The sequence below is a fragment of the Chitinophaga sp. SYP-B3965 genome, assembly GCF_009647655.1.
GTDB lineage: Bacteria > Bacteroidota > Bacteroidia > Chitinophagales > Chitinophagaceae > Chitinophaga.
On record NZ_WJFD01000003.1, the window covers coordinates 634386 to 749728 of the forward strand.

Consider the following 115343-nt stretch of genomic DNA (forward strand, 5'->3'; position numbering starts at 1 on the left):
CCCATAATGACAGACTAATAGCATAAAGAAATTTATGGTATTATACTCTTGTTGATGAAGATGAGTAAATTCATTTGAAAAAGAATTGGGCGTATTTGCCCAAGCATCTGCCTGAAAATTCATTTCATCCAAAATTTTTCTCGGATTATTACCCCAATGGCTTTGAGCAACTTTTAAATAGCTATTAAACAAATCAATATTTAATTCCTTCCATCGTTGAGCCCATTGATTTAAGCCATTCGAGGAACTGTAGTTGACTAATATCCCATCTAAGAAAAATAAATACAGTTCAAAGTCGCTTACGTAAATCATTCCATCAGAAACTGGGGCAGGTATCTGCAAAACCTGAGACAAATAGTCTATATCTAAGGCCCGAGCCAAAATCCCTTCATCAAGAATAGTGCTAATATTTGAACTGTCGTATATTTCTGATACTTGCTCTTGGCTCCAAAATGAATCAAGCATTTTAGTTGTAATGGCATTGCACCTATTTCCTGCCATTATGAATACGATTTCTTTGGTAAATATTTTGACTATTATATTTATTATCTTCCTAGATTCATAGTCTCCGAATAAGACATGCACTTGAGTACGATGGTAACCTAAGTGTTCAATAATTCCATTAATTGATTCGTTCTCAATATCTCCTTTAAACTCCTGAAAACCACTTTCTGTTGGAACAAATATACCAGATCTCTTTTCTCCCTTTAAATACTTAGTAAACCATTTCATATTTATGAGTTAATTACAATTCAATATGGCACAATGACCTCTATTACTTTTAGAATTTCATCTAATAAATAATTATCAACTCTATATTTTGAACTAAACAGTTCAATTTCCGTTTCCGAATTCCCATGCAACTGAGTCCTAGATAATATTTCTATTTTTTCTGGGTTTGAAATTATACTGAAATGCATTATGAGAAGTGGAAATATGGATTTATCATTAGCAGGTGAATTCCACAGCGAAAAAATCTTCTTATCTTTAAGAAAAGAATATGCTAAATAACGCTTACCCAAGAGGTATCTATAATAGAAAATTCTTATGTTTCTAGGGGTTGCGCGGTTGCAGACTTCGACTGTTCGAATTAATAAATCGAGCTCAAACCATTCTAGTTCATACTGATTAGTTTCTTCTTGAAGTTCAGTTGTAATAGTCTCTTGTATGTAATTGAGTAAGTCTTCATTTAGTTCATTATTTCCTTTCAAATGATCATCTGCTAATGCGTTCTCGTTTGCCTTCTGTTCCGTCTTTTTAGCTTTATCAATTTTATCCTGTTTTTTTATTTTCCCCTTTACCATTGAAAGCAAGAGGTCCCGTCTTTCCTCTTTATTTAATATGCGTAGTTTAATCCCACCAATAAACAATTTATCCATATATTCTCTTACAATAGACTCCAGATAACTACTCTTTTCTGCTTCATCTGTAAAATTATTGCTAACCAATTCCAGGTATTTTTGGGAAATAGCGAGTTTAAGTATCCTTTCATCTATTGCTGCTATCACAACTGTCCTTTTTGCTATTTCTAAATCATCTAACATTATTCTTAGTGAATCAATAATCTGAAGAATCTTTGATTCATTACATCTATCTATATCATCAATAAATAATAAGAGTCGTTTTTTACCAATTCTTTTCTCTGGTATCCATGCTTTTAATAATGTTTGAATTTCGCTTTGTATTTCAGCTTGCAAGCCTAGATGTTGAGACAAGTTATGTCTTTCTCCATATTTTAAAAACAAATCTTTTGCATGCGTACTGAATGTCTTTTTAAATATTTGAATCAAACTAAATGTTGTGATTAATATTGTAGAAGGCACTCCTAGCCATAGTAATGCTTCTTTTAGATCGGTAGTAGATACTTTGATGAAAGAGTAATTAACGTAAAGAACAAAGATCCCTATCAATAGAATCATCAAAAATTTCAAAAACGGAACAATCCCTTTTCTTTTAAAATTTAAATATATCAATTTATAAAAAAATGAAAACCAACTAAATGTGATAGTTTTTTGAGGCTTTTTGTAATATGCAGAAGTTAAACATTCGTAAAGGTATGCCCATGTCGCCGGCGTATCCTGGTATTTCCAAGCATGAAATTCCACTTTATAAAATGGTTTACTCTTATACTTTGACACATTGTTCCATATATTTTGCCAAAAAAAAGTCTTTCCCCTACCCCATTGACCGAAAAGACCAAACATCATTCCTTTTTCATAATGTAAATTGATTAATAGTTTGGCGATTTCAGCAGATTCTTCAGATACTCCTAAAACACCTTCTGTATTTTCTCGCATGCTCACCTGAATGAGCTTTTCAATATCAAATGAATAGATAGGTCCATCCTGATTCTTATCTACATTTTCAATATCATTCTCATCACTAAATTCAAACAAATTCTCTGAATAATCTTCTAAAACAATAGCATAACTTAATTGATAATCGAATAATATTTTCAACAATTTCTCATCAGCATTCTTAAGTATTGAAAGAAGCATGTGGATACTAGATATTCTTTTTACTTTAAGTTGCCTTGCTTCTAAAGCAGCTCCTCTAACAGCTTGCTCAGCTTTTATTGTAAGTGGTAATGATTGTAGCTCCAGTTGTTGGTTTTCCTGTCTATGTATTTTTGATATTTCCTCAACTAGAGATTGAATTTCGATGTTTTTTCTTTCAAGGATTTTTCTTGCTTGAGACGTTGTCTCACACATTCCAATTAAAAAGTGCGTGTTATCAATAAATGAATTCCCAAGACGAATTGAACTACTTCGTGCTTGAGTTATAACTTCCTTAAAATCATCAGTAAATTGACTCGGTTGTATTTTTTCTTCCATAAACAAACTTCTTTGTTAATATGACAGTAAATAGATTTAGACAGGGCAAACTATACTCACTAGGTTCATTAGGAAACTTATAAAGTAAAATAACTTATTATGTTTTAAAGGAATCATTGGGGTGAAGAATCTTTTCCAAGCCAAAATAACAACTATTAGAATTCAATTTAAGCTTCTGCAACAAATTGACTGAAAGAATAAATATCCTTATAGTCAACAACGGAGTAAATGAGAGGATTTAGAATTTCCCTTCAGATCGGATAACTACCTTTCCGGGCTCTCTTCTCTCAGCGCCGGGCATTTTCCGCAGCTCATCTCCCAAAGCATTACGATACATATCTGCCAATGCTTCCAGCTCTTTTACCACTTCCGGAAAATGTTCTTTTACATCGAGTGTTTCACCGGGATCTATGCTGAGATCATATAACGCCAATGGAACATCTACGTTGGGTTGCGCACCGGGAAAACCGTCATATCCGGGCAGGTTATTTTTATAAGTACGACCCTTATGCGGGAACACCAGTTTGTATTTTCCTTTACGGATACCTTCCAGGCTATTCACGCCATAATAGTAAACAAAATGATCTCTTGGATGTGCGCCTTTTTCATTGCGTAACAATGAGAGGATATTCACACCGTCTATTTTTTTAGCCGGTAATTTTGCGCCGCAGATAGTAGCTACTGTGGGCAGCAGGTCTATGGTCGAAGCCACTTCGCCGCTTACTACGCCAGCGGGGATCTCTCCGGGCCAGCGCATAATGCAGGGCACTCTCTGGCCACCTTCCCAGCTGGATCCTTTTCCTTCTCTTAATCCTCCTGTGTTACCGGCATGATTGCCATAATTGAGCCAGGGGCCGTTATCACTGGTGAATACAACCAGCGTATTTTTTGTAAGACCTTGTTCTTCCAGTGTGCGCATCACTTCTCCAATAGAAGCATCCAGTTCTTCCATCAGGTCTCCAAAGAGGCCTGCGCCGCTTTTATTGCGAAATGGTTTAGATACAGCAATTGGTACATGTGGCATGCTGTGTGCGAAGTAAAGGAAGAAAGGACCTTTCTTATTTTCGCGGATGAACTTGCAGGCACGTTGTGTATAGAGGGAAGTTAATTCAGATTGATCTTCCAGTGTTTTGATGATGCGGATCGTGTTGTTTCCTTCTATTAAAGGTAAGGGAGGATATTTACTACGGCTGTTAGTTGTATCTGTATATGGTTTCCCATCATAATGTACCGGCCACATATCATTAGAATAGGGCAAGCCCAGGTATTCATCAAAACCATTTTGCAAAGGCAGGAAAGGCTGCTTGCTGCCCAGGTGCCATTTACCGACCATGCCTGTTTTATATCCCCTGCCCTTCAATAATTCAGCTATGGTTTCTTCCTCACTGTTTAACGCTATGGGCGAAGTGGGTGATAAAGCTCCGTGAATGCCAATGCGATTAGGATAACATCCTGTCAGTAATCCTGCGCGGGATGCAGAACATACAGCCTGCGCTGCATAGAAATGTGTAAAGCGCATTCCCTGCGCCGCCATCCTGTCCAGGTTAGGTGTTTTATAAGGCCCGCCGCCATAACTGGCAGGATCGCCATATCCCATGTCATCCATAAAAATGATGATCACATTGGGTTTATTCTCTTTTTGCTCCGGCTTCGGCGGAATAAAACTGGATGTGGTAGCTAAGCAGAGTACGGCGGTGAGGATCTTATTTATCATACAAAAGGGCTGCGGTATGTTATGATACCGCAGCCCTTTCAAGATACAAAAATATTAGTCTGCCAATATCAATTCAATAACGGGGATCTCAACGCCTGGTTTTATAACAGGCAGGCTGAGGTTCAGGTCATTTTCTCCGGGGCCGCCTGTTCTGTAACCATATCCTGATGGTGCGGAAAAACGAATTTCAGAACCATCATGCAGGAACTGTGCATATTTGATCTTGCCCTTATAACCGGGCAGCGTGAAGTTCTGCAAAGGATAATCCAGCAAATGCACATATAACCTTTTGGTGGTGGGATTGTAAGTAAGCAGGCAATTATCAGGACGGGCATATTTATCCGGGGCTTGTGTGCAGCCATAAATAGCACGGCTGTTCAGTTCCATCCACTCTCCCATTCCTTTCAGTGCAGTTTGTGCGCGGTTATCAATTTTACCACGGGCGGTAGGACCAACATTTAATAATACGTTACCACCTTTACTTACAGATTCTATCAGTAATACCAGTAATTGTTTTACATCTTTCCAGGTGTTTTCATCCCTGTAATATCCCCATGAACCAGAGAAGGTCTGACAGGTTTCCCAGGGAACGCGTTTACCGTTTTCAGTAGGCCATGCTGCTACCTTATATTGTTCAGGTGTTACAAAATCTCCTCCGTCACTATATTCTTTCAAATCCAGGCGGTCATTTACAATAATGCCGGGTTGTAGTTTGCGCACCATTTTAATAAGGTTCTCAGAATCCCAGTCGTTATGGTCTTTACCACGTTTGCCGGGATAAGAGAAATCCAGCCAGAGGATATCGATCTTACCATAATTGGTGAGTAGCTCCCTTACCTGGTTATGGAGGTAGGTGCGATATTTAGCCATGTCCCGGTTCTTGTTCAATTGTTCATAATCCGCATCGTTATTGGGACGCGCGGAATGGGTACCATCTATCGTAAAATCAGGATGGTGCCAGTCGATCAGAGAATAGTAAAATCCGATCTTGATCCCTTCTGCGCGGAAAGCTTCTACGTACTCCTTGATCAGATCTTTTTTGATGGGAGTATTTGTGGCTTTATAATCCGTGAATTTAGAATCGAAGAGGCAGAAGCCTTCATGGTGTTTGGTGGTGATCACGGCATATTTCATGCCGGCTGCTTTGGCCATTTTGGCCCATTCGCGGGGGTTATACAGGTCCGGATTGAAGTTGTCAAAGTACTTCTGGTAAGCGGAGTCTGAGATCCGCTCCCTGTTCTTTACCCATTCGTGGCGGGCGGGCAGTGCATACAATCCCCAGTGAATGAACATACCGAAGCGGTCGTTGGTCCACCAGGCGAGTCGTTTTTCTTTTTGTTCAGGTGTTTCCGAAAAGAGTTTTTTCTCCTGGGCAAAGCTGTTCAATGTGAGTAACGTGGCAAGAAAGAGTAGGATGGTGTTACGTTTCATCTCGTATAAGTTTTAAATATTAACAAGGTAATGTAAGGATATGGCCCAGGCTCATAGCATTTTGCCAGAGTGTGTTGCTGAATTACCACCTGTTATTTCCTTCAACCACTTCTTATTAACAACTCGTTAACAACTGATTAACATTTAGGCAAGTATAATCCACGTAAAATTGTCCTTCGAAATTAACGCTTATAAAAGCTTATTTTTTTGCGTTTTTATTCGCGCTAAGTAATTAGTGCTCCGATTTAACTTCAGGTGAACGGCTGTCATTTGCTTCTGCATTTGACAGCTGTTTTCTGTTAGCTTGTAATATAATACAGTATTGAATTACAAAGATTTTTAAGAATCCGGTCCCTGTACATTTTTGAACGCATTGACTCCTCAGGTCAATGAGCAGAAAACAGGTATTCCAGGTAGTTGTATGCTTAGTTGAAAAAGGGCTATAAAAGATCTGAAAAAGATAGTTTTGCTGGGTTATGCCCCAATTTCTCTGGGTGTTAACACTTAAAAAATATGACAATTCTTTAACATGGCATTAACATTTACAAATCTTATATACTTGTAACATTGTATCTGAATATATCAATGACATTATATCATACATCCATAAGTTTTTTACGTTCCAAGTTAACTATTCATTATGACGACTGCCGTCTATTTTCCCCATAGATAGCAGTCGTTTTTTTTGTGCCTGAACCCAACTAGCCGGCTTTCTGAGCTGGTGAATAAATATACTAACTGAGATATTATTGCAGTGCGGTTTGCTACCTTAGATTCAACATTGAGCCATAATAAGACACAGTTAACAAGACTCAGGAATAGTCCGTAATAAACCTAGACATGGAGATACACTTATCTGCACTTGGGGTGCAGCAACTACAGTGAATGCTTTTAACTTCCTGAGTGCATACAGTATATTTCGTTGAAACCCGAATTCCAATTTAGCTTTTAAACCCCCTGTTGATCCAATGCCCAAGCGCTATTTTGAAAGACTACAGACAATAGACTATCTTATTCGCATTAAAGGTACAGGTAAGCCTGCGCAGTTAGCAAAGCGTTTACGTATCTCCGAGCGAACATTATATGAGTTCCTTAAACTCATGAAAGATCTCGGTGCGCCTATAGAATATGATAGGTATAAGGAAAGTTATTATTACGGTGAAAAAGGTGGCTTCAGCATCAAGTTCACCAAAAGTATTGCAGGCGCTTCGCCTGCGGCAATCCTGTGCCTGATGATCATGGCGCATACATGTATGTGAAATGCTTAAACTACATGATTGCCTAACTGCTTAACAACTTTTTAACTCCATCATTTTTTGCAGTGACCTACTTTGTTGCTCGGAATTTTTATGCGTACAACGAAGTCGTCAACCACTACTATATGCTGCTGCAAAAGATATTAAATGAACTACCAACCATCCATCAGTGATGCCCCCAAAGAGTATCGCAATACTCAATTGCTGCATCCCATGCTGTTACCGGTATGGGACATGCGGGTTTCTGTTAAGTTACCTGCCTTGTTTCCATTCATAGATTGCTTTTTTAAAGACCCGTTTCCGACAAGCCGTCTGAAGCAATAAAGAGGCTTTTTCATAACGCGGTTTAGATTAGATGATCAATCTATGATGCGAATATGCCTGCAGGTCTCTCTTTAGTCACCTGCACATTTTTTTGAAAAAGCGTAAGGAAAGTTTTAATGCGAGGGCGATTCCCGCCAGTGTGCATGCTCCCAATTGATAGGCGCCTCGCTCCATTGCGGGCCGGGAACATAAGCGTAGTTGGTATTGTTGATATACAGCTTGATCAGTTTGGTTTCCTGCCCATTGATCTTCCACACGTAGTTGTCGGACAGCTTATACGAAGGGGTACTGACGGTAGTATCGTTCCGGTGACTGGCTTTGAGGTGAATATGCAGCATACTGTCCACCACCTCCATATGCTCGAAATGAAAGAACCAGTCCTTTTCCTCATTATGCACTGCCATGGTTATCAGGAAATCCTTTCCAAAACGCATGGGTAATGTATCTTTTCCCGTTATAGTCTCCACACAATTGCTTATATCCAGACTGTCTGTGAGCACATATACCAGGTAGTACCCTCCCTTTTCCAGATCCCCGCAAATGCGTGCCTGGCCACAGGGAGCATAAAAGTGATAGTCGGGCAGCATCTCGTAATCCACTGATACAGGATCTTTGGAAATGATCGTACAGGCTCCGCATAAAGCCATTGTACAGAGGTAACAAATTGCCTGCCGGCATTGGTTGGTCAATCGCATATTCACCGTGGGATTTATAAAAGCCATACAATTTAACGATTCCCCCCGAGGAAAGTTCAATAATGGAATATTCTCAATTTATCGGTCTACTTTACCTAAGGCTTTATAATTAGGCATTTAGCAGTTACATTTATTATTATGAACCACGTGCTACTACTAACTGGCCTCCTGGCCCTATCCATTTCCGCGTCTGCCCAGAAACAGGATGTTTCCCTTCGTTTTAAAGCGCCTGCTGCTCATTACCAGGAAGCCCTGCCATTGGGCAATGGTAAGATCGGTGCATTGATAACAGGCCATCCCGGAAATGACAGGATCACCCTGAATGAAATTTCTCTCTGGTCCGGCGGCGTGCAGGATGCGGATAATGATACGGCCTACCGTATACTCCCCAGGATACAGGAATACCTGTTGCATGGCCGCAACCGGGAAGCACAGGAACTGCTGCAACAATATTTTGTTTGTAAAGGAGAAGGATCAGGACGCGGCAGTGGTGCCAAAAAACCTTTTGGGGCATACCAGGTACTGGGAGATCTTCAACTGCTCTGGAAAGACAGCCTCGCCTCCTGGACCAATTACCAGCGAACCCTCGATCTGGAAAAAGCAGTAGCCACTACCACCTGGCAAAAGGACGGCGTTACCTATAAACAGGAAGCCTGGATCAGCATCCCCGCAAATATCCTGGCCATTAAGATCAGCGCTTCCCGGAAAGGAATGATCTCTTTGTCGGCCTCACTCAGCCGGAAGGAATTTGCATCCGTAACTGTTCAGAAGGATCACATCATCATGCAGGGACAACTGCCGAATGGTGATAAGCCCGGTATGCATTATGCTTCTGCGTTACAGGTAAAAACCAGTGGCGGTACAAAAACTACTACAGATAAAAATATACAGATCGAAAATGCAGATGAATGTCTTTTACTGTTCAGCGCCGCTACAGATTATAATGTAGCGGATTACACGAAGCCCAAAGCAGATCCTTTACCCGGTGTGCTCAACACTCTGCAATCTGCTGCTGCCAAACAATATGGCCCATTGATGAGTGACCATGTAAAACGTTACGCACAATACTTTAACCGTAACCGCTTTTATCTTGACGGAAATATTTCAGATACACTCAGCACACCGGAAAGACTGGCCCGTTATTTTGAACAACAACCGGATCCGCAATTACCCGTGCTGTATTTTAATTATGGCCGATATCTGCTGATCAGTTCTTCCCGCCCTGGTGGCCTACCTGCCAACTTGCAAGGGCTTTGGGCACCGGAATATCAAACACCCTGGAATGGAGATTATCACATCAATATCAACCTCCAGATGAATTACTGGCTGGCACCGATGACCGGTCTGGCGGATCTCGCGGAGCCTGTGCACCACTATACAAAAGGACTGGTAAAAACAGGTACTAAAACAGCTAAAGCTTATTACAATGCACCAGGATGGGTAGCACATGTGATCACTAACCCATGGGGCTTTACATCTCCCGGAGAAGGTGCAGACTGGGGTTCTACACTTACCGGCGGCGCGTGGTTATGTGAGCACCTGTGGGAACATTTCCGTTATACAAAAGATACCGCATTCCTTCGTCAATATTACCCGGTGATGAAAGGTGCAGCCAGTTTCTTACGGGCCATCCTTATCAAAGAACCTAAACATGGCTGGCTGGTAACAGCTCCTTCCAATTCACCGGAGCATAGTTATATCATGCCGGATGGCACACGTGCCAATACTGTAATGGGCCCTGCAATAGATATGCAGATCTGCCGTGAATTATTCGGCGCCTGCATTGAAGCTGCCGGTATATTAAAAACAGATGCAGCCTGGGCAACTGAACTTAAGGAGGTACGCAAACAGCTGGCCCCTAACCAGATCGGTGCTGCGGGTGATCTTAACGAATGGCTGGATGACTGGAAAGACGGAGAACCGCATCACCGTCATATCAGCCACCTGTATGCACTTCATCCTTATGATGAGATCACGCCATGGGCTACACCTGAATTAACTACCGCAGTACGGGAAACACTTCGTCAGCGGGGTGATGATGGTACCGGCTGGTCTTTAGCCTGGAAGATCAATTTCTGGGCAAGACTGGGTGATGGCGATCATGCACTGGTGCTTATACATAAACTGCTTCGCCCGGTGGATCCCGTAAAGCCTGTTGGCGGCGGATCTTACCCTAATCTTTTCAGCGCACATCCTCCATTTCAGATAGATGGTAATTTCGGTGGTACATCCGGCATAGGAGAAATGCTGCTGCAAAGTCATGGAGATGATCAGACCATCCGTATGCTGCCAGCCCTGCCAACAGATGCAGACTGGCAAAGCGGCAGGGTGAAAGGAATGCATGCCCGCGGTGCATTTATCATCGATATGGACTGGAAAAAAGGAGCACTCACCACGGCAAGGATCATTTCCCCAAAAGGCGGTACCTGCCGGTTATTATTACCAGCCGGGAAAACAGTACGCAATGCAAAAGGCGGCGTATTGGCACAGGCAGGGAATAAAGCGGAAGTGGTTACATTCACTACGATCCGGTCTGGCGTTTATCAGGTACAATAAAAGAGGGATGTGCTATCTTTGCCCCTGATAAATAAACAACCATGTTTCATTTCGGTCAGCGGCAAACATTAGTTATTTCCATCTTTATCATGCTGGTAACAGCATGTTTGCTGGTATGGCGGCCTGATTATAACTTTTTCGACGGTGGTCTTATCACGGCCATCCTCCTCACGATATTTATAAAGAAAGATACACCCACCAGGATCATGGGCATTGCCTGTACGATCCTGGTGGTGGTGATTGCCTGCCTGCCTCACAGGAATCCTAAGCTGGCAGAGGTTTTCATTGAACACTTTTTCTCCCTGATCCTCGTGATCAGCTCTACTTTGCTGGTATTGTTCCTGAAAAGTCTTTACCGTACCATGCAGGAACTGAACCAGGCATTGGAAAAAGAAGTAGAAAAGAGAACAGCCAACCTGGAACTCGCCCTCTCCCATCTGGCCTCTTCTCAGGCGGAATTGAAGGATGCCCTGGAAAAGGAAAAAGAACTGAGCGAGATCAAATCCCGCTTCGTATCCATGGCCTCTCATGAATTCAGAACACCTTTAAGTGCTATCCTCTCCTCAGCAGCCCTGATCGGGAAATATCCCACATCTGATGATCAGCCACGCAGGGAAAAACACGTACAGAAAATAAGGGATTCCGTGATCCACCTGAATGAACTGCTGGAGGATTTCCTTTCTCTTGGCCGCATAGAAGAAGGTAAGATCCATGCACATCCTGAAAATATTTCCCTCTATAATTTTGCACTGGAAACGGTGGAAGAAGTGCAGGGTCTACTGAAACCAGGGCAGCACCTGCATCCTGATGTGCAGCCGGACCTGCAGGTGAGATCAGACAAACGATTACTGAAACATATTTTCGTGAACCTGCTCACCAACGCATCCAAGTTCTCTCCTGCTGAAACCAGCATTGGCTGGAAACTCTGGGAAGAGAACGGTTACATCCATGCTATTGTAGCTGATCAGGGGATGGGTATTCCTGAAGAAGATAAAACTTATCTCTTTTCCAGTTTCTTCCGCGCACGCAATGTGACCAATATACAAGGTACCGGCCTCGGCCTCCATATTGTAAAAAGGTATGTGGACATGCTGCATGGCAACATCAGCGTAGAAAGCGAACTGGGCAAAGGCACTACGATATTAATTAACTTTCCAAATCTGCAAGTACAATGACAGCCACCATCCTGGTAGTAGACGATCATCCCGGCATACGCGAAAATGTAGCGGAAATACTTACGCTTGCGGGATACAAAGCCATTGAAGCAGAGAATGGCAAACAGGCCATAGAACTGGCTAAAGAACATCTTCCCAACCTGATCGTCTGCGATATTATGATGCCGGAGCTGGATGGTTATGGTGTGTTGCATATGCTGCGTAAATACCCGGAAACGGAACACATTCCTTTCATCTTCCTCACGGCGAAAACAGACAGGAGTGATTTCAGAAGAGGTATGGAAATGGGTGCGGATGATTATATCACCAAACCTTTTGAAGATGTGGAATTACTGAACGCGGTGGAAACAAGGCTGAAGAAACAGCAATTCCTGCAGGAGAAATTCGCGGCAGCGCATACACAATCTATTGGTACCCTGTTGCAGGACTGGCAGGCTTCCGGTTTATTACACCTGGAAATGGATGCCTACGATGTTGCGCAGTACACGAAGAAACAACCTGTTTACAGAGAAGGCAAACATCCGCAGTTCCTCTATTATGTGAAAAGCGGAAAAGTAAAAGCCTACCGTTTGAACGACGACGGGAAAGAGTACATCACCAATCTCTTCAGCCAGGGAGATTACTTTGGCTATGTTCCTTTGCTGGAAGACAAACCATACGAAGAAAATGCGGAAGCCCTGGACCATACGGAACTCGTGCAAATACCGAAAGAAGTATTCCTGGAGCAACTGCTGAATGATATCAGTGTGGCACGTACGTTCATTAAACGTATTGCCATGGAAGTAAAAGAAAAAGAAGACCGCTTACTGCAACTGGCTTACGATTCTCTCCGGAAACGTGTAGCCAACGGGCTTTTAGCCATCCACGACAAACTGCATTTAGAGCAGCAGCCGGATGCGCTGATAGAATTATCCCGTGATGATATTGCGCGGTTTGTGGGTACTGCCACTGAATCGCTGATCCGTACGCTGAGTGATTTTAAATCAGAGAAACTGATTGAGATGCAGGGAACGCGGATCCGTATTGTGCAGCCGGATCTGTTGAGGAAATTACTTTACTAAGAGAGGATCTGTTGCGGATATTATTTTATTAAAGAAAAAAAATGCGCCCTCGTCTGTTGAGGGAATTACTTATTTAAAAAAAACACCCCCAAAAGACTACTTTATTAAAGAAAAACACCCCCAAAAGTTCAGGCTTTTGGGGGTGTTCCATTATTAGGAGGGTTCCTTTTATTTCGAATCATCCTTATACTGCTTTCTCAGTGCATCCAACTTCTGATGCAACTCCTTCGCAATCCCCGCATACGCCGGATCCCCATACACATTCTTCATTTCAGAGGGATCCTTTTGCAGATCATACAACTCCCACTTATCGATATCGTTGTAAAAATGCATGAGCTTATAGCGATCAGTGCGTACACCGTAATGCCTGCGTACTTTATGTTCTCCGGGGAATTCATAATAGTGATAATAGATCGCATCTCTCCAGGCTATTTTCTTCCCTTCCATTAAAGGCTTCATCGACTTGCCCTGCAGATCGGCGGGAATTTTCACACCGGCGTATTCCAGGAAAGTAGGTGCATAATCAATGTTCTGCACCATTTCATTTACTTCTCCTTTCTTTTTAATACCGGCGGGATAACGCATTACCATGGGCATCACTAATGATTCCTCATACATAAAACGTTTATCAAACCAGCCATGTTCGCCCATATAAAATCCCTGATCTGAAGTATAAATGACGATCGTATTTTCTGCCAGGCCATGCTGCTCCAGGTAATCCAGCACACGGCCAACATTACGGTCTACAGAAGCGATGCAACGCATGTAATCTTCCATGTAACGCTGGTATTTCCATTCTGCCAGTGCTTTACCGCTGAGTTTATCTTTTTTGAATGCTGCGGTGATGGGATCATATTCTCTATCCCATGCTGCTTTCTGCTTTGCATTCATCCTTTCTGTGCCGGATACTTTTTGTTGCCATGGCCGGTTAGGATCACTGCTGGTATCTACTTTCAGGTCAGAGGCCAGGTGCATATGATTGGCAATAGTCATTTCCTGTAAGCCGGCAGCAGTGCGGCCTTCGTAGTTATCATAAAAATTAGGAGGCAAAGGATATTTGCGGCCGCGGAACTTATCAAAGTCTGCGGTATCCGGCATCCAGTTGCGGTGTGGCGCTTTATTATATAATAACAGGCAGAAAGGTTGTGAAGTATCACGGCCGTCCAGCCAGTTCAAGGCTTTATCGGTAATGATGTTGGTAGCATATCCTTCCACCCGTTCTCTCTTCCCATCCATCTTGATGAAATCAGGATTGTAATACTGACCCTGGCCGGGTACTACCGTCCAATAATTGAAACCGGTGGGATTGCTGATCAGGTGCCACTTTCCTACGAGCGCAGTCTGGTAGCCGGCCTGTTGCAATAACTTCGGAAAGGTTTGCTGCGAACTGTCGAACCGCACCGTGTTATCAATGTGCCCGTTCAGATGAGAAAATTTACCGGTGATGATCACTGCACGGCTGGGCGCACAAATAGAGTTGGTGCAATAGCTTCGCTTAAAGACCAGTCCTTCTTTTCCAATCCTGTCTATGTTCGGCGTTTCCGTCAGCCCTTTGTGGAAAGTACTGATGGCATTCTGCGCGTGATCATCAGACATGATCATAATGATGTTAGGTCTTTTCTTTGTTTGTGCAAAACCGTTGAGTGCTATCAGCAACGAACAGCTTGCCAGGATCATATACTTCATATCAATTACTTTTCTTCCCAATTATCAGTACGGAATGGATTCACCGGTAAACCTGCTTTGTTGAAGATGTTACCGATAGCTGTGTTGGTAAAAGCAAAACGCACTGCTTCCGGTTCCTTCACCGTTTTAGCGGATACGGTTACCGTATTGCCTTTTATCGTTACATCCGCAGGTACGAACTGATGGTCTGCACCGGCAATAAAGAACTGTTCTGCTTTTTTACCTTTCAGCACCAGGCCGTCTTCTGCATTGTCAAAGTGAAGGATGATCTTGTTATCCTTCTTTTCCATCTGGTTGAACTGCGGACTTTTATAGGCAATGCCTGTTTTGCCGTAGGTATCACTCAGTGCCCAGTTAGCGAGACGAAGTCCTACATCATGTTTGTTACTGGGATGGATATTTCCGGTATCTGCTACGAGGTCTGTAATAACAGCCATGCCTGTACGCGGGAATTTCAGGGTTTCCGTTTGTGCTTCTCTCAGCAATGCACCTATAATGTTACCCTTACCATAATTATACGGCGCTATCTGTACGAAATAAAAAGGTAATTCTTTCTTCCATGCTTTGCGCCACGCGCTGATCATGGTACCCATTAATTTAGTGTAAGTACCGGAGGTGGTGGTATTACTTTCTCCCTGGTACCAGATGGCTCCTGCGATGCTGAAGCTGGTAATAGGGGTTATCATAGCATTGTAAGTATAACCGGGTGTGATTGGCCAGCTATTACTTGGCTTAAGTTTGGTGGCCGCTTCTTTTAACGCAGGATCATTTTCCACTTCCGGTGCAGGCGTCCAAACCTCTGCAGGTGTGCCACCCCAGCTGGTGTTGATGAGCCCGATAGGAATATTCAGGTCCTGCCGTAATTTCTTTCCGAAGAAATACCCGACAGCACTAAACCCTTTCAGCGTATTGGAATCACAGGCCACCCAGCTGGCGCTGCAATCATCCTGTGGATATTCGGCTGTTGTATTAGGGATCTGGAAGAAGCGGATCTTACTGTCTGCACAGGTAGGAAATTCTGCTATAACATCTTTCAAGCCCTGGTAAGAACTCCAGGCCATATTACTCTGGCCGCTGCATACCCATACTTCACCGATGAGCACGTTTTCCAGTTTCACCAGGTTATTACCTTGTAACGAGATCGTGTAAGGGCCACCAGCTTCTGGTGTTTTAATACTGATGCGCCATTTGGCATCACTTGTGGTAACCGTTGAATCCAGGCTGTTGTTCCAGGAAGTGTGTACCCTGATCTTTTCACCGGCATGTGCCCAGCCCCAAAGCTGTACGGTAGAATTTCTCTGCAAAACCATATTGCTGGCAATCACTGCAGGCAGGCGGATCTGACCGGAAGCCCAGGTGCAGCAGCATACTAAAAGGAACGTTGATAGAAAACGTGGCATGATGATGAATAAATTTTAATTGTATAGAGTAGACGGTTTCGTCCGGTCAAATTAATAAACCTAACGCAGAAATCACAATAAGCTTAACGGAACTGAAGGAAAGAAGGGGCCCTCATGGCAAATATATCGAAACGGAGATCCACTACGGTAGTGACCTCAAAATACACATTACGCTGACCGGGAGGGGCATCCGGGAAATAGTAAGCCCCCAGTTTGAAGGTATTCAATGGCAGGTTTTCGTTCCTGATCCTTACTCCCAGCCCGTATCCTGTGTACACCGGGTTTTCCAGTAAATAGTTTTCCTTGTAGGACACCTGGGAAGCCTGTACTGATGCAAAGAAATTAAACTTGAAGCCATACACTTTCCAGGGACTGTAATACACTCCCTCGGAACGCAGGTTGATACGATGAAAACCACTGATTTTGGTATCCCGGTATCCCCAGATACCGCGCTCCATATTTATATCCAGTGGTTTATAGAAATAATTGTTAGGATTGCCGAGGTAATCAATATTCACGAACAGCCGGAAAGCCCCCTTCCAAAAACGCATCAGGCGACTGTAATAAGCTGCCTTGGCACTGATCACCATATCTTCAGAAATATTCCGCTGCCAGAAACTACTGATACCGGCGCCAATACTCAACAAACCATTCAATCTTGTATGCCAGTACTTTTCTCCTTCCAGCCCTGTGTAGAAACGTTTCCTGTCCATCCAGTTCTCCCAGCCTGCGGACAAGCCCATCCTGTAACCGTAGGGAATATCCTCGGTTCGGCCAAAGCCAAAGAACTGATGGGTTTTGAAGTAATCCTGTTTAAAAAGCAGCAACTGGCCCAGGTAGTAGTGCCGGTCGTTATAAATGGGATCTTTTATGAAGGTAGGTTGCGAGGGATTTTTATCAAACTTCAGGTTGAAATACCTCCCCAGTATAGCCAGGTTGGGTCTGTTATAAGAACGCCCATCATTCCGGAAACGGTTTAAGAAACTATAACCCGTCCAGATATCCAGTACTTTATAGGCATAATCCCTGAAGATGCTATCCGGCTGGCCATAAATATTGATGGAATAATTCCGGGAGAGCGTGAATCCTCCTGCAAACTTTGCTGAGTTCCGATACAAAGGCCGCTCTACCTGCAGGTAATAAGATCCTTCGTACACGTTACTGTCCAGCGGCAATTGCGTATTCAGGCTGCTGTAGCCAACTGCCGCATCCAGGAAGGTTCCTAATATATTGTATTTTGTATATCTCGCTTCCGTGCCCCAGGGCCGGCTGTACGCATTATTCCATCGGAATCCGAACTGTAATCCCTGCCCTGCCCCAAACAGGTTATTATTAAAAATTTTGGCTGCGACGGCATTGGCACTGGCTTCCCGGAGGTCCAGCCCATATTCGAATACATCCTTGGTCACCACCATTACATCCACAGAATCCATATAAGCCGTTTCCACCATGAGGATCCGGGCATCCTGGATAAAGGGCCTGTTACGGAGATACCTTTCATTATCTGCGAACTCGTATGCATTCACCGTATCCTTTTCCCGGAAAAAGAGGTTTTGTTTGATCAGCCATTCTTCCGAATCAAAATGGAGGCGGTTGGCCAGGTGGATCAACTTCATGGAAGTGGTGAAAGTGGTATCGTTGATATTCCGGGGACCGAATACTTTCACCCGGCGGTAATAGATATGACGAATCGTTCTGCCGCCATGGGGCAGAAATCCCTGTTCACTCCTGATCATACTGCTATCATCTGTAGAAGGCGGTGGGTCATTGTGCCGGGAGAGCTTAAAAAGTACAGAATCCCGGTAACGCCTGCTCTTCAGAGAGTCGACATAAGTATTGAATTTCTTGAACCACCTTTTGCCCTGCGCCGGTATGGTGTCCGCCTGCGCAGCAGCCTTTTGTGGCATGCAAAACAAAATCAGGTAACAGCTAAGGGTTGCAATAATGCTTATTTTCCAGTACAGTTTCAATTATTCCCTTGTTCGTAAACAACAATACAATTTTTTGACCAATTATGCGGATTACTGAAAAAAAACAAGGGAAGGGCAAACAATACCTGTTTGCTCCCTCCCTTCCTATAACTTGTAATATTCTGACCTAGTTTTGTATGGTAACCGTTCTGCCGCTTCTACCCACACTATCATACACTTTTAGTTTTATGATCCCTTTCTGCGCTATCGGCGCTGTATAAACGGGACTTTTAGCCGTTGGCTCTTTCCCGTCTGTACTATAACGGATGACAAGGCCCGGAAGTTGCACATTCGCTAAAACTTTTCCATCTTCCACCACGGCCCCTGCTGTGGGTATGCGATATGCATATCCCCCGTTCCATACAGCCAGCCGGGGTAGTTCCCTTTTACCTACCACATTCGCAAAAACGTTCCAGGCTTCATTATACAAGGTCTCGCTTTTTGTCCAGGAAGGATCTTTTGCCCAGGCTCGTTCAGCCATGCCCAGGAGTTTTGGTAATAAAAGATATTCCAGCTGCGCCGGGGTTTTAACGGTTTCAGACCATAATGCCGCCTGGATACCGGTGATATTCTCCTGCCCGTATTCCGTTAAACGATCCTTTCCGGTAAAGGTAGAAGCTGGTAAAGGATTACCGGCACCATCTTCTTTGGAATTTTTATAGAGATCGAAAGGAATAAAGTAGAACGGTTTGTCCACATCCACAAAACCACCCCAATAAAAACCGGGTTCATTATAATCCCGTGTGTAAGCCATGTCGAAATAATAATTGCTCACACCGGATAACACTACTTTATATCCTGCATTGGCCAAACGATAGGCCAGATCTTCCACGCCCCAGCCCATCACGTTATTCCATACATCCAGCTGAAAATTGCGGTTGCCGAAATCGGGATTCGCGATCATTACTGTTTGTCCGTCCTTTTTTGTTTTGCGCATACCGGCTTCTTCCCAACCATATAATTGTAAGCCACGTTTATTCACGATCTGTGCTACTTTATCGTAGAAATAATACCACAGATCGTCCGTATGTTTCAGAGATGGATTATCTTTTATCAATTGCTGGCTAACAGGAGACTTTTCCCATACGCCTGCGGGTGTTTCATCTCCTCCCATGTGAATGATATCTAAGGGAGCTCCTGCTTCTTTATGCATCGCTGCCAGTTCATCCACTACTTTTTCCAGGAATTTGTAGGTGGAAGGAAGCGCCACATTCATAACATTATCTTTCCATTCCTGCACAGAGCGGTACTGACTTTTATCATCCGGATCACTCAGCCTGTATTCATTTGCAGCGGTTGCGTTTCCTGCCTTCATGAACTTAGCATAACGCGCATCCATAGATTTAATAGCTGCGCGGGCATGGCCGGGCATTTCAACTTCTGGGATCACTTTAATGTGCCGGGCATTTGCGTATTTTAATATTTCGATGTAATCTGCTTTTGTGTAGAAACCGGAACCGGTAGTATTATTTATATCCGGACCAGAACCATAAGAAGGTTGTATGGCAGTCAACTCTTGCAGATCATGTCCTCTGCGGCCGCCTACTTCTGTCAGTTCAGGCAAACCGGGTATTTCTATCCGCCATCCTTCATCATCACTCATGTGTAAATGAAAAACGTTGAGTTTGTATAACGCCATTACATCCAGTACCCTTAAAACTTCTGCTTTAGCGTGGAAATTGCGGGAAACATCCAGCATAAAAGAGCGGAAGGGGAAACGGGGTGCATCTGTTACTTGTGCATATTGCAAAGTAACCGTTTTTGCTTTGACAGGTAATAAAGAGCGAAGGGATTGTATGCCGTAAAAAGCCCCTTCTGAGTTGGGCGCAGTGATCAGGATGCCGTTGTTGTCAATGCTCAGTGTATAGCTGTCTTTTATTGCTGCTTTGACGATGCGAATGTTAGGATTACCCGTTTTAACTGGCTTGCCAAACACCTTACTCAATTCTGCTGCCAGGAAGTCCGCTTCCTGTGCAAAGGCAGGGTCGGCACTGATCGAAATATCCCCACCCAATTCATACTTCCCTTCTTTCTTTTCATAACTAACCGGCGTAGGAAAAATAACCGGTAATTCTTCTGCCGGAATATCTTTCGTAGTGCTGTTCTTCTGATAAATATCTGCGGCGGTAGTTTGTGCTTTCTTATCACTCGCATTCCGGAGTAATTGTTTATCCTGTGTGGAAGGGATCACTTTAAACTCCGCAAAAGAATATCCCTTTGCCGGTTCTTTATCCCATACAATGTAAGGCCCGTCTGGCGCATCCGTATAGTTGGTGACCCAGGCTACAGAAATGATATTGATCTTTAAAGAATCCCCCGGTGCAATACCTCCAAAACCGGCCTTTGGTTTCAAAGTGTACAGATGGCCGTTAATGTGCCCAGCTTCAATACCCGGTGCTACTTCTCCCGGTGTTACAAAACGGATGAAATTGTAATAGATCGTCCAACCGGAAGCCGGGAAAACCTGTTTGGTGTTGTTGATGATGGTGAACGTGGATAAAGACTGCGCCTTCCCCTGGTAACCATTCTCCACTAACTCCCAGGTAATGGTGGGTGTTTTTTGAGCCTGGGCCAGGGAGGAAAACAGTAAGAAAACAAACATTAGTCTGAGCTGCATATAGTTAGGATTTAATTACAAAATATCAAAAACGAAGAACGGCTTGAGCGGGCCGCTATTCATGATCGATCATCTGTAATTACTTTTAAAATGACTGATTAATGGCATGCAGGAGATATCCTTTAGGATCACTGGAATACTCCCAGAACATCACACCTCCCAGTTTATATTTCTTCACATACTTGCATTTCGCTTTCACGGAACGCTCATCATCATAAGTGATAAAAACATTGTTCACCGGATGAAAGAGATAAGGTGCTTTGGCGCGTTTATCCCAATGGCGGTCATATCCCTGTACCATGAGGCTATCTTTCAAACGGGTGTAACCTCCGCTGCGGGCTCCTTTCAGGGCCTGGCGGTTGAGGCCTTTATTATCGCCGTTGGGCATCGTCCAGCCACGGCCGTAAAATGCTACGCCCATTACTATTTTCTCTGCGGGTACACCTGCACGGAGATACAATCTTACAGAACGGTCTGCTGAAGCTTCCAGGCTGTCTTTCGTTGAACCATATAAGTTAGTATGGTGACCGGCAATACCTTTCTCATTTGTTTTGTAATCGTAGCTCATGATGTTCACGTAATCCAGGTATTGCTGGGCTTTGCGCATCTCTGTATGATCAATAAAATACTGGCCGCCACCTACTGCTGTGGTGAGCTGGTATTTTTTGCCGGTTTCCTTTTCCAGTGAGTCCAGTGAAAAACGGATGGCTTTGAACATATTGGTATAGTTCTCTTTATCTTCCGGGCGGTAGATATTACCTTGTTCGCCGGGCACTCCGGGATATTCCCAATCGATATCCACGCCGTCCAGTTTGTACTTGCGAACGATGTCCACGGCTGTGGCGGCAAAAAGCTGCTGGCCTTTTTCCGTGAGTACGGCGTCTGAGAAGTTCTCTGACCAGGACCATCCGCCAATGGAAATCAATATCTTAAGATCAGGATTTCTTAGTTTGAGGGCATTAAGTGTACGGAAGTTGATGGAGTCTGTGCCCAGATTGCTTAACCAGGCCTGGCCGTTCTTCACATCCACAAAAGCGTAATTGATGTGGGTGAGTTTTTCCACTTCAATGGAAGCGGGGTCTTTGATCAATCCGCGATAGCCGCCTACGTAGGCGATCACTACTGGTTTGCGGCGTTCTTTGTCTGCCTTTTTGAAGGCCATGCAAAAGAAGAGGATAGCTGATATAAGGAGTATTGGATAGCGCATCCTTAAAAATAGTAAAAAAGGCGAGATAAAGAGAAGGGCCAACCTGAAAAGGTTAGCCCTAATATCATATCCACATTTAGCGTCATCTACTGCTAATAATAGATGCCGGGGTTATGATGCTGGAATTTATCAGATTCCATAAATATTATTGTTGATCTGCAAGGGTAAATCTTATGGGGAGGTTAAAGTATACGGATACATTCTCTCCATTCTGCCGGCCAGGTTTCCATTTTGGCATCTTTTTCACTACGCGCATGGCTTCTTCTTCCAATCCGCCTCCTTTCTTTGCGCCTTCTACCACTACGTTACCGATCTCTCCGTTCTTGAACACTACAAATTTTACAAACACTGTTCCTGAGATACCTGTTTCAGAAGCGATGGTTGGATAATTGGTGTTATTTCTCAGGAACTTCATCAATGCAGCTTCTCCACCCGGGAACTCTGGCATGATCTCTATGAAGCCGGTAAAAATTTCTTCTTTTTCTTTTGCCTTAGGGGCTTCTACAAAACTACCCGTCTTACCCATTCCTTCCGGCACTTCAAAATCTGCACCATCCGGATTTCCCTTATCAATATTAGCAACGCCTATCACTTTATCTATCATGTCTGCATTCTTCGGCACTTCATCCCTAGGATCTATCTCGTCTGCAGCTACGATCTGGAAAGTAGTGGCTTTGATCATTGGTTTGGAAGCCGGTGGCTCTATTTGTTTTACCGGCGGAGGGGTATAAACAGGTGGTTTTTCGATGTCAACATTTCTTATAGTTATTGGATCAGGTGCCACATATGCTTCACGCACATTGTCAGCAGCAATTAAATTTGTACTGATCAAATACCCTCCTATAATCACCACTACAATAGCAGACATCCCCATCACGGCATTGCGCACACGTTTATCATATTTGCGGCGCAGGTCATAAGCTCCATAATCTTTGTTACGATCATCAAAAAGGATGTCGAGGAATTCTGAGTTTAAGAGTTTGGTTGTTTCCATGGCAGTTTGTTTAGTACTGAGATGCGCCCTCTGATTTTTTCCATAAGTGGTCTGAAACATTGAACTTTTTTGAGTAGTTTGGTGTTCTTTAAGCACATCCTTCGGTCTCTAAATGAATACATTAGTCAAGATGAAATGCTGGAACCCGTCAACTGCCCTCCGAGCAATAATGCTGGTTACCACTGCTATGGCCATTTTACAGCCAGTGCAGGCCCAGCAGGATACTGCCCGTTCGTATCAATTTTCGCTGGAGGAGTGCATCCAATATGCCCTGGCCAACCAGCCCACGGTACAAAATGCCCGTTTAAGCCGGGAAGCTTCCAGGGAAAAGATCCGGGAAAGCACCGGGAAATTGTTACCGCATGCTAATATCACCGGTAGCTTTACGGACAACCTGAAACTCCAGACCTCCGTGATCCCGGATTTCAACAACCCTTCGGGCCCTAAAATACCTGTTCAGTTCGGTACCAAATATGCCTCCGCGGTAGCCGGCCAGGTGAATCAGACCATTATTAACAGTGATTATTTCCTCGGCCTCAAAGCCGCTAAAGTATATGACGAACTTTCCGTTCGTGACCTGCAACGTACTGCCATTGATGCCCGCGTGCAGGTAAGCAATGCTTATTTCAATGTACTGGTAAGCCGGGAAAGCATCCGGCTGGTAGATGCCAATATTGTACGCCTGCAGAAAACCCTGAAAGATACCCGTGCCCGTTATGACGAAGGCGTTTCTGAACGGATAGACGTTGACCGCATGCAGGTATCTTTTAATAATGCAGAAACCCAGCGCGCCAACCTGGAACGCCTCCAGCAATATTCACTGGATGTATTGAAGTTCAATATGGGTATGCCCCTGCAAAACACCCTGGAACTGGAAGAAAATGTGAAATCCTTTGCCGGCATTCAGGAAATGCCGGACAGCCAACAATATAATATCCAGGACAGACCAGAGTATCACATGCAGAGAGTGCAGGTGGAATTAAACAAACTGGACCTGAAAAGTAAACGCCTGGGTATTGTTCCATCTTTAAGCGCTTACATCAATTATGGGGTGAACTGGTTTGCCCCACAGTTTGCTGATCTGTACAAAACCGGCTACGGAAACTCTGCTTTGGGGCTCACTTTAAACTTCCCCATTTTTACGGGAACTGAAAGAATCCACCAGGTAGCACAATCCCGCATTGCTTTAAAGCAATCAGAAAACGACCTGACCAACCTCTCACAACAGATCCAGCTGGAAGTGCGGAATGCTTACACAGATTATCAGAACAATACCACGTCCCTCCGAACCCAGGAAAAGAATATGGTCCTTACACAGGGGGTGTACGACAGGGTGGTGCTGAAATTCGACCAGGGCGTTTCCAGTAGCCTGGATGTGGTTTCTGCAGACAATGAATTAAAACAGGCACAAAGCGATTATATCAATGCCCTCCTGGATACGCTGATCAGTAAAGTGAAATTGGATCAGGCTATGGGCAAGATCAAAGTACAATAACGAATCATCAAAATAATTACCATGTACCTCCCCAGGAGCATTTACACTTTACCGATGTGTTTGCTGCTATGCGCCTGCGGCGGAAAGCAAAAACCCGCACAGGGTCCTATGCCCCGCCCTACCGTTAGCACTTTCGAAGTAAAACCGGCCACTTATGTTGTAACGGAAAATTTTCCGGCTACTTTAACGGCTCACAGTATTGTGGAGATCCGTTCTGATGTTACCGGTTTCCTGGAAACCATCCGCGCACAGGATGGCAGCGTAGTGAGTAAAGGACAGGTATTGTATGAAGTGGACAGAAGCCGCAGCATGGCCAGTTATGATCAGGCCAAAGCATCTGTTGCACAGGCGGAAGCAGACCTTGCGCAGAAACAACGTGACCTTGAAAGATATAGCAACCTGCTGAAGCAGGATGCCATTGCAAAACAAACGGTGGAACAGGCATCTACCCTCGTTGAAACGGCAAAAGCCAATCTGGCCGCTGCTAAAGCAGCACAAACAAGATCAGGCACGGATATTAACCATGCCGTGATCCGTGCCCCGGTGAGTGGGAAGATAGGTATCGCTTTAGTACGTGTAGGCGACCTGGTGAGTGCAGGTCAGACAACGATCAATACGCTCGTAAATGAAAATCCTATTTATGCGGACATTGATCTGCCGCAGAACAGGTATGCAGAATTCAGAAAGGGAAACCTCCAACGATATTACATCATGCAGGATAACGGGGAAGTATACCCTGAGGAAGGAAAAGTATTACTGATCAACAACATCATTGATCCGCAAACCGGTACCATCCGTGTACGCCTCACTTTCCCCAACAAACAGGAAGCACTGAAGTCAGGCATGTCTGCCGTAGTACAGGTGAAATATAATACAGCAGATACTGCGCTCGCCATTCCTTCAAAAGCCATCGTGGAATTACTGGGAGAAGTGAAAGCTTATGTAGTGGACGAGCATAATGTTGTACAGCAAAGACCGATAACAAGAGGCCCCATTATAGACAGTATGCTGGTGATCCGTTCCGGTATACGTGCAGGAGATAGAATAGTGGTGGAAGGCATTCAGAAGGTTAAACAGGGAGACACAGTGAATATTAAATAGAACTCAACGCAGCATGATCTCAAAAACATTCATAGAAAGGAAGAACACCACTATTGTGATCTCGATCATCCTGGTGATTGTGGGCCTCATCTGCATGGTAAATCTGCCGATTGCACAGTTGCCGGATATTGCTCCACCGGTAGTAGCCGTAAGCGCCAACTACATCGGAGCCAACTCTACTACTGTAGAAGAAACCGTGACCACTCCCATTGAAAACCAGGTGAATGGTACGCCGGGTGCCATGTACATTCAATCCGTGAGTGCCAACGACGGTTCTATGAGCATCACCGTTACCTTTAACATTGGAACCAATCCGGACATCAGTGCGCTGGATGTACAGAACCGGGTAAGCCTTGCGCTGCCTTCTGTACCGGATGATGTAAGAAGAGTGGGTGTGACCACCAAGAAACGTTCCAACGATATGTTGATGGTAGTGGCATTGAACTCTCCCAATGGCACCTACGACCGTAACTTCCTTGATAACTACCAGAATATTTATATCAAACCGGAGATTGCCCGTATTGCAGGAGTGGGTGATGTGAATGCATTTTCGCAGGATTACAGTATGCGTATCTGGCTGAACCCTGATAAGATGGCTTCCCTGGGTATTACTACTGCAGATGTATCACGTGCCATCCAGGAACAAAATACACAAGCCCCCGCAGGAGTACTGGGAGCGCCTCCGGCCAATAGTAAACAAGCATTTGAATACACCGTAAAAGTGAAAGGGCGTTTGCTGGATACGGAAGAGTTTGGCAATATCATTATCTCTGCCAACCAGCAAACAGGTTCGCTCATTCGTTTGAAAGATATTTCCCGGCAACAGCTGGGGTCCTTTTCCTATGCAGTGGAAGTAAAGGCAGATGGCAAACCCGGAACGGGTATGGCCATTTACCTTTCTCCCGGGGCTAATGCGCTGGATGTGGCAGACCGTGTGGAAAAAAGATTTGCAGAACTGGCTAAAACATTCCCGCCGGATGTTAACTGGCTCGTTCCTTTTGAAACCGTTTCCTTTGTAAGGATATCTATTGAAGAAGTGGTGCAAACGTTCATTGAAGCACTGCTGCTGGTAATATTAGTGGTATATCTTTTCCTTCAAAGCTGGCGCGCCACATTGGTACCTGTGCTGGTAATTCCTGTTTCCATCATTGGTACTTTCATCTTTTTCACGTTACTGGGCTTCTCCATCAACACACTCACCCTGTTCGGTTTCGTACTGGCCATCGGGATAGTGGTGGATGATGCCATTGTGGTAGTGGAAGCTGTGCAGCATCATATTGATATAAATGGAATGACACCGCTGAATGCTACTTACAAAGCCATGTCTGAAGTACAGGCGCCTGTAATTGCTATCGGGCTGATCCTGGCTGCTGTGTTTGTACCCGTAGCTTTTATTCCCGGCGTGAGCGGAAGATTGTATCAGCAGTTTGCATTGACCATTGCGTTCTCTGTAATATTGTCTGCATTCCTGGCACTCACTTTAACACCAGCCCTTTGCGCTATGATGTTGCGCCCTTCCAATCTGAATGAAAAATCCAGGGGCATCAACAAACTACATTTCAAATTCAATAAATGGTTCACCCGTTTTACAGACCGTTATACACATGGGGTACGCCGTGCTATCAAACAAACCTTATTGGTATTGGTACTGCTGGGTATCTTGTTCGGAGCAGCATTCATCCTCTTTAAGAAAGTACCCACTACGTTTGTGCCACAGGAAGATATGGGCGCGCTTTTCATTTCGCTTGAATTACCGGATGCCGCCTCTTCTCAAAGAACAAGAGAGATAGCCACCCGCGTAAATGAGATCATGGCAGCAGACTCTGCAGTGAATCACTATATGGGTGTAACAGGTACCAACTTTATTGCAAATGCCGTAAAGCCCAATTCGGCCACCTGGTTTGTGAACCTCAAACCCTGGGGCGTACGTTACCCCGTTGGCGATAATATTACCAAAGTAGCAGGCCGCTTACAGGCAAAACTTTCACAGATAACGGAAGCTTCCGTACTGGTGATACCTTCTCCCACCCTGCGTGGGCTGGGTACTTCAGGTGGGTTCTCCTATGTACTGGAACAAAAGAGCGGTAACGACCTTGCCGAATTCAATAAAGTATTGGGGCAGGTTTTAATGGCCGCCAATCAACGTCCGGAGATTGCGGTGGCATATGCGTTCTTCAGTTCCAAAACACCAGAGTATAATGTGGAGGTTGACCGTGACAGGTGTAAACAAATGGGCGTTGCTGTGTCTGATGTGTTTGGTGCTTTACAGACTTTCCTTGGTGGTGCTTACGTGAATGACTTCACCAAATTCGGGCGAAGCCTGCGTGTGGTATTACAGGCCGATACTGCATACCGTAAAGATATCAGTGCACTCAAATCTTATTTCGTTCGTAATGTAAAAGGGGAAATGGTACCGCTCAGTTCGCTGATCCGTTCCAAACTGGGAGCAGGTGCGCCGGTGATCAATCACTTTAATCTGTACCGTTCTGTGGAGATCAGTGGTACGCCCAAACCGGGATACAGTAGTGGTGACGCTATTAAAGCCATGGAGGAAATATCTGCACAGATACTGCCCAGTAATTTTGGTTATGAGTGGACGAATGTTTCCCGGCAGGAAATTGAAGCAGGCAACAGTAGCATGATGATCTTTGGCCTGTCTATCCTCTTTGTATTTTTACTATTAACCGCGCTATATGAAAGTTGGTCTGTCCCATTCTCCGTACTATTGGCAGTTCCGGTGGCCCTGTTTGGATCTATCCTTGCTTTGTGGCTAACCGGACAAGCCAATAGCGTGTACTCACAGATCGGGCTGATCACACTGATCGGGTTATCTGCAAAGAACGCCATCCTGATCGTGGAGTTCTGTAAAGAGCGGGTAGACAAAGGAATGCCTTTGATACAAGCTACACTGGAAGCAGTCAGCTTGCGCTTTAGGCCCATTCTGATGACTTCCTTTGCCTTCATTCTTGGCTGTACACCACTTGTATTCTCCGAAGGTGCGGGTGCCGCATCACGCTTGAATATTGGATTTACAGTGATCGGAGGAATGCTGGCAGCTACATTACTGGCCATTTTTACAGTACCTGTACTGTATGTGCTGATCACAAGAGTTGCGTATGGTAAGAAGAAACTCGCGCAGATGGAAGAAGATGGTAAAAAATGGGAAGCTGAAAATGGTTCGCATAGCGGAGGACATTAAGTCCGTTCCTCCGCATTCTCTTTATCCCATCCGGCATCACGGACCAGTAAATTCGTATAGCTATCTGACTGGATGAGTTTTTGCAGTTCATCAATCCGTTCTTTCACCACATTCACATATTGCTTATCATCCCGGTAAGCTGCCATTCCTTTTAAGGATTGTTCATCAAATCTGCGGAACATCCGCGCTGCGCGTTGCGACTGATAAGCCCTATGGCCCAGCATCTCCAGCGCATCAGATGCCATACGGAGAGAAGTGTCCACCGTTTCCCGGTAGATATGTAAGACGCCTGAATTCATCAGGTCAAAAGCATCTGCATTTTCTGTAGCCCTCACCAGCATCTGCAAATGCGGGAAATGTTTTTTCACAGCGTCTACCACTTCCAGGTTTTTTTCTGGTGTTTCCATTGCAATAACGATCAGTTTTGCCTGCATGGCACCAGCTGATTGCAACATATCCATACGGGCTGCATCTCCGTAATGTACTTTCAATCCCATCCTTCTTAAGAGATCTACTCTGTCTGAATCCAGGTCCAGCACCGTAGAACGTACGCCACTGGCCCTTAAGAAACGGCCTACGATAGTACCGAAGTGATCAAAACCTGCAATGATCACAGGATTCTTTTCATCGATCTTATCCGGTTCCCTTTCTGGATTTTTAGCACCGCAGCCAAAGTTGGGCTGTATCCATTTTTCGTGCGCCAATAATAACAAAGGGGTCAAAGCCATGCTGAGGGCCACCACTGCCATCATGAGGCCCACTATTCGTTGTGGTAATAATGCGGATTGCAGGGCGAAGGAAAATAACACAAATGCAAATTCCCCTACCTGCGGCAACGCAAATGCAAATAATAAATTCTGATCTCCGCTGAGCCGGAACAACCGGCCCAATCCCAGTAACACAACAAACTTCACGAGCATCACACCCAGCACCAAACCCAATACCAGTAAAGGTTCTGCCAATACCAACCTGAAATCAATTGAAGCACCTACCCCTATGAAAAACAAACCCAGCAACAGTCCTTTGAATGGTTCAATATCACTTTCCAGTTCATGCCGGTATTCACTGTTCGCTAATACCACCCCTCCAAGGAAAGCCCCCAGTGCAGGGCTTAACCCTACTAAAGTCATCAGTACCGCAATCCCTACCACCAGCAATAAAGCAGAGGCAGTGAATAATTCACGCAGCCGCGTGCGTGCTACAATATGTAAAATGGGTTTCACCACAAAACGGCCACCAATACCCAAAGCAGATACAGCACCCAATACGATCAATGTTTTAGCCCAGGCCGGTTGGTTCTGGATAAGAGAAGTACTTTCTGAATGTGCCACGCCTGCTCCTTCCGGTGCCAGCAAAGGAAAGATAGCCAGCATGGGGATCACGGCAATGTCCTGAAAGAGTAATACTGAGAAAGTACTCTGGCCGGCAGCAGAACCCATCTGTCCTTTTTCGCCTAAGATCTGTAATACAATAGCGGTAGAAGAAAGTGAAAGGATCATGCCCAGGATCAATGCTTCATTGATGGACATGCCTAATAAAAAAGATAAACCTGCTATTAAAACCGCTGTGAGGATCACCTGCAATCCTCCTAATCCAAGGATGGGTGCACGGAGTTTCCAGAGCAACGAAGGTTCTAATTCCAGTCCTATCAGGAACAACATCATCACTACACCAAATTCTGCAAAGTGCATCAGGTCTTCTCCCCCATGACCGATCAATCCCAGCAATGCCGGCCCAATGATGATCCCTCCTATCAGGTATCCCAGTACGGAACCCAGGTTGAGTTTTTTGGCAAGTGGTACAAATACCACCATGGTGGCGAGATAGACTAAAGCCTGGTAGAAAAAGGATTCGTTAGACATATAGACTCATTAAAATAGTTAGGACTAGTGTGTAGGCGCTCCCACCAATGCATTCATATAATGCTGCCGCTGTGCTTCCGGCAATGCAATGTTGCCGGACTGAAAACCTTTTAACAGCTTAGCATATGCTTCCGCATATTTATCCAGTTGTGCAGCATTCAGTTCATTGGCATCATGCACTACAAAAGGTGGCAGATAATGCATATGGCAGAGTGTGGCTGTTTGCAGAAAAGGCAGCATGAACTGCTTGAGCGGATACCCGTGATGGCCTTCCGGGGAATAGGACATTTCTTTCCCGCCGGTGGAAATAACATTCATGAGGTATTTGCCTTTCAAGGCAACACCTTCATGACCATAAGCCCAGCCATGCAGCAATACAAGGTCCAGCCACTGTTTCAGTAAGGCTGGTCCGCTATACCAGTAAAAAGGATGCTGGAAGATAATGACGTCATGTTCCGTCAGTAATTTCTGTTCGATCTTTGGCACTACGTCAAAGTCGGGGTATGCTTCGTAGAGATCGTGCACGGTAACATCCTGCAAACCTGCTGTGGCTTTTAGCAGCGCAGCGTGTATGCGGGAGCGTTCAAACGCAGGGTGTGCAAAGAGTATGAGGATTTTGGCCATGTTAGAGGTTACGAATTATCAATTGCACCAGACGAATGATAATTGCCGTTTTCATGCGCAATTGATAATTCGTACCGGCTTTATACTTGCAGCGCTTCAGCCGCCGCTTCATCTACAAACCAATGCAGCTCACCATTTTCGGGGCGGATCAGTTGAGAAGGATAACGGTCAGGATCTGGCGCGCCGTTAATAACACCTTGCAGGGTGAGTGCTTTTCCTGCACCAGTAGCCATGAACACCACACTGGAAGCGAGGTTGGTAACCGGCGCCGTGAGCGTGATGCGATACATGTCCTGTGCTTTCAGGAAAAAGGCTTTCACCCAGGCTTTCTTTTCATGCACGATAGGTAATCCGGGGAAGAGGGATAAAGTATGCCCGTCATCTCCCATGCCTAACAGCACCATGTCAAATGTATTTTCTTTTCCATCAAAATAACGATGGAGGATCTTTTCATATTCTGCCGCTGCAACTTCCGGCTCAATATCCGTACGCATCACATGAATGTTTTCCGGCGGTGTGCCTGTTTTGTCCAGCAGCACATCAAATGCCATGCGGGCATTGTTGCGGGCATCGTCAAAAGGTACTGCTCTTTCATCACCCCAGAAAAAATGCACCCTGGCCCAGGGGATCATATTGATATATGGTTCCTTGGCCAGCAAAGCATACAGACTTTTAGGCGTGCTGCCACCGGAAAGTACAAATGTAAAGATCTCCTGTTGCTGCAATACATCCTGGATCTTCTGGCTGATAAAAGCAGCCAGGTTTTCACTCAGTTGTTGCGTATCCTTTGCGATGTGTAATTCCATGTTTCTTATTTTTTTTCAGGAGGAAGATTGATCCATGAATGTCCGTCGCGGGCAATCATGGCGTCTGCATCTTCAGGGCCCCAGGAATCCGGTCCGTAGTTCGGGAAGTCTTGCGGAATGCGTGTTTCCCATGTATCCAGGATAGGCATGATCACTTTCCAGGCAGCCTCTACCTGATCTGCACGCATGAATAACGTTGCATCTCCTTCCATCACATCCAGCAGCAAAGTTTCATATGCTTCCGGTGTGTGGTCATCAGAGCCTTCATAATTGAAGGTCATGTTCACAGGGTCCAGCGTCATCGTCTGACCAGGGCGTTTAGCCTGGAAGCGGATACGGATATCCATTTCAGGTTGAATGCTGATGGTGAGCCTGTTGGAACGCCAGGATTCTGCTGCTTCTGCAGGGAATGCAAAGGTGGGTGCTTCTTTAAACTGAATGGTAACGTGCGTAGATTTCTGGTGCAGGTATTTACCTGTGCGCACATAGAAAGGTACTCCTTCCCAACGCCAGTTATCGATATAGAATTTTACGGCAGCATACGTTTCTGTATTGGAATCAGGCTTCACATTCTTTTCTTCACGATAACCGATCGCTTGTTTCCCTTTCATCCATCCGGGGCCATACTGGCCACGCACCGCATTTTCATGCACATCTTCTTTCTTAATAGGGCGAATGGCATTGAGCACATCTACCTTTTTATTACGGATCTCGTTCGCATCAAAGGAAACCGGTGCTTCCATGGCCACCATACACATCAGTTGCAGAATGTGATTCTGCACCATGTCCCGCAAGGCGCCGGAGTTTTCATAATAACCCGCACGATCTTCCAACCCTACACTTTCTGCTGCAGTGATCTGAATGTGATCTATATAGTGACGGTTCCATACCGGCTCAAATAATGCATTCGCAAAACGTAAAGCCAGGATGTTCTGTACCGTTTCTTTTCCGAGGTAATGATCTATACGGAAGATCTGCTCTTCTGCAAACAGGCCGGTGAGCAAAGCATTCAGTTCATGCGCAGATTCCAGATCATGCCCGAATGGTTTTTCTATAACGATACGTGTAGTGCTTTTATCCTTGCAGAGATTGAGTGTACCCAGTTCCTGTGCAATGGAAGGCACCAGTTGCGGCGCCACTGCCAGGTAGAAGATCACGTTAGGATGAATGCCCCATTCCTGTTCTTTCTTTTGCACGTAATCCGCAATAAGCTGGTAGGATTTAATATCCCCTGCATCTAATTGCAGGTAATTCACATGCTCAAAGAACTGCTGGTAATGACCGTTCTGTTCTTCCTTACGACGGGAGAACTTCGCGATCCCTTCCTTTAAATGACTGCGGTAATCATCAGAACTGTATTCTGTACGGCCGATCCCTACGATGGCGAATTGATCAGGCATCCATTCGTCCAGGAACAGGTTGTACAACGCAGGTGTTAGTTTCCGGTAATTCAGGTCGCCGCTGCCGCCGAAAATGAAAAGGATGGAAGCGGGCGGACGTTTATGTTGTTGCATAAAAAAAGTAAAAATGATTAATGATGCAGCCAGGTGGTATGAAAACTACCGGGCATATCTATTCGCTGATAAGTGTGGGCGCCAAAATAATCACGTTGCGCCTGCACCAGATTAGTAGGTAATTTTTCGCTGCGGTAAGCATCGAAATAAGAAAGTGCAGCCATAAAACCAGCAGCCGGAGAACCGGTTTGCGTAGCTTGTACCAGTACGGCACGCATGTTATGCTCTTTGCTCTTTACCTCTTCCGCCACACCGGCATTGAGTAAAAGGTTCGGTAATTCCGGCGCCAGTTTCAACGCATCGTAGAAAACGCTTAACAGGGCGGAACGGATAATGCAACCACCTCTCCATACTTTCAGTGCCTCCGGTAAAGGAATGTCCATTTCTAATGCGGAAGATGCACTATGCAGCATGGCCATCCCCTGTGCGTAACACATGATGGTAGCAAATTGCAGGGCATCTTTCACCTGAGAAATGAAAAGCGCTGTTTCCGTTGAAATGGGAATATTTGGTTCTTTGTAGATCTTTGAAGCGGCTACCCTTTCCTCTTTATAAGCGGAAATCGTACGCATGGAAACTGCTGTATCAATAATAGTAGCTGGAACGGCCAGGTCCATCGCATCCTGGGAAGTCCATTTGCCGGTACCTTTAGATCCTGCTTTATCCAGGATCACATCTATCATCCGTTGGCCGGATTTATCATCATCTTGTAAGAAGATGTCCGCCGTGATCTCCAGCAGGTAAGATTGCATGGGGCCACTGTTCCATTCTTTATATACCTGGTGAAGCTGGTCGTTATTCAGACCTGCTTTTTTCAGAAGTTCATAACTTTCGCTGATCAGCTGCATGATGGCATATTCAATACCATTGTGCACCATTTTCACATAGTGACCGGCAGCACCTTTTCCGAGGTAAGCTACACAGGGTTCACCATTCACTTTGGCAGCAATCGCTTCCAGTAAAGGTTTCACATGTGCGTAGGCTTCCTGATCCCCTCCCGGCATAATACTTGGGCCGGTTCTGGCTCCCTGCTCTCCTCCGGAAACGCCAACTCCCATGAAATGGAATCCGGCAGCTTTGGTGGAAATCACCCTGCGGAGGGTGTCTGTATAGTGAGAATTACCCCCATCTATAATAATGTCTCCCGGAGACAGCAAAGGTTTCAGGGCTTCCAGCACATCGTCTACCGGTTTACCGGCCGGAACGAGCATCATGATCTTCCGGGGGCTTTGCAGCTGGTTGATCATGTCTTCCAGCGTTACCACCCCTTTTACGCGGGTGCCCGCTGTGGCGGAAGATTCCAGGGCCCTGCCCTTTTCGGCATCTTTATCGAAGCCGATCACGGCGAACCCGTGATCCGCCATATTGAGCAGGAGATTACGCCCCATCACGCCCAAACCGATCATTCCAAATTCATACAAGCTATTTGCCATATAGAAATTTACTGTTGTATAGTGCGGCGAAATTAGCCAAAAATAGGCACAAAAATGTTATAGGAAAACAGGAAGAATGGGGCTATCTTACTGCTACTAATCCCCATACAATCCCAATACGAAATGAAAAAATCGACACTTTTCAGACATTACCTCCCCTGTATCTATTTCATTATCCTTGCCATTGCCATCCAAATTGGTGGTGCTGCGATCAACTTTCTCGGTCTCACTTTACTATTAATTTTCGGCACACTCCTGTTCTTTAAATCAGATGTGGCCAGAATGACCGTAGGCGGACTCATGCTTTTTGCCTCCATTTACTTTTCCCTTGCCCTGGCGGATGAAGCCAACGATGTGATCTCAGCCGGACAGGATTCCACAAAACTAGTACTGGTAGGCGGTTTGTTCATTGCAGGCACTTTCCTGATGTCCATTTTGCTAATTGTTCCATTAAATCTTCCTAAAAGGGTTCCTTTATATAACAGGAGATAAGTATCTTGTCTCCCGTTATGAAAAAAATCCTGCTTCTTGGCCTTTTCTCCTGTGCCGCACTCACTGTTGCCGCACAGACTAAAACACGTCCGGTACTGAACCATATTGCCCTGTATGTACAGGACCTGCAGAAAGCCACGGTATTTTACCGGGACCTGCTGGGATTGGATACCATTCCGGAACCTTTCCATGATAACAAACATACCTGGTTTTCGGTTGGCCCGGCCAGTCATTTACACCTGATTGCGGGTGCAAAAGCAAAACAGCAGGGCGACAGGAATACGCATATCTGTTTCAGCGTCCCCTCCGTGGAAGCGTTCATTGAAAGATTGGATAAAGCAGGCATGGAGTATATGAACTGGGCCGGGGAAATGAAAAAACTCACCGTGAGGGTGGATGGTGTGAAGCAGATCTATCTGCAGGATCCGGATGGATATTGGGTGGAAGTGAATGATGCGACTAAGTAAGGCACTGCTTATATTTTGAAAAAAATTCATGTGGATGCGCCCCATATTTTGAAAAAAGGGGCATTCATCTTTTGAAAAAAACTTCATGCAGATGGGGTTTTCATATTTTGAAAAAAAATCCCCTCCCTTTTTGCATTTAATAATTACGGCCAGATCTCTCATAGATATCTGGCCGTAATTAATATTATTGTTTCTTCAGCATAAACTTATGTACCACCGTTTTATTCAACAACGGTAAGGAATCCAGCGAAGCCTTCAGCTCAGCCATAATTTCCACTTCCTTCGGTTTATCTCTCATATACTGAACGAAATTCTTCCTCATACCATCTGTCTCGGGTTTCTTCGCCAGCGCCGTATCAAAGTAGTTCCGCACGTTATCCAATTTCTCTTTACCAGGTACCACATTCAAATGACGGTATTCCATCAGGCGAATTGTTCTCATCAAACCTTCCAGCCTCCAGTGTTTCTGGTATAATGCCTGTACTTTCAAGGCCTGCTGATATTGTGGAGAATGAGGTACCAGCGCAAGGTTCACTCCTCTTTGCAATTCTCCGGAAAAGTATTTTCCAATTTCCACATCATCTATCGTCAGGATGTAATTTCCCGGATCGAGGTAATTGAACTGTACCATATCCCTGTTCAGGTTCTCTGTAAAAGGTATCAGCTCCAGCGCTTTCTGCTGATCTTCCCTTACCGGGAAAGGCAATGCCTTTTCCAATGCAGTAAAAGTGATCGTAGATTTATCCCGTTTCAGATCAGAGATCACACAATTCGCACTTTTCCCCTGGCTCATTTTCGTATCCTGATCAACCACAATGTTAGCCACTACAACCGGCGCCTTGATGGTTTTCAGGAATTCCCAACCCATCAGCAGATGACCTATCCCACCAGGATGTACCCTGTCCTGACCGATCAAAGTAGCCATGGAATCTGTTTGCTGCACTTGTGCATTCAGCGTGGAAAGCATCGTCCAGTAATCCACCACCTGTAATTTATATTTCGCGGCGAACTCTTTGATATAACCTGCACAGGTCTTCAAGGCATCGTTTGCACCAAACATGTTAGCGGAGGCCATCTTTGAAGTCTGGTCATAAATAGAAGGCGTTTGCATGATCACCTTGATACCTTTAGCCAGGAAGATATTGATGATGCTGTCCAGGTTCCTTTTATAGACCACCAGTGCATCCTGTTGTTTTTCCTTGATACCCGGTTCGTCTTTCCGTTTTGGATCGTACAGTGGCCTGTTCACATCATTCATCCCGATCATGATCACAGCCCAGGTGGGGTTATGAATAAAGATGTCGTCATTCATCCGGCGAAGGATGCCTGCCGTCACATCCCCGGAAATGCCACAATTGAAAAACTCCACGCCCAGCTGAGGATAGCGGGTGTTGTAATAGAGCTGTACATTATGCCAGAAATCTCCGTTATGCGTAATGCTGTTTCCAACGAAACAAACCCTGTCTCCTTTCTTGAATTGCTGTGCTGAAACGGACAGTTGAAAGGTGATGATAATGGTGCTGAGGAATAAAAATGAGCGCATGGTATTATTAGCTATAAGACCGAAAAGTACTCATTTTTATGAGAAAGTAAAAGAGGATGTCTTTTTAAAGGTTTTTCCGCAGGAACTGATCTATCAACACACTGATCGCTTCATGATGGTCTTCCAGCGCAAAATGTCCCGTATCCAGCAAATGAAGATCAGCATTTTGCAGATCACGTTTATAAGGATGCGCGCCGGATGGAGGAAAGATAGGATCATTGGCCCCCCAGGTGATTAATGTTGGCGGCTGATATTTGCGGAAATAGGCCTGCCATTTTGGATACAGCGGAGGATTAGTACTATAGGATAAGAACAGCGCCAGCTGAATGTCCCTATTGCCCGGCCTGTCTAACAAAGACTGATCATGCTGCCAGTTATCCGGACTGATCTTCGTTTCATCCTGTACACCAAATACATATTGCCAGCGAACCAATTCAGGTTGCACCATCACTGCTACCCCTTCAATGTTCGCCGGGTTCTTAGGATCTTTCCAGTATTTAAAAATGGGTTCCCAGAAATCCGTCAATCCTTCTTCATAAGCATTTCCATTTTGTACCAGCAAGGCCTGTATCTTTTCCGGATTCCTTTCTGCAATGCGGTATCCAACAGGGGCGCCATAATCCATTACGTACATGCTGAATTTTTCCAGGCCGATAGTGTTGATGAATTCTTCTATTACCACAGACAGGTTGTCAAAGCTATACTCAAATTCCTGTACAGTGGGCATACTGCTGTAACCAAAACCCGGAAGATCAGGCGCCACCAGATAATATTTATCCGCGAGGTCTGCTATCAGGTTGCGGAACATATGCGAAGAAGTGGGAAACCCATGCAGCAGCAGGATAGCAGGTTTCTTTGGATCACCGGCCACGCGGTAAAAAATGTTCAATCCTTTGATCTGGATGTTCTTGTACTGTATCATATGGTGAAGTTTTAATTCTATACCGATTGGTCAAATATTAGTGTAAAAAAAAGGAGATCACGCTCCTTTGAAAATTTCGAGATTTAATTCTACCATCTTTTCCAGGTCCTTACGGCCATAGATCCTACGGGAGATATTGAGACCGTTCCACATGTTCACCAGGTATTTGGCCAAAGTTTCCGGAGGAATATTTCCTTTGAGATAACCTTCTTTCACTGCCTTCTTCATATAAGTAAGATAAATGGCTTCCACGTCCAGGAGTTTCTGGCGGGCCACTGCTGCCAGCTCTTCATCCATGCCGCTCATTTCACTTAATATCTTTATCAGGAAACATCCTTTCTTATGTGCCATGGGATCTGTGGGCCGTGCTACGTCCCGGAACATTTCCTTTACTGCATCGAGGGGATTTTTATGTTTGTCGAAATTAGCTTTGATATCCGCACCGCTTCTCTTCGCGAAATCATCAAACACCTGCAGGAACAATTCCCTTTTGTTGCCGAAAGCATTGTACATGCTTCCTTTATTGATGCCCATTGCCTGCAGGAGATCTTCTGTGGAAGCAGATTCATACCCCTTCACCCAGAACACTTCTGCTGCATCTGCAAGGGCCGTTCCTTCATTGAATTCTTTATTTCTACCCGACATAATACACCAAAGATAGTATTTTATACCAAACGGTCAAATATTCTTCTAAAAATAAATGCGCATTCGGGTAAATGCGCATTTGAAATAAAGGGGGATTGGGAACAACAAACAAACAGTTATTTTTTGACTAGCAGTGTAAAGATAATATCAAGCTTTGGTAAAATACCACGTACTACTGCTGATATTGCATTAAGCGTACTTTTACGCATGAAAAACTTAGGATTAAAGCAAACGTTTGCATAACTTAGGATCTTCTTAATTCACGATATGAAAACAGCAACTTTCTCTCTCTGGCTGGCAGCGTCCAGCTTATTGATCAGCAGCGCCAGTGTTGCGCAATCCGGCAAAAAGGATGGAGACCTAACCAACTTTCCAAAAGGATCTACTCCACAGGAGATCGGAAAAAAGGTGGCGGACCATTTTATTGCCTCACCACATCCTAACTTTGGCAGACCAGTACCTCCCAAAGTGATCACTTACCCGGAAACTTGTGCATGGTATGGTTCTCTTACCTTCGCAAAGGCAACAGGCAACAAAGCTATGACCAAACAACTGGCGGATCGTTTTGAACCCTTATTCGGTTCCCGGGACACCCTGATCCCAAAACCGGATCATGTGGACTACACTGTTTTCGGTTCTGTTCCACTGGAACTTTATCTGCAAACTAAAGACGCCCGTTATCTTACACTGGGTAAAAGATTTGCTGATAGTCAATGGGGAGAACCGGTAGGCCCAAGGGTAAATGCTGCTTCCCGCGAATTTTATAGCAAAGGGTACACCTGGCAAACCCGTCTGTGGATTGATGATATGTTTATGATCACCGCAGTGCAGTCTCAGGCAACCCGCGCTACGGGAGATCTTTCTTATATTAATAACGCAGCGAAGGAAATGATCCTTTATTTAGATTCCCTGCAAAAGCCCAATGGCCTTTTCTACCATGCGCCAAACGCTCCTTTCTTCTGGGGTCGTGGTAATGGTTGGATGGCTGCTGGTATGAGTGAATTATTACGTTCTGTTCCTAAAGATAATCCTAATCGCCCGCGTATCATGGCCGCTTATAAAACCATGATGGCTTCTCTGTTGAAATATCAGGCTGAAGATGGCATGTGGCGCCAACTCATAGATGATCCCACCTCCTGGCCGGAAACTTCCTGCACGGGAATGTTCACCTTTGCTATGATCACTGGTGTGAAAGAAGGTTGGCTGGATAAAGCTACTTATGGTCCTGCTGCGCGTAAAGCATGGCTGAAGCTGATCACTTATTTAGATGCCAATGCAGATATCAGTGAAGTATGCGAAGGTACCAACATGAAAAATGATCATCAATACTACCTGGATAGGAAACGCCTGGTAGGTGATATGCATGGCCAGGCGCCGATACTTTGGTGTGCTACGGCTCTGCTAAGGAAATAATCTGGCGGCATAAAATATTCAAGCTATTTTAAAAGTCCCTCCGGCTATGCGGGGGGATTTTTTTATTTGAGAGAGGGATTTTTTTATTCAAAAATCATGCTTTTAAAAAAAGGCCATCCTTCCAAAAGAAAAAAAATCTCCGCCCTTTGCTGCGCGGCAAACTGCCGGCATAAAATATTTAAGGGATTAAAAGCCCTCCCGGCAACGAGAGGTTTTTTTATTTTTCCTTAAAAGAAAACCCTCCGCCCTTTGCAGCGCGGCAAACTCCTAACAAAGAAAAATCCCCCGCCAAAATAAATCAGCGAGGGATAATGGGGTTTATTGCTTTAGTTGGTTATTTCACTTCAATACAATAAGTAGCACAACGCCAAACTGCTTCATAAGGTTTACCATTATGCTCACCAGGTTTTTTATCTGTATTCGCTACTTCCACAAAATAACGACCAGGCCAAATTGGCGTAAACTTAGCAGAGCCGGTACTGTCTGTCCAGAGTTTCTTACCCCAGCCATTCGGAGCATACACTTCCACTTCCTGATCACCCACCGGTAATTTATCCAGCAGCGCCTGCAGCGTAATACTTTCATTCACTTTATAAGCACCTTTAGCAATAGAATAAATGCTGATAGGATTCTTGTTCACAGAAGCCGCATCACCAACATTACTTTTACCCACCACTACAGCAGCACTGGCATGATAATCCAACCGGCTGCCATTGTAGAGGTCTTTTACAGAATGTTGCAGCAACACAGTGTACACACCATCTGCATCCGGCGTAAAAAATGCTTTATAATGATCAGAACCCGGAGCAGAGGTCAGCTTGATCTCTTTTTTATCAGGTGTGATCAGGGTAAGCGTATAAGATTTGGTATCAGAGAACCATTTATCCAAAGGAGAAATGTCTTTATCAGCATACTCACCCCAGAAAACACGCACTTCCTGTGGCTGTCCCTTTTTGCCGTTAGGACTGGTTTCAATCCAGAGGGCATGTCCAAATACCTGGGAACAAACCAGGGTAAACAAGGCAATCATTGAGAAAAATCGTACATTCATATAACCAGTGTTTTAGTTCAATTCCCGCAAAAGTAACTCTACAAGAGGGCTGGTTCTACTCGATTCGGAAAATCCATTTACGCAATACGGAAAAAAACAGGCTCTTCTGGTAGTATATTAACTGCCCGGCAAAAACCCATTTGTTGTGGACGCCTTCGCTACGTGTTTGATACTTGTTCGATCAGCCATTACCGGTAATTTTGTATCAGGATTGAAAAGGCATGAGAATTGCATATAGTAAGGCAAAGGGGTCCAAATTGCCCCCGAAAAAGGTAAATATTGCATAATTTAGTGATCCTGAACGTTAATATCCATTGGTGACTCTCTAACATTTAGAAATAATTATACATGAAACGGTTTTTATTATTCCTTGCTACGATCTTACCGCTGGTTTCAAGCGCCCAAAAACTCTCAGAAACAGCCGTAGAAGATGTTTCCACCAAAATGGCCACTCAATTCCTGAAGCTGAACGACCCAGCCCTGGTATTCGTGACCGAACAAATGAACCGCAGCGGTTCCGGCGGACTGGAAATCGACAAAACCATGCAGGAATTAAAGAAAGATCCGGCCGCGATGGACGCAGCCCTCAAATTCTTATTCCAGTACAGCGACTGTAACCGCCAAACCCTCATCTCGAATTTAAAGGCCATGAACATCCAATCCGGAAATGTGTTCCCGGTAGCGACATACGTGGTGAATAAATATAAAGGTGAAACCAAAGCCCTGCAGGAAGAAAAAACAGAGCTGTACAAGATCGGCGCCATTCCGAAAGTAATTTCCGTGATGGTGGCCCCTCCAACCAGTCAGGCACAAGCGGTAACCACTACTACCCTGCCCCCCGGCAGTACAGTACCCACTCCAACAAACACTGTAACAGACCAGCCCCAGGCTGCCCTCAGCGGCAATCCTGCAGCAGGACCAGCAGATACCCGCAACTGGGATGTACGCGTGATCTTCCAGATCAACACACCAACCCAGCTACAGCAGATCTATGGTAAAGAAAATATGGAACTCAGGGATGTGAATGACCTCGATGGAAATTCTGCCGGAAAAGCCTGGGTGATCTACCCGGACACAGATGATGAAATGGAAGTGATCTTCCACGAAGATTCCAGCAAATCCATCATGTTCGGAAAAGAGCGTTCCAAATGGAAACCACCCTTCGGCATAAAACCCGGAGACCCCATTGAAAAAGTAACCAAGGTGAACACCCGCGCCTTTAAAGTAAACGGTTTTGAATGGACCAACGGCGGAATCGTAGATAGCTGGCAGGGCGGCGCCATGGATAAAAAAGGCGTAGAGATCCTTTTCAGGGCAGTGAACACCGGCGATCCTAAACTGTACGATCAGTTCACCGGCGAAAAGAAATTCAGCTCAGATAATTCAGGTTTGAAGAGATTAGGCGTGATTGTGGAGAAAGTAGTGTTCACTACCTATCAATAATCTACCATTACTTTAATACTGTCTGAAGGGAAATTTTCCATGAAGGTTTTCAGTTCAGAAAAATGAACCCGGTGTGTGATAAAACGTACCGGGTTTATTGTTTTGTTTTTTATCGCCTGGGTGACCTGTTCAAAATCCTGGCGGGTCGCATTCCTGCTACTCATAACAGTGCCCTCCCGTTTATGCAGCTCCGGATGGGAGAAAGACAACGCTTCCTTCTGCAATCCAACTAACACGTAACGCCCGCCATGAGCGAGGTATTGCAATCCACCATTAATGGCTGCGAGATTACCTGTAGCATCCATCACCACATCTGCTACTATTTCAGCGGGATCATTCGTAATCGCAACATCTAATTCTTTTGCACAAAATGCCAGCCGTTCTTTGTTGAGATCAAATACGGTTACATGCCCTCCTGCTATTTTGGCGAAAGCAGCCAAACCCAAACCGATAGGCCCGGCACCAATGACCAATACTGTATCTCCGGGTTGAACATCTGCACGCCTTACACCATGTGCCCCAATGGCCAGGGGTTCTACCAGGGCCAGTTCATCTGCACTTAAGCCTTCATTTTTGACGAGAGCAGCAACAGGAACGGAAAGATATTCCACCATGCCGCCATCCACATGTACGCCGCAAACTTTCATCTGCACACAGCAATTCGTTTTGCCACGAAGGCAGGCGTTGCAAAAACCACAATGAAAGTAAGGGATGAACGTCACCACCTCTCCGGGTGTAAACCCTTCCACATTATCCATCAGCTCGCCAGCCAGTTCATGCCCCAGGATCCGGGGATAACTGAAGTAAGGCTGATTCCCTTTGAAAGCATGAAAATCCGTACCACAAATACCCGTCCGCCGGATGCGGATAATGGCATGGTCTTTCTTCTTTTCCGGTGCTTCGATGTCCTGGTATTCCAGCAATCCCGGTGCGCTGCAGATCAATGCTCTCATGTTAGTATATTACAATTATGGAGAAAATAAAATTTCCCACCTGCAAGTATAAAATTTCTGAAAATTAGCGTAGTATTGGTTTCTGATACAAACATAGAAAAACCTAGCCAATATTCGACACGTTTTCAGTTCAATTAATTGCGTTATATTAACATAGTTATGAAACCAGTATTGCGTCAGATGACAGCCACGCCGGACAATTCCTTTGTTGTTCGTAAAGACATGGGTGAGAGTATGTTAAACAATTGGCACTATCATGCCGAAATAGAATTCCTTTATATCAGGAAGAGCACCGGCACCTGGCTGGTGGGAGATCATATCGGACATTTCCAGGATGGGGATGTAGTGATGCTCGGCCCCAACCTGCCACATTGTTTCCGGCATGAAGCAGATGCCATGCAAGCCGGAGAAACCATCTGCGTGAAATTCCTGCCGGACATGATGGGCAATCACTTTTTGGAATTACCCGAAGCTAAATCCATCCAGCATATAATAGCAAAATCCAACACCGGTTTAAAACTGCAGGGCAGAACAAAAGAGCTGGCCGCTGGTATGATAGAAGAAATGCTGCAGGACTCCCCCGGCAAAAAGCTCGTGCATCTTTTATTACTGTTGCAGGAAGTGGCAGACAGCAAAGAAATAGTGCCGTTATCTTCGAAAGGTTTTATTCAATCCCCCGGAAACCCTGATGAAGAAAGGATCAAACTCATCTTCGAATATACCCTCAAACATTATCACCAGAAGATCTCTTTAGATAAAGTAGCTTCCCTTTTGCATATGACACGCCCTTCTTTCTGCCGTTTCTTCAAGAACAAAACGAAGAAAACATATGTGCAGTTCCTCATGGAAGTACGTATTGGTTATGCCTGTAAGCTGTTGGTAGAAGATGAAAAGAATGTGGCTGAAATAGGCTATGAGTGCGGGTATAACAACATCTCACATTTCAATCATCAGTTCAAGTCCATCACGCATAAAAAGCCGCTGGAGTATAAGAAGGATTATTTGCAGAAGAATAATTAACAGCAAAGGCAAGTATTAAACAGGAAATATCATTAATCAAGAATGACTCCATCAGGCATCCGTTAAATTCAGATTCCTTACATTAGCGCCATGGATAAGCTCAACAGACTGTTGATACACCTGGGCCGCTTCAGGGCACGATACACTTCACACCGGAACTTCCTCATCTTCCTCAGTTTTGTAGTGGGCGTAGTTGCCGCCATGGCAGCCGTTCTGCTAAAGATCACCGTACAATTCTTCGAACACCGCGTAGAGGCCATGAACAACTGGATGAACAGCAACTGGCTCTCCGCCATACTGCCATTAGTTGGTACCGGCATTTCCTTATTATTACTCACAAGGTTCTTCGGGCATAAACTCAACAGAGGTGTAGGTTTTATCATTCACAATATCATTACCAACAAAGGACGGATAGAAAAAAGACACACTTACGGCCACATCCTCACCAGTGCCATCACTGTAGCATTTGGCGGAAGCGTTGGACTGGAAGCGCCCATCGTAGCAACCGGAGCAGCCATCGGTTCCAACACAGCACATGATCTTCGCCTCTCTGCCAAAGACACTATCCTGCTGTTAGCATGCGGCACTGCAAGTGGCATTGCAGCTGTATTCAACAGCCCTGTGGCCGGGATCATTTTTGTACTGGAAATATTCCTGCTGGATTTCAGCATTCCTTTCTTCATTCCTTTACTCATCTCTACTGCCACAGCTACTGTTGTTTCACAACTCATTTATCCAGGCAAGTTCATATTCATTGCCAGTGAAAGCTGGAGCATGAAAGCCATTCCCTTTTATATTCTGCTGGGTATCCTTTGCGGCCTGGTATCTGTATACATTTCCCGCTCCGTAGATTTCATCGAAGGCTATTTTGAAAAAAGGACGATGAACTGGAAAAGCTGGCTCATTGCAGGTATCCCTTTGTGCATACTTATATTTTTTATACCGGGGCTATATGGAGAAGGATATTCCACTATCACTAACCTGCTGAAAGGAGAATACACCTCCCTCACCTCCCATTCATTATTACAATCTTACAGCCAGCATGCATGGGCCATCATACTGATGACGGTATTACTGCTGATCTTCAAAGTGATCTGCTCCTGTTTAACCATTAGTGCCGGCGGTAACGGAGGAATCTTTGCCCCTTCCATGATCACCGGCGGATTAACCGGTTTCCTGTTTGCTTACCTCGTAAATCTCTCCGGCATCTATCATCTTAATACACCTAACTTCATTATCACGGCCATGGCAGGCGTACTGGCCGGTGTGATGCATGCACCGTTAACAGCTATCTTCCTGCTCGCCGAGATCTCCGGCGGGTATAAATTATTCATCCCGCTGATGATCGTTACGGCTATTTCTTATTTCATCACACGGAAGTATGTGAAACATTCGGTGTATCACAAAGCCCTGGTAGAAAGGAAGATCATCACAGATCAAAGTGTCGACACAGATCATTTCTAGCATAAAAAAAGGGCCCGGTAAACACCAGGCCCTGATTGTAAGCATGAGATATTATTTACAGCGAATTCGGTTTGTACACTTTAATGAATCCATCATCTTCACTGCTCACTACCAGTAAGCTCTTCTTAATTGGACTATCTTTTGCAGAAATGAACAACACACCTTCCGGTGCATCGCCAGTTTTTACTATGCTCAGGTAAACAGGAGCAGCAGGGTTGGTGATATCATACATCGCCACCGCATCCACTCTTTCCATACCCACAAAGGCAACAGTTTTCTTACCCACTACACCGATAGTGATCCCTTCCGGTTCAATACTTTTATCATCACTGCGGCCATCTTCATATACAACAACACCGGATGTATTTACTTTTGCATCTAGTTCATTTTTGCTATCGTAGATCTGTGCACCGGTGTTACCGTTCCAAACGCTAAAGGAACGGGCGCCCATTGAATATATTACATCCAGGAACCCATCTCCGTTAATATCTCCATCTCTGTAAAGGATGTTCAATCTGCCCAATTGCGCTGGCAGTTTCAGGTTCGCAGCATCTGGAAATACAGTAGGATCAAGCTTTACATCATTAGAAGACAATCTCTTAACATCTGTATAAGCAGCGTACTCACGTGCATCACCTTCATTAACTGTAAAGAGGTGAGGAATGTTACCACTCATTACAACAGCGATAGCATCCGGCATATAAACACCTTTCACTTTATTTTTCTTAGGAGCAAAACCACCATCCTGATCACTCAGGTCCATCATGTTGGCATCCGTATTATAATCTTTAAAACCAAGCGGGAAAAGGTCCGTAATAGTTTTAGTAGTAAGATTGATCTTAGCGATTGCATTGTTCTCCTGCAAAGTAACCCAGGCCGTTTTTGAATCCGGCGCAACAGTTACATATTCAGGTTCCATATCTTTTGCAAACGTGGTATTCAAACCACCGATCCGCAACCCTTTCGCAGCAAGCGTAGTTGATTGAGCAGCAAAAGAAGAGAAATCCAGGTTCACTACACTGTAATTATCATTTACAGAAATGATGGATACAGTACCCGTGGGATCATTTGTGTAATCAGCGTTAGGTTCTCCTTCATTAGCGGTGAGGATGAATGCTCCATCCGGGCTAAAAGTCACCATATCAGGCAATGCGCCTACAGGTATAACTTTCACTACGCTGTAATCACTGGTATTAAATACCACTACTTTCCCGTCGTTCTGTTTAACAGGGGCTTCAATAGCAGCCGCTAATTTTCCATTGTAAATGGCTATGCTGTTAACCGCACCATAAGCTACCACGCTGATCTCCGTGATCTTTTTCAAATTAGCAGGATCAGCAAAATCGATCACAACGATCTTGTTTACGTCACCTTCAAGATTAGATACAGTAAAGAGACGTTTGGTGATGGGGTCATAAGCAGAAATTTCAGCAGCACCAGGTTTAGCTGGTACTACACCAATATTCAGTCCGGTACCTAATTCAGTAAAAGTGGAGGGGTCTTCATCCACAAAAAAGGGCGCGTCCTTTTTATCTTTGTTACAGGCAAATAAAGTGGCAATCACTAAAAGAGAAAGTAAATTTTTAACGTGCATGTCATCAGGTTTATTTCGCCACGATGATACAGCACTGGGTTAAACGCAATGTGAACAAATGATTATTAAATCGTTAACAAAAAAGCCGGTAAGAAGGTCTTACCGGCTTTTTGCAATACTAATTTTTCCCTTCTGTTGTCTGTTTCCAGTTATCTGTTTTGAAGGGTGATGCCGGAAGCCCCGATTTATTAAAGAGATTAGGATGCGGGAAGTTCCTCCAGGCAAAACGCACCGCTACCGGCTGCGATACTGCATCACTCCATACTACCACCGTTTTCCCTTCAATCTGTGCCTGTGCAGGTACAAACTGTTGATCATTGCCGGCAATCGCAAACTCCTGCAGGGGACCACCCTGTACCGCCAGATCACCTGTATGATCAAAAGAGATGCGGATCTTATTCCCTTCTACTTTGTAAGAACTATACAGCGGACCGGAAACGGAAATGTTCTTACCATATTCATTTTTCAAGGCCCAGCGGGAAAGCCTTTCCCCCACCACTTTTTTATTGCGTGGATGAATATCCAGCGAGTCCCCGTTATCCGTTGTTACCACCATTCCAGTGTGCTTTACGGTTCTGTAAGTATAAAACTGAGCATCCCTGATCTCAGGGCTCTGACCACGATGCGGAGATATCTGCACGAAATAGAAAGGCAGATCTTCGTTCTTAAAGTCCTTCCGCCAACTGTCTATCATAGCCGGGAAAAGCCGGCGGTATTGATAAGCACGATCTGAATTGGATTCTCCCTGGTACCAGATCACACCTTTCAAAGTATAATTCACAATTGGCGCAATCATGCCATTGTATAATTTATAGGGCCCTTTACTGTTATTCGGCCCCATAGGCTCTCTTGGCGCCGCACCCTTTTTGCTGCTGGTATCTGCCTTCCATTTTTCCATCACTTGCTTATGTTTCTCTATAGCCACCGGGTATTCTGCCAATTGCTGGCGAAAGCGGTCCATGATCACTTTAAAGTCCTTGTCGTTTTCCAGCACTTCCTGTTTTGTCCAGGACTCTGCAGGCGTACCGCCCCAGGTGGAATTGATGATCCCTACCGGGTAACCTGTTTCCTTTAAAACTTCCTTCGCAAAATAGTACGCCACTGCAGAAAAGTTTTCTACCGTTTGCGGGGAACAGACTTTCCATTCGCCGGAGAAATCCTCCTGTGGTTCGTCGGCTACCTTATTCTTTACATCTATCATGCGGATGTTAGGATAATTGGCAGATGCGATCTCTTCCTGGTAATTGAGTACACCGGTATAATTATTACTCTGCCGCACCACTACAAATTCCATGTTGGATTGTCCGGATGCAAGCCATACCTCACCAAGCAATACATTCCTCACTTCTACATCATTGAAACGCAAAGTGTAAGGTCCACCAGCCTTACCGGTTTTCACGCGCACAGACCATTTGCCTGCCACATCTGCCTTCACCGTCTGATCCACTTTTGCCCAGCTGCCTTCCACCTTTACCACCTCACCCGGTTGTGCCCATCCCCATAAGGTAACGGTGCTCTGCTGCTGCAGCACCATATTATCACTGATAATAGCGGGTAGCTTTACCTGTGCCATTGCGGGAATACCCAGCAATAAAAAAAACATCAACTTATACATGCTATTGATTTAATTTATTAAACTCATCTTTTGTTACTATGAATATTGTTCCATGCCGCAAACCCTTTGGCAGTGATATTTTATTGGATACATCTTTCCAATCCTTACCATCAACTGACTCAATGGCCCCATATTTATGATCCCTGTATTTATCAAAATACACCAGCCATTTTCCCTTCATCTTTAGCACAGTAGGTCCCTCTGCCCAATAATTACCTGTAATAGGAGCAGTCGGCTTGCTATAAGGCCCCGTTAATTGTTTACTGGTAGAAATACGGATATTCTTCTGCGGTGGGTTCCTTGTTTCATCTTTCAGGAACATTATATACTCATTACCGTTAGGAATGATAGTAGCATCAATTACATTGAAGCCATGATCGTATAAAAGTTTCGCCGGACTGAACTGCGAAAAATCTTTCGTGGTCACATAATACATCCGGTGATTGTAGTTATTATCCCCTGTACGCTCTCCCGCAGGGAACCTCCCCGGAATAGTTGTGGCCCAATAGATCATGTATTCCTTCTTCTTTGCATCATAGGTGATCTCCGGCGCCCAGCAATTCCGTGTTGCCGGTTCGTACGCCATCACCGGAATATCTTTTTGTGCAGACCAATGGATCAGGTCACGGGAGGAAGCATACCCAATGCTTTGTTCATTCCAGCTAACGGTCCATACCATGTGGAACAGCCCATCCGCACCACGGATAATACAGGGATCCCGCATCAGTTGATCTTTCCCGGCAGTGGGTTTCAGGAAAGAACTGTCATGCTTTAAGGTCTTCCAGCTGTAACCATCCATGCTATAGGCCAGGTGTAAACCGTCCTGCCCATTGTCTTTAAAATAAGAAAAGAGGTATACTGAATCCTGGGCTACAGTAACCTTCATCATCAGTATTAAAAAAATAGTGCTGCAGATCTTTTTCATCTTGCCTAAAACATTTTTTCCAATCCTTCCCATTTTATCTTCCATTTTCCATTTGAAGGAAAACCAATATTACCCGTTGCATCCGCATCCGTTCCTGTACACATCATGGCCACTGCACTTAACAGGCCGCCGTTTCCTGGCAGATAAATGGTTAATCTTTCATCCTGGTAATTGTGTCCGTTTAAGAGATAGGTATTTGTGCGGATGGGCATGAACAATGCATCCAGCGCCTTTTCCGGCAGATGTAATCTTGCTGCCGTCATGGCCACCAAAGGGAAATCCCATCCCCAGGTATTGTTCCATTTCCATTTATCCCACACCAGTTCCAGTGTGTTCTTCATGATGGTTGTATCTAATCCGTTGGCAGCAGGAATGGTGGCATATGCCGCCAATACCGCAGGATGATCTTTGAGGTAGCCTTCATTCGTATAACAATCCGGTGTGCTTTCTGTAGCTAAGTAAACGTTGTTTTGCTGTGGCAAAGGAGCTAACCTGTCTATCACCTCCTGCCACTTTTTATTCTTTGGCAAACCTGATCGAACCCGCCATTGCTGCGCAATGTTTAACGCCCAATGCCAGTAAGCCAGTTCATAAGTAGGGTTAAAAGTGGTCCGTGGATCGAAACATTCCTGTGCCGGGATGAGGCCTTTGCCCAGGTTATACTTTTTAGTAACAGGATCCAGCACAGGATAAGACGCCATGAAATCCGCCGTAGCAAACAGCAATTCTTTATATTTCCGCAAAGCTTTTTTATCATGGCGATACAGCATTTCTGCCATGTAGATAAAATGCGGTTGCTGCCAGATAAGGAAAGATCCTATGGAAGAAGGGGCCTCATTACCTTCATGGTCTGTCATCTTTTGCCAACGCAGCCCTTCATACCCTTGCCGTTTAGCCAGGAGTTTTGCTTTCCCTGCTACTTTAAAATACCAGTCCAAACTTCTTTCCATCAACTCCGGCCTGCCCCATAATGCAAAGTGCACTACGTGCCACCAATGCATTTCAAGATGTGGTTTGCCATACCAACTGTTGTAAGTAAGGCCCGTTTCCTGCGGTGGAAAACCACCTGAGCACTGGATCTTAGTAAGGTACTGAGATAGCACAACCCTTCTCTCCAATTCAAACGCCCTCGGATCTGTACTCCCTGCAAAATCAACAGCCCCACCACTACTCCAGAATTGTTCCCAATGTTTTTTATTATTCTCTCTGATAGATGAAAATGCAGAAACCCCCACCGGCCGTGATGAAAATCCAACCGCAATATCAAAGTGTTTACCACGCGGAGGAATCACCCATACCACTTGTTTCGCATTCTGTACACGCGCAGGAAGAGAACTTTTCATTTGTATAAAATGCTGCGCATTGCCTATTTTTAAAGCTCTACCATCCAATGCAGACTCTACCACTTTAGCCCCCCCGATCTTCTCCCAGTTAACCCCCACATCTTTCCACTCTCCTGTCGGCTCCGGTACCCGCAGCCTGATCTTCAAACGCCCTTGCACCAACAGATCAGAAGTAATACTAAAAGCCACCGCATCCCGTATTTGATCCCCCACCGTGATCACTTTCACCGTATCTCCCTCCACAGTAAATCGACTGGAAATCTCCCCTGTCCACAGATCCAACTGCTGGTCTATGTTACGGATATCTTCCAAAGCAGCCAGCGATCCATCTTTCTTCGTGATCTCCATGGCCACATTACCTAATTGCAAACGATGCGGATTAGCCCGGAAATAGTCTACAGCAGGTGATTTTGTTTGCACCGCATAAGAAACTTTCCTTCCATTGAAATCGTAATCCTTCAACGTTTCCTCAAAGCGGTAATGCCCTGTATCCGGAACACTCCTCCATCCCCAAACAGATTGTGTACCCAATGGTACGCCCGCTGCATAAAATTCAGGGAAGCTTTGCATACCGGTAACATCTACCGTAAAAGCAAAATTTCCATTCCCCACAGAGAGGGACGACAAAGCTTCCGCTTTATTGATATGTACTGTATGCCGCTGCACAACCGCCTTGCGATTGATCTGCGCTACTGCTGGTTGAAACAGCAACAAAAAAAATAACACTTTTCTCATTTCCTAATATAATTAACCGGTCTCAAAGTTACAGGGCCTAACAAACCAGATGCTTTCGGCTCCCAGCCTTTAGCAGTAAACAATCCATCCGCCCCACGATTAGCAGGTAATCTTGCCGGCATATTAGTATTATAGAATTTCTTCCATTCCACCCCACGTTTATCCAGATCAATGATCCGGTTAGCCATACCATTCGTAACAACTATCCGTAATTCATTATCTGCCAACAAAGGAATGGTCAGTTTATACACCGGCCCGATCAATGTAGCCAGTCGTTTCCCATTGAGGAACACTTCCGCACTTTCACCCACCGCACCTAAATTCAATTCCCATGCATCTGCTTTACCTGCAGGTTTTTTAAAACGTATGCTGTATTGTGCAGTGCCAGAAAAAGTCTCAGAAATAGTGGTCCAGGAACCTAAATGAGTAGCTGTGGATGCAGGTAAAGTCGGCCCACCGGACAGGAATTCCAAATTCCATTTACCTGTGATGAGCGTAGCGTCACCAACCGGCTTCGTATAAACAAACCCCTCACCACCAAACACCCCCGTTTGAATAATACAACTCTCGCCGGGTTCCAAAGTTACATACACCTGTAACTTCCCATCACTGCCCGTTTTAGTCATAGCCACCCCTTTACGATCCAGCATAGGATCAAACAATGCAGCGCCCTTCGCTTTGGAGCTAAGCGGGATATAATCCGTAATAGGGCTCTTACCCGTATTGCTGATAAAATAATAATGTCCATTGTTATAAGCGCGGCGTACAAATTGCAGGTGTTTAAATGTTTCCTGCCGCACAGCCGCCGCTTTCATCAATTCAGATAAATGATTATTCAGGAATGCATTCTTCGAAGAAGACAATTCCTGCAATTTCTTTTTAAATGCTGCTTTCCTGGAAGCTAATTGAAAATACCCCGGTACATCCTGTGGTAAGTTTTCATACATCACTACTTTAGCCCCCGCTTTCACCAGCTCAATCAGTTTATCCAAAGTCTCCAGCGGAAGGTATTTCACATCCGCCAAAAGAATAGTCTGATACTGCCCTCCGCCTGCTGTCTGGATCTTTCCATTTACCGCTTTGGCTTTTAATAATTGCAGATCAGAGATCAGGTCGAAGGTGTACCCTTCTTCCAGCAGTTCCTCACCAGCCTCTTCAAACTTACTGCCATGAAACCCTTCCATCCCATCAAAGTGATGCAGCATCTCACGCCCAGGCTGACTGTTACGATCATGGAAAGGGAAATACAGCAATACATCATTATCACTTTTCCCCAACTGTAAAAACGACTGGCAACGCGCCACATAACTATTCAGCGCACCAAAATCTTTCCAGAAAGGATTCGCCGGTGTAAAGTGTACCGCAGCATAAAACAACCATCCCGGCCATATTTCATTTTGCGGAGAGTAATTAGTACCGTGATAGAAGATATGATTCACTCCACCTACGAAGTATTTATCAATAGCCAGTTTCACATCCCCCAGTGAAGATTGAAAATGTTCATTCAACCAGGTAGCCGCTTCCGCAGATGCCAGTGGTTTCCCACTCACGTTTGCGGTAGAAGTAGCAAATTTGAAACGAAGGATATCTGTACCTTCCGTTTCAGGAATATCTATCGCATCATACAGATCAAGGATGTTAGAAGGAGAACCATGACTCTGATTGCGGATCAGCTTACCTTTTGCACTGGCCCATTGATGCCATGGACGGGTAAACTTCTCAAGCAGCAATTCAGAAATCGTCATGCGGTAATCGTACAATACCCTTAAATGTTTCTCTGAACTGTCTACCGTCAATAAAGCAGGTAATTCATTCCGAAGATCATACCCGCGTTTTTTCCGGAAAGCATCAAAAAGATCTGGCGTCCAGTTTGCCTGACCACGTGCATCATCTACTTCATAAGAGTCATTGAAAAAACTTCGCAGGCCGGTAAGATCGCTACCAGCAAATGCTTTATCAAAATGCCCGAGATAATGATCTATAGCCGGAGACGAAAAGTGATCAATCGCCAATCCTTCTCCACCTGGCGCAGCGCGCTCTACCATTTTCCCATGCCAGCCCTGAAAAAGCGCATACAACGAAACACGATAAGGAGCAGTCCAATTTAATTTTCCCTGCGCATCCACCTTATATGTGATATCGGTAAACTGCCCTTTTTCGTCATAAGCAATTAAGGATACAAGTGGTAATGGTTTTGCAAACCGTACCTGATCTAATGCTAACCCTTGCAGATCTTTATTCGCTGCAATAGGTTCCACTAATACGAGGTCCTTCGGTAATGGTTTGGAATTAGCACTCCGCACAATAGGTTCCTGAAGAAAAACAATCTTCATCTCCAACTGCTCACCGGATACCAACGTGTATTTTTTAAACGCAAGGTATTTACTCGCATCCGTATCCGTTACCCACGGCCCACCAAAAGGCCAACCGGTTCCGGTAGCCATATCAATCCCCAGGTTCAAACGTTTTGCTTCCTGTAAAGTAAACTGCAGCATCTCCATCCACTTCGGTGTGAGGAATGGAATGAACTGTTGTTCTTTTCCTTTTATACCATAAATAGGTGTGATCTCCAATCCGCCCAAACCGGCCTTTTCATATTGGGCCATGGCAGCGGTTAAGCCAGACTTATCTACAGCACTGCCTTCCCACCACCACCTGGTCCATGGTTTAGCGGACTGGGTGATCACCGGCCACTTTACCTGGGCCGTAGTGGTTTCGAAAACAAATAGGAGCAATAAGATAAGATGGGCTCGTTTCAATATAAGAATGTTGCAGTAATGAAAAACGTGGTTTATAGTCCTTACACCTGAACTTGGCAGAGGTCACCAGAAGGTAAATTTTGGCTATTTACTAAAACTATTGAATATAAGCATAGTAACTATCCTGATCTATCCTGCATTTTCAGATAAATATTATGCAATCGTTCCCGGAGAAAAAGAACATCCAACTATAAGGATTCCCTCATCGTAATGTAGAAAGGAACTTCTATCTGTTCCCTGGAATTATCGAGGATTAATTGCGCCGCCATTTCTCCCATGATCCTGAAATCTGTGGAGATAGTGGTGAGCCCGTTGAGGATGAGCTTTTTGAGGGGTGTTTCATTGTAAGATATAATACCTACATCTTTCCCTATCACAAGGCCAAGGGAAATGATCTTCTCTATCAATACAACAAGATCGTTCTCCCGCAAATTAATATATACGTCACCGGGTTGAATATTCTCTGTAGCAATATCACTCACTACCTTTCCGCTGAAAGCATAGTTCTGGCAAAACTGCTGGAAGCCGAGGAAGATCTCTTCCGGGTAATAGGAATAATCAGGGAAGATCATTTTGATCACCTGGTACTTTTGCAGTTTATCTCTTGCCTGTTCCAGCGCTTCGTAGATGTCTTTCTGAAAGTTCTCATATACAGCACCATAGTCTCCCGTTACACCTTTCAGTTTTTTATCCAGCAGGATTAGTTTCTCTTTCGGGATGGTGTTGATCACTTCATCCACATTATCCCATCTTTCCCGGAAGTGCGGGAGGATCACTACGTGCGAGTATTCTTCCAGTTTCTGCGTGAGCAACTTTTTGAATAACCCGAAATCACTGTTATAGATATAGAAATCAATACTTGCCTGCTCACCCAGCTTAAGGGCAAAGGAATCGTAAATGATCTTTTTATGTTCGCTTAACTTGTTAAATAAAAGAAGGATCTTAAACTGGCGGCCAAGGTCTACGTTCTTTACATAATACCCTTTACCAGGTACAGAGCCCAGCACGCCCAGTCCTTTTAAATATTTGTAGGCTTTCTCTGCCGTATCCCGCGAGATCTCAAATACATAACTCACTTCGTTGATAGAAGGCAGTACATCATCCAGCTGCACCTTTTCATCTGCAATGGCTTTGATAATAGAGTTAGCCAGTTGATAATATTTAGGTGTAGCCGAGAAATCGTCAATAAAGAGATACTTAAAGATCGGATGTTGCTTCATGTGCACGCTGGAATTTTGCCAGCAGACAAGATACTGAAAAAACAGGGCAAAAGCGTCCATAAAGCCCTATTTTCGGGAAAAGCATGACAGTCCATGACGGTTATAGGACGCCCATGCTTTAATTTTAAACGATTAAGCCTTTAATATTCCACCATGCAAGCAATTTTAGGTATTCTATTTCATTTCATTGGCGGATTTGCCAGTGGTAGTTTTTATATCCCTTATAAAAAAGTAAAAGGCTGGAGCTGGGAAAGCTACTGGATCACCGGCGGCGTTTTTTCCTGGCTGATCGTTCCTTTCATTGCTGCCTGGTTAACCATTCCCGGCTTTATGGACATCATCGCCAATACGCCCGCCATCACTTTATTCTGGACGTATATCCTGGGCGTACTCTGGGGAATCGGCGGATTAACGTTTGGCCTTTCCATGCGCTACCTGGGTATGTCCCTTGGTATGGCTGTAGCCTTAGGATTCTGCTCTGCCTTCGGCGCACTGATCCCACCTTTATACAAAGAGTTTTTTACAGACAGTCCGGATACGTTCACGGCTATGCTGCAACATAACAGGGGCATCTTTGTTTTACTAGGCGTGATCGTTTGTCTTGTTGGTATCGCCATCAGCGGCAAAGCCGGCATGTTTAAGGAAAAAGACCTCTCCCCTGAAAAACAACAGGAAAGCATCAAGGAATTTGACCTGAAAAAAGGACTCATCGTAGCCATCGTATCCGGTATCCTCAGTGCCTGTATGAGTTTTGCCATTTCAGCGGGAGAGCCCATGGGCCAGGCTGCTGTAGCAAATAATGCCAACCCTTTGTTTAAGAATAATGTGATCTTTGTAGTGATCATGTTAGGAGGGCTTACCACTAATCTGATATGGTGCGTTATCCTCAACATACGGAACAAATCATTCGGCGACTATACGAATAAAAAGAGCCCGCTGGCTGCCAATTACTTTTTCTCAGCTATCGCAGGCACCACCTGGTTCTTACAATTCTTCTTCTATGGTATGGGCGAAAGCAAACTAGGCAACGGCGCCAGTTCCTGGATCCTGCACATGGCATTCATCATCCTGATTTCCAGCATGTGGGGCTTTGCCCTCAAAGAATGGAAAGGGGTGAGCAAAAAAACATACGCTACTATCCTCATCGGCATCACTACGATCATACTTTCCGTAGTGCTGGTAGGATATGGCAATTCTCTGGAAAATTGATCTTGTGATAAATTAAGTAATATGTCGACAAACAACAGTACCATCACCAAATTCAAGCATGTAAGCTATCTGTGGGATGATGCCAAAGCTGCATCCATGGCTGGTGATGAAGTAGCCCTGCTGATCTACCGCTCCAATCTGCTGGGCGCCGATCTGCGTTTAACAAATTATGGCGGAGGAAATACCTCCTGCAAAGCCATGGCCATTGATCCCCTCACCGGAGAAAGTACGGAAGTGATGTGGGTAAAAGGTTCCGGTGGAGACCTCGGCACCCTCAAACGAAGTGGCCTCGCCGCTTTGTATGTGGACCGCATGCATCGCCTGAAAAATATCTATAAAGGTCTGGACATGGAAGATGAAATGGTAGAACTGCTCAACCATTGCATATATGATCTGCAATCCAAAGCACCTTCCATTGATACTACCTTACATGGTTTCCTGCCATTTGCACACATAGACCATTTACATCCCGATGCAGCGATTGCTATCGCCGCAGCAAAAGATGGTAAAAAGATCACACAGGAATTATTTTCCGGCACCATCGGCTGGGTAGAATGGCAGAAACCAGGATTTGATCTGGGTCTGAAACTGCGCCAGTGCCTCGATGAAAATCCCGGCATCCGTGGTATCATGTTAGGCTCCCATGGTCTATTCACCTGGGGAGACACTGCTTACGAAAGTTACATGAACACACTGGAAGTAATTGAACGCTGTGCGGAATACCTCCAGGAAAATATCGGTAAAAAGAAACCTGTGTTTGGTGGTCAGCGGATGGAGTCTCTGCCTAAAGCAGAAAGACTCGCAAAGGCTGCTGCCTTAGCACCTGTACTGCGCGGATACTGTTCCTCCAAAACAAAAATGATCGGTCACTTTACCGATGATGAAAGAGTATTGGAATTTATCAACTCCAACGATCTGGACAGGCTGGCCCCACTCGGCACCAGCTGCCCTGACCACTTCCTGCGTACAAAGATCAGTCCGCTGGTGCTGAACTTTTCTGTAACAGAAGAGATCAGCGTGATGAAAGAAAAGCTGGGGCCGATGTTCGACGCTTACCGCCAGCTGTACACAGATTATTACAATGCCTGCAAACATCCTAACAGTCCGGCTATACGGGATACCAATCCTGTAGTGATCTTATACCCCGGCATAGGCATGTTCACTTTTGCAAAAGATAAACAAACCGCACGCGTAGCCGCAGAGTTCTATATCAATGCCATCAATGTAATGAAAGGCGCAGAAGCTATTTCCACTTACATTTCCCTGCCCCGCCAGGAAGCATTCAATATTGAATACTGGTTACTCGAAGAAGCCAAACTGCAACGCATGCCTAAACCAAAACCCCTCACCGGCAGGATTGCCCTGGTAACAGGCAGCGCAGGAGGGATCGGTAAAGCCATTGCACAAAAGTTTGCACAGGAAGGCGCCGTAGTAGTGATCAATGATAATGATGCACAACGCCTCGAAACCGCTAAAGCTTCCTTCCAGCAGCAATTTGGTGCAGATGTATTTGCAGCAGATGTACTGGACGTAACAAAAGCAGACACTATCCGCCAAACATTCAGTACAGCAGCCCTCGCCTTTGGCGGTGTGGATATTGTAGTGAACTGTGCCGGCCTTTCTATATCCAAACCCCTGGAAGATCATACGGAAGCAGACTGGGATATCCTGTACGATGTACTCGTGAAAGGACAATTCCTCATCACACAAGCCGGTGCAGAAGTAATGCGCAAACAGGATATGGGTGGCGATGTATTGAACATCGTAAGCAAAAATGCCCTCGTATCCGGCCCTAACAATGCAGGGTACGGTTCTGCAAAAGCAGCACAATTGCACCTGAGCAGACTAAACGCTGCGGAGTTAGGAAAAGATCATATCCGTGTGAACGTAGTGAACCCGGATGCCGTGATCTCCGACAGTAAGATCTGGGAAGGTGCATGGGCAGAAGGAAGAGCAAAGGCATACGGGGTTACCGTGGCTGAGTTACCTGCCTTCTATGCAAAACGTACTTTACTCAATGAGATCATCCTGCCGGAAGATATCGCCAATGCCTGCTTTGCATTTGTTGGCGGATTGCTCAATAAGGCTACCGGGAATGTGTTGAATGTAGATGGAGGGATAGCCATGGCATTTGTACGATAAAAACAATTCCCTATGCAACGCATTGCCGTTAAAATGATCCTTAAAGAAGGATATGCAGACGAATACAAAAGACGGCATAGTGCGTTGTGGCCGGAGTTACAGATATTATTAAAGGAAAGCGGAATAAGCGATTATTCCATTTACCTTGATGAAGAAACAAATATCCTGTTTTCTTTTTTGAAAGTGGAAGATGCTACCGCGCTGGATCATTTGCCACAACAGGCAGTGATGCAGCGCTGGTGGAATTACATGAAAGATATCATGGATAGCTATCCGGATAATTCACCTGTAACTTTTCCCTTAAAAGAAGTATTTTATATGGCTTAATAAATCCATGCTATGGAACTTGAACAACACAATGCGTCCTTACAGGCTGCTCATCAACGCGCCTTCAGTTATATTTCCGGAGAAACAGATCAAACGGAAGCCATACTCAAAAAACTGGCAGCCTTCCAGGTAGCCATTCCCAGCTGGGCTTTAGGAACAGGCGGTACCCGCTTTGGCCGTTTCCCCGCTGGTGGCGAACCACGCAACCTGGAAGAGAAGATCGAAGACATTGGCCTGCTGCATAAACTCAACCAATCCAGCGGCGCTATTTCTTTGCATATCCCCTGGGATATTCCTTCTAACCCTGCACACATCAAAGCCCTGGCAGCAGAACAAGGCATCCGTTTCGATGCCATGAACTCCAACACCTTCCAGGACCAGCCAGGTCAGGCGCTGAGCTACAAGTTCGGCTCCCTGCAACACGTCAATAAAGCCATCCGCCAACAGGCCATCGATCATAACATAGAAGTGATCAAACACGGTATCGAGCTGGGTTCTGATTCTCTCACCGTTTGGTTATCTGATGGTTCCTGTTTTCCCGGCCAGCTGAACTTCCGCCAGGCATTCCAGAACACACTGGAAGGTTTGCAGGAGATCTACAAAGCCCTGCCCGATAACTGGAAAGTATTTGTTGAATACAAAGCATTTGAGCCGAACTTTTACTCCACCACGGTGGGTGACTGGGGCCAGTCTTTATTATATGCCAGCAAATTAGGCCCTAAAGCTTATACGCTGGTAGACCTTGGGCATCATCTCCCCAATGCGAACATTGAACAGATCGTTTCCCTTCTGCTGATGGAAGGAAAACTCGGTGGTTTCCACTTCAATGATTCCAAATATGGTGATGATGATCTCACCGTAGGCAGTATCAAACCTTACCAGTTATTCCTTATTTTTAATGAACTGGTAGAAGGAATGGATGCACGTGGCATGAACCACGCAAAAGACCTCGGCTGGATGATAGATGCTTCTCACAACGTAAAAGATCCATTAGAAGATCTGCTGCAATCTGTAGAAGCGATCATGCTCACCTATGCACAGGCTTTGCTGGTAGACAGGAAGAAACTCGCAGAAGCACAAATGAACAACGACGTAGTAACTGCACAGGAAGTACTGCAACAGGCTTTCCGCACAGATGTACGCGCCCTGGTAGCGGAAGCCCGCTTAAGAGCAGGTGGTGCATTGAATCCATTAGGTTACTTCCGTGCTGCAAAAGTGAGAGAACAATTGATTAAGAAGAGAGGCCTGAAAACAGTGGCTACCGGTTTGTAATAAATTGAATGAATGGCAAGAGTTCCCGTTATAGTGATTTTTGATGTTGGTAAAACCAACAAGAAATTGTTCCTGTTTGATGAACAATACAGGATCATATTTGAAAGAACGGCCCGTTTTACGGAAACAACAGATGAAGACGGCGATCCCTGTGAAAACCTGGAAAGCCTCCGCCTCTCTGTATTTGATTCCTTACGGGAAGTTTTTAAGATGAAGGACATTGAAGTAAAAGCCATCAACTTCTCCACTTATGGAGCAAGCCTGGTGTACATCAATGAAGACGGGAATCCGCTCACACCTTTATATAATTACCTGAAAGCATACCCGGAACAATTAAAGCAGGAATTCTACCAGCGTTACGGTGGTGAAGCAGCATTCAGTGTGCAAACAGCTTCTCCTGTATTAGGAAGCCTCAACTCCGGCATGCAGTTGTACCGCCTGAAACAGGAACGGCCAGAGGTATTTGAATCCATAAAATATGCATTGCACTTACCGCAATACATGAGTTACCTCTTATCCGGAATCGCCTGTTCTGATATCACCAGCATCGGCTGCCATACCAATCTCTGGGATTTCACTACGAACAGTTATCACCGCTGGGTAAAGGAAGAAGGCCTGCTGGATAAACTGGCGCCGCTCATGCCTTCCAACGAAGTGATGCCTGCCGTATTTCCCGGCAACAATTATCACATCGGCACCGGCCTGCATGATAGCTCAGCAGCTTTAATCCCGTACCTGGTAAGTTTCCACGAACCGTTCATATTAATTTCCACCGGCACCTGGTGCATCAGCTTTAATCCTTTCAACAATAATCCGCTCACATCGGAAGAGCTGGAACAGGACTGCCTCTGTTACATGACCTTTCAGGGAAAGCCCATCAAAGCATCCCGCCTTTTTGCCGGTTATGAACATGAGCAGCAGGTAAAACGCATCTCAGATCATTTTAAACAACCTGCCATACGTTACCGTAGCCTGGATTACGATCCAACAATTCCGCTGAAACCAGCAGGCAACTTTGCAGACAGGCACCTGAAGGATTTCCCGACAGATGCAGCTGCCTATCATCAACTGATGTATGACATTGCCATACAACAGCAACACTCAACCGGCCTGGTAGTAAAAGGAACAAAAGTACGGCGGATATTTGTGGATGGAGGTTTCAGCAAAAACGTGATCTACATGAACATGCTGGCGATGCTATTTCCGGAGATTGAGATCTACGCAGCTTCTATGGCCCAGGCCACAGCCATGGGTGCAGCCTTAGCGATCCATCCAACCTGGAACAAAAAAAGCCTGCCGAATGATTTGATTGAGTTGAAGTATTATGCCGTGAAGCAGGAGCATTTGCCTTTTTGATTTCATCAATTCTAATAAAAAAGAAAAAGAAACCTTTCTCCCCCTGAGATCCCGAAGGCAGAGAGAGAATATTTTTTTCTAATTTAAAATTAAAAAGAAGCCTCTCTGCCTTCTAAAGTTTCGAAGCCGGAGAACCTCCTTTCTTAATAAAAATATCCCCTCCCTGCACCAAGGTCTCGTGGGGGATACTAAAACCTTTATACGGCTTCCCGTTAACGGTGATGGATTGAATATATGCTCCCATCCCGCTTGTCTTTATATTCATTTTCTTTCCATTTGGGAGGTGGATCGAAATCTGATCGAAGATAGGCGTACAGAGCATATATTCTCCTCCCACCGGATCAACAGGATAAAGTCCCATAGCCGCAAACACATACCACGCACTCATCTGCCCCGCATCATCATTCCCACTCAGTCCGCCAATACCATCGCTATATTCTTCTTTTAAAATACGCGCCACCTTCTCCTGCGTTTTCCATGGAGCAGCAGTAAAGTTGTAAAGGAACGGAATATGATGCCCCGGCTCATTCCCATGCCAATACTCATTTTTATCAAACAAACTATCCAGAGAAGCCTCCAGATTCAGCAAAGAAGACAACCCCTTCATATCCTGCGGTACATAAAAAGTATACTGCCGCGGCGTACCCTCTGTAATAAAAGGCAACTTCTTATCCGCATGAAAGCTTTTATAGAAGCTACCATCCGCATATCGTCCATTCATCAATCCCACGTTCTTATCAAACACATTCTTATAATTACCAGCCCGTTTCTCCAACACAACAGCATCTTCTGTTTTACCAAGACTCCTCGCAACAGTAAACAATGCATAATCATCATAAGCATATTCCAGCGTACGGGAAACCTGTTCTCTTTTATGAAAAGCATCCATCACACTATCTTCCAATGGTATGTAACCATATTGCAGATAAGAAGTCAATGCCCGCCGCCCCTTTCCATCTTTATAATCTTTTGCAGGTGCCACATCAAAAGCATTACGCCTCATGAGTGCATAAGCTGCTTCAACATCATAATTCCGAATATTCTTATTATAAGCCGAAGCAATAAACGCCGTCCCATGATCCCCTATCATGGCAGCCGTATAACTATTCCAGCAGGGGAAGATCGGTAACCATCCACCCTGTGTACCTTTCAGGATCATAGAACGTACGAAGTCATTGATCAACCGCGGTTGCAGAATTTCGAACAAAGGAAGCTGCGCCCGGTAAATATCCCACATAGAAAAATCGTCGTAGTAATCGCCCTGCCCATTCCTGAGCTGTTCGTTTTGATAATCCCCCGCAAACCGCGGATATGTACCATATACATTACTCATTAAGCGGGGATGCTGCATGCTATGATACAATGAAGTATAAAAGATCCGTTTCGCCTTTTCATCGCTGCCGCTCACTTCAATCTGCCCTAAAGCTTTCTCCCAAACACCTTCTGCCCGTTTACGCAAAGCAGAAAAATCCCAGGTATCCATTTCCACCTTCATATTCAACCGCGCGCCGCCAAGGTCCGTAAAAGAAGTACCAACACGCAGTTTGATCACCGTCCCTTTCTTTGCATATAACTTAATACCTGTAGCAGTAGCCACCGCCTGCGAAGCATCATACTGTATCACAAACCAACCACTAAATCCAGCCGGTTGCCCACTTCCCTGATAGATCCTGTACACCGGATTATACCCTGTGATCTCTTTCCGGGCCGTATCAATAGTAAGGCCCCCCTTTTGCTTATCACTGTTAGGCGTTACCATAATGTACAAACTATCATCCTGCAACATGGTGAATTGCAGCATGCCGCAACGCAACGTTGCCGTCATTTCCGTTTGTACATTCCCCAGTTTGTTCTTGTAATAATGAGGCTGACTGACTTCGCTGCCATGATCTAAAGTATTCCCGCCACTGGTTACCGGCATAATAGTTACACTACCATAATCCTGTGTGCAGGAACCACTCAGCCAATGAGTAAACCTGTAGCCGCTGGAAGTTTTATCATTATAATAATAAGGCGCCTGGCATTTTTTTTCTGTAGTGCGGGTTTGCGGGGTTAATTGCACCATGCCAAAAGGTAAGCCCACCGCGGGGATAACATTAGCCAGCATCTCCGTACCAGCGCCATGTTTCTTAGCACTGATAGTAGTGGCAGGGGCTGTTCCCATTAAGGGATTTACATATTGAACATGCTGTGCATGTACACTGCTGCAAAGTAGCAGAAATAAGATGATCCTCATGAAGGTAAATATAGGAGGAATATTTGCAAATATCCCTCCTGGTCTACCTTTATCCGAGCGTTACTTTTTTCGTATAAACATTACCAAAACGGTCCGTAGCCTTCACGGTGATCTCTTTTGCATTGGCAGAAGGTTTGGCCGAAAAGAGATGATCTGTTAAGCTGGGCTCTACCCATGTATGTTTTACAGGCATAGTGGTCCCTTGATAGAGTTCCACTGCTTCAGGATCATAACCGATGATCTGTTCCATCTTACCTTTGGCCACGCCATCTTCCAGCCATTCTATTTTCCATTTTGGATCCCAGTTCCATACATTCGCTATCACGGCATCCGCCTGTTCAGCGATACTGCCTTTTTTATGGATGCTGATCTGGTGTGTTTTATCAAAACCAACGGATTTGTAATACCATTTGATCTCGTTTCCTTCCACTTCATACACTGCATATCCACTGGGCGTTCCATCTGAACAAATAGGACCAGTCCACCAGGCACCGCAAACTGTACCGTGGTTATGCTCCATGATATTATCCTTTTCCCAGTTCTCATTGAAATGGGTATGGCCGCTCATGATATGTACCTTATAATTTTTCAGCATGGCATACAATGCAGCACGGTTGCTGGTAACACCTCCCAGCTCTTCTTCTTTCGCACCACTTCTTCTCTTGGCACCATTGTCTGAAGGAATGTGCAGGGAAACTACTACCGTACTACCTGCCGGTACATGTTGCAGGTCTTTCTCCAGCCAGCTCAATTGATTCTCCGTGAGATAACCAATGTAACGATGACCAGCGCCAATAAAGAATACATTATCCAGCGTCACATAATGGATCTTACCCCTGTTGAAAGAATAATAAGTAGGACCGAAGTTCTCTTTATAAGTATCCTGGGATTTATCATCCGTACGGGCAGAATAATCAATATCATGATTCCCGATCACCTGGAAGAAAGGTGCGCCGGTGATACCCACTGCTTCTTTATAATCTGCGTATAACTCGAATTTATCAAACACCAGGTCTCCCGCGCCAATACCATGGATAGGAATTTGACCAAGAGAAGCTACCAACGCCTGAGTATCCGGTGCAGAAATTGTTTTCAGTAAGTTAGCATCTTCTTTCGTGAGGATCTGCGTATCGCCCCATACAATGAAGGCATGTTTATCGTCGCCGCCTTTGATAGCGTCCAGGGAGAAGTTGATGTTTTGCGAAGGGAAATTCTTATCTATCTTAACATAGAAATCAGCTATGCCTTTTTTATGAGGGATGGCATAACCGGAGGGAACGGACAGGAATACAAATTCTGCATTCACATGTGGCTCAAAGCCAAAGCTGCCATCATTACCGGTTTTCACTACGTTGAAACCATCGCTGATCACAACATTCGCAATACCTTTGCCGGCAGCTATTACTCTACCCTGTACTTTTTTAGCCTGACTTTTATCTCTTCCTAAAACCTCTACTGCCGGTAACGCTGCAGCAGCGGAGAATACGCCGAAGCTCTTCAGAAAATTCCTTCTTTTCATATTGACGGTTGTAAGCCGCAAAGAAAAGCATCCAATGTTACCTAATCATTAAGGATCGCCTATTTGCCCATCCATTTCTTGAACTCCGTCACCCGCTCGCGGCTCACCAGGGCTTCCTTACTTTCTGAGGGCTTTAATCCAAGAATAAGGCGGTTACCAAAATAATCATCAATCTTATCGATGCTGCGCACAGCAACAAAAAAAGCACGACTGATGCGGAAATATTGTTCCGGATCCAGCATCTCATCGAGCTCGTCCATCGTGTAATCAATAACAAACTTCTGGTTATCATATGTTTTAAAGAAGTTTAGTCTTCCATCACAGAAGAAGTAAGCGATCTCGCTAATATCAATGGAAACAAGCTTCCGCCCGTGTTTTACGAGAAACCGTTTCCTGTAAGCCGGGGGTTGCAGCTTTTGCCGGAGTTCTTTCAGCAGATGATCCATGTTCATGGTTTCATCCGGTGTACCGGCAGAAAATCCTTTCTTCAGTTCTTTATATTTATTCAATGCCGCCTGCAGTTCGTCTTTCTGTACAGGTTTCAGCAGGTAGTCGATACTATTTACCTTAAAGGCCTTGAGGGCATATTCATCATAGCTGGTAGTAAATACCACGGGGCTTTTTACTTCCGTTAAATTGAAGATCTCAAAACTCTGACCATCCGCCAGCTCAATATCCATCAGGATCAGGTCAGGTTTGGGATTGGATTGCAGCCATTCCACCGCAGAAGCAATACTGTCTGCCGTACCCACTACTGTAGAAGTTGGGTCTACAGCCTGCAATGTTTTCTGTAATTTCTTTACAGCCAGATCTTCATCTTCAATTATAAAAATATTCATAAAAAGAAATTTACAATACTTAACTCAACCCGGGGATCAGTGGCAGCACTACCACAAACCGGTTATTCAATTCACTGATCCGGATATCATACCTGCGCAACAGCCTGTATTTCTCCCGGATATTCGTAAGGCCTATCCCGGTTGATTCCGGTTTGCTGATCTTCTTCACCAGGTTATTCTCTATCACCAGGTAACCGTCTTCCGTAGAAGTAATGGTAATGGCGATCGGCTCCTGTTTACTCACCACATTATGTTTCACCGCATTTTCCACCAATAACTGCAAGCTCAGCGCCGGCAGTTCGTAGGACATAAACCCGGGAGCGATCTTCACATACATCTGGAAACTGTCCCCATGCCTTGTTTTCAGTAACTGGTAATAGCTTTGTATAAAATTCACCTCCTGTTCCACCGTGCTCATACCGCTCTCATTATTCCGCAACAGGTAGCGGTACACCTTGCTCAGTTCATCCAGGAACTCTTCCGCCATTTTTTTATCCTCCGTAATTAAGGAAGATAACGTGTTGAAGCAATTGAACAGGAAATGCGGATTCACCTTTTGCTTGAGGTTATCAAACTCCTGCTCCAGGTGTAATTTCTCCAGCATCTCTTGTTCCGTGGCACTTTCCCGGTATTTATCAATGATGTACAATACCTCCCACAACGTTTCAAAAATGATATTCACCGCCAGGCCATTCAGGTATCCGTACACCAGGTCTATCGTTTCCAGTTCATATCCCAATATATGAAACCAGTCATATACCAGTAAGATGAACAGGCCTGAAGGCGTCATCACGATAAAGTTCACCAGTGCTTTCCACCTGATCCGCTGCGCCGTTTGTTCCAGCGAAGGGAACCGGCTGATCACATAGTGATTGTACTGGTAATGCATAAACCAGGACACCAGCCCTATTCCATACAGGAGCGGAAAAGAGATCGCCCAGATCCGCCAGTCGCTAAAGATCCTGTTGTCATAGAGGATATACACCCAGGCCAGTATGATCAAAGGCATGGAATATATAAAACTCTGTGTTTGTATCCTGCTGGGCTTTACAAATTTCATAACACTACCTCCCTTCCCCCGAACAAGGGTAAAATGATGATCCGTATGTTACTGCTCTCGCTGATCGTGATCGGCGGAGCATTCAGCAACTGGTATTTGTTCAGCAGGTTGTCCAGCCCTTCTTCAATATTAAAGTTCTGCAACACCGTTTTTTCATATACCGTATGCGTGATGGAGATCTCATTATTATCATTGCTTTCGATGAGGATCTTCAGCGGGTTCTTTTTACTGATGGCATTCGTATAGATGATATTCTCCAGGATCACCTGCATGCTCAGCGGGGGCAGGTTCTTGCGAAGGGCATCTTTATCTACCCTGATGGTAGCTTTAATAGCAGTGCCGAAACGTTGTTCTGTTAAGTACAGATAGGACTCCGCAAATTTGATCTCATCCGCCACCGGTATCAGGAATTCATCATCATTGCGTAGCAGGTACCGGTGTACCTTACTCATTTCATCCAGGAACTTTTCAGCCCTTTCTTCTTCATCCGGGATAAGGCCGGAGAGGGTGTTAAAACAATTAAACAGGAAATGCGGGTTGATCTGGCCTTTCAAACCCAGCAATCTGCTTCGCTGGTAAGCGTTCTTCAGCTTTTCCGTTTCTGCCAGGGAAGACTTCCAGTTTTCCCAGTTAGCAATCGCTTCATTGATAAAAGTGATCACCGTGCTCAGGATGCAGCCGCACAATACAGCCCACCAGAACATATTTGGCTTCACCTGGCATGCCAGGAAAGGAATGTGATTGTAAGAAAGATACAGTGCCGTCATGCTGGCGATATTCATGAGGTAGAATATGGGCAACATAATGGCAATGCGCTTAAACAGGTCTCCGGCGGAAGGGAACCTGTTACGGATGAACACCGCTACCAGGCCAAATATAAAATAGATGACCAGGAAGTAAAACCCGCTCCCGATAAAGCTTTTGCCAAATTCCAGTACACTGCTGAAGATGCAGGTCCCTAATATCAGCATGTTCATCACAAGGATATAAGGGATCATCACCCAGCCAAAGACCAGTGGCTCTTTCTTACTATATCTTACAAAGGCCATGTTATAAATGTATTAAAATCCGGGTGTATATCGTATAACATGGCGGTGAATTGAGGGAAACAAGGATGAATTGTACTAAAACATGGATGAATTGTTATCTCCCTGCCCTGGCCGACACTAATTTCAGATAAGCCTGCCAGGCCCGGAACTCTTCCTCATTCATATCCTTCAAAACCTGCTGGGGCACGCAATTCCCATAAGCATCCGCCAGCGTTTTGCCTTTTGCAATTAACTGCGTGGAATCCATCGCATACCTGCCGCCGGTTACCAAAGACTCCCTGACATTACAGGCAGCCAGGCTCAAACATACCATGAGCAAGGAGATAATGATCCTCATACTAAATATTTTTTGGGGTTAATTAATATGAGAACAAAATTAGGGCTGCCAGTAAAAGGTCACAAGGGAGAGATGCATGAATTGTAAAGAAGCGCGTCTGAATTGAAAAGGAAAAACCGAAACAATTGCTACCTGAAAGAGAAAATCCGCAGCAATTGCTACCTAAATGAAAAAACCCGAAACAATTGCTACCTAAAAGAAAAAATCCGCCGCAATTGCTACCTAAATGAAAAACCCGCAGCAATCCCTACCTAAATAAAAAAAGAAAAAACCCGCAGCAAAAATACTGCGGGCCCGGTTTAATAATAATCAATTGGGAGCTACTGCGGTTAGCTGGTTCACAATCGGCCAGATACCCGGCGTCGGAACACTTACACCTTTCGTTTTCCCACGCTGCATAGCATCAGCGCCGAAATAATACAAAGGCCAGCCTTTATAAGTAAGTTGCTTTTTCGTAAACACATTGATGATAGCAAAATCAGCTGCCGTCACACCGGTAGGCACCTTCTTCAACTCTGCTACTTCATAAATAGGCCAGGTAGGATTGTTACTCATATCCTCCTTGGTATATTTGTTCAACCCGTTCTTATCGTTCTTGAAAGCATACAGCGTACGGCCGTTAGCATCCGTGAAATACTGAACAATTTCAACACCTTCCACATAAGCACTGGTATACTGTTTGCCATTATTCCCGATCAAAGGACCGTTCATGAGCATGATAGTATAGTCCGGTTTAGCCGCGAACCATATTTTACCCATGTTCTCTCCTTTCGCTTCACCCGCAGCTGCATCATTTTTAAAGTAATACAGCGGCCATCCTTTGTAAGTAGTTTGCAATGCACCATCCGTACGGGTAATGGTACCAAAATCAGCAGCCGTTAAACCGGCACTCAGCCGAACGGTGGGGGTATAAAAGATAGGCCAGGTATCCCTGCATCCGCCGGTGCAGACAGAACCACCGGTAGTATCTTTTGTGTAATAATAAAGTGTGCGGCCAACACTGTCTGTAAGTACCTGCCCTAATGGAGCAACATCTTTCAGCACAACATTGTTAACCGGGGGTGGAGGCACAGGAGGTGCCTGATCTCTTGTACAAGCCACTGACAGGCATGCGAGGGCAATCACAGCGATGTGTGTTTTTGTGTTCAGCATAATGATTAACGGTTAAGAATTAGAAACTATCCGGTAATACGGCGCTGAAGTTTGCCGGGTTGCCCTATAACAGAAACTTTATTTGGCTGATACTATTTTAACACAAGGGAAAAACACCCTTTGTTTAAGACAGGTTCGATACGTGTTTGATACTCCTTCGATACCGCTATAGGCGAAAATCCTATTATTTGTCACGTTTTGGATCCCCCCTTTGTCTTTATATAAATAAAGTAACAATGAAGATCACCAATCCAGCAGCCCTCTTTGATCCAAGACCTTATGGGTTCTCACATGTAGCAACAGTACCGGCACACAGTCAGTTTATCTTTGTGGCTGGCCAGGGGGGAGAAGAAAATATAGAAGGTAAACTGAACCCGGACTTTCGTACACAGGTAAAACATTGCTTAAATAATATATGGATTGCCTTAGCCTCTCAAAATGCGTTAATGAGCGATGTGGTAAAAGTAACCACACTGGTGGTAGACCATAACCAGGAAAAGTTGCAGATCATCATAGACGAATTTGAACAGATGTGGCCGGACAAGAAATTCCCCGTGAATACATTGATCCCCGTCCCGAAACTGGCGTTGGATGGAATGCTGATAGAAATTGATGCTATAGCCGTGAAACGATAAACCCTTGCTTACAGGTCCTTAGGATCCAGCAACTGTGGCATCCATACCCTGAACATGGGCAATGAAGCTCCGTTCCCTGCAGAAGCATAATCACACAACGAAAGCGGAACAGGTTTTATGGCACCTTCCGCATAGGACTCCGGCATGCACAAAGCATCAAACTGCATCCAGATCCCTGCTTTATTGACGTCCTTTAAAGTGAGTGTGATATACTTACCCTTATCTGTTATCGGTCTTACAATAGCGCCGATCTCAGGTCCGGGGAGTCTTGCATCTCTTGCTAACAAAATGGGCCCGCGTGAAATAGACACATACTTTGGCGTGGTGCCCAATGCTTCAACACGCCCCCTCATATCCAGCTGCAATTCCACTGCATCTCCGTTTACCCATGTACGTTTGATCTCAACATACGTGCCCGGCGTTACAGCAGCAATAGCTGCACCATTCACGGTTAACGTAGAAGTTTCACTCCATGCAGGGATCCGCACACGCAGGATCATCTCTTCTGCTTTAGGAAGCTGCACACTGATCGCTATCTTTCCTGTTACCGGATAATCCGTGTGTTGCTGAATAGTCACCTGCTGACCGGAAGGTGTTTTTAAAACAGAAGCCCCTTCCGTAAAGAAATTAACAGACACACCTTCTTTGCCGGACATGGCAACCGTTAACGGCAAAGTGAACAATCCCCTCGGCCCGCTGGCCTCACAACAATTCAATCCCATCCCGCATTGCTCACTGCCTTTCAAACGTTGTCCATATAAAGGTGTGTACTTTGCCCATCCTGCACCATCAGTTGTCATAGCGCCCAGCAAAGCATTATAGAAAGTTTGCTCAATAGCATCTGCATATTTCGCTTCTCCTGTTAATCGCAATAACTGCTGGCTCAACTTGATCCAGGTAGCCGTTACACAAGTTTCCTGGTAATGATGGATCGGCGCCGTTTGCAAATGCGCACCACCAAACCAACACTCGATGGCAGCACCGGAACCCGCCACATTGATCTCCGTGGTCCGGATGTTCTCCCATGTTGCTTCCACCGCATGTTTATATTTCTCCTCTCCCGTTAAGCGATAGTATTCCAGCAACCCTTCGTAGCAGGACATCATCTCATATGCCTTCTGCCCCTGATCCCAGCCAAACCAGTTATTCACAGCTTTTGGAAAACGTTTCGCTACATCAATCTCCGCTTTGCTGATCAACTGTGGCCCCTGTGGTGTTTCCCATTCACGAACGATCTCATCCGCAAAAGCCATGTATTTTTTATTCTTCGTTCTTGCATACAACCGGCAAATAGGTTCCAATACAGAAGAAGCCGCCATGCCCCTGTGGTTGCCCATTTTAACGATCAGCAGACCCTTTTCCCCCAATTCCAGGATCAGATGGTCCGCCACTTTTCCTGCTGCAGTTAAACTTTTCTTATCTCCCGTCAGATCATAATAATCCAGTAAACCCAGCATCACATATTTCCTTCCCCATATATCCCATTGCTGCAACCTGTTGGCAGGCGCGTAATTCCCGATATAACCATCTGCCGTCTGCGTACTGAGAATACCTGTTACCGCATGGTCCAGCACTTCTTTCAATCTTGGTTCCGGTCTGTAACGATAAGCCAGCACCGCAGAAGTGAACCACTTCCCCCAAAACTCCGTTTGCCAGCAGCGGGTTTCTGTACGTGTTTTAAAAGCAGACACTAATTTGTCAACATCCTGTGCAAGGATACGGTTGTTATAGGAAGCATCTAATCTTTCACCGGTAAAACCATTCACCTTTGCAGATACAGCAGGATGCAGTTTATCCTCAACAAAAGAGGATAATAAAATAGTGGAAGCTATTAGCAGAAAAAATTTCATTTTTAAATATACTCCAAAGGAGTTAATGATGCATCCTGTACTATAGGGCATAGATTTTCATCCTTTTTTGTATATTTAACTTGTTCTGCTAATAACCAAGATCCACGAACTGACTGTTTTCAAATAATGTACTCCGGCCAACATAACAATGAAAAAGAGCTTTTCCAGCTGGTAGCAGCTGGTGATGAGATCGCATTCCGGCAATTATTCGAAGCTTATAAAAAGAGGCTGCTGGCGCTTGTTTTCAGGTTATGTAAAACAGAAACTGCCACAGAAGATATCCTGCAGGAAGTATTTATCAGCATCTGGCAACACCGGGAAAGACTCGCAGAATTAGAAGAACCCTCCTTATATATATTAACCACCGCCCGCAACAAAACCTTCAAGTACCTGAGAAAACTGTCCCTGGACAAGCGGATGCAGCAACAGGTTTGGTACCGCATCTCCGCAACGGCAGATAACCAGACACAGGAACAGGTGGAACTGCGGGAAAGTCAGGCCCTCATAGAAAAAGGCCTTTCCCTCCTCTCCCGTCAAAAACAGACCGTTTATTGGCTAAGCCGCCAGCAGGGCCTGAATCATGAACAGATCGCCGCACAATTGAACCTTTCTAAAAGCCGGGTAAAAAACATTATCGTAGAAGTACTGCAATACATTCGTCAATACCTCCAAAACCACGGAACCCTGTTTCCCATCTTCCTGCTGGCCACCAGCCCTGAACTGATCTCCCATCTCCCCCTTTAATTTATTTTTTTTCTTTTCCGGTCCTTTCATTCGCCACAGGGGTTAACCTATATGAGAAAATATTCCACGAAATGATAGATCGCTTACGCTATTTGCTGAAACGTTATGCTGATAATGCCTGTAACCCGGAAGAATACCAGGAACTGATGGCATATATCCGGAAAAGCCGCTACGAGCAGGAACTGCATAAGCTGATAGATGAAGAGTTCCAGCTGATCAGGCCGGGTGAGTTATTACCTGAGATGGACTGGGATTATATGTTTAACCAGGCTATTGCTTCCCGGAAAGACCAGAAAGTACTGAAGCCCATCCGCAACAACAACATCATCATTAAATGGTCCGCAGCAGCAGCCATCCTTTTGCTGGCCGGCACCGGCACCTGGTTCACTTTTTTCAACAAACCACCGCAGCCGGTAACTGTTACCGCATCAAATAAAAATGATATCGTACCCGGCAGTAATAAAGCCACGCTTACTTTAGCTAACGGTACCATTATCACCCTGGACAGTTCCGGCAACCGTTCATTGGCACAACAGGGTATTGTTAACATGGGCAACGGGCAACTGGCCTACAGTCAGCAAGCCAGCAGGAATGCAGCCGTTACTTATGATCTGCTCAGTACACCCAAAGGAGGTCAATACCAGCTCACCTTATCTGATGGCACCAAAGTATGGTTGAATGCAGCTTCCTCCATCCGTTTCCCTGCTGTTTTCTCTGGCAGTGAAAGAAGAGTGGAAATAACCGGAGAAGTTTATTTCGAAGTAGCCAAACAAGCCAATATGCCTTTCAAAGTTTCTATTAATGATAATGAAACAGAAGTGCTGGTATTAGGCACCAGTTTTAATATCAACGCGTATAAAGATGAACCCGCTATTCACACCAGTTTGCTCGAAGGTGCTGTAATCGTGAAGAAAGGAGATATCTCCCAACGCCTGGAACCCGGCCAGCAGGCTGTATCACAACCGGGTAAAAATGAGATCAGTATCAGGGTAGTAGATGCCGCCAACGTTATTGCATGGAAAGACGGATTATTCCGTTTTGCCGGCACAGACGTAGCTGGTTTATTACGCCAGATATCACGCTGGTATAATATAGAGATCGCTTATGAAGGAAAGGTACCACAGGGAAGGATCTCAGGGGAAGTACCACGCAGCATGTATCTCTCCAAAGTAATACGCGGCCTGGAAATAAGCGGTATACGCACCAGGCTGGAAGGAAATAAATTAATCGTTTTGGAATAACGGCAGAACAACATATAGTAACACGTTATGAATATCAGCATGGCACATCGTCCACGAATACAGTAGTGCCTGTATCTCTCTAATAAATATTATTGATCACTTAATCCTAACAATGTAAACACTATGCAATGGAATTGTAAAGTCGTAACTCTGCCTGTAACGGGACGTGTATCCTTCAGGATATCCCTGACCATGTGGGCAAGCATCCTATTGATCATTATTGCCAGTTTGAATGTATCCGCCAGCAGCTACGCCCAGGGCGTTTCATTATCACTGAAGAACGCATCGCTGGAACAGGCATTTGATGCCATCAAACAACAAACCGGGTATACGTTCCTCTACCGGGACGAGTGGCTGGCACAATCTAAAAAGCTCACACTGAAATTGCAGAATGCTCCTGTTATAACAGCCCTACAGGAATGTTTCAGAGATCAGCCTTTCACGTATGAAATAATTGACAAAACAGTAGTGGTAAAGCAAAAAACAGAAGCCACCCCCATTGTAAAAAACTTCTCGCCACCCATTACCGTAACTGGCCGAGTTACCGGAGAAAAGGGGGAACCCTTACCTGGTGTTAGTGTTGCCGTAAAAGGTACTTCCAGCGGTACCGTTACAAATGCCAATGGCAATTTCTCCCTGGAAGTTCCATCCGCCAACGCTTTCCTCGTTTTCTCCTTTATGGGATACATCGCTCAGGAGATGCCGGTAAAAGAAGGCGCCGTGATGCAGATCATCTTAAAAGAAGATCAGAAAAAGCTGGACGAAGTAGTAGTGGTAGGATATGGTACACAGAAAAAAATAACACTCACAGGATCTGTTGCTACCGTAAGCTCAAAAGAAATTGTGACCACCAAAAACCAGAACGTACAGAATATGCTTACAGGTAAAGTGCCCGGCCTGCGTGTAAAACAGAACACTTCAGAACCCGGTGATTTTACCAACCAGTTTGATATCCGCGGTTTCGGTGCTCCACTCCTTGTAGTAGATGGTGTACCTAGAGGAGACCTGGCACGCATGGACCCTAATGAAATAGAAAGTATCTCCGTATTGAAAGATGCCGCAGCAGCCATTTATGGCGTGCGCGCAGCAAATGGTGTTGTACTGATCACCACCAAAAGAGGTGATCCCGGTAAAGCAAGGATAGAATATTCATTCTATTATGGCCTGCAAAATCCTACCGGCCTTCCAAAACCACTGGGCGCACTGGACCGCTTTACCATCTTTAACGAGCAGTCCATGCACAACCTCAACTCGCCAAGACCAACATTTACAGATGACATCATCAAACCCTACAGGGATGGTACAAAACAAAGTACAGACTGGTATGGTATGGTGATGCGGAATAATGCCCCGCAGTCCTATCATAACCTGAGCGCCAGCGGAAGCGCAGGAGATAAAGTAGATTATTTTATCAACCTCGGTTATACAGATCAGGGTGGTTTCTGGAAAAGCAATTCCCTGAAATACAAACGATACAACTTACGCGCCAACATCAATGCCATGATCACCCCAAGGATCAAAGCATCCCTGAAGCTCAATGGTATCTTAGATGAGAAGAACAGTCCCAACCGCGATTCCTGGGAGATCTTCAAAAACCTCTGGCGCTCTCACCCTGATGATCCTTATTATGCAAACGACAATCCGCAATACCTCTATCATAACCTTGCGGATTATCACCCCGGCGCAATAGCAGATGCAGACATCTCCGGTTTCAAGCTCCGCAACAGTAAAACCTTCCAGAGCACTTTCTCCCTCGATTACAAAGTGCCCTATGTGGAAGGATTGATGGCAAAGGGAATGTTCAGTTATGATGCTACGATGAATGACAACAGCACCTTCCAAAAAATATTCACCGTATATGATTACAACGCTACCACAGATTTCTACCAGGGTTATAAATACCAGATCCCTAACCAGATCAACCGGAACTATGCTGTTCTTCCCAGTACCCTCATGCAGTTCTCTTTAAACTACACCCACACCTTCGCCAAAAAACATAATGTAGACCTGCTGGCGCTGTATGAAGAAAGCGTTGCCACCGGAGATGGTTTTTATGCTACACGGGAATTAACCATTCCATTGCCTTACCTGTTTGCCGGTAATTCCCTCAACCAGGTAGGCAGCAGTAATACCGGTAGCGTATGGAAAAATTCCAACAAAGGATTCGTAGGCCGGTTCAATTATGATTACAACTCCAAATACCTGATGGTGTTCAGCTTCCGCTACGATGGATCCTCCAAATTCCCTCCCGGTAAACAATGGGGTTTCTTCCCATCTATTATGGGCGGATGGCGCATCTCCGAAGAAGGATTTATGAAGAACAATCCCACCTTCTCCTTCATAAATAATTTAAAACTGCGCGGTAGTTATGGTATCACGGGTGATGATGGCGCTTCCTCTTACCAGTTCATTTCAGGATACGATTATCCCTTCGGCGGAAATTCTCAGGCCCTTGCCGGAGGTTACCAGTTTGAAGGCAGCTGGGTAAGCGCACTCGGATTCAGGAATGCTCCCAATATGAATATCACCTGGTTTGAATCCAAACAGGTGAACCTTGGCCTCGACGCCGAACTGTGGAAAGGATTGCTGGGTGTAACTTTCGACATCTTCCGCAGAGACCGCAGCGGATTACTGGCCAACCGCCTGCTTTCCCTGCCCGGTTCTTTTGGCGCCAACCTGCCACAGGAAAACCTTAACAGCGATCAGACGGAAGGTTTTGAATTCATGGCCACTCACAGGAACAGGATAGGCAGGGACTTTAGTTACAGCCTCACAGGTAATATCTCCCTCACACGTACCAAGAACATGTACATAGAAAGAGCCCGGGAAGGTAACTCTTACAACAACTGGAGGAATAATAATGCCAACCGCTACAATGATGTGTGGTTTGGCTGGGGTTACGAAGGGCAATATCAAAGTTATGATCAGATCGCAAAATATCCCATCTACACAGGCCGCGCTGTTCTTCCCGGTGACTATATCTATGAAGACTGGAATCACGATGGTGTGATAGATGATATGGACAGATACCCTATCGCTACTACCATTAATCCCGGCAGCGATTTCAACGGAAAAAGGAATTACCCCCTGCTGAACTATGGTTTCACCCTTTCCGCAGACTATAAAGGTATTGATCTGAATATGCTGTTCCAGGGCGGCGGCATGTCCTACTCCGCTTATGGAGAAATGTATCAGACCATTTCCCAGAATGCGCTCGACTTCTTTATGGACAGATGGCATCCGGAAGATCCCACAAAAGATCCTTATGATCCATCCAACAAATGGATTCCCGGATACAATGCTTACACCGGTACTGTTTATGACATTAATTCAGAACGGGGTATTCAGAACTGTGCTTATCTCCGTATAAAAAGTATTGAACTCGGCTATTCCCTGCCAAACAAACTATTGAACAGGGTAGGCATTCAAAGTCTCCGCTTTTTTGTGAACGGTTATAACCTCGTCACTTTCACCAATGCCGTGGGGGTTGATCCTGAACATCCTTCTGAACTGTATGGATATTTATATCCGCTTAATAAAACAGTCAACTTCGGCGCCAGTATTAAATTCTAACAAATTCACATGATCGTTATGAAAAGATTAAAATATATGGCAGCAGTGATACTCTTAGCAGTATTCCCAGCTTGTAATACATTGGATATCCCGCCTGTTAGTGTGATACAGGATCCGGATATATTTACAGACGATGCCGGCATAGCCGCTTACATGGCATCGCTGTACAGCCGCATGCCCATGGAAGATTTTAAGTTCAGTACAGTAGAAGGCACTGCGGGTTTTAACACCTGGAACATTATCAATAGCCTCTCTATCAATACAGGAGAAAATGCCAATCGTAATAATGGCGGATTTTCCAGTCCTGCACGAGGTTATTGGGGAGATGCCTATGGCGTGATCCGTTATGCCAATAACCTGATAGAAAACCTGCCCAAATACAGCGGAAACTTCACGAAAGATAAAATAGCAAGATGGGTAGGTGAAGCAAAGTTCATCCGCGCTTATACTTATTTCGCACTGGTAAAACGTTATGGCGGTGTTCCCCTTGTTAAGGTAGTGCAGGAATTCAACGGTTCCAATGCAGAAGAACTGAAAGTACCCCGCAGCAGTGAACAGGAGAGTTATGATTTTATCGCCGCAGACCTTGATTCCGCTTATGCCGGTTTAGGTGAAACAAGTGAGAGCAAAGGACGCGTGAATAAATATATAGCTGCTGCTTTTAAATCAAGGGCCATGCTCTTTGCCGGTTCCATTGCCCGCTATGGCACCCCTTATACTGCAAATGGCATAGTAGTATGCGGCATGCCTGCCAGCAAAGCAAATGATTATTTCAAGGCCAGTTATGATGCAGCAAAACTGCTGGAAAACAAGTACAGCCTGTATAAGAAAAAATGGTCCGCTACTGATAAACTGGCTACCGCCGATAACTATGCAGACCTGTTCCTGGATGCCACCAGCACAGAAACCATTTTTATAAAAGGATATTCCTTTCCTGAATCCGTTCACAGCTGGGATGCTGTAAATGCCCCCGCACATCTCACCTCTACCTACGGAGATCGTTTCTGCCCCACCCTTGATTACGTAGAGCTTTTTGACGGGCTGCCAAAGAATGCCAAAGGACAACTTAACACTTTAGACATCAACGGCGCCTATAAAGTATATAATAATGTAAGGGAGCTTTTCGACACTTGTGAACCACGCCTGCGAGGTACTGTGCTCCTCCCCGGCCAGAAATTCAAAGATGGATATACAGATCTCCGCCGCGGTACTTTCGTTGAAAGCATAGATCCTGCAACGCCCATTCTTAAATTCTTCCCGGATGATAGTAAAACAGCTTACTCTCAGATAGCCTTTTATAAAACAAACGTAAAAGAATCCAGCGACTGGAAACCTGCCGGCCAGGTAACCATTGTACTGAGCACCGGTGAAAAGATCTATGCCTCCGGCCAGGATGGCCCTACCTCTAACAAAGGCTCCGCTTCCGTAACAGGATTTGCCGGCAGGAAATACATGGACCCTGTATTGCCATCTGCTAATACTACTTTGCACAGGTCTATACAACCATGGATTGAAATTCGTTATGCAGAAATATTGTTGAACCGCGCAGAAGCCGCATTGGAATTACAACAAAATGGAGGAACCATAGCCGGAGTTGATCTGCAACAGGATGCCTTCACCTGTATCAACCTGATACGGGAACGTGCCGGAGCCACCATGCTCACTGATAGAACAGAACTCTCTGCCAGCGCTTCCATTCCAAAAGAAATGGGCACAGGCGGATACGTACTGGCTCCTAATCGTGGTTTGCAGATCATCCGCATAGAAAGAAGGAAAGAATTGGCTTTTGAAAATAAACTCTATTGGGATATGTGCCGCTGGAGAACATTTGACCAGGAAGTAAATGCAAGAACATGGAGGATGTGTAATCCTTTCCTTTTTGCAAAAGGCGCCAAACCTGAATTAGCAGATTACGTGAACGGGAAATATATATTTGATTGCCGCTTTGATGAGCGCAATTCTTCCTTCACTTTCCCTGTCAGGAATTACTATGAACCAATACCCGGAGGTGAGATCACCAAGGCTAACCTGTCACAGAACCCCGGTTATTAATCCAAAAAAAATCAGTCATGAAAAAAATATTCTATTCCGTTCTTCTTTTCCTGATCGTAGCGTATGCCTGTAAAAAAGATAACTATGCAGCGCCAGATGCTGCATTGACAGGGATCATTGCAGATGCCAAAGGGGCCGGCCTTCAACTGGAACAGGGTGCAGGCAGTGCACGTATGAAACTGGATGAACTGAGCTGGAGCAGCAATCCCATTCCTTTGTACCTGAACATCAAACAGGATGGCTCTTTCCTCAATGACAAATTATTCCCCGGCACATACAGGGTTACACCGGTTGAAGGACCTTTTTATCCGATAGACAGTGCGCAGATGCTAATGGTAGATATAAGATCAGGCAACAGGGCCACTGCAAACTTTACAGTGGTACCCTATCTCAATGTAGAATGGATCACTGATCCTTCTGCAACAGGAGACAAAAAGATCACTGCGTCCTTCAAATTTACCCGGAGTGCCGCACCGGCAGGAAAAACACAGCCCAACCTCCTGGACTACCAGTTATTCATTTCAACAACACAATACGTGGGCAACAATAACTGGGATAATACCATTGTTGGTGGCGCAGTTACTGCTACCGCTGTAATGGAAGGGCAAACGCTCACCATCACTTCTACAGCAGCCATGAAGTATGCCACTACTTATTACGTTCGGGTAGGTGTAAGGGTGAACGACAGTTTTAAGAAATATAATTACACGCCTGTCAAAACAGTTAACATCGCACAATAAAATGTTTTTGGGAGATTACCGGAACACGGTCATAATTTTGCTATTAAATTCACGGGATAAATGAAGCGTCGCAATTTTATAAAAGGGGTTTTTATTTTTATACTAAGTACTGCCCTGGCCGTTCCGGGTATCTCCCTGTCAGCACAAGATCCTTTCGCAAAGTACCAGAACAGCATCCCTGTAATAACAAAAGTGATCAGTGAGGATACTACAGATAATATTATCACCCGTAAAGTGGTCCTCAGTTCCAGGAACGGGCAGAATGCAGTATATGCCATTATCGCTTCCCCGTTGCAGGCAGGAAAATATCCCGGCATCCTTTTCCTGCACGGCGGAGGAAGTAATGCAGAAGGAATGCGCTCACGGGTTGAAGAATATGCAAAACGCGGTTACATAACCCTTGCGCCTGATCTCCCGGGAATTTGCGGTAATACAAAAGTTCCCTATTCTTCCGGAACATGGAAAACCAAAAACGGCGAAGCTCCCCGTTTCGATCTTTCCGAAGGCCCTCAAAGCAGCACACTCGCAGATGCCATCATTGCAGGACTGGAAGCATTTAACCTCCTTAGCGCGCAACCCAATATGGATGTTAAGAACATCGGCATCACCGGTTTCTCCTGGGGTGGCTACTCCACCACCATGCTGGCAGGCCTCTTAGAGAAAAAAGTAAAAGCAGCTTATGCCGTGTTTGGATGCGGATTCTACGATCTGGGGTCTTTCTGGAAAGAGATCATCCGCAAAATGCCGGATCAGGATAGAGCAACCTGGCTAACCCACCTGGATGCAGGCAGGCGGGCAAAACACATCAAAGCGCCCTACTTTATTGAAACAGGCACCAATGATACCTACTTCTGGCCGGAAGCCGTGATGGCCACGCTCCGTGAAATAAAAGGAACAAAGAACCACGCCTGGGTACCCAATTTCAATCATGTACAAGGCCCCAATGGAAGCCAAATGCAGCAGCTTTATTTCGATCATTACCTGAAAGGAATAGACCAGCCTTTTGGGAAAATACAGATCTCCCGCAGAAAACAGCAAGCCGATGGTACAGAAGAGATTTACATTTCCGTGAACCTCCCATCCGGCATACAGGCAGATTCCGTGAAAATTTATTACAGTGACCGTTCCGCAAACTGGCAGGCCCGTACCTGGCTTCCCCTGCCAGCACAAGCAACCAGCCCAAATACTTATAAAGCCGTCCTCCCCTCCACACTCAAAAACATAGACTTTTACGCCTACATGAAAGATTCCCGTAACGTAGTATTATCCAGCCTGATGTACGAAGCAGGAAGATGATTTTCCCCTTCCCGTAAATAATTTTCCCGATCCGACATTCCGATTTGGGAAAGTGGGGGGAGATTTGCATCCGCAAATACTGCTTACAACATGAGAACAGGGTTATTATTTCTACTATTTATCATTACCTATAATATATCATTCGCCAGAGAATCAGCGGATAAGGGCACCATCAAAGGAAAAGTGCTCACTACAGACGGCAAACCGGTAGACGGCGCCAGTATCCAGATAAAAGGGATACAGGGCGAATTCGTTTCCGGAGAAGATGGCGTTTTCAACGTGCAGCAGATCAGGACCGGCACCCATACATTAAGGGTTTTACTCATCGGATACGCTCCCGCCACCCTGGAAGTAACCGTAAAAAAGGACGAGGTAACACAAGTGACTGTACAGCTGGAAGTTACACATCAGCAACTCAACGAAGTAACCATCACCGCCGGTTACAACAAATTCAACAAAAAAGAAACGGACGACATTGCCCGCCTGCCTATTAAGAACATCGAAAATCCGCAGGTATATACCATCGTTACCAAAGAGATCATCAAGGAACAACTGGCCACAGACTATAACAGCATCTTCAAAAATATTCCAGGTGCCGGTGTACCCATTGTATATAATCAGGGTAGAAGCGCATTGCTCGCCAGGGGTTTTGTTACAGCCAATATGATCCGCAACAGTATTTCCGGTTTTGTGTATACGAATATAGATCCCGCCAACCTGGAAGTACTGCAAGCTATAAAAGGCCCTTCCGGCACACTCTTCAACAGCAGCCAGATCTCTTTCGGCGGCCTCTTCAACCGGGTCACCAAAAAACCCAATGAAGCCAGAAAAGGAGAGATCAGTTACTCTGCCGGCAGCTATAACCTCAACCGCCTCACTTTCGATGTGAACAGTCCGCTCAATGAAGAAAAAACGGTACTGTTGCGTGTAAATGGCGCTTTGCATTCTGAACAAAGTTTCCAGGATGCAGGTTTTACCCGCAGCCTGATGCTGGCCCCCAGCCTGGTGTATAAAGTAGACGACAAACTTACCCTCCTCCTGGATGTGGAAGCATCTACTTTCAATGCCACCTCTCCCATTCGTTATGCACCTGCAAAAAACGGGAAGATCAAAAATATTGAAGACCTGGGTATGGACCCTAAACGTTCCTTCACGAACAACTCGCTGGATTACGTAACAAAACAGTTCAATACCTTCGGCCAGATCAACTACCAGATCAACAGCCAGTGGAAGCTGCAAACCAATTTCACCCGCACCTTCTCTACCACCGTTGGTTATGTGAGCCAGTTGATAGGAATATCCGACAGCACTTTACAACCAAGCATACAAAAAGAGAACTTCCCCTACAATGGTACAGAGATCCAGCAGAACCTGATAGGTGATTTCAAGATCGGCAAACTGCGCAACCGCATAGTAGTAGGTTTTGACTTCTATAACCAGCGCAGCGACAGGAATACACCCACTGCTTTACTGCCCGTTATAAACTTCAAACGCCCCGGTGCTGCTTACAATAATATCAATGCAGACAGGGTGGACTCTATTGCAGCCACCGCCAAGTATGATATCTACCGCACCAATCAATCTACCTACAGCGTTTACGCATCAGACGTAATTAATATCACCTCCAAACTGAATGTGATGTTAAGCCTTCGTGCAGATCGTTATGTAGACAGAGGTACTTACCGTCCCGCATTCGATACCGCCAGTGGCGCATTTTCTCAGAATGCATTGTCTCCTAAGCTGGGTATCGTATATGAGATCGTGAAAGACAAAGTATCTATGTTCGGTAACTACATGAATGGTTTCAATAACATCACCGGTCAGAATTTTGAAGGAACTACCTTTAAACCTCAACAAGCCAACCAGTGGGAAGTGGGGGTAAAACTGGATGTGCTCAATCACAAACTCAGCAGTACCATCAGCTACTATAATATTGATGTAAGCAATATGACCCGCGTAGACCTGGACCACCCTGATTTCAACATCCAGGATGGTACACAGGTGAGCAAAGGACTGGAAGCAGAAGTGATCGCAAACCCTTTCAGCGGTTTCAATATCGTGGCGGGTTATACTTATAACGACAGCAAAATGACCCGTTCAGATAAAAGCATAGAAGGTTTAAGACCTGCCAGCTCAGGCCCTGAACACCTGGCCAATTTCTGGATGAGCTACCGCCTGATGAGAGGCGCCGCTAAAGGATTAGGTTTTGGAATTGGTGGTAACTACGGCAGTTCTTCCTTCCAGACAAACACGGCTACATTTGTATTTAATATTCCTTCCTACACCATATTCGATGCTACCGTTTATTACGATAAACCAACCTTCCGTTTCGGTGTAAAAGTAGATAACCTTACAAATGAAAAATACTGGTCACCCCGCCTGGCACCACAAATGCCAACCAGGGTTACCGCAAACGTTACGTTCAGATTTTAAAGGATGAAGAAGAAGAAACAAACGTTTAAAAATATCGTACGTCAAATACACCTCTGGCTCGGATTATCATCCGGGCTTGTGGTTGTTATAGTGGCCCTCACCGGAGCCATGTACGTATTTGAAGAAGAAGGCAGGCAATTGTTCCAGCATAAATACTACCACATCCCGGAAAGTAATATCAACATTCCCCGGCTGCCCGTAGATAAAATGCAGGAAACGGTCACCGCACGTTATCCTAAAGAAAAGATCACCAGCATCCGTTTCCAGGAAACAAAAGATGCTGCGTTCATCTTCTTCATGGAAAAACGATATGTATCTGTTGATCCTACCACCGCTCAGATCATTGGTGTAAGGAACAAAAATGCAGATTTCTTCACCGTGATCCTGAAGATCCATATGGAATTATATATGGGCGAAGTAGGCAAAGAGATCATCCGCTGGAATGTGCTGATCTTCTTCCTGATGTGTGTAAGCGGACTGATCTTATGGTTCCCGAAACAATTAAAGTTCTTCAAACAGGCCACCCGCATCAACTTTAAAACAAAGAATTACAAACGTCTCAACTGGGACCTGCACAGTGTGCTCGGCTTTTATGCCTTACTCTTCCTCACCGTTATTTCCCTCACCGGCATGTTCTGGGTTTTTGACACAGCAAAAGAAGTGGCGGCAGGAATATTCGGCGGCACAACAGAATATAACGCTAAAAGGAAACCCATCAAACCGGAATCAATGGGCCACTTCACCTTGCAGGATGCCTATAACGCAGCCACACAGGATTTCCCCGGCGCCAAAGAAACTTTCATCACACCGTATAATGATAAGGATGCCAACATCCGCATTACCATGCGGTACCCTTACAGCATTATCCGTAAACAGAATACGCTGTATTACAGTGCCAACACAGGTAAGCTGGTATTCTCCGAACTGTATAAAAATTATACCGGTTACGCTGCAGTAGCCAGAACTAATTTCGATTTCCACACTGGCCGGATCAGGGCTTTAGGCATAGGCAGCAAGATCGTTTATTTCCTGGTGGCTTTAATTGCAGCTTCCTTACCCATCACAGGTTTTCTCGTTTGGTGGGGAAGAAAGAAAAAGAAGAAATTACCTGCTCCTGCAAAACATAGGATTGTTAAAACAGTGAAGGTTTCACCAATGATAGAAAAAGAAGAAGCTGTTAAAAACTTCTCTGCGAATTAGCCTTCACTAACCAAAAGCCCCGGTGAACATCCTTGCCCTTGTTGTTGAACCAAAGCCGAAGACATCCCTTTTCAATATAATATGCTTTCCGGGAAACATCTCCTTCCCGTAGCAATACCGTTCTGGCAGGAATTTCTTCCCGCTGGAATAAGTGTTCAAACTTCCCCCAATCAGGTTGTTCTGATGACAGCATTTCATAAATATACGGTGAGTTATGTATATTCGTTGATAAAGGCCACATTCCACTAATCTAAATCGCGTGAAGAAGTTTGTTTCCACGATATATTCTCTGATTCTTTGCTTATGCGTTTATGGGCAAAATCAAACAGCATTACCACAGATCGTTAACTACCACAGCTACGATTATAAAGCGGGCGTGCAGAACTGGGCCATTGAACAAGGTCCTGATGGAATATTATATTTTGGCAACAGCGAAGGTCTCCTCTCATTCGACGGGAAATACTGGAGGAGATATCAATTACCCAACCAAACCATCGTCCGCTCCATTAAAATAGCCGAAGACGGAAAGATCTACGTAGGTGGCCAGGATGAGATCGGTTACTTCTTCCCAGACGAACAGGGCCGCCTGGTATATCATTCCCTGAAGAAATTATTGCCTCCCGCAGAAGATCATTTTCCCGATATATGGAACATTGCCATTTTAAATGAACAGGTATTTTTCCGTTCCAGGAACCAGATCTTTCAGCTGAAAGACGGCGTGATCAGTGTTTATAAACCTGCCACGAGGTGGGATTTCCTGGGAGATGCCAATAACCAGTTGTTTGCACAGGAATATAATAAAGGACTGGTGATCTATGACAACGGTGTCTGGAAACCTTACTGCAACGATCCCATCCTGGACGAAACACCTATCACCTCCATCCTGGAATACGGCAAAGATACCCTGCTGATCTCTACACTTAAAAAAGGCGTCTACTTCCTCCATAATAATATACTCACGCCCAAAACCACCAGTATAGACAACATCTTCACGCACGATCGCCTCTATTGTACCGTGAAAGTAAATGAGGACTGGTTTGCATTTGGCACCAATTCTTCCGGCATCTTCATTGTAGACAGGAATGGAAAACTCATCCAGACCTACTCCTACCAGGAAGGCCTGCAAAAGAATAATATCAGGTGTTTGCGCCTGGACAGGAATAAGAACCTCTGGATAGGACTCGACGATGGCATTGACCAGATCGCTATCAACAGTGCTGTTAAATATATCTACCCGGACAAAAAGAAACAGATCACAGGTTATGCTTCCCGCATCTTCCGGGACAGATTATATATCGGCACTTCCAACGGCGTGTATTCTTCTCCCATCGATCTCACCAAAAAGGACCTCAGTTTATCTGAAAGCGCTTTTACTGAAGTGAGTAATACCACCGGCCAGGTATGGAGCCTGGAAGAGATCAACGATCATCTGCTGGTGGGTCATGAAGATGGAGGATTTACCATTAATGGCAGCACCGCCACAAAACTCTATGCCGCAGCAGGGTCCTGGTTATTCAAACCAGCCTCCCAGGTTTTCCCTGCCGGCCATATTATTGTAGGTACCTACACCGGCCTCCGGCACATCAAATTTGATCAGCAGGATTTTAAAGATATGGGCCGCCTGGATGGCGTTTTTGCATCCCTCCGTTTCATCACCTTCGAAAGTAATTCTTCCACCGTTTGGGCCTCTCACCCAAATCAGGGTATCTACAGGATCCAGCTTTCGCCGGATTTCAGCAAGATCGTGAGCTCCCGGTTATACGACAGTAAATCAGGTTTGCCCGGTAATAATGGTAATTATATATACCGCATCAAAAACAGGATCGTCGTAACAGCATTAAGTGGTGTGTATGAATTCAACCCCTCCTCCAACCGGTTTGAATTGTCCCCCACGCTGCACCCCATCCTAAAAGACCAGGATATCCAGTACCTGCATGAGGACAAAGACGGCAACATCTGGTTCATCACTCATAAAAAAGTAGGGGTAGTTGATTTTCATAAACCCGCGGACGGCAAAGATTACTCCGTGGTGTATTTCCCGGAACTGAACGGGATCATACTCAGCGGATATGAATCCATCTACTCCTGGAATGACGAGAACATCTTCATCGCCGCCTATAAAGGCATCATTCATGTGAATTATAAAAAATACAGCAACCAGATCACCCAACCGGATGTATTCCTGGGGCAGGTAAGACTTTCTGGTCTGCAGGACAGCCTTTTATATGGTGGTTACGGCAATCGCAATACCACCGTGCAGCTGGGCAGCAAGCTCAACTCTCTTCATTTTGAATATTCCTCCACCATGTTTGAGCAGCTGCGGAACATTGAATTCAGCTACCAGCTGGTGGGGTTCGATAAAGAATGGTCTGCCTGGAGTACCAAAAGCGAAAAGGATTACACCAATCTCCCTCCCGGAAAATATACCTTTTCTGTAAAGGCCCGGAACAACCTGGGCAGTGAATCCGCCCCCATAAATTATACGTTCGAAGTACAACGTGCCTGGTATAACAGCTATTGGATCTACGGATTATACATATGCCTGCTGGCAGGGATCATCTATCTCGTATTCAGATGGCAGCAGAAAAAACACCTGGCAGAACAACAGCACCTCAACTATTTACACCAGCTGGTACTGGACAGAAATGAGAAAGAGATCATCAAACTGAAAAACGAAAAGCTGGAAACGGACATCAATTTCAAGAACAGGGAACTGCTCACCATGACCATCAACCTCGTACAAAGAGGAGAAGTGCTCACAAAGATCAAAGAGATCATTTCCTCCCTGATGAAAAAAGATACTTCTGACGATAGCTCCCCCGCCTACCGGAATTTATTAAAGCTGATCCGAGAAGTGGAAAAGAGCAATGAGGACTGGGATCAGTTTGCCATCCACTTCAACAATGTAAATATAGATTTCTTCAATACCCTCAAACAGGCCTACCCGGACCTCACCGCCAACGACCTGAAATTATGCGCTTATCTCAGAATGAACCTCTCCTCCAAAGAGATTGCCCAGCTCCTCAACATCACCCTCAAGGCTGTTGAAATTGCCCGGTACCGACTGAGAAAGAAACTACTACTACTCCCGGATACCAACCTGGCAGACTTCCTCACCCATCTCCCCAAAAGCCCCGTAAGCATCTAATAAATTGTTTATCAATCAATTAACCTACTGTTGTAGGGGCATTGTAGTGCTTAAAGTCCGTAGTGTTCAATTAATCTTTCCATTGTAGGGTTTAAGTAGTGGCCCATCAAAAACATTCAGTCTCTCTTCTCTCTATTTTTATTCTCCCGGTTAAATCTAGCTGGCGGCAACTCTTTTTTATTCCCACACTGACGTTAAAAATCTATTGATCCACGTAAAAATTCCTAACGAACAAGTCTTAATTCCATGATTAAAAACATTACAATTCAGCGCTTCAGGCAGCTGACTATTGCCTGTCTCCTTCTGGCAGCATTTGTGTTTCCCAACAGTCTCCATGCACAAGGCATCACTGTTTCTGGTATTGTAAAAGATGAGAAAGGAGAACTTTTACCGGGTGTAGTTGTCCGGGTTAAAGGAACTTCCACAGGTACTACCTCTGGTGCTGGTGGTAAATACTCCATTAATACCGGCATCGATAATGCTACACTTATTTTTTCCTTTATAGGATATGCCACCCAGGAAGTAGCCGTTGCCGGAAGAACTGGCATAGACGTTACCCTCGCTTCCAGCGAAAAATCCCTGGAACAGGTAGTAGTGGTAGGTTACGGCTCCATCCGCAAAAGCGACATCACCGGATCTATTTCCTCCGTTACCTCCAAAGAGATCAAAGCCATTCCGGCAGCATCTCTTTCTCAGGCACTGGAAGGAAGGGCTGCCGGGGTGAAAGTATCCCAGTCTTCCAATGCACCCGGTGGTGGGATGACCATCCGTATCCGCGGAGGTAACTCTATCCAGGGAGGTAACGAACCATTGTATGTAGTGGATGGCTATCCATTATATAATGAAAGCGGCCCCGCCATCAATCCTAACGATATAGAATCTATGGAAATACTGAAAGATGCATCCGCCACCGCTATCTATGGATCAAGAGGAGCGAACGGTGTGATCATCATTCAAACAAAAAGAGGAAGGGCCGGCAGGAACAACATCCAGTTCGAAAGTTATTATGGTGTGCAAACCGTCCGCAAAAAGCTGGACCTCCTGAATGCCACACAACTGGCCACCCTTGTAAATGATGGAATAAAAACGATAAACGCTGATAACCCAACAGGTCCTCAAAGACCCCTCACCTTCACGGATGCACAGATTGCAGCAATGGGAGCTGGTACAGACTGGCAGGATGAAATTTTCCAGGACGCCCCCATGCAAAACTATCAGTTGACGTTTTCAGGTGGTAGCGAAAAAACACAATACGCCATTTCTGCTAACTATTTTGATCAGCAGGGTATTGTGATCAATTCTGGTTTTGGCCGCGGATCCGTTCGTATGAACCTTGATCAGGAGATCAACAGCCGGTTTAAACTGAGCAGCAGTTTAACTGTTAGCCGCAGCAGAGGTAAATCTGTGAATACAGATGGAGATGGTGGAGCAGGTGCCGGTGTTGTTTATGGTGCACTCAATTTCTCTCCTACCGTTCCGGTAAGAGCAGCCGATGGTACTTACACCATCAACAACCGCCCCGGAGGTATCCTCATCAGTAACCCCGTGGCTATGGCCAATGAAACCAGTAACAATGCCACCGGCACCCGTTTACTGGGTAACATTTCCGGTGAATACAAAATACTGGAAGGCCTGGTGTTTAAAATGTTATGGGGCGCCAACATCAACTATAACAAAACCAATTTCTACCTGCCAAGAACAGTGTATTCTGGTTTGGCCGCTAACGGAAACGCATCTATCTATGCTACCCAATATGGCGAATGGCTGAATGAAAATACCTTAAGCTACAGGAAAACGTTCAACAAGATCCATAAGATCAATGTACTGGCTGGTTACACTTTCCAAACCGCCAACTTTGAAGATGTACGTGCCAATGCACAAAACTTCTCTAACGACATCCTGGTGTACAATAACCTGGGTACCGCGCAGCAAACCAATACCGGCACTTCCAACAAGAACGACTGGTCACTGCGTTCTTACATCGGACGGATCAATTATGACCTGAAAGAAAAATACCTTTTAACCCTCACCGGCCGGATAGATGGTTCTTCCCGTTTCGGAGAAGGTAACAAGAAGGCCTTCTTCCCTTCAGGATCTGTTGCATGGCGTGTTTCCAATGAATCATTCATGCACAATGTAAAAGCAGTAAGTGATCTGAAGATCCGTGCCAGTTATGGATTAACCGGTAACCAGGAAATTGGTCAGTACCAGTCACTGGGAGGATTAACCACACAGAACTATAACTTCGGTAATGTCCTCACTGTAGGCTATGCACCTAACCGGATCGGTAACCCCAAACTGAAATGGGAAACCACCGCACAGGCAGATATCGGTATAGATTTCGGTTTATTCAATAACCGTATCCAGATCACCGCAGACTGGTATCAGAAGAAAACAAAAGACCTGCTGTATAACGTATCACTACCCATCACATCCGGTTACAACACCTCCCTCCAGAACATTGGCAAGGTGAAGAACACAGGAACAGAGTTATCCATTAACTCCACCAACCTCACCGGCGAATTCCAATGGAACACCAGCTTCAATATCTCTTACAACAAAAATGAGATCCTGGACCTGGGTGATGTAACAGGAGATATCCCTTCCGGTGGCGCCAGCGGACACTTGCAATTAGGTAACTCAGGTATCTTACGCGTAGGCCAGCCAATTGGTGTTTTCTATGGCCTGGTAACAGATGGTATTTTCCAGAATGCGGATGAGATTTCAAAGTCTGCACAGAAAACAGCTAAACCAGGAGAACGCAGATTTAAAGACATTAACCCGGATGGTGTGATCAACTCATCAGACCGTGTGATCCTTGGCCATGCGCAACCTGATTATACTTTTGGCTTCACGAACAATTTTTCTTTTAAAGGATTTGACCTGAGCGTATTCTTCCAGGGAGTAGAAGGTAACAGCATCTTCAACCTCAACCGTTTTGAACTGGAATCACAAACAGGTGTAAGTAATCAGCTGGCCTCTGTACTGGATCGCTGGACGCCTACCAATCCAAGCAATACCATTCCCCGCGCCAGTGCAAACGGTCAGCCTTACCAGGTTACCAGCCGCCAGGTAGAAGATGGTTCTTACATCCGTCTGCGCAATATACAGCTGGCTTATAATTTCCCTGCCAACCTGCTCAAACGTGCCGGTTTAACCAACGTGAAGATCTATGTGAGCGCACAAAACCTGCTCACCTTTTCAGACTACTCCGGATACGATCCTGAAGTAAGCCGCTTTGGCCAGGACAATCTCAGTCAGGGTACTGACTATGGTAGCTATCCTGCTGCTAAAATATTCCTGGTGGGTCTTAATATCGGTTTGTAATTAAAAGAATTTATTAAAAATGAAGATCATGAAACGTATTCTCTATATACTCGGACTGGTGGCGATTGGTGCAACTTCCTGCGGAAAACTGGAAGAGATCCCTCAGTCTTTTATTGCCCCGGAAAATTTCTACAGAACAAAGAACGATGCCATTGCTGCAGTAAGTGCAGCCTACGCACCTGTTCGTAATAATGGTTTCGTTACCCGTAACTATGCCATCCTGGGTGAGGTGACTACAGACAACATGTTCCCGCTCCCCAATAATAACGACCGTGTTCAGTTGGACAACTTCGTGCACACGCCCACCAATGCTATCCCCCGCGAAACCTGGCAGAACTTTTATCAGGGCATCTCCTACAGCAATTTCGTGATCGATTACGTTCCAAAAATTGACATGGATGTTGCCTTAAGGGACAGGCTCGTTGGTGAAGCAAAATTCCTGCGCGCTTTCTATTACTACCACATGGTACGTTTGTTTGGCGATGTTCCACTGATGACCACAGCCCTGGCCGCACTGGACAAACTCACTTATCCCAAACGCACACCTAAAGCTGATGTATACGTACAGATCATTGCAGATCTGAAAGACGCCGAAGCTATATTACCACCCGCTTACACAGGTGCTGATCAGGGCCGCGCTACAAAAGGAGCCGCACAGGCATTCCTGGCCAGCGTGTATTTAACACAAAAGCAATACCAGCTGGCAGCTGATAAAGCAGGTGAAGTAATGACCACCACCGCATATGGTTATGGTCTCTGGGATAATTATCTGGATGTATACGATATCAAAAACGAATTTGGTAAAGAAGCCATCTTCGATGCACAATTCGTGAGCGGCCCTGCCGGACAAGGTGGTAACCTCATCGCCTTCTTTGCACAGGAGAATAATGCAGTAGGCGGCAGAGGATTCGGTTCCTTTCAGCCTACACAGGAGCTCTACAACAGCTTTAATGCAAATGACCTCCGCCGCGCTGTGTTCTTCACCAAAGGAACAGACAATAAATTCTATTGTAACAAATGGATAGATGCGGATTCCAAAGCAGAAAACCAATCTGATAATAACTACCCGCTGATGCGTTATGCAGAAGTAGTACTCACTTATGCAGAAGCATATAATGAAGTGAACGTACCTGTTGACGACAACCCGGCTTACAAAGCAGTGAACAGCATCCGTAAAAGAGCAGGATTGACTAACCTGGCAGGTTTAACGCAAGCACAACTGCGTGACTCCATCCTGAACGAACGCAGACTGGAACTTTGCTTTGAAGGCCAACGCTGGTTCGACCTCGTACGCACAGACAAACTGGTTACCACCATGTTAGCCAAAGGCTCTGTAAATGTTAAAGCTTTCCACGTCCTATTCCCTGTACCACAGTTTGAAATCGATTTGAATCCAAACTTGAAACCTCAGAACACGGGTTACCCGCAATAAGCTGAGCTAACGTTTAATTCTAAAGGCTGATTGATTTATTCAATCAGCCTTTTTTTACTAAATTTAGTATATGAACATGTTACTGATCCTAACCCTCGCTACTGCTCTCCTTCCCACAGAGCAGATCATCACCATCAATGGTCCTGTCCAGGCAAACAGCATTGGCATTACACTCGCACATGAACATGTGCTGGTAGATTTTATTGGCGCTGATAAAACAAATGAAAGCAGATGGGACAAAACAACCGTAATAAACAAAGTCGCTCCTTATTTCACAGCAGCCAAAAAAGCCGGCGTAAAAGCCATTGTTGAATGCACGCCCGCATTTTTAGGCCGGGATGTACGGTTGTTAAAAATGCTCTCCGATAAAACAGGCATCGCCATCATCACCAACACCGGTTATTACGGCGCCCGTTCCAATAAACATCTCCCCGCCTGGGCATTTACCGAAACAGCAGAACAACTGGCAGCCAGGTGGGTGAAGGAATTTGAGCAGGGAATAGATGGCACAGATATCAAACCGGGGTTTATCAAGATCAGTGTAGATGGCCCAACAAATGGGTTGACAGACATCCATAAAAAGTTAGTCCGCGCAGCCGCCATTACACATCTGAAAACAGGACTCACCATTTACTCGCATACCGGACCAGGCAGGGCAGCATTTGAACAACTGGAAATATTAAAAGAAGCGAAAGTAGATCCCAGTGCTTTTGTATGGGTACATGCACAGGCAGAGAAAGATAAAACAATGCATATCCGCGCAGCAAAAATGGGCGCATGGATTAGTCTCGATAATGTAAGTGATGATATGAGTTATTATGTGGATGCCCTTATTAATTTGAAAGAAGCCGGATTATTAAATCATGTACTGCTCTCACATGATGCCGGTTATTATCGCCCGGGAGAACCAGATGGTGGGGATTTCAGAGGATATACCACCATATTTACAACATTGATCCCGCTGTTGAAGGAGAAGGGATTTTCTGAGAGAGAGATTGAACAGATCATTGTTAAAAATCCTGCGGAGGCGTTGAAGATATCTCTTTAAAGAAAAAAATAAGTATTATCTAATAGAAAAACAGTAGCAAAGTATTATCCAATAGAAAACCAACAGCAAGTATTATCTAATAGAAAAATCAGCAGCATTATTCAGTAAAAAAACACCCACTTTATTTAATAAGAAAACCCAAACCTCCAAATAAAAACACTCTCTTCAAAAAAGAAAAAAAATACCGCCCTTTCCTGCGCGGCAAACTCCAGGCAAATCCTCCGGCAAAAGAAACCACCAGCCCATAGCCGCCGATGGTTTCTTTTATTAAAAGCCATTTAGCCGATAGTGATCTTCCAGATACACCTATAACCATAATCCGCCACATAGATCAACCCTGCACTCCTCACCGCCACACCACCAGCCTGGTTCATCCGGATGGCAGCAGCCAATGTTTCATATGCATCAGCCGGTGCAAGTAATGACGGCATCACATAACTCCCGCTTACCGGCCCCACAAAAGGACAAGCACAATAAGCAGCCGTTGCAAAATGCCCTACCCCCGCCAGGGTAATAACGGTGCCCGTACTGCTAACCCGGCGGAGGGCTCCATTTGTTCCATCCGCCACATAAAAGTTAGCACCATAAGAAGTGATCGCTTTAGGATAAGAGAATTGTGCCAGATTCCCCGTACCATCATTCAGCCCTTCAAAAGAAGTTCTGCCTGCCAGCCGGGAAGAGATACCAGCAGAAGTGATCTTCGTGATCCCCTGGTAAAATCCTGAACTCCCGCTCACATAATGAATGTTATTCCCGGCATCAATACTTACACCGGCAGACATAGCCACCTGTTCCTGGCTCATGGGTTCTATGCGACTCCCCGGTACCAGTGTTACAACACCGGCAGGTGTAATTTTCCGGAGCTGCGAAGCGAAAGAGATCGTTTCCGTATAAGCCTCACCCACATAAAGGTTTCCGCTTGCATCTATGGTCATCCCCTGCCCTACTTCTGAAGTACCAAAATCACTCACCAGGTTGGCGCCAAAACGGAAAGATGCTGCAGTACCTGTTCCATCTGCATTACCGGCCGTTCCGCTTCCTGCAAGGATAGTGATGGAGGAAGGGCTGGCCAGGTTAATCGCTTTCACCTGATCACTGGTGGCATCCGCTACATATAGCAAGCCACGGGTATTATCGATCGCAATCCCCACAAGCCGTCCGAATTCATCCGCCATACCCGCAAAATTAGAAGCCACACCAGCTGGTGTTACCTTTTTGATCAGGTCATGCCCTGTGCGTTGATCGATCACATAAATATTACCCGCTGCATCCAGCGTCATTTCTGCCGGCAAATTAAACGTCCCGTCTTCCGGCCCTCCTGTTAAAACAACACCTGTAACGGTAGGTCTGTAAAGCAGGCAGGCAACGCAAAGCTGCCATCGGGTGTTCCTCACCAACAGGGAAAGATCGATCCTGGTTAACTCAATGTAATTTAAGATGGGCAAGGTAAGGAGCACATAATCTCCCTTTGCTTCTTTGATCTTTGCTTCCTGTTTATCAAAGAAGATCTTTCCCTCCTGCCGGATCAGTCCCTGTTTGTTCAATTCTGTAAATTCAGGCGAAACAAGTTTAATGAGCATACCTGCATGTACGTCTTCAACAGGTTTGCCAACGATGTCTGTGATGGTAATGTTAATGTCTTTAGGGGGTTGATTTCCCGGAATGCGTTCACATGAACTGAATGCAAATAGCAATGCAGAAAACCAAACAAACATTTGCTTTTTCATGATGGGGTGGTTTAGTTAATAAATGGAATACGCGTGTTGGCTTTACATGGGGTGGTGGGGTCTTACTGTAAATTACGATATTTTAGTCTTTCTTCGAGCATAAAAGCAGGAACTTAATTCTCCAGGCGGTTTTCGTCATCATAATCATTTTCATTTAGCGCAGATATTTGGTGAGCCCTGGTATTTGCGCTCTCATACCTTCCACTGCCAGCTTTGCAATGGCATTAGCACCTTCAGGGCTCAAATGGGTATTATCTTTTACCCCTTCCGGGTAATGTTCATGGCCGGGAGGCACATGAAGGAACAAACGAACAGAACCTTCGTCTCCCAATGCAGTCAGTAATTGCATGCTCTTCTTTTCCAGGTCTATCAATGGAACCTGCATGCTGTCTGCCAAAGCACGCATCGCATCAGGATATCCTTTGTGCGTATCCTGCAATACCCCATTTACAAAGTGACGGCGTGCGATGGAAGTAAGCAGCACAGGGATGGCCTTACGACGCCGCGCTTCTGTTATAAACTTAGCAAGGTTCGCCTTGTATGCTGTCAAGGAAACACCAACACCATTTTTATCAACCTTCTCATCATTATGCCCAAACTGGATCAATACGTAATCTCCTTTCTGCAAATGATCCACGATCGGCTGCCAGCGGTTTTCATTAATAAAAGACAATGTGCTGCGTCCATTCATGGCCCTGTTCTCTATCCGTACATCTTCCCGGAAAAATCCAGCCAAAGCCATACCCCAGCCTGTTTCCGGAGATTTGTCAGGAGCTTTTACAGACATAGTGGAATCCCCGATCATCCAGATGGTCAGTTGTTTCTTAGCCGGCATTACCGACAACAGGAGGAAAAGAAGGGTGATCTTCATTAGTTTTTATGCATAACGCGTACAACAATTTTAGACAGAACTTTCCGTTAAATGAAAATTTTCTATGCAATCGTTCCCGGTAACCACATATCACTACTCTCCCAAAGCAAACGCTACGTAACTATCTCCCGATGCCGTATTCAGTTTTCCGCCACCACAGGCAATCACAATATACTGTTTACCATTCACCTCATAAACCGCAGGCGTAGCAAATCCAGCCGCGGGCAAAGTTGTTTCCCATAACAATTTCCCCGTTCTTTTATTAAATGCACGCATCTTCCCATCCTTAGTAGCAGCAATGAACAACAACCCGCCTGCTGTTACCACCGGTGCACCATAATTCTCCGTCCCGGTCTTAACACCTCTTCCTTTAAATGCAGGATCTTCTCCCAATGTATCTCTCCACACATATTTACCAGTATTAAGATCAATCGCACTCAAGGTACCCCAGGGAGGACTGATAGCAGGATGGCCTTCTTTGCTGAGGAATTTATTATAACCCGTCATAGCGTAAGGAAGTGTTCGAAAACTATCCACAGGCTGTTTCGGTCCTTTGTATGCAAGTGCCTGTACAGGTTTGAGGTCAAGGATAAAAGCAGCGATCGCATTCTTCTCTTCTTCCTGCAAACGGCTAAAACCGGGCATCATGCGTCTGCCCGTATTGATCAGTTGTATAAACTCTTCTGTAGTATATTTAGACTGAACGTTCAATAGCGAAGGATAATTGCCACCACCTTCTCTTTCAGGGCCATGGCAACTCATGCACTGTGCCCGGTACAACCGTTTACCTGCTTGCAGGTTTGTTTCGTTATTTGCCTGTTTACCATTCATGTCTACGATCTCCACCACCCAGGGCATTTCATTTGCATTCACATACAGGATGCCTGTTTCCGGATCAACTGCCGGGCCACCCCATTCTGCACCACCATCCAGTCCGGGAAAAACAACCGTACCTTCTTTGGAGGGTGGTTCAAACATGTGGTCCTTTTTGTATTTAGTCCAGCGCTCTTTTACATCTTTAAAAGAAGAATCAGGTAGCAGGTAATTAAGATCAGATTCCTTCATCAACTGACGGGTAAATGGTTCCGGCAACACAGGATATGGTTGTGTAGGCCATAATTTTTCGCCGATCAATTCACTCTGTAAGGGTACAGGCCTTTCTTCTATAGGAAAAAGCGGCGCGCCGGTCTCCCGGTCAAACAGCAACACGAAACCAGCCTTGGTGGTCTGTACAGCGGCATCTACTTTTTTACCATTATGCGTTACAGTTACCAATACCGGTGGCGCTGGCAGATCACGGTCCCATACATCATGATGAATGCTCTGGAAATGCCAGATACGTTTTCCCGTATTGGCATCCAGCGCTAACAGGCAATTTCCAAACAGGTTTGCGCCCTGCCGCATGCCACCATAAAAATCAAATGATACCGAACCGGTTGGCGCAAAGAGTATTCCTCTTTCTTCATCCAGGCTAAAACCCGCCCAGGAATTGGCCCCGCCCAGGTGTTTGTAGATTTCCTTATTCTCCCATTTATCATATTCGGCTTCACCGGGCTGAGGAATAGTATGGAAGATCCAGCGCAATTTTCCGGTGTGTACATCGTAGCTGCGGATATGCCCTGGCGCAGCATCACTGCGCTCAGATACACGGGAACCAATGATCAGCTGATCTTTGTAGATCATGCCGGGTGAAGTAGTGATCACATATAAATCCTTCGCACCTTCTCCCAGATCATTGTGCAGATCTATCCTTCCACTATCCCCAAAGGAGATAGCTGATTGCCCGCTGAGTGCATCCACTGCATAAAGATGCGGGCCAGCGGTATAAAAAATACGTTTATCCTTTTCGTCTTCCCAGTAAGTAAGACCACGCAGGTTATTAAGGTTCTTCAGCCTTTCCTTCCCGGCCCAGGGGTCAAACACCCATTTTGGCTTACCTGTAGCGGCATCCAGCGCCGCCAGTTTTAATTGCGGAGAGATCACGTACAACACCCCATTCACCATAATGGGATTACATTGGATCTGGGAATGATTGACAGTATCGGCATCGCCTGTATGATATTCCCAGGCTACCGTTAACTGCTGTACGTTGGAGGTATCTACCTGTTTGAGGGAGGAATACTTTAAACCTGCTTTGGTTCCGTTGTAAGTGGTCCATTGTTCGTAAGTCTGCTTGTTTTTACAAGAGATGAACAGGACAATAAATAAAAAAGGGATAATTCTCATAACGTGCGACGTGGTATGTTATGAGAATAAATATAGCTAATCTAACTTTGCTTTCATAGCTCATACAATTCCAGCGGCAAACCATCCGGATCAGCAAAGAACGTGAATCGTTTCCCGGTAAGCTCATCCACCCGTATTGGCTCCGTTTTTACCTGTTTCTCCAGCAAAGCCCTCACCGCAACATCCACATCATCCACCTCAAAAGCAAGATGCCGCAAACCCTGTGCTTCCGGACGGGAAGGCCGTGCAGGAGGATCAGGGAAAGAAAACAGCTCTATAATATAAGAACCACCCAGGGCAAGGTCCAGCTTCCAGGACTGCCTTGCTGAACGGAAAGTTTCCTGTACGATCTCAAACCCCAGCACCTCCGTATAGAACAGTTTGGAACGCTCATAATCAGAACAGATGATGGCGATATGGTGTATTTTATTCAGTTTAAGCATACCACAAAACTAATAATATTGTATCTTAAAGAGCGTTTAACAAAAATTCCACTATGCAACCCTTCCACATCAATAGACGGCATTTCCTGAAAGGAGCCACAGCCTCCCTGCTGCTTTCCACACTTGGCGCAAAGGCACTCGACTTCATCGATCCCACCAAATCCTACAATGTAGGACTCATTGGTGCAGGCTGGTACGGGAAAAGTGATCTTTTCAGGTTGATACAGGTATCCCCGGTCAATGTGGTGGCCCTTTGCGATGTTGACAAGAATATGCTGGCAGGTGCCGCAGAAATGGTGAGTAAAAGACAGAGATCCGGCGCCAAACCGAAACTTTATACAGACTACCGCAAAATGCTCGCGGAAAATAAGCTGGACATTGTGCTGATAGGCACGCCGGACCACTGGCATGCATTGAACATGATCGAAGCCGTGAAAGCAGGTGCGCATGTATATGTACAAAAACCTATCAGTGTGGATGTATTGGAAGGGGAAGCCATGTTGGCTGCTGCCCGGAAGTACAACCGTGTGGTACAGGTAGGCACACAACGCAAAAGCACCCCGCATCTGATTGAAGCAAAAAAGAATATTGTGGATGCCGGCCTGCTCGGCAAAATATCCCATGTGGAAATGTGCTGTTACTATCACATGCGCAACAACGGTAACCCGCCCGTGCAGGCAGTTCCCGATTTCTTAGATTATGAAATGTGGACAGGCCCCGCTCCCCTGCGGCCTTACGATGGCCTCCCCCATCAGCGCTGGTGGCGTACTTTCACAGAATACGGCAACGGCATAATGGGAGATATGTGTGTGCATATGTTTGACACTGTCCGCTGGATGTTACAACTCGGCTGGCCCAAACGCATCAGTTCCACTGGTGGTATCTATGTACAAAAAGAAGGGAAATCCAATATCGCCGATACACAAACAGCCATCTTTGAATATGATAACCTGAACTGCGTGTGGCAGCACAGGACCTGGGGTACGCCAACTGATCCTAAATACCCATGGGCATTCACGTTATATGGCGAAAAGGGAACATTGAAAGCCAGCACCATGGCCTACGATTTTATTCCGCAAGGAAAAGGTGAACCCATTCATAAAGATGTAGTATTCGAAAAAGAAAAATACCCGGAAGATGTGACCGAGCCACAAATTGAACTAAACGCAGCCCCTGCCACCCGTTTGCATATGCTGGACTTCCTGAAAGCCATTGAAACCGGCAGCCGCCCGGTAGCAGATATAGAAGAAGGACATATTTCCACGGCGAGCTGCATCCTGGCCAACCTCTCTATGAAAACAGGCAGGCCCTTAGTGTATGATCCGGAAAAACGTATCATCGTTGGAGACAGAGAAGCAACGGGATTACTGCAAAGGCCTTATAGAAAACCATGGGAACATCCGTTTAACTTAAGATCGTAAACACTACATACATCGCCACCACCATCATTATCAGCAGTGCTGAGTAAATGTGCCGTCCTTTCCAGGGCACAATATCTACCACATTGCTCAGTTCCCGCACATAAGGCACTTTCATAGGATAGATCCTTCCTATGATCAGCATCATAGCGCTGGTGATCACGAACAACAAAGCCAGTACATGTAAAAAATGCAGGCCGGTATCGAATATCACCTGTGTGGCCCCATATGCAACAATAAAGAAGACCAATCCCACCTTAGCAGCAATGGCTGGAACTCTTCTTGTAAGAAAACCGATCAGTATAATGGTGAAGATGGGTACACTGAAGAACCCGCCAATCATTTGCAGGTAATTATAAAAACCACCTCTGGCAAAGATGATAAAAGGCGCGATGAACATGGCCAGCAAACAAATAACGATTTCGAACTTTTTTGCAATGCGTAACAATTTCTTTTCGTCGGCATCGGATTTGTACACGTTGAGGATGAAAAGTGTACTGGCACTATTAAGGCCTGCATTGAATGTGGTGAAAGTAGCACCAAACAGGATCGCAGCCATATAACCCACAAAAAGCGGCGGAGAAACATCACTCACCATCCTGGGAAATACTTCAGCTGTATTTTGCATACTGCTGTACATATGCACAGCAATCAAGCCGGGAAGATTGATCAGCAGCGGAGAGAGGATCTTCCCAAAAGCTGCCAATGCAATACCTTTCTGGCTAACTGCAAGATTACGGGAACCCAGTACCTGCTGCACCGTATACTGTTCAGTACCCCAATAGTAAAGATTGACCAGCAACATCCCCGTGAATATAGTAGAGAAGGGCACCGCATCATTGGCTGCACCGATCACCTTCATATGTTCTGTTTTGGAAGACAGAATAACGGCCAGTCCTTCAGATATGTTGCCGTTACCCAGGTAACGCAATCCAAACCACGGCAGCAATATACCTCCGGTAAACATAGCCGCACCTAATAACACATCAGAAATGGCAATGGCCCTCAGCCCTCCCAGGATACAATATAATCCGCCGATACTTCCCATCATCCATACCAGTATCCAGATGGTGGTCCAGTAATCGATGCCATAGTGATCAGAAAAATGGAACAGGCCATTAAATGCAACCGCACCACCATATAGTACAGACGGGAGTAAATTGACGATGTAGTTAACAAGAAAAATGAGCGAGACAATCTTTTTTGTACTGCTGTCATATCTTTTTTCAAGATAGTCTGGCGTGGTGGCAATGCCCGTACGCAGATAAATAGGCATGATAAATTCAGAAACAGCCAACATAGCTATAACGGACGTCATGCCCCAGGCCATTACACTCAGGTTGTTGGTGAACACCAGTTCATTCTCTCCAACAAAAAGCACCGTATTAATATTGGCGAACAGCAGGCCGCTGCCCACGGAGATAAAACCGAGGTTGCGGTTGGCGAGGAAAAAACCGGCAATGGTGTTACTCTTCTCTGATCTCGTTTTGTACCAGGAAATAACGCCGATCGTAATGGTGATCAGGAAGAAGGTAAGGAATGTTGTTGCATTCATACAACAGGAAAGTTACTTTAAAAAGTCAACTTTATAGGACTCCTGCCATCCCAGTTAATACTTTTTATCGTTTTACCTTCCGAGATAATATTAACCCTGCTCCTGCTTACTTCTACATCAAAGTTCCTGTTAAATGCCCTGATGTTCCGTAGTTTCATTTCCTTCCATTCTTTCGGCAAACGCGGGCAGATGGTAAATTCAGAAAAACTGACAGGGTCAAATCCAAACAGCCCTTCTGTTATAACCCGGCAATAGAGGCCACTTTCCGCAGAGAGATGCCGCTGATCTCCTTCCGGCCAGGCCTCAATGGCATAGGGTACATGTTGCCCCAGCAGGCGTTGGGAGGAATAATATTTAAGATAGCGAAGGGTGGTATCTACTACACCTGCCCGCAGCATACCCCGGAAAGCATACAAAGTAGACCGGTCCCAAAAGGTGGCAGAACCCGCTTCTGTGAGTATCCCATTCTGTGTCCAGAGTCTTGGGGAAAGCAATGCTTTGATAGTCCCTTCTTTACGGTCAAAAATATCCATCACAAGTGGTATGCAGATCCATGAGCGTAATACTTCATTGCCGGCATAATACCGGTAAGTTTTATATCCTTCTACCGTAGCCCCGAAATAGGTTTCAATATCCTTACGTAACTGTAAGGCTTCCTCCTGCAATTTGTTTTGTATTCCAAGTGATGCTGCCAGTCTTGATGCATATACGAATGCACCATATGCCAGCACGTTCGTGGACAAATTAATATTCCCGGCTTTAAACCGTCCTTCCAGTTCATCGGAATCAGAAGTGATCACACCCTCTTTTGTTTTATGCCGGCGCAGGTATTCATTACACCAGGAGATTAAAGGCCAGAGACGTTTTGCAGTTAAAGTATCTCCATAATATAATGCAAACAGGGATGCACCATAAGCGATCATAGCCTGGTCCCCTCTGTCTCCTGCACCATTCCAGAAATCAGTACCTTCTGCAATGATGGAGCTTGGAATGGGTTTGTAATCATCATTCATATACCGGGCAAAGAGCCGGAAACTGTTCTGGGCAGATTCATTCCCTTCCGCATTTCCCAGGAAAGGAAAAAAAGGATTTACATATTCCGCCTGATCGTTGGCCCAGACAGCCGCATAATAATCACCACCACCGGGAGCATGCATCAATCCCTGTTTCGTATCAAAAATACTTTCTGCTGCACGTATCTTGGCAAAGCTGAACATCCTGTTGATGGTATCATTAGGCGTTTCCAGCACGAGGGATTTCCCCAACTGATCTACCAATGCTTTCCGCTTTTCAAATTCATAACCGGCAGAAAAAAACACCGCTTCATCTGTAGCTTTATAGCCGGATATCACTATGGAAAACGCATATTTCTCTCCGGGTTGCAGCACAAAAGATCCTCCATCATATACCTGGTAGTTCAGGATATATGTACCATAAACACCAGTGGCAGAATCCGTTTTATGCAGCATGGGGATGTTAACAGACAATGGATCCCTCCCCGTATTGGATAAAGTATATTTTTCTATGTAAGCAGCTTTCTCTGTGGAAGGGAACACCTGTCTTTGTATAGACAAACCTGCAGCGGCACTACTTTCAGATTGCAGATATCCCTTTATATAAAAGGACTTCGGGATCTCATGCACATACGCACCATTCACTTTTACGGAATCCATGATATGCTGATCAAATGTCCTGATCAGGCTGCCTCTTGTATCATTGGGGATAGTACGCAACATCGGGAAAACAAGTTTCTGCTTTAGCAGTAAACCGCCCGAGCTATCTTTCCCATAATAGATGATGGCTGAGATCTTTTTCCCGCTCATTTCTATATGGTCCGAATGAATTTCACCTGCCCTGATCTTCCATATAATTCCTCCATCTGGTTGCATCTGCCATTTCAATTGGGCATGCAAAGGGAATGAAGCCAGTAATAGCCACGCAAGAACGTATCTCATCTATATCTTTTTTTGCAGCGGTTGCTGCAATCATTTAAAGTGTTTTTCTCTTTGCAAGTGCCGTAGGAATGATCTGCTGGATCTTTTCCCTGGCCATCACAGCCTGACCGGCTGTTTTACCCATAAGGGCGAAGTCTGTTGAGTAAGTTGTGATGCCTACGAACTCTTTTGCCGGTTCATCGTTATGCGACAACAGGCCTACATCTTTTCCGGGTTTCAATTTTTTCTTTCCGCATTCCCGCAGTATTTCCCACATGGCAAAGTTGTCCAATGTAAAATACACCTTGCCTTTCTCTACCATGCCGGGCGTGAACTCATGAATGATCTTCCCTTTCACTTTAAAGTCCTTCAGGAATTTCTTAAACGAGGTTACAATTTCCTTAGGGTCCAGCGATTCCGGAGAATGCAGGAAGATCATTTCGTCAAACTGTTTTATCTCTTTTGCCAGTTGTTTAAATGCATTGTAAGACGACTGCTCGAATTCCTGCGTAATATAATTGAATTCACCATCCAGCGGCTCGTATCTGTCAAACATCAGGAACTTATTGCGGGGAATGGTATCCAGTAATTCCTTTGACCTGGGATGAGGAATAGGCGCCACTACATACATACCATATTTACTTCTGATCTGCAGCAGGATAGTTTCGAAGATCTCAATATTACCGTGATGGAAGAAGATGTTAAGCTCCACACCTTTGCCGAGTTGCTGCCTGAAATTTCTGTAGAACTGCTCTTCAAAGGTATCCAGGTTATACATCAGCAACGCTACCTTCATCACCTGTTCCGTATTACCGTGCGCCACAAAATAACCCAGCCTGTACTTTGATTCAATGATCCCCCTGCTTACAAGCTCCTGGTATCCTTTCACAATTGTCTCCCGCGAGAACTTCAACTCTCTGATGAGGGTATTAACGGAAGGAAGCGGATCATCCATTTGCAACACCTTTTCATTGATGGCGTTAATAATCCCCTGCACCATACGATCCCGTTTGGAGTAAGCAGCCACTTCTTCTAATTCCCTTATTTTTTCAAATACATTTCGCATCAGTAATATTTTATTCGACAGATACCGTCATCGCTTTTCCCGGTTGTAGCTTTAGATCTGCAAAGGAGATAAAATTACCCCGTTTATCTAACTCCTGCAACGCTTTTATCTTCCTGTTCCCTTCTTTAATGAAGGGATGCCGGCCGGAGAACTTCACCCGCCACACAATAGCGGTTTTGCCCTGCTGCTGCAAAGTAGCACCATCCTTATGCTCACGGACCGTAATATATCCCGAAAGTACCGGAATATTTTCAGCAACAAGCGTATCTCCCGGTTGCCCATTGAATAGTGTACTCACCCTATTGTACCGGGCATCTGCATCAACACCCATAAGACCTTGTATGATCCCTTCCACTACACCAAAAGACACTTCAGGATATTCCCTTCTTTCCGTACGGGCATCCGCCAGATGGAGGATGTAACGTAAAGCCTGATCATAGTAACCGTATCTGCTGAGCACCACAGGAAAATAAGACTGGTTCTCCACATTCCAATCATTAGACACTAAATGTTCTATCGTTCTCCTGGCACGGGTACTATCTTTCAATGCATCGAACCAGAGCAGGAAGGTTGCTCCTTCTCCTTTCCCAAAAGCGCCGTCATTCGTAACATGCGTCTGATATTGCTGTGCTTGCTGATCCCACCAGTTGCTCTCTATATGACGACGATACTGTTCCGCCTTCTTTCTATATCCTACCGCTTTATCAGGCTGGCCACTCGTTTCCAGTATAGATGCATAAGTTTCCAGCCCCCTGTATAAAGCCGCGATCAGGTCTATGCCCATTTTCAGATGAGGCACTCCTTCGGAATAAGAAGGCAATCCCCGGCAACGATGGAAAGCATCATTCTCATTAAAAGGGATCGGTGTATTGGGGTAAGCTGGCCTTGTCAACAGAGAATCCACTTGCAATATCCAGGTGTTGATATACTCGTGAACAGACTTCTCATGAAAATTCCGGAAAGCAGCATCATTAATATAAAGCTTATTTCCAGTCCATAGGTACATCCGCCAACAGGCATTCATGATATCAAAATTCGCATTCAGGTTATACCAGAATTCCTTATCATTCCTGTAATCCTCCGGTGCAGGAACGCCATATTTGTTCATCTCCCAATATGAACACCAGTCCTTTTCCTTCGAAATGTTCTTAGCGAATAAGGTGAGCATATTCTTGTTTTCGGCAGACAGGCCTAGTATTTCCCCGCCAATGCATTGATGCGCAACATCACGCATGCAGAAAGCAGACCTTGGGGGCAGCGCTGATTCATACCAGGGCCCAACAGGATCATCTTTATGTCCTTTGTAAGATAATGCTGTTTGCTGCGCCCACTTAAATGCTGCTTCCAGTTCAGCATTGGAAGAGCGAAACACTATCTGTGCATCACTATTAGAACAGATCTGTATAAAAACAAACAGCAACAAAAGTCTTATCATCATCGAAAAACATTTTTGTAAAAAGATAACAGGGCCGGAGATATCTTTCCGGCCCTGTTTACTAATTATAGTCCGGATTCTGTGTAATGTTAGGATTCTTCTGAATCTCCGTACGTGGTATGGGATAGAAATAGAAACTGGGTACCCATGTTCTTTCTTCCACTGTTATCTGCTGATAAGTAAATGTACCATTGGGCTGTTTCGTAATTACAATCCCTTTCGCATCTTCAGATCCTACTGTAGCAATTCCCCACCTTCTGATATCAAAGTACCGGTGTCCTTCAAAGCAAAGTTCTATCCTGCGTTCATGTTTGATCTTATCCATTAACCCTGCATCCGGAACAGTTACTGCCGGCAATCCTGCCTTTTGCTGCCTCAGATCATTCAGGTAAGTCCGGGCCGGGCCATATTCTCCCAATGCAGCGCAAGCTTCCGCATAGTTAAGATACATTTCTGACAAACGGAACACTACCCACTGGGAGGCAGCAAAATCCTGCTTTTTCCAGTCTACTGTTTCGTCTACCATTTTGCGCATGCAATAACGCGTCTTAGATGCGTTCCAGGGAGAATAAGGACTCTGCGGGGAATCATCACCTCCCTCATAGAACTGTGTCATCCTTCCTTTGAATGGTTGGTTATTGGCAAGTATATCTGCATAGAAACGGGGTTCCCTGTTGGCATAAGGATCCTGTGCATGTGCTGGATTATTCCAGTTAAAAGGAGTGCCATCCGCCATTTCAAATTCATCTACCATCTGCTGGATCACATTGTAGGCACTGTATCCATCATATCCATTCGGACTGAGGTCCCTGCTCACTGTATTATACCTGTCTGCTTTTACCAGCCCGCTGTATACCCTTCCGAAGATCACTTCAGGATTAAAGAAATCCAGGAAGACCTTGTTATAAGTATTACTGCCCGCATTGCCATACAAACTATACATTTTGCCACTGTAATCAATTACAGCCTTAGCTGCATCCCTCGCATCGCGCCATAACTGCTGATCATTGGTCTTATTAAAATACGGACTTGCAGCGTATAGTAATAAACGGGATTTCAGCGCAAGCGCAGCACCACCAGTAGCCCTGCCTTTATCCGCATCATTGCTTTGGGACGAGGGCAGCAATTGTACAGCCTGTGCAATATCTGCCAGGATGAAAGCTTTTGTTTCTTCCCAGGCAGCTCTTTTCTCAGCAAAAGTTTTATCCGTTACGTCATATACCTTTGTAATGAGCAACACACCCCCAAAACGTTTCAGCAATTCAAAGTAAGCCATTGCCCTCAGGAAATATACTTCTCCCTTCATGCGGCGGATAAGGGTTTCATTACCCACAGAATCAACTTTATCAATGTTCAGGAAAAAGGTATTGCAGTACCGGATAGCAGCGTATAAACTGCTCCAGTTGTTCAGCGAACCGCCGCTTTGATTATCTGGTGTAGCTTCTCCCCGTACGTATACGTTTTCATTCGTCCAGTTAAAGTTGCCATACAGTTCATCTGTTTGAGCAGCCCATCCATAACCGGCATCCTTATATCCTAGTACTGCCCTGTCATAGATGCCATTCACAAAAACTTCTGTCAGTTTGGGATCGCCCCATACATCCTCTTCGGAATAGGCATTCTTTGGTTGAAGGTCCAGCGTGTCTTTGCATGCGCCAAACAACATAACCGCCAGTACGCCAATAATAGTTATATGCGTTTTCATGTTTTTCATTTGTTACCGTTAGAAACTGAGGTTCGCGCCAATGTTAATGATCCTTTGCTGCGGATAGTAATAGCCGTTGTCGTTAGGTATTTCAGGATCAAAGGATGGCCCGAATTTGTCAATAGAGAACAGGTTATTACCGCTCACATAGATCCTGGCGCCCTGTATTTTCGCTTTACCCAGTAAGGAAGATGGAAGGTTATAACCGATCTCCAAATTCTTCAGGCGAACAAAAGCAGCATTACGCAACCAGAAATCGGAAGCCATGGTGTTTACACCAAATGTCCTGCCCGTTGGTCCGCTGAAATTGCGGGGATAAGTATTGTCCCCTTCTTTCTGCCAGCGGTCTGTGAAAAACTCCCGTGCCAGATTAAGTCCTGCAGGAGCGAGATAAGATTTAGCCCTTGCCTGTCCCTGGAAGAAGATGGTGAAGTCGAGATTTTTCCAGGTGCAATTGAAAGAGGTACCAAAGATGATCTCAGGTGTTCTTACCAGCGGCGTCCTTACCATATCCAGTCCGTTGATCTGTTTATCGTTATTCAGGTCCTTGTAACGGATATCACCGGGAGCTGTATTCGCAGGATGCGGACTGTTATCTATCTCCCGCTGGTTCTGATAAATACCATCGGACTGATAGAGGAACCAGGCATCGATCGGCAGGTTTGTTTTCTGCTGATAAGAAGGAATATTTCCTGCCTCATCCATATAGATCACTTTGTTCCTTGCGAATGTCATATTCCCTCTTACTGAATAGGAGAAGTTTTTACCCGTTCTGTTATTGTAAGAAGCCTCCACTTCAACACCTCTGTTCAGTACTTGCCCCAGGTTCTCGGAAGGCAGTGTAATACCTGTATAATCAGGAACAGATTCACTACGCGCAATCAATATCCCTGTACGCATAGACCGGAAAAAATCCAGGCTCAGGCCAATCTTTCCGTTCAGGAATTGAGACTCCACTGCAATGTCTGTGGTGTTCGCAACTTCCCAGGTGATATTCCTGTTAGGAGTAGGTCCCAGGTTGAGGGAGCTGACCTGTGAAGCACCGGACCCGAAAGAATAACCGTAACCTCCGCCAAACAGATAGGTTTGAATATAATTGAAAGCACTCACGGCATCGTTCCCTGTTTTACCCCATGATGCTCTTAATTTCAGATCACTAACGAAGGAGGAATGGAAAAATGATTCCTGGGAAATGCGCCATGCGGCAGAAACACCGGGGAAGAAACCATAACGTTTGCCTTCAGGGAAATTCTGTGATCCGTCATAACGCATGTTGTAATCCAGGAGATATTTATCTCTGAAATTATAAGAGATGCGGCTAATGAAATTGATACGTCCCGATTCTGCTGCTCCGGAATTATTTTGTTGCCCAATAAGGCTGCCAGCAAACAATTCATCCAGTGAATTACTGAGGAAGTTAGACCGGTAAGCAGTAATGTTTTCTGCCTCTCCCTGGAATCTTTCAAAAGCCACAAAAGCTTCCAATCCATGATCATTAAATTTCCTGGCGTAATTCAACCGGAGGTTCAGCAATTTCTGCCTTACAGAACCTCTCCCTTCATTGAGATTGGGAGTGATAGAAGATACGATCTTTGTATAATCTTTAGTGGCAGGGTTATACCTGTAAGCAGGCGGCGGTGTTTGTACAAATGCCTTTGTTTTGTTCAATGTAAGATCGTAAGCATAATACCCATCCAGGGAGAGGCCGCTGGTGAGCATGGAAAGATCCCAGTTGAAAGAAACCTTTGATTGCAGGTAATCGTTGGTGAAACGTTGATAACCCGCATCTCCGTTTGTAATATAGATCATGCTGTTATCAGGCCCACCACCGATGCCCGGCCCTACATAACCATTAGGATATTTTGGTACCAGGTAAGGATAAGCCAGCCATAGTTCCCTGAATATACCACCTGCATCATACCCCTGTTTTGCCGCATTACGGAATTCATTACGGTACAATACATCTATCCCCACTTTGAAATTGCTCGTTACCGTTACATCTATATTGGCTCTGGCCTGTGCCTGTTTATAAAACGCAGCGCTCTGTTTATAGATACCATCCTGGTGCTGATATTGACCAGAGAGATAATACTTTATTTTTTCTGTTCCACCACTGAGCGAAACAACATGGTTCTGCTGCATAGCCCATGTTTTCATGATAGCATTCCACCAGTCACTGCTGGGATGACCAAGCGGATCGGAACCATCTTTGAATTGCTGAATATCTGCATCCGGCCAGGTTTTCTGCTGACCACGCAACACATCGTATTCATTTGTGGCCACTGCATATTCATAAGAATTCAACATCTCAGGCACACGCGTAGGCTGCGTAAAACCCCAGTTGGTACTGAAGGTTAAAACAGGAGTGGTTGATCTTCCTCTTTTGGTAGTAACAAGAATAACACCATTAGCAGAACGTGCCCCGTAGATGGCCGCAGTGGCATCTTTAATAACAGAGATGGATTCAATATCCGCGGGGTTAAGTCTTGCAAAACCACCAGACCTGTCAGGAACACCATCTATTACCACCAGTGCCCCCGTACTTCCCAGCGTGGCTTTACCACGAACAAAGATATCCGCGTTATCATTACCCGGCTCACCGCTTCTGGTATTGGCGATCAGACCAGGTACCTGACCTGCAAGGGAATTAGTGATATTAACGGCGGGTGATTTTTGCAGTTCTTTACCAGTGATAGCTGAAACCGCACCTGTAAGGTTGGCCCTCTTCTTGGTACCATAACCGATCACCACTATTTCATTCAATTCCTTGTTTTCATTCTGAAGTGTAACATCAATACTGCTCCGCTCACCCACAGGAATTTCGTGGGCAGTGAACCCTGTTGCAGAGATCACCAGTATTGCTTTACTACCGGAAACCCTGATGGAATAATTCCCATTGTTGTCTGAGATAGCGCCGGTTTTACTGTTCTTTTCCATCACGGTGGCGCCCGGAATAGCTTCGCCAATATCATTCTTTATTTTCCCGTTGATAACGCGTGCATTGTCCTGTGCAAATGAAAGAGTAGTACTACACAGGAAAAGGAATAGGAGGATAAATGCCTTGAGCGGGTGCGCCGCCTTTAAGGCATAGGCAATAGGATGCCCTGTATGCTTTGTTTTTTTCATAACAGCATTTGTTTGTTTAGTGGAAATATTAGCCGTGGAAGCGTGAATAATAAATAATCAAGGCGTTAGGTTACCTTTTTCATAACGTTGATTTGGTCGTGAATAATTACTTACTGGAATTACCTGTTCTGGTTGACTCGTTCACTGTTCTGGTCTGGTCTGGTCTGACAATGTAAATATAAGGAGGTTTTTGATATTTCAAAACTTTTTTGAGGAAGCATTAACAACCGGGGTTTCTTATATTTATAGCTATAATAATATCCCTGCCATGCCTAAATATGCCTTCTTATTCCTTTTCGTTCTCGCAGGTTTACCTGTTTTTGCACAGTCTAATGCTCTTGAAGTCTTGCACGGCCGGCCCTTAAAAATTGAAGAAGTGACCAACTATTATCATGTCCCCTATTTTTATGAAGACCTGATCAAAAAAACGAAAACGTTTGGTACAGATGGTATGCTGCAACTGGTAGAAGAGACACAGCATGATCACGATGATAAGGCCACCATCCGCACAGCATATGTAAATGACACGTTACGCAAACTGATATTAAGCCTCACGACGGAAAGATGGGACAAATATGGCTACACGAAGAAGACCTCAGATTTTAGTTATGATGAGAAAGGATTCCGGACGCAGGTCACGGAACGGAATGAAAAAGGGGATACCGTATCGTATTACCACTATCTGAACAATGAAAAAGGAGACCCTATCGAGTCACGATACACAGACCATAAAGGCAGTCTCTACTCCATGAGAAAAATAACCTACAATTATGATTCCAATACGATGATTTCAGCTGGTTATTTCGGTGAAAAAGAAGCATTCACCGGCGAACAGCAATTCAGGCTCCTTAATTTTCACATGAGCTCAGTGCATTCTGATGAAGTGCGCAACGAAGTATACAATGAAAAAGGAGACCCCATTAAATACAGTATCCACTCCCACCACAAGTGGATGTATTATTTCGAAGCGGAATATGAATACGATGAAAAGGGCAATTGGACCAGCAGGAAGGTATACCAGTTATATACTAAAAGGGGAAAACAAAAGCGGATGGTATCTGAGCATTCTGTGAGAAAGTATACCTACTAAAAATTCCTTGTCAGGTACGATAAGTTATACGACATTAGGGCCCTGAATACACAACAGATGACAAAAGTTATTAGCCTGCTCAGTGCCCTATTCATGTTATTCTGGGCTGTTCCTTTCCCGATGATAATGTATTACAGCATCAATAGTGAATATGATGTAAGGGGGCTGACAGATAAAGATCCATGGCTGGCGCTTGGTATCGTGGCGACGACGATCATATTATGGCTTATTCTGCTGGCAGGATATTTTCATAAATGGGTACTCTTCAATTTCATAGCGAAGCGGAACATAGAGCGACTGAAGGAACACGGCGTTCCCCGAACGGCAGAAATTTTAGACGTTTCTAAGATTTCCAAAGACGGTGCTACACATGACACCTACGAACTAAAACTTTCCTTCAAAAACCTGGTGAATACCGAAATCATTCAAAAGACCAGCGTGAACGATGCGAAACCACATGAACACCGCTTCGAAGCCGGCAAGAAAATAGATATCCTGATCGATAAGGATATGAAATCCATTCCTTATTTCATTTTCGCTACTTCCGAAGCAAGTATCAATAAAACAAGGCTGGCATTGATCATACTGGGCTGGCTAGCATTAACCGCTGTCATCATTGGCTATTACATATTTTCATACAACCTGGAAAGTAATGGAGCCGGATGGCGCTTTATGAGCTTCGGCCATCCCTTGTTTATTTGTCCTGTCGTATTGTTTGGTTACAGGTTACTGGGCATGCTTATCCTCAGCTTCACCGGTAAACCGGATGATGCAGCTTACATTAAGTTTAAAGGTATCAGAACAAATGCAAAGCTCATCAAGGTTGGCCAAACCGGAACGTATATCAATGAGCAACCCATGGTGCGTTTCGAAATGGAGTTCCTGGATGAACATCAGCAAAAACATAAAGCCAGTTTTAAAAAACTAGTAGACCTGCTCAATCTGGATATTACTAAGCAGGAAACTTTAGAT

The 115343-nt window shown here is 45.1% G+C and carries 79 protein-coding genes (2 of these 79 cut by a window edge); 34 read left to right on the forward strand and 45 right to left on the reverse strand.

Annotated elements, in window-relative coordinates; all coding sequences use genetic code 11:
• The 4 genes from GFS24_RS20320 to GFS24_RS20335 form a co-directional block, all read right to left on the reverse strand.
• On the reverse strand, positions 1 to 732 hold the 5' portion of the coding sequence (locus tag GFS24_RS20320) for a hypothetical protein (protein ID WP_153662613.1). It extends 165 nt beyond the left edge of the window; the window shows 732 of its 897 coding nt (coding positions 1-732); its start codon is at positions 730 to 732; the stop codon falls past the left edge of the window.
• 20 nt (positions 733 to 752) lie between these two features.
• Positions 753 to 2834, reverse strand: a complete 2082-nt coding sequence (locus tag GFS24_RS20325; protein ID WP_153662615.1) for a P-loop NTPase fold protein — start codon at positions 2832 to 2834, stop codon at positions 753 to 755.
• Between the two features lie 238 nt (positions 2835 to 3072).
• A complete protein-coding gene (locus GFS24_RS20330) occupies positions 3073 to 4548 on the reverse strand; it encodes a sulfatase (RefSeq protein ID WP_153662617.1) in 1476 nt (491 codons plus the stop codon).
• 54 nt (positions 4549 to 4602) lie between these two features.
• Positions 4603 to 5979: an alpha-L-fucosidase gene (locus GFS24_RS20335; RefSeq protein ID WP_153662619.1), complete on the reverse strand. Its 1377-nt coding sequence runs from the start codon at positions 5977 to 5979 to the stop codon at positions 4603 to 4605.
• A gap of 968 nt (positions 5980 to 6947) precedes the next feature.
• Here GFS24_RS20335 and GFS24_RS20340 point away from each other — a divergent pair.
• Positions 6948 to 7238 (forward strand): HTH domain-containing protein, encoded by a 291-nt coding sequence (locus GFS24_RS20340; protein WP_153662621.1) that lies wholly within the window; start codon positions 6948 to 6950, stop codon positions 7236 to 7238.
• 434 nt (positions 7239 to 7672) lie between these two features.
• Here the strand turns inward: GFS24_RS20340 and GFS24_RS20345 are convergent, their stop codons facing one another.
• Entirely contained in the window at positions 7673 to 8254 is a 582-nt protein-coding gene (locus tag GFS24_RS20345) for a hypothetical protein (protein WP_153662623.1), read from the reverse strand.
• 138 nt (positions 8255 to 8392) lie between these two features.
• Between GFS24_RS20345 and GFS24_RS20350 the strand changes: the two genes are divergently transcribed.
• Genes GFS24_RS20350 through GFS24_RS20360 form a run of 3 tightly spaced genes read left to right on the forward strand, consistent with a single transcriptional unit; the run spans position 8393 to position 13046 of the window.
• Complete coding sequence (locus GFS24_RS20350; protein WP_153662625.1) at positions 8393 to 10810, forward strand: glycoside hydrolase N-terminal domain-containing protein; 2418 nt, start codon at positions 8393 to 8395, stop codon at positions 10808 to 10810.
• Positions 10811 to 10851: 41 nt separating this feature from the next.
• A complete protein-coding gene (locus tag GFS24_RS20355) occupies positions 10852 to 11985 on the forward strand; it encodes a sensor histidine kinase KdpD (protein WP_153662627.1) in 1134 nt (377 codons plus the stop codon).
• Complete coding sequence (locus GFS24_RS20360) at positions 11982 to 13046, forward strand: response regulator (protein ID WP_153662629.1); 1065 nt, start codon at positions 11982 to 11984, stop codon at positions 13044 to 13046. Before GFS24_RS20355 ends, GFS24_RS20360 begins: the two co-directional genes overlap by 4 nt.
• A gap of 168 nt (positions 13047 to 13214) precedes the next feature.
• Here the strand turns inward: GFS24_RS20360 and GFS24_RS20365 are convergent, their stop codons facing one another.
• The 6 genes from GFS24_RS20365 to GFS24_RS20390 form a co-directional block, all read right to left on the reverse strand.
• Complete coding sequence (locus tag GFS24_RS20365; RefSeq protein WP_153662631.1) at positions 13215 to 14732, reverse strand: sulfatase; 1518 nt, start codon at positions 14730 to 14732, stop codon at positions 13215 to 13217.
• Positions 14733 to 14737: 5 nt separating this feature from the next.
• Positions 14738 to 16132, reverse strand: a complete 1395-nt coding sequence (locus GFS24_RS20370; protein WP_153662633.1) for a sialate O-acetylesterase — start codon at positions 16130 to 16132, stop codon at positions 14738 to 14740.
• Positions 16133 to 16215: 83 nt separating this feature from the next.
• Positions 16216 to 18039 (reverse strand): hypothetical protein, encoded by a 1824-nt coding sequence (locus GFS24_RS20375; protein ID WP_153662635.1) that lies wholly within the window; start codon positions 18037 to 18039, stop codon positions 16216 to 16218.
• A gap of 190 nt (positions 18040 to 18229) precedes the next feature.
• A complete protein-coding gene (locus tag GFS24_RS20380; protein WP_216647458.1) occupies positions 18230 to 20719 on the reverse strand; it encodes a family 20 glycosylhydrolase in 2490 nt (829 codons plus the stop codon).
• 85 nt (positions 20720 to 20804) lie between these two features.
• Positions 20805 to 21926, reverse strand: a complete 1122-nt coding sequence (locus tag GFS24_RS20385) for a glycoside hydrolase family 18 protein (RefSeq protein ID WP_153662637.1) — start codon at positions 21924 to 21926, stop codon at positions 20805 to 20807.
• 145 nt (positions 21927 to 22071) lie between these two features.
• Entirely contained in the window at positions 22072 to 22920 is an 849-nt protein-coding gene (locus tag GFS24_RS20390) for an energy transducer TonB (RefSeq protein ID WP_173003133.1), read from the reverse strand.
• A 130-nt stretch (positions 22921 to 23050) separates the two neighbouring features.
• Between GFS24_RS20390 and GFS24_RS20395 the strand changes: the two genes are divergently transcribed.
• Genes GFS24_RS20395 through GFS24_RS20405 form a run of 3 tightly spaced genes read left to right on the forward strand, consistent with a single transcriptional unit; the run spans position 23051 to position 28715 of the window.
• On the forward strand, positions 23051 to 24415 hold the full coding sequence (locus GFS24_RS20395) for a TolC family protein (RefSeq protein ID WP_173003134.1): 1365 nt from the start codon (positions 23051 to 23053) through the stop codon (positions 24413 to 24415).
• Positions 24416 to 24436: 21 nt separating this feature from the next.
• Positions 24437 to 25516 carry an efflux RND transporter periplasmic adaptor subunit gene (locus tag GFS24_RS20400; protein WP_153662643.1) on the forward strand — a complete coding sequence of 360 codons (1080 nt, stop codon included), beginning with the start codon at positions 24437 to 24439 and terminating at the stop codon, positions 25514 to 25516.
• 13 nt (positions 25517 to 25529) lie between these two features.
• Complete coding sequence (locus GFS24_RS20405; protein WP_153662645.1) at positions 25530 to 28715, forward strand: efflux RND transporter permease subunit; 3186 nt, start codon at positions 25530 to 25532, stop codon at positions 28713 to 28715.
• Here the strand turns inward: GFS24_RS20405 and GFS24_RS20410 are convergent.
• From GFS24_RS20410 to gndA, 5 genes are all read right to left on the reverse strand, one after another.
• A complete protein-coding gene (locus tag GFS24_RS20410; RefSeq protein WP_153662647.1) occupies positions 28712 to 30577 on the reverse strand; it encodes a monovalent cation:proton antiporter-2 (CPA2) family protein in 1866 nt (621 codons plus the stop codon). The genes GFS24_RS20405 and GFS24_RS20410 overlap by 4 nt on opposite strands.
• Positions 30578 to 30601: 24 nt before the next feature.
• On the reverse strand, positions 30602 to 31201 hold the full coding sequence (locus GFS24_RS20415; protein WP_153662649.1) for an NAD(P)H-dependent oxidoreductase: 600 nt from the start codon (positions 31199 to 31201) through the stop codon (positions 30602 to 30604).
• A gap of 80 nt (positions 31202 to 31281) precedes the next feature.
• A complete protein-coding gene (pgl, locus tag GFS24_RS20420) occupies positions 31282 to 32007 on the reverse strand; it encodes a 6-phosphogluconolactonase (RefSeq protein ID WP_153662651.1) in 726 nt (241 codons plus the stop codon).
• Between the two features lie 5 nt (positions 32008 to 32012).
• Positions 32013 to 33521: a glucose-6-phosphate dehydrogenase gene (gene zwf / locus GFS24_RS20425; RefSeq protein ID WP_153662653.1), complete on the reverse strand. Its 1509-nt coding sequence runs from the start codon at positions 33519 to 33521 to the stop codon at positions 32013 to 32015.
• Between the two features lie 17 nt (positions 33522 to 33538).
• The gene (gndA, locus tag GFS24_RS20430; protein ID WP_153662655.1) at positions 33539 to 34954 is read right to left on the reverse strand and encodes an NADP-dependent phosphogluconate dehydrogenase; all 1416 of its coding nucleotides are present in this window, start codon (positions 34952 to 34954) and stop codon (positions 33539 to 33541) included.
• A 123-nt stretch (positions 34955 to 35077) separates the two neighbouring features.
• On the opposite strand from gndA, the gene GFS24_RS20435 reads away from it, so the two are divergent.
• Both GFS24_RS20435 and GFS24_RS20440 read left to right on the forward strand, forming a co-directional pair.
• Positions 35078 to 35446: a hypothetical protein gene (locus GFS24_RS20435; protein WP_153662657.1), complete on the forward strand. Its 369-nt coding sequence runs from the start codon at positions 35078 to 35080 to the stop codon at positions 35444 to 35446.
• A 17-nt stretch (positions 35447 to 35463) separates the two neighbouring features.
• Positions 35464 to 35913 carry a VOC family protein gene (locus GFS24_RS20440; RefSeq protein WP_153662659.1) on the forward strand — a complete coding sequence of 150 codons (450 nt, stop codon included), beginning with the start codon at positions 35464 to 35466 and terminating at the stop codon, positions 35911 to 35913.
• A gap of 184 nt (positions 35914 to 36097) precedes the next feature.
• Here the strand turns inward: GFS24_RS20440 and GFS24_RS20445 are convergent, their stop codons facing one another.
• From GFS24_RS20445 to GFS24_RS20455, 3 genes are all read right to left on the reverse strand, one after another.
• Positions 36098 to 37456 (reverse strand): SGNH/GDSL hydrolase family protein, encoded by a 1359-nt coding sequence (locus GFS24_RS20445; protein ID WP_153662660.1) that lies wholly within the window; start codon positions 37454 to 37456, stop codon positions 36098 to 36100.
• Between the two features lie 64 nt (positions 37457 to 37520).
• Entirely contained in the window at positions 37521 to 38378 is an 858-nt protein-coding gene (locus GFS24_RS20450; protein ID WP_153662661.1) for an alpha/beta fold hydrolase, read from the reverse strand.
• Positions 38379 to 38435: 57 nt separating this feature from the next.
• Positions 38436 to 39023 (reverse strand): TetR/AcrR family transcriptional regulator, encoded by a 588-nt coding sequence (locus GFS24_RS20455; protein ID WP_153662662.1) that lies wholly within the window; start codon positions 39021 to 39023, stop codon positions 38436 to 38438.
• A 267-nt stretch (positions 39024 to 39290) separates the two neighbouring features.
• Here GFS24_RS20455 and GFS24_RS20460 point away from each other — a divergent pair, with 267 nt between their 5' ends.
• Positions 39291 to 40436 (forward strand): glycoside hydrolase family 105 protein, encoded by a 1146-nt coding sequence (locus tag GFS24_RS20460; RefSeq protein ID WP_153662663.1) that lies wholly within the window; start codon positions 39291 to 39293, stop codon positions 40434 to 40436.
• Between the two features lie 334 nt (positions 40437 to 40770).
• On the opposite strand, the gene GFS24_RS20465 is transcribed toward GFS24_RS20460, so the two are convergent.
• A complete protein-coding gene (locus GFS24_RS20465; protein ID WP_153662664.1) occupies positions 40771 to 41487 on the reverse strand; it encodes a DUF4198 domain-containing protein in 717 nt (238 codons plus the stop codon).
• Positions 41488 to 41835: 348 nt separating this feature from the next.
• Between GFS24_RS20465 and GFS24_RS20470 the strand changes: the two genes are divergently transcribed.
• Positions 41836 to 42930, forward strand: coding sequence for a hypothetical protein (locus tag GFS24_RS20470; protein ID WP_153662665.1), 1095 nt, complete (start codon positions 41836 to 41838; stop codon positions 42928 to 42930).
• On the opposite strand, the gene GFS24_RS20475 is transcribed toward GFS24_RS20470, so the two are convergent.
• Positions 42924 to 43883, reverse strand: a complete 960-nt coding sequence (locus tag GFS24_RS20475; protein WP_153662666.1) for a zinc-binding alcohol dehydrogenase family protein — start codon at positions 43881 to 43883, stop codon at positions 42924 to 42926. The genes GFS24_RS20470 and GFS24_RS20475 overlap by 7 nt on opposite strands.
• Positions 43884 to 44042: 159 nt before the next feature.
• Here GFS24_RS20475 and GFS24_RS20480 point away from each other — a divergent pair, with 159 nt between their 5' ends.
• Both GFS24_RS20480 and GFS24_RS20485 read left to right on the forward strand, forming a co-directional pair.
• Positions 44043 to 44903 (forward strand): AraC family transcriptional regulator, encoded by an 861-nt coding sequence (locus GFS24_RS20480; RefSeq protein WP_153662667.1) that lies wholly within the window; start codon positions 44043 to 44045, stop codon positions 44901 to 44903.
• Positions 44904 to 44993: 90 nt separating this feature from the next.
• A complete protein-coding gene (locus tag GFS24_RS20485; RefSeq protein ID WP_153662668.1) occupies positions 44994 to 46367 on the forward strand; it encodes a chloride channel protein in 1374 nt (457 codons plus the stop codon).
• A gap of 55 nt (positions 46368 to 46422) precedes the next feature.
• Here the strand turns inward: GFS24_RS20485 and GFS24_RS20490 are convergent, their stop codons facing one another.
• From GFS24_RS20490 to GFS24_RS20515, 6 genes are all read right to left on the reverse strand, one after another.
• On the reverse strand, positions 46423 to 47961 hold the full coding sequence (locus GFS24_RS20490; protein ID WP_153662669.1) for a choice-of-anchor I family protein: 1539 nt from the start codon (positions 47959 to 47961) through the stop codon (positions 46423 to 46425).
• 118 nt (positions 47962 to 48079) lie between these two features.
• The gene (locus GFS24_RS20495) at positions 48080 to 49576 is read right to left on the reverse strand and encodes a sialate O-acetylesterase (protein ID WP_153662670.1); all 1497 of its coding nucleotides are present in this window, start codon (positions 49574 to 49576) and stop codon (positions 48080 to 48082) included.
• Position 49577: 1 nt separating this feature from the next.
• Entirely contained in the window at positions 49578 to 50501 is a 924-nt protein-coding gene (locus GFS24_RS20500) for a glycoside hydrolase family 43 protein (protein WP_153662671.1), read from the reverse strand.
• 5 nt (positions 50502 to 50506) lie between these two features.
• Positions 50507 to 52579, reverse strand: coding sequence for a hypothetical protein (locus tag GFS24_RS20505; RefSeq protein ID WP_153662672.1), 2073 nt, complete (start codon positions 52577 to 52579; stop codon positions 50507 to 50509).
• Positions 52576 to 55314, reverse strand: coding sequence for a glycosyl hydrolase (locus GFS24_RS20510; protein ID WP_153662673.1), 2739 nt, complete (start codon positions 55312 to 55314; stop codon positions 52576 to 52578). Before GFS24_RS20510 ends, GFS24_RS20505 begins: the two co-directional genes overlap by 4 nt.
• Before the next feature lie 212 nt (positions 55315 to 55526).
• A complete protein-coding gene (locus GFS24_RS20515) occupies positions 55527 to 56558 on the reverse strand; it encodes a GntR family transcriptional regulator (protein WP_153662674.1) in 1032 nt (343 codons plus the stop codon).
• Between the two features lie 153 nt (positions 56559 to 56711).
• On the opposite strand from GFS24_RS20515, the gene rhaT reads away from it, so the two are divergent.
• From rhaT to GFS24_RS20540, 5 genes are read left to right on the forward strand one after another with little or no spacing between them, the layout of a single operon-like run.
• Positions 56712 to 57767: an L-rhamnose/proton symporter RhaT gene (rhaT, locus tag GFS24_RS20520; protein WP_153662675.1), complete on the forward strand. Its 1056-nt coding sequence runs from the start codon at positions 56712 to 56714 to the stop codon at positions 57765 to 57767.
• A gap of 21 nt (positions 57768 to 57788) precedes the next feature.
• Positions 57789 to 59909 carry a bifunctional aldolase/short-chain dehydrogenase gene (locus GFS24_RS20525; protein WP_153662676.1) on the forward strand — a complete coding sequence of 707 codons (2121 nt, stop codon included), beginning with the start codon at positions 57789 to 57791 and terminating at the stop codon, positions 59907 to 59909.
• A 12-nt stretch (positions 59910 to 59921) separates the two neighbouring features.
• Positions 59922 to 60236 carry an L-rhamnose mutarotase gene (rhaM, locus tag GFS24_RS20530; RefSeq protein WP_153662678.1) on the forward strand — a complete coding sequence of 105 codons (315 nt, stop codon included), beginning with the start codon at positions 59922 to 59924 and terminating at the stop codon, positions 60234 to 60236.
• A 12-nt stretch (positions 60237 to 60248) separates the two neighbouring features.
• The gene (locus tag GFS24_RS20535) at positions 60249 to 61508 is read left to right on the forward strand and encodes a sugar isomerase (RefSeq protein WP_153662680.1); all 1260 of its coding nucleotides are present in this window, start codon (positions 60249 to 60251) and stop codon (positions 61506 to 61508) included.
• Positions 61509 to 61520: 12 nt separating this feature from the next.
• Positions 61521 to 62864: an FGGY-family carbohydrate kinase gene (locus GFS24_RS20540; RefSeq protein ID WP_153662682.1), complete on the forward strand. Its 1344-nt coding sequence runs from the start codon at positions 61521 to 61523 to the stop codon at positions 62862 to 62864.
• Between the two features lie 112 nt (positions 62865 to 62976).
• Here GFS24_RS20540 and GFS24_RS20545 read toward each other — a convergent pair whose 3' ends face one another.
• The 7 genes from GFS24_RS20545 to GFS24_RS20575 form a co-directional block, all read right to left on the reverse strand.
• On the reverse strand, positions 62977 to 65133 hold the full coding sequence (locus GFS24_RS20545; protein ID WP_371731294.1) for a GH92 family glycosyl hydrolase: 2157 nt from the start codon (positions 65131 to 65133) through the stop codon (positions 62977 to 62979).
• Positions 65134 to 65149: 16 nt separating this feature from the next.
• Positions 65150 to 66619: a calcineurin-like phosphoesterase C-terminal domain-containing protein gene (locus GFS24_RS20550; protein WP_153662686.1), complete on the reverse strand. Its 1470-nt coding sequence runs from the start codon at positions 66617 to 66619 to the stop codon at positions 65150 to 65152.
• 59 nt (positions 66620 to 66678) lie between these two features.
• Positions 66679 to 67458, reverse strand: coding sequence for a LytTR family DNA-binding domain-containing protein (locus GFS24_RS20555; RefSeq protein ID WP_153662688.1), 780 nt, complete (start codon positions 67456 to 67458; stop codon positions 66679 to 66681).
• Between the two features lie 19 nt (positions 67459 to 67477).
• Positions 67478 to 68467, reverse strand: a complete 990-nt coding sequence (locus tag GFS24_RS20560; RefSeq protein WP_173003135.1) for a sensor histidine kinase — start codon at positions 68465 to 68467, stop codon at positions 67478 to 67480.
• A gap of 47 nt (positions 68468 to 68514) precedes the next feature.
• Complete coding sequence (locus GFS24_RS20565) at positions 68515 to 69567, reverse strand: sensor histidine kinase (RefSeq protein ID WP_153662692.1); 1053 nt, start codon at positions 69565 to 69567, stop codon at positions 68515 to 68517.
• Between the two features lie 94 nt (positions 69568 to 69661).
• Positions 69662 to 69904: a hypothetical protein gene (locus GFS24_RS20570; RefSeq protein ID WP_153662694.1), complete on the reverse strand. Its 243-nt coding sequence runs from the start codon at positions 69902 to 69904 to the stop codon at positions 69662 to 69664.
• A 309-nt stretch (positions 69905 to 70213) separates the two neighbouring features.
• Complete coding sequence (locus GFS24_RS20575) at positions 70214 to 71056, reverse strand: hypothetical protein (protein ID WP_153662697.1); 843 nt, start codon at positions 71054 to 71056, stop codon at positions 70214 to 70216.
• A gap of 236 nt (positions 71057 to 71292) precedes the next feature.
• On the opposite strand from GFS24_RS20575, the gene GFS24_RS20580 reads away from it, so the two are divergent.
• Positions 71293 to 71691 (forward strand): RidA family protein, encoded by a 399-nt coding sequence (locus GFS24_RS20580; RefSeq protein ID WP_153662699.1) that lies wholly within the window; start codon positions 71293 to 71295, stop codon positions 71689 to 71691.
• An 8-nt stretch (positions 71692 to 71699) separates the two neighbouring features.
• On the opposite strand, the gene GFS24_RS20585 is transcribed toward GFS24_RS20580, so the two are convergent.
• On the reverse strand, positions 71700 to 73541 hold the full coding sequence (locus GFS24_RS20585; RefSeq protein ID WP_216647461.1) for a glycoside hydrolase family 127 protein: 1842 nt from the start codon (positions 73539 to 73541) through the stop codon (positions 71700 to 71702).
• Positions 73542 to 73667: 126 nt separating this feature from the next.
• On the opposite strand from GFS24_RS20585, the gene GFS24_RS20590 reads away from it, so the two are divergent.
• The 12 genes from GFS24_RS20590 (at position 73668) to GFS24_RS20645 (ending at position 95775) form a co-directional block, all read left to right on the forward strand.
• A complete protein-coding gene (locus tag GFS24_RS20590) occupies positions 73668 to 74285 on the forward strand; it encodes an RNA polymerase sigma factor (protein ID WP_153662703.1) in 618 nt (205 codons plus the stop codon).
• Positions 74286 to 74356: 71 nt separating this feature from the next.
• Positions 74357 to 75526, forward strand: coding sequence for a FecR family protein (locus GFS24_RS20595; RefSeq protein WP_153662705.1), 1170 nt, complete (start codon positions 74357 to 74359; stop codon positions 75524 to 75526).
• Between the two features lie 192 nt (positions 75527 to 75718).
• Complete coding sequence (locus GFS24_RS20600; protein WP_153662707.1) at positions 75719 to 79099, forward strand: TonB-dependent receptor; 3381 nt, start codon at positions 75719 to 75721, stop codon at positions 79097 to 79099.
• An 18-nt stretch (positions 79100 to 79117) separates the two neighbouring features.
• On the forward strand, positions 79118 to 81151 hold the full coding sequence (locus GFS24_RS20605; protein ID WP_153662709.1) for a RagB/SusD family nutrient uptake outer membrane protein: 2034 nt from the start codon (positions 79118 to 79120) through the stop codon (positions 81149 to 81151).
• A 17-nt stretch (positions 81152 to 81168) separates the two neighbouring features.
• Positions 81169 to 81891 carry a DUF3823 domain-containing protein gene (locus GFS24_RS20610; protein ID WP_153662711.1) on the forward strand — a complete coding sequence of 241 codons (723 nt, stop codon included), beginning with the start codon at positions 81169 to 81171 and terminating at the stop codon, positions 81889 to 81891.
• A gap of 60 nt (positions 81892 to 81951) precedes the next feature.
• A complete protein-coding gene (locus tag GFS24_RS20615; RefSeq protein ID WP_153662713.1) occupies positions 81952 to 83187 on the forward strand; it encodes a S9 family peptidase in 1236 nt (411 codons plus the stop codon).
• Between the two features lie 90 nt (positions 83188 to 83277).
• The gene (locus GFS24_RS20620) at positions 83278 to 85620 is read left to right on the forward strand and encodes a TonB-dependent receptor (protein WP_153662715.1); all 2343 of its coding nucleotides are present in this window, start codon (positions 83278 to 83280) and stop codon (positions 85618 to 85620) included.
• Between the two features lie 3 nt (positions 85621 to 85623).
• A complete protein-coding gene (locus GFS24_RS20625) occupies positions 85624 to 86820 on the forward strand; it encodes a PepSY domain-containing protein (RefSeq protein WP_153662717.1) in 1197 nt (398 codons plus the stop codon).
• Between the two features lie 259 nt (positions 86821 to 87079).
• Complete coding sequence (locus GFS24_RS29495) at positions 87080 to 89968, forward strand: triple tyrosine motif-containing protein (RefSeq protein WP_216647462.1); 2889 nt, start codon at positions 87080 to 87082, stop codon at positions 89966 to 89968.
• 246 nt (positions 89969 to 90214) lie between these two features.
• Complete coding sequence (locus GFS24_RS20635) at positions 90215 to 93295, forward strand: TonB-dependent receptor (protein ID WP_153662719.1); 3081 nt, start codon at positions 90215 to 90217, stop codon at positions 93293 to 93295.
• A 28-nt stretch (positions 93296 to 93323) separates the two neighbouring features.
• Entirely contained in the window at positions 93324 to 94727 is a 1404-nt protein-coding gene (locus GFS24_RS20640; RefSeq protein WP_173003136.1) for a RagB/SusD family nutrient uptake outer membrane protein, read from the forward strand.
• Positions 94728 to 94803: 76 nt separating this feature from the next.
• On the forward strand, positions 94804 to 95775 hold the full coding sequence (locus tag GFS24_RS20645; protein ID WP_216647464.1) for a phosphotriesterase: 972 nt from the start codon (positions 94804 to 94806) through the stop codon (positions 95773 to 95775).
• 278 nt (positions 95776 to 96053) lie between these two features.
• Here GFS24_RS20645 and GFS24_RS20650 read toward each other — a convergent pair whose 3' ends face one another.
• The 4 genes from GFS24_RS20650 to GFS24_RS20665 all read right to left on the reverse strand — a co-directional run bounded on the left by GFS24_RS20650 (position 96054) and on the right by GFS24_RS20665 (position 101042).
• The gene (locus GFS24_RS20650; protein ID WP_153662725.1) at positions 96054 to 97502 is read right to left on the reverse strand and encodes a hypothetical protein; all 1449 of its coding nucleotides are present in this window, start codon (positions 97500 to 97502) and stop codon (positions 96054 to 96056) included.
• 154 nt (positions 97503 to 97656) lie between these two features.
• Complete coding sequence (locus tag GFS24_RS20655; RefSeq protein WP_153662727.1) at positions 97657 to 98373, reverse strand: rhamnogalacturonan acetylesterase; 717 nt, start codon at positions 98371 to 98373, stop codon at positions 97657 to 97659.
• Positions 98374 to 98466: 93 nt separating this feature from the next.
• Entirely contained in the window at positions 98467 to 100599 is a 2133-nt protein-coding gene (locus GFS24_RS20660; protein ID WP_153662729.1) for a PQQ-binding-like beta-propeller repeat protein, read from the reverse strand.
• Positions 100600 to 100652: 53 nt separating this feature from the next.
• Positions 100653 to 101042 (reverse strand): VOC family protein, encoded by a 390-nt coding sequence (locus tag GFS24_RS20665; protein WP_153662731.1) that lies wholly within the window; start codon positions 101040 to 101042, stop codon positions 100653 to 100655.
• A 53-nt stretch (positions 101043 to 101095) separates the two neighbouring features.
• On the opposite strand from GFS24_RS20665, the gene GFS24_RS20670 reads away from it, so the two are divergent.
• Positions 101096 to 102463 (forward strand): Gfo/Idh/MocA family protein, encoded by a 1368-nt coding sequence (locus GFS24_RS20670; RefSeq protein WP_153662733.1) that lies wholly within the window; start codon positions 101096 to 101098, stop codon positions 102461 to 102463.
• Here the strand turns inward: GFS24_RS20670 and GFS24_RS20675 are convergent.
• From GFS24_RS20675 to GFS24_RS20700, 6 genes are read right to left on the reverse strand one after another with little or no spacing between them, the layout of a single operon-like run.
• Complete coding sequence (locus GFS24_RS20675; RefSeq protein ID WP_153662735.1) at positions 102447 to 104015, reverse strand: solute:sodium symporter family transporter; 1569 nt, start codon at positions 104013 to 104015, stop codon at positions 102447 to 102449. The genes GFS24_RS20670 and GFS24_RS20675 overlap by 17 nt on opposite strands.
• A gap of 17 nt (positions 104016 to 104032) precedes the next feature.
• The gene (locus GFS24_RS20680; RefSeq protein ID WP_153662737.1) at positions 104033 to 105970 is read right to left on the reverse strand and encodes a hypothetical protein; all 1938 of its coding nucleotides are present in this window, start codon (positions 105968 to 105970) and stop codon (positions 104033 to 104035) included.
• Between the two features lie 34 nt (positions 105971 to 106004).
• A complete protein-coding gene (locus GFS24_RS20685; RefSeq protein WP_153662739.1) occupies positions 106005 to 107015 on the reverse strand; it encodes a GntR family transcriptional regulator in 1011 nt (336 codons plus the stop codon).
• A 10-nt stretch (positions 107016 to 107025) separates the two neighbouring features.
• Complete coding sequence (locus tag GFS24_RS20690; protein ID WP_153662741.1) at positions 107026 to 108453, reverse strand: hypothetical protein; 1428 nt, start codon at positions 108451 to 108453, stop codon at positions 107026 to 107028.
• 58 nt (positions 108454 to 108511) lie between these two features.
• The gene (locus GFS24_RS20695; RefSeq protein WP_173003137.1) at positions 108512 to 110155 is read right to left on the reverse strand and encodes a RagB/SusD family nutrient uptake outer membrane protein; all 1644 of its coding nucleotides are present in this window, start codon (positions 110153 to 110155) and stop codon (positions 108512 to 108514) included.
• A gap of 18 nt (positions 110156 to 110173) precedes the next feature.
• Entirely contained in the window at positions 110174 to 113281 is a 3108-nt protein-coding gene (locus GFS24_RS20700; RefSeq protein ID WP_153662745.1) for a TonB-dependent receptor, read from the reverse strand.
• Positions 113282 to 113549: 268 nt separating this feature from the next.
• Between GFS24_RS20700 and GFS24_RS20705 the strand changes: the two genes are divergently transcribed.
• Together GFS24_RS20705 and GFS24_RS20710 are read left to right on the forward strand one after the other, a co-directional pair.
• Positions 113550 to 114371 (forward strand): hypothetical protein, encoded by an 822-nt coding sequence (locus GFS24_RS20705; protein WP_153662747.1) that lies wholly within the window; start codon positions 113550 to 113552, stop codon positions 114369 to 114371.
• A gap of 57 nt (positions 114372 to 114428) precedes the next feature.
• Positions 114429 to 115343, forward strand: the 5' portion of a protein-coding gene (locus GFS24_RS20710) for a hypothetical protein (RefSeq protein ID WP_153662749.1). It continues 66 nt past the right edge of the window; only the first 915 of its 981 coding nucleotides appear in the window; its start codon is at positions 114429 to 114431; its stop codon lies off the right edge, out of view.

Bases quoted from the DNA above. Each gene is read 5' to 3' on its own strand.
- GFS24_RS20325 (WP_153662615.1), bottom strand. From the start codon at position 2,834: ATGGAAGAAAAAATACAACCGAGTCAATTTACTGATGATTTTAAGGAA.
- GFS24_RS20330 (WP_153662617.1), bottom strand. From the start codon at position 4,548: ATGATAAATAAGATCCTCACCGCCGTACTCTGCTTAGCTACCACATCC.
- GFS24_RS20335 (WP_153662619.1), bottom strand. From the start codon at position 5,979: ATGAAACGTAACACCATCCTACTCTTTCTTGCCACGTTACTCACATTG.
- GFS24_RS20340 (WP_153662621.1), top strand. From the start codon at position 6,948: ATGCCCAAGCGCTATTTTGAAAGACTACAGACAATAGACTATCTTATT.
- GFS24_RS20345 (WP_153662623.1), bottom strand. From the start codon at position 8,254: ATGCGATTGACCAACCAATGCCGGCAGGCAATTTGTTACCTCTGTACA.
- GFS24_RS20350 (WP_153662625.1), top strand. From the start codon at position 8,393: ATGAACCACGTGCTACTACTAACTGGCCTCCTGGCCCTATCCATTTCC.
- GFS24_RS20355 (WP_153662627.1), top strand. From the start codon at position 10,852: ATGTTTCATTTCGGTCAGCGGCAAACATTAGTTATTTCCATCTTTATC.
- GFS24_RS20360 (WP_153662629.1), top strand. From the start codon at position 11,982: ATGACAGCCACCATCCTGGTAGTAGACGATCATCCCGGCATACGCGAA.
- GFS24_RS20365 (WP_153662631.1), bottom strand. From the start codon at position 14,732: ATGAAGTATATGATCCTGGCAAGCTGTTCGTTGCTGATAGCACTCAAC.
- GFS24_RS20370 (WP_153662633.1), bottom strand. From the start codon at position 16,132: ATGCCACGTTTTCTATCAACGTTCCTTTTAGTATGCTGCTGCACCTGG.
- GFS24_RS20375 (WP_153662635.1), bottom strand. From the start codon at position 18,039: ATGCCACAAAAGGCTGCTGCGCAGGCGGACACCATACCGGCGCAGGGC.
- GFS24_RS20380 (WP_216647458.1), bottom strand. From the start codon at position 20,719: ATGCAGCTCAGACTAATGTTTGTTTTCTTACTGTTTTCCTCCCTGGCC.
- GFS24_RS20385 (WP_153662637.1), bottom strand. From the start codon at position 21,926: ATGCGCTATCCAATACTCCTTATATCAGCTATCCTCTTCTTTTGCATG.
- GFS24_RS20390 (WP_173003133.1), bottom strand. From the start codon at position 22,920: ATGGAAACAACCAAACTCTTAAACTCAGAATTCCTCGACATCCTTTTT.
- GFS24_RS20395 (WP_173003134.1), top strand. From the start codon at position 23,051: ATGAAATGCTGGAACCCGTCAACTGCCCTCCGAGCAATAATGCTGGTT.
- GFS24_RS20400 (WP_153662643.1), top strand. From the start codon at position 24,437: ATGTACCTCCCCAGGAGCATTTACACTTTACCGATGTGTTTGCTGCTA.
- GFS24_RS20405 (WP_153662645.1), top strand. From the start codon at position 25,530: ATGATCTCAAAAACATTCATAGAAAGGAAGAACACCACTATTGTGATC.
- GFS24_RS20410 (WP_153662647.1), bottom strand. From the start codon at position 30,577: ATGTCTAACGAATCCTTTTTCTACCAGGCTTTAGTCTATCTCGCCACC.
- GFS24_RS20415 (WP_153662649.1), bottom strand. From the start codon at position 31,201: ATGGCCAAAATCCTCATACTCTTTGCACACCCTGCGTTTGAACGCTCC.
- pgl (WP_153662651.1), bottom strand. From the start codon at position 32,007: ATGGAATTACACATCGCAAAGGATACGCAACAACTGAGTGAAAACCTG.
- zwf (WP_153662653.1), bottom strand. From the start codon at position 33,521: ATGCAACAACATAAACGTCCGCCCGCTTCCATCCTTTTCATTTTCGGC.
- gndA (WP_153662655.1), bottom strand. From the start codon at position 34,954: ATGGCAAATAGCTTGTATGAATTTGGAATGATCGGTTTGGGCGTGATG.
- GFS24_RS20435 (WP_153662657.1), top strand. From the start codon at position 35,078: ATGAAAAAATCGACACTTTTCAGACATTACCTCCCCTGTATCTATTTC.
- GFS24_RS20440 (WP_153662659.1), top strand. From the start codon at position 35,464: ATGAAAAAAATCCTGCTTCTTGGCCTTTTCTCCTGTGCCGCACTCACT.
- GFS24_RS20445 (WP_153662660.1), bottom strand. From the start codon at position 37,456: ATGCGCTCATTTTTATTCCTCAGCACCATTATCATCACCTTTCAACTG.
- GFS24_RS20450 (WP_153662661.1), bottom strand. From the start codon at position 38,378: ATGATACAGTACAAGAACATCCAGATCAAAGGATTGAACATTTTTTAC.
- GFS24_RS20455 (WP_153662662.1), bottom strand. From the start codon at position 39,023: ATGTCGGGTAGAAATAAAGAATTCAATGAAGGAACGGCCCTTGCAGAT.
- GFS24_RS20460 (WP_153662663.1), top strand. From the start codon at position 39,291: ATGAAAACAGCAACTTTCTCTCTCTGGCTGGCAGCGTCCAGCTTATTG.
- GFS24_RS20465 (WP_153662664.1), bottom strand. From the start codon at position 41,487: ATGAATGTACGATTTTTCTCAATGATTGCCTTGTTTACCCTGGTTTGT.
- GFS24_RS20470 (WP_153662665.1), top strand. From the start codon at position 41,836: ATGAAACGGTTTTTATTATTCCTTGCTACGATCTTACCGCTGGTTTCA.
- GFS24_RS20475 (WP_153662666.1), bottom strand. From the start codon at position 43,883: ATGAGAGCATTGATCTGCAGCGCACCGGGATTGCTGGAATACCAGGAC.
- GFS24_RS20480 (WP_153662667.1), top strand. From the start codon at position 44,043: ATGAAACCAGTATTGCGTCAGATGACAGCCACGCCGGACAATTCCTTT.
- GFS24_RS20485 (WP_153662668.1), top strand. From the start codon at position 44,994: ATGGATAAGCTCAACAGACTGTTGATACACCTGGGCCGCTTCAGGGCA.
- GFS24_RS20490 (WP_153662669.1), bottom strand. From the start codon at position 47,961: ATGCACGTTAAAAATTTACTTTCTCTTTTAGTGATTGCCACTTTATTT.
- GFS24_RS20495 (WP_153662670.1), bottom strand. From the start codon at position 49,576: ATGTATAAGTTGATGTTTTTTTTATTGCTGGGTATTCCCGCAATGGCA.
- GFS24_RS20500 (WP_153662671.1), bottom strand. From the start codon at position 50,501: ATGAAAAAGATCTGCAGCACTATTTTTTTAATACTGATGATGAAGGTT.
- GFS24_RS20505 (WP_153662672.1), bottom strand. From the start codon at position 52,579: ATGAGAAAAGTGTTATTTTTTTTGTTGCTGTTTCAACCAGCAGTAGCG.
- GFS24_RS20515 (WP_153662674.1), bottom strand. From the start codon at position 56,558: ATGAAGCAACATCCGATCTTTAAGTATCTCTTTATTGACGATTTCTCG.
- rhaT (WP_153662675.1), top strand. From the start codon at position 56,712: ATGCAAGCAATTTTAGGTATTCTATTTCATTTCATTGGCGGATTTGCC.
- GFS24_RS20525 (WP_153662676.1), top strand. From the start codon at position 57,789: ATGTCGACAAACAACAGTACCATCACCAAATTCAAGCATGTAAGCTAT.
- rhaM (WP_153662678.1), top strand. From the start codon at position 59,922: ATGCAACGCATTGCCGTTAAAATGATCCTTAAAGAAGGATATGCAGAC.
- GFS24_RS20535 (WP_153662680.1), top strand. From the start codon at position 60,249: ATGGAACTTGAACAACACAATGCGTCCTTACAGGCTGCTCATCAACGC.
- GFS24_RS20540 (WP_153662682.1), top strand. From the start codon at position 61,521: ATGGCAAGAGTTCCCGTTATAGTGATTTTTGATGTTGGTAAAACCAAC.
- GFS24_RS20550 (WP_153662686.1), bottom strand. From the start codon at position 66,619: ATGAAAAGAAGGAATTTTCTGAAGAGCTTCGGCGTATTCTCCGCTGCT.
- GFS24_RS20555 (WP_153662688.1), bottom strand. From the start codon at position 67,458: ATGAATATTTTTATAATTGAAGATGAAGATCTGGCTGTAAAGAAATTA.
- GFS24_RS20560 (WP_173003135.1), bottom strand. From the start codon at position 68,467: ATGCCTTTGATCATACTGGCCTGGGTGTATATCCTCTATGACAACAGG.
- GFS24_RS20565 (WP_153662692.1), bottom strand. From the start codon at position 69,567: ATGGCCTTTGTAAGATATAGTAAGAAAGAGCCACTGGTCTTTGGCTGG.
- GFS24_RS20570 (WP_153662694.1), bottom strand. From the start codon at position 69,904: ATGAGGATCATTATCTCCTTGCTCATGGTATGTTTGAGCCTGGCTGCC.
- GFS24_RS20575 (WP_153662697.1), bottom strand. From the start codon at position 71,056: ATGCTGAACACAAAAACACACATCGCTGTGATTGCCCTCGCATGCCTG.
- GFS24_RS20580 (WP_153662699.1), top strand. From the start codon at position 71,293: ATGAAGATCACCAATCCAGCAGCCCTCTTTGATCCAAGACCTTATGGG.
- GFS24_RS20585 (WP_216647461.1), bottom strand. From the start codon at position 73,541: ATGAAATTTTTTCTGCTAATAGCTTCCACTATTTTATTATCCTCTTTT.
- GFS24_RS20590 (WP_153662703.1), top strand. From the start codon at position 73,668: ATGTACTCCGGCCAACATAACAATGAAAAAGAGCTTTTCCAGCTGGTA.
- GFS24_RS20595 (WP_153662705.1), top strand. From the start codon at position 74,357: ATGATAGATCGCTTACGCTATTTGCTGAAACGTTATGCTGATAATGCC.
- GFS24_RS20600 (WP_153662707.1), top strand. From the start codon at position 75,719: ATGTGGGCAAGCATCCTATTGATCATTATTGCCAGTTTGAATGTATCC.
- GFS24_RS20605 (WP_153662709.1), top strand. From the start codon at position 79,118: ATGAAAAGATTAAAATATATGGCAGCAGTGATACTCTTAGCAGTATTC.
- GFS24_RS20610 (WP_153662711.1), top strand. From the start codon at position 81,169: ATGAAAAAAATATTCTATTCCGTTCTTCTTTTCCTGATCGTAGCGTAT.
- GFS24_RS20615 (WP_153662713.1), top strand. From the start codon at position 81,952: ATGAAGCGTCGCAATTTTATAAAAGGGGTTTTTATTTTTATACTAAGT.
- GFS24_RS20620 (WP_153662715.1), top strand. From the start codon at position 83,278: ATGAGAACAGGGTTATTATTTCTACTATTTATCATTACCTATAATATA.
- GFS24_RS20625 (WP_153662717.1), top strand. From the start codon at position 85,624: ATGAAGAAGAAGAAACAAACGTTTAAAAATATCGTACGTCAAATACAC.
- GFS24_RS20635 (WP_153662719.1), top strand. From the start codon at position 90,215: ATGATTAAAAACATTACAATTCAGCGCTTCAGGCAGCTGACTATTGCC.
- GFS24_RS20640 (WP_173003136.1), top strand. From the start codon at position 93,324: ATGAAACGTATTCTCTATATACTCGGACTGGTGGCGATTGGTGCAACT.
- GFS24_RS20645 (WP_216647464.1), top strand. From the start codon at position 94,804: ATGTTACTGATCCTAACCCTCGCTACTGCTCTCCTTCCCACAGAGCAG.
- GFS24_RS20650 (WP_153662725.1), bottom strand. From the start codon at position 97,502: ATGAAAAAGCAAATGTTTGTTTGGTTTTCTGCATTGCTATTTGCATTC.
- GFS24_RS20655 (WP_153662727.1), bottom strand. From the start codon at position 98,373: ATGAAGATCACCCTTCTTTTCCTCCTGTTGTCGGTAATGCCGGCTAAG.
- GFS24_RS20660 (WP_153662729.1), bottom strand. From the start codon at position 100,599: ATGAGAATTATCCCTTTTTTATTTATTGTCCTGTTCATCTCTTGTAAA.
- GFS24_RS20665 (WP_153662731.1), bottom strand. From the start codon at position 101,042: ATGCTTAAACTGAATAAAATACACCATATCGCCATCATCTGTTCTGAT.
- GFS24_RS20670 (WP_153662733.1), top strand. From the start codon at position 101,096: ATGCAACCCTTCCACATCAATAGACGGCATTTCCTGAAAGGAGCCACA.
- GFS24_RS20675 (WP_153662735.1), bottom strand. From the start codon at position 104,015: ATGAATGCAACAACATTCCTTACCTTCTTCCTGATCACCATTACGATC.
- GFS24_RS20680 (WP_153662737.1), bottom strand. From the start codon at position 105,970: ATGAGATACGTTCTTGCGTGGCTATTACTGGCTTCATTCCCTTTGCAT.
- GFS24_RS20685 (WP_153662739.1), bottom strand. From the start codon at position 107,015: ATGCGAAATGTATTTGAAAAAATAAGGGAATTAGAAGAAGTGGCTGCT.
- GFS24_RS20690 (WP_153662741.1), bottom strand. From the start codon at position 108,453: ATGATGATAAGACTTTTGTTGCTGTTTGTTTTTATACAGATCTGTTCT.
- GFS24_RS20695 (WP_173003137.1), bottom strand. From the start codon at position 110,155: ATGAAAACGCATATAACTATTATTGGCGTACTGGCGGTTATGTTGTTT.
- GFS24_RS20700 (WP_153662745.1), bottom strand. From the start codon at position 113,281: ATGAAAAAAACAAAGCATACAGGGCATCCTATTGCCTATGCCTTAAAG.
- GFS24_RS20705 (WP_153662747.1), top strand. From the start codon at position 113,550: ATGCCTAAATATGCCTTCTTATTCCTTTTCGTTCTCGCAGGTTTACCT.